117 protein-coding genes and 1 tRNA gene (2 of these 118 running past the window's edge) are annotated in these 115,343 nt (G+C 30.4%); 75 read left to right on the top strand and 43 right to left on the bottom strand.

Annotated elements, in window-relative coordinates; all coding sequences use genetic code 11:
• The 3 genes in view from ACKGJI_RS02725 to ACKGJI_RS02735 are tightly spaced (at most 34 nt apart) and all read right to left on the bottom strand, a layout consistent with a single transcriptional unit that may run on beyond the window.
• Positions 1–284: the 5' portion of an ABC transporter permease gene (locus tag ACKGJI_RS02725; RefSeq protein WP_458701024.1), read on the bottom strand. The gene continues 904 nt to the left of window position 1, outside the view; only the first 284 of its 1,188 coding nucleotides appear in the window; it begins with the start codon at positions 282–284; its stop codon lies off the left edge, out of view.
• Entirely contained in the window at positions 274–585 is a 312-nt protein-coding gene (locus tag ACKGJI_RS02730; protein ID WP_458701025.1) for a hypothetical protein, read from the bottom strand. The genes ACKGJI_RS02725 and ACKGJI_RS02730 overlap by 11 nt, the downstream gene beginning before the upstream one ends.
• Before the next feature lie 34 nt (positions 586–619).
• Positions 620–1,279, bottom strand: coding sequence for an SDR family NAD(P)-dependent oxidoreductase (locus ACKGJI_RS02735; protein WP_458701026.1), 660 nt, complete (start codon positions 1,277–1,279; stop codon positions 620–622).
• Between the two features lie 87 nt (positions 1,280–1,366).
• Here ACKGJI_RS02735 and ACKGJI_RS02740 point away from each other — a divergent pair, with 87 nt between their 5' ends.
• Positions 1,367–3,634 (top strand): bifunctional diguanylate cyclase/phosphodiesterase, encoded by a 2,268-nt coding sequence (locus ACKGJI_RS02740; RefSeq protein WP_458701027.1) that lies wholly within the window; start codon positions 1,367–1,369, stop codon positions 3,632–3,634.
• On the opposite strand, the gene ACKGJI_RS02745 is transcribed toward ACKGJI_RS02740, so the two are convergent.
• Together ACKGJI_RS02745 and ACKGJI_RS02750 are read right to left on the bottom strand one after the other, a co-directional pair.
• Positions 3,624–4,865 carry a spore photoproduct lyase family protein gene (locus ACKGJI_RS02745; protein ID WP_458701028.1) on the bottom strand — a complete coding sequence of 414 codons (1,242 nt, stop codon included), beginning with the start codon at positions 4,863–4,865 and terminating at the stop codon, positions 3,624–3,626. The two genes, ACKGJI_RS02740 and ACKGJI_RS02745, sit on opposite strands and share 11 nt — an antisense overlap.
• Positions 4,805–5,332, bottom strand: a complete 528-nt coding sequence (locus tag ACKGJI_RS02750) for a nucleoside phosphorylase (RefSeq protein WP_458701029.1) — start codon at positions 5,330–5,332, stop codon at positions 4,805–4,807. Before ACKGJI_RS02750 ends, ACKGJI_RS02745 begins: the two co-directional genes overlap by 61 nt.
• A 55-nt stretch (positions 5,333–5,387) precedes the next feature.
• Here ACKGJI_RS02750 and deoD point away from each other — a divergent pair, with 55 nt between their 5' ends.
• A complete protein-coding gene (gene deoD / locus ACKGJI_RS02755; protein WP_458701030.1) occupies positions 5,388–6,086 on the top strand; it encodes a purine-nucleoside phosphorylase in 699 nt (232 codons plus the stop codon).
• Here the strand turns inward: deoD and ACKGJI_RS02760 are convergent, their stop codons facing one another.
• Together ACKGJI_RS02760 and deoC are read right to left on the bottom strand one after the other, a co-directional pair.
• The gene (locus tag ACKGJI_RS02760; RefSeq protein WP_458701031.1) at positions 6,087–7,268 is read right to left on the bottom strand and encodes a phosphopentomutase; all 1,182 of its coding nucleotides are present in this window, start codon (positions 7,266–7,268) and stop codon (positions 6,087–6,089) included.
• Positions 7,268–7,933: a deoxyribose-phosphate aldolase gene (deoC, locus tag ACKGJI_RS02765; protein ID WP_458701032.1), complete on the bottom strand. Its 666-nt coding sequence runs from the start codon at positions 7,931–7,933 to the stop codon at positions 7,268–7,270. Before deoC ends, ACKGJI_RS02760 begins: the two co-directional genes overlap by 1 nt.
• Before the next feature lie 118 nt (positions 7,934–8,051).
• Here deoC and cdd point away from each other — a divergent pair, with 118 nt between their 5' ends.
• Positions 8,052–8,453, top strand: a complete 402-nt coding sequence (gene cdd / locus ACKGJI_RS02770; protein WP_458701033.1) for a cytidine deaminase — start codon at positions 8,052–8,054, stop codon at positions 8,451–8,453.
• Here cdd and ACKGJI_RS02775 read toward each other — a convergent pair whose 3' ends face one another.
• The 4 genes from ACKGJI_RS02775 to ACKGJI_RS02790 are packed head-to-tail and all read right to left on the bottom strand — an operon-like array spanning position 8,454 to position 13,091.
• Positions 8,454–9,428, bottom strand: coding sequence for an ABC transporter permease (locus ACKGJI_RS02775; protein WP_458701034.1), 975 nt, complete (start codon positions 9,426–9,428; stop codon positions 8,454–8,456). It abuts the gene before it with no gap.
• Position 9,429: 1 nt separating this feature from the next.
• Complete coding sequence (locus ACKGJI_RS02780; protein ID WP_458701035.1) at positions 9,430–10,551, bottom strand: ABC transporter permease; 1,122 nt, start codon at positions 10,549–10,551, stop codon at positions 9,430–9,432.
• A complete protein-coding gene (locus ACKGJI_RS02785; protein ID WP_458701036.1) occupies positions 10,544–12,088 on the bottom strand; it encodes an ABC transporter ATP-binding protein in 1,545 nt (514 codons plus the stop codon). The genes ACKGJI_RS02780 and ACKGJI_RS02785 overlap by 8 nt, the downstream gene beginning before the upstream one ends.
• A 13-nt stretch (positions 12,089–12,101) precedes the next feature.
• Positions 12,102–13,091, bottom strand: a complete 990-nt coding sequence (locus ACKGJI_RS02790; RefSeq protein ID WP_458701037.1) for a BMP family lipoprotein — start codon at positions 13,089–13,091, stop codon at positions 12,102–12,104.
• Positions 13,092–13,250: 159 nt separating this feature from the next.
• Here ACKGJI_RS02790 and deoA point away from each other — a divergent pair, with 159 nt between their 5' ends.
• The 31 genes from deoA (at position 13,251) to ACKGJI_RS02945 (ending at position 36,914) form a co-directional block, all read left to right on the top strand.
• On the top strand, positions 13,251–14,555 hold the full coding sequence (deoA, locus tag ACKGJI_RS02795; protein ID WP_458701038.1) for a thymidine phosphorylase: 1,305 nt from the start codon (positions 13,251–13,253) through the stop codon (positions 14,553–14,555).
• Between the two features lie 74 nt (positions 14,556–14,629).
• Positions 14,630–14,941: a 50S ribosomal protein L21 gene (rplU, locus tag ACKGJI_RS02800; protein ID WP_458701039.1), complete on the top strand. Its 312-nt coding sequence runs from the start codon at positions 14,630–14,632 to the stop codon at positions 14,939–14,941.
• Between the two features lie 33 nt (positions 14,942–14,974).
• The gene (gene rpmA / locus ACKGJI_RS02805; protein ID WP_458701040.1) at positions 14,975–15,229 is read left to right on the top strand and encodes a 50S ribosomal protein L27; all 255 of its coding nucleotides are present in this window, start codon (positions 14,975–14,977) and stop codon (positions 15,227–15,229) included.
• A 116-nt stretch (positions 15,230–15,345) separates the two neighbouring features.
• Positions 15,346–16,455: a GTPase ObgE gene (obgE, locus tag ACKGJI_RS02810; RefSeq protein WP_458701041.1), complete on the top strand. Its 1,110-nt coding sequence runs from the start codon at positions 15,346–15,348 to the stop codon at positions 16,453–16,455.
• Positions 16,449–17,219, top strand: a complete 771-nt coding sequence (gene proB, locus ACKGJI_RS02815; RefSeq protein WP_458701687.1) for a glutamate 5-kinase — start codon at positions 16,449–16,451, stop codon at positions 17,217–17,219. The genes obgE and proB overlap by 7 nt, the downstream gene beginning before the upstream one ends.
• Entirely contained in the window at positions 17,219–18,133 is a 915-nt protein-coding gene (gene fmt / locus ACKGJI_RS02820; RefSeq protein WP_458701042.1) for a methionyl-tRNA formyltransferase, read from the top strand. Before proB ends, fmt begins: the two co-directional genes overlap by 1 nt.
• Positions 18,114–18,749 (top strand): biotin--[acetyl-CoA-carboxylase] ligase, encoded by a 636-nt coding sequence (locus ACKGJI_RS02825; RefSeq protein ID WP_458701043.1) that lies wholly within the window; start codon positions 18,114–18,116, stop codon positions 18,747–18,749. Before fmt ends, ACKGJI_RS02825 begins: the two co-directional genes overlap by 20 nt.
• Positions 18,746–19,531, top strand: a complete 786-nt coding sequence (locus tag ACKGJI_RS02830) for a ParA family protein (protein ID WP_458701044.1) — start codon at positions 18,746–18,748, stop codon at positions 19,529–19,531. Before ACKGJI_RS02825 ends, ACKGJI_RS02830 begins: the two co-directional genes overlap by 4 nt.
• Positions 19,532–19,544: 13 nt before the next feature.
• A complete protein-coding gene (locus ACKGJI_RS02835; protein ID WP_458701045.1) occupies positions 19,545–20,399 on the top strand; it encodes a ParB/RepB/Spo0J family partition protein in 855 nt (284 codons plus the stop codon).
• A 132-nt stretch (positions 20,400–20,531) separates the two neighbouring features.
• Positions 20,532–20,954: a FoF1 ATP synthase subunit B' gene (locus ACKGJI_RS02840; RefSeq protein WP_458701046.1), complete on the top strand. Its 423-nt coding sequence runs from the start codon at positions 20,532–20,534 to the stop codon at positions 20,952–20,954.
• A gap of 11 nt (positions 20,955–20,965) precedes the next feature.
• The gene (locus tag ACKGJI_RS02845) at positions 20,966–21,478 is read left to right on the top strand and encodes a F0F1 ATP synthase subunit B (RefSeq protein WP_458701047.1); all 513 of its coding nucleotides are present in this window, start codon (positions 20,966–20,968) and stop codon (positions 21,476–21,478) included.
• Complete coding sequence (locus ACKGJI_RS02850; protein ID WP_458701048.1) at positions 21,478–22,008, top strand: F0F1 ATP synthase subunit delta; 531 nt, start codon at positions 21,478–21,480, stop codon at positions 22,006–22,008. Before ACKGJI_RS02845 ends, ACKGJI_RS02850 begins: the two co-directional genes overlap by 1 nt.
• Before the next feature lie 112 nt (positions 22,009–22,120).
• Entirely contained in the window at positions 22,121–23,638 is a 1,518-nt protein-coding gene (atpA, locus tag ACKGJI_RS02855) for a F0F1 ATP synthase subunit alpha (RefSeq protein ID WP_458701049.1), read from the top strand.
• Between the two features lie 9 nt (positions 23,639–23,647).
• Positions 23,648–24,532: an ATP synthase F1 subunit gamma gene (atpG, locus tag ACKGJI_RS02860; RefSeq protein WP_458701050.1), complete on the top strand. Its 885-nt coding sequence runs from the start codon at positions 23,648–23,650 to the stop codon at positions 24,530–24,532.
• Between the two features lie 30 nt (positions 24,533–24,562).
• The gene (atpD, locus tag ACKGJI_RS02865) at positions 24,563–25,963 is read left to right on the top strand and encodes a F0F1 ATP synthase subunit beta (RefSeq protein ID WP_458701051.1); all 1,401 of its coding nucleotides are present in this window, start codon (positions 24,563–24,565) and stop codon (positions 25,961–25,963) included.
• A gap of 19 nt (positions 25,964–25,982) precedes the next feature.
• On the top strand, positions 25,983–26,384 hold the full coding sequence (gene atpC, locus ACKGJI_RS02870; RefSeq protein ID WP_458701052.1) for an ATP synthase F1 subunit epsilon: 402 nt from the start codon (positions 25,983–25,985) through the stop codon (positions 26,382–26,384).
• Between the two features lies 1 nt (position 26,385).
• Positions 26,386–26,970 carry a MotA/TolQ/ExbB proton channel family protein gene (locus ACKGJI_RS02875; RefSeq protein WP_458701053.1) on the top strand — a complete coding sequence of 195 codons (585 nt, stop codon included), beginning with the start codon at positions 26,386–26,388 and terminating at the stop codon, positions 26,968–26,970.
• A complete protein-coding gene (locus tag ACKGJI_RS02880; protein ID WP_458701054.1) occupies positions 26,963–27,355 on the top strand; it encodes an ExbD/TolR family protein in 393 nt (130 codons plus the stop codon). The genes ACKGJI_RS02875 and ACKGJI_RS02880 overlap by 8 nt, the downstream gene beginning before the upstream one ends.
• A 3-nt stretch (positions 27,356–27,358) precedes the next feature.
• Positions 27,359–28,117 (top strand): TonB C-terminal domain-containing protein, encoded by a 759-nt coding sequence (locus tag ACKGJI_RS02885; RefSeq protein WP_458701055.1) that lies wholly within the window; start codon positions 27,359–27,361, stop codon positions 28,115–28,117.
• Between the two features lie 6 nt (positions 28,118–28,123).
• Positions 28,124–29,392: a Tol-Pal system protein TolB gene (gene tolB, locus ACKGJI_RS02890; protein ID WP_458701689.1), complete on the top strand. Its 1,269-nt coding sequence runs from the start codon at positions 28,124–28,126 to the stop codon at positions 29,390–29,392.
• Positions 29,393–29,445: 53 nt separating this feature from the next.
• Entirely contained in the window at positions 29,446–30,021 is a 576-nt protein-coding gene (gene pal / locus ACKGJI_RS02895; protein WP_458701056.1) for a peptidoglycan-associated lipoprotein Pal, read from the top strand.
• A gap of 7 nt (positions 30,022–30,028) precedes the next feature.
• Positions 30,029–30,910 (top strand): tetratricopeptide repeat protein, encoded by an 882-nt coding sequence (locus ACKGJI_RS02900; protein ID WP_458701057.1) that lies wholly within the window; start codon positions 30,029–30,031, stop codon positions 30,908–30,910.
• 118 nt (positions 30,911–31,028) lie between these two features.
• Positions 31,029–31,544, top strand: a complete 516-nt coding sequence (locus ACKGJI_RS02905; protein WP_458701058.1) for an FKBP-type peptidyl-prolyl cis-trans isomerase — start codon at positions 31,029–31,031, stop codon at positions 31,542–31,544.
• Positions 31,545–31,583: 39 nt separating this feature from the next.
• Positions 31,584–32,348, top strand: a complete 765-nt coding sequence (locus ACKGJI_RS02910; protein ID WP_458701059.1) for a Fis family transcriptional regulator — start codon at positions 31,584–31,586, stop codon at positions 32,346–32,348.
• Positions 32,349–32,360: 12 nt separating this feature from the next.
• Positions 32,361–33,284 carry an ACP S-malonyltransferase gene (gene fabD / locus ACKGJI_RS02915; protein WP_458701060.1) on the top strand — a complete coding sequence of 308 codons (924 nt, stop codon included), beginning with the start codon at positions 32,361–32,363 and terminating at the stop codon, positions 33,282–33,284.
• Positions 33,281–34,036: a nitrilase-related carbon-nitrogen hydrolase gene (locus ACKGJI_RS02920; RefSeq protein ID WP_458701061.1), complete on the top strand. Its 756-nt coding sequence runs from the start codon at positions 33,281–33,283 to the stop codon at positions 34,034–34,036. The genes fabD and ACKGJI_RS02920 overlap by 4 nt, the downstream gene beginning before the upstream one ends.
• A gap of 1 nt (position 34,037) precedes the next feature.
• Positions 34,038–34,742 (top strand): 5'-methylthioadenosine/adenosylhomocysteine nucleosidase, encoded by a 705-nt coding sequence (locus ACKGJI_RS02925; protein WP_458701062.1) that lies wholly within the window; start codon positions 34,038–34,040, stop codon positions 34,740–34,742.
• Positions 34,729–35,484 (top strand): tRNA 2-thiocytidine biosynthesis TtcA family protein, encoded by a 756-nt coding sequence (locus ACKGJI_RS02930; protein ID WP_458701063.1) that lies wholly within the window; start codon positions 34,729–34,731, stop codon positions 35,482–35,484. Before ACKGJI_RS02925 ends, ACKGJI_RS02930 begins: the two co-directional genes overlap by 14 nt.
• Before the next feature lie 128 nt (positions 35,485–35,612).
• Positions 35,613–36,230 (top strand): uridine kinase, encoded by a 618-nt coding sequence (udk, locus tag ACKGJI_RS02935; protein ID WP_458701064.1) that lies wholly within the window; start codon positions 35,613–35,615, stop codon positions 36,228–36,230.
• Positions 36,231–36,317: 87 nt separating this feature from the next.
• Positions 36,318–36,599: a type II toxin-antitoxin system RelE/ParE family toxin gene (locus tag ACKGJI_RS02940; RefSeq protein WP_458701065.1), complete on the top strand. Its 282-nt coding sequence runs from the start codon at positions 36,318–36,320 to the stop codon at positions 36,597–36,599.
• A 9-nt stretch (positions 36,600–36,608) separates the two neighbouring features.
• Positions 36,609–36,914 (top strand): HigA family addiction module antitoxin, encoded by a 306-nt coding sequence (locus tag ACKGJI_RS02945; RefSeq protein WP_458701066.1) that lies wholly within the window; start codon positions 36,609–36,611, stop codon positions 36,912–36,914.
• A 4-nt stretch (positions 36,915–36,918) separates the two neighbouring features.
• Here ACKGJI_RS02945 and recO read toward each other — a convergent pair whose 3' ends face one another.
• The gene (recO, locus tag ACKGJI_RS02950) at positions 36,919–37,536 is read right to left on the bottom strand and encodes a recombination protein RecO (protein WP_458701067.1); all 618 of its coding nucleotides are present in this window, start codon (positions 37,534–37,536) and stop codon (positions 36,919–36,921) included.
• A gap of 281 nt (positions 37,537–37,817) precedes the next feature.
• Between recO and gltB the strand changes: the two genes are divergently transcribed.
• From gltB to ACKGJI_RS03000, 10 genes are all read left to right on the top strand, one after another.
• Complete coding sequence (gene gltB, locus ACKGJI_RS02955; protein ID WP_458701068.1) at positions 37,818–42,245, top strand: glutamate synthase large subunit; 4,428 nt, start codon at positions 37,818–37,820, stop codon at positions 42,243–42,245.
• 4 nt (positions 42,246–42,249) lie between these two features.
• The gene (locus ACKGJI_RS02960) at positions 42,250–43,632 is read left to right on the top strand and encodes a glutamate synthase subunit beta (protein ID WP_458701069.1); all 1,383 of its coding nucleotides are present in this window, start codon (positions 42,250–42,252) and stop codon (positions 43,630–43,632) included.
• A 1-nt stretch (position 43,633) separates the two neighbouring features.
• Complete coding sequence (locus ACKGJI_RS02965) at positions 43,634–44,347, top strand: inositol monophosphatase family protein (protein ID WP_458701070.1); 714 nt, start codon at positions 43,634–43,636, stop codon at positions 44,345–44,347.
• A gap of 14 nt (positions 44,348–44,361) precedes the next feature.
• Entirely contained in the window at positions 44,362–45,243 is an 882-nt protein-coding gene (gene accD, locus ACKGJI_RS02970) for an acetyl-CoA carboxylase, carboxyltransferase subunit beta (RefSeq protein ID WP_458701071.1), read from the top strand.
• 2 nt (positions 45,244–45,245) lie between these two features.
• Complete coding sequence (locus tag ACKGJI_RS02975; protein ID WP_458701072.1) at positions 45,246–45,806, top strand: thiamine phosphate synthase; 561 nt, start codon at positions 45,246–45,248, stop codon at positions 45,804–45,806.
• Positions 45,796–46,251: a 23S rRNA (pseudouridine(1915)-N(3))-methyltransferase RlmH gene (locus ACKGJI_RS02980; protein WP_458701073.1), complete on the top strand. Its 456-nt coding sequence runs from the start codon at positions 45,796–45,798 to the stop codon at positions 46,249–46,251. The genes ACKGJI_RS02975 and ACKGJI_RS02980 overlap by 11 nt, the downstream gene beginning before the upstream one ends.
• Before the next feature lie 24 nt (positions 46,252–46,275).
• Positions 46,276–46,629 carry an RNA polymerase-binding protein DksA gene (dksA, locus tag ACKGJI_RS02985; protein WP_458701074.1) on the top strand — a complete coding sequence of 118 codons (354 nt, stop codon included), beginning with the start codon at positions 46,276–46,278 and terminating at the stop codon, positions 46,627–46,629.
• Positions 46,630–46,644: 15 nt separating this feature from the next.
• Positions 46,645–47,667 carry a fatty-acid--CoA ligase gene (locus tag ACKGJI_RS02990; protein ID WP_458701075.1) on the top strand — a complete coding sequence of 341 codons (1,023 nt, stop codon included), beginning with the start codon at positions 46,645–46,647 and terminating at the stop codon, positions 47,665–47,667.
• Positions 47,664–48,617, top strand: a complete 954-nt coding sequence (locus tag ACKGJI_RS02995; RefSeq protein WP_458701076.1) for a tRNA dihydrouridine synthase — start codon at positions 47,664–47,666, stop codon at positions 48,615–48,617. The genes ACKGJI_RS02990 and ACKGJI_RS02995 overlap by 4 nt, the downstream gene beginning before the upstream one ends.
• A gap of 177 nt (positions 48,618–48,794) precedes the next feature.
• Positions 48,795–50,666: a methyl-accepting chemotaxis protein gene (locus tag ACKGJI_RS03000; protein ID WP_458701077.1), complete on the top strand. Its 1,872-nt coding sequence runs from the start codon at positions 48,795–48,797 to the stop codon at positions 50,664–50,666.
• A gap of 32 nt (positions 50,667–50,698) precedes the next feature.
• On the opposite strand, the gene ACKGJI_RS03005 is transcribed toward ACKGJI_RS03000, so the two are convergent.
• The 5 genes from ACKGJI_RS03005 to ACKGJI_RS03025 are packed head-to-tail and all read right to left on the bottom strand — an operon-like array spanning position 50,699 to position 53,529.
• The gene (locus tag ACKGJI_RS03005; RefSeq protein WP_458701078.1) at positions 50,699–51,037 is read right to left on the bottom strand and encodes a hypothetical protein; all 339 of its coding nucleotides are present in this window, start codon (positions 51,035–51,037) and stop codon (positions 50,699–50,701) included.
• Positions 51,034–51,930 (bottom strand): AEC family transporter, encoded by an 897-nt coding sequence (locus ACKGJI_RS03010; protein ID WP_458701079.1) that lies wholly within the window; start codon positions 51,928–51,930, stop codon positions 51,034–51,036. The genes ACKGJI_RS03005 and ACKGJI_RS03010 overlap by 4 nt, the downstream gene beginning before the upstream one ends.
• Positions 51,931–52,791, bottom strand: coding sequence for a hypothetical protein (locus ACKGJI_RS03015; RefSeq protein ID WP_458701080.1), 861 nt, complete (start codon positions 52,789–52,791; stop codon positions 51,931–51,933). It abuts the gene before it with no gap.
• On the bottom strand, positions 52,791–53,099 hold the full coding sequence (gene fliN / locus ACKGJI_RS03020; protein WP_458701081.1) for a flagellar motor switch protein FliN: 309 nt from the start codon (positions 53,097–53,099) through the stop codon (positions 52,791–52,793). The genes ACKGJI_RS03015 and fliN overlap by 1 nt, the downstream gene beginning before the upstream one ends.
• 4 nt (positions 53,100–53,103) lie before the next feature.
• Positions 53,104–53,529: a chemotaxis protein CheX gene (locus ACKGJI_RS03025; RefSeq protein ID WP_458701082.1), complete on the bottom strand. Its 426-nt coding sequence runs from the start codon at positions 53,527–53,529 to the stop codon at positions 53,104–53,106.
• 93 nt (positions 53,530–53,622) lie between these two features.
• Here ACKGJI_RS03025 and ACKGJI_RS03030 point away from each other — a divergent pair, with 93 nt between their 5' ends.
• Genes ACKGJI_RS03030 through polA form a run of 4 tightly spaced genes read left to right on the top strand, consistent with a single transcriptional unit; the run spans position 53,623 to position 60,714 of the window.
• A complete protein-coding gene (locus ACKGJI_RS03030) occupies positions 53,623–54,354 on the top strand; it encodes a sulfite exporter TauE/SafE family protein (protein ID WP_458701083.1) in 732 nt (243 codons plus the stop codon).
• 41 nt (positions 54,355–54,395) lie between these two features.
• A complete protein-coding gene (gene uvrA, locus ACKGJI_RS03035; protein ID WP_458701084.1) occupies positions 54,396–57,227 on the top strand; it encodes an excinuclease ABC subunit UvrA in 2,832 nt (943 codons plus the stop codon).
• Between the two features lie 24 nt (positions 57,228–57,251).
• Positions 57,252–58,061: an HDOD domain-containing protein gene (locus tag ACKGJI_RS03040; protein WP_458701085.1), complete on the top strand. Its 810-nt coding sequence runs from the start codon at positions 57,252–57,254 to the stop codon at positions 58,059–58,061.
• Positions 58,062–58,068: 7 nt separating this feature from the next.
• The gene (polA, locus tag ACKGJI_RS03045; protein WP_458701086.1) at positions 58,069–60,714 is read left to right on the top strand and encodes a DNA polymerase I; all 2,646 of its coding nucleotides are present in this window, start codon (positions 58,069–58,071) and stop codon (positions 60,712–60,714) included.
• On the opposite strand, the gene ACKGJI_RS03050 is transcribed toward polA, so the two are convergent.
• Positions 60,715–61,215 carry a hypothetical protein gene (locus ACKGJI_RS03050; protein ID WP_458701087.1) on the bottom strand — a complete coding sequence of 167 codons (501 nt, stop codon included), beginning with the start codon at positions 61,213–61,215 and terminating at the stop codon, positions 60,715–60,717.
• A gap of 103 nt (positions 61,216–61,318) precedes the next feature.
• On the opposite strand from ACKGJI_RS03050, the gene ACKGJI_RS03055 reads away from it, so the two are divergent.
• A complete protein-coding gene (locus ACKGJI_RS03055) occupies positions 61,319–62,749 on the top strand; it encodes a PLP-dependent transferase (RefSeq protein WP_458701088.1) in 1,431 nt (476 codons plus the stop codon).
• On the opposite strand, the gene ACKGJI_RS03060 is transcribed toward ACKGJI_RS03055, so the two are convergent.
• Both ACKGJI_RS03060 and dnaJ read right to left on the bottom strand, forming a co-directional pair.
• Positions 62,732–63,337: a M48 family metallopeptidase gene (locus ACKGJI_RS03060; protein WP_458701089.1), complete on the bottom strand. Its 606-nt coding sequence runs from the start codon at positions 63,335–63,337 to the stop codon at positions 62,732–62,734. The genes ACKGJI_RS03055 and ACKGJI_RS03060 overlap by 18 nt on opposite strands.
• Positions 63,338–64,462: a molecular chaperone DnaJ gene (dnaJ, locus tag ACKGJI_RS03065; RefSeq protein WP_458701090.1), complete on the bottom strand. Its 1,125-nt coding sequence runs from the start codon at positions 64,460–64,462 to the stop codon at positions 63,338–63,340. It lies immediately after the preceding gene.
• Positions 64,463–64,712: 250 nt separating this feature from the next.
• Here dnaJ and ACKGJI_RS03070 point away from each other — a divergent pair, with 250 nt between their 5' ends.
• The 4 genes from ACKGJI_RS03070 (at position 64,713) to recR (ending at position 67,648) form a co-directional block, all read left to right on the top strand.
• Positions 64,713–65,096, top strand: a complete 384-nt coding sequence (locus ACKGJI_RS03070; protein WP_458701091.1) for a Spy/CpxP family protein refolding chaperone — start codon at positions 64,713–64,715, stop codon at positions 65,094–65,096.
• A gap of 80 nt (positions 65,097–65,176) precedes the next feature.
• Positions 65,177–65,848: a response regulator transcription factor gene (locus ACKGJI_RS03075; protein WP_458701092.1), complete on the top strand. Its 672-nt coding sequence runs from the start codon at positions 65,177–65,179 to the stop codon at positions 65,846–65,848.
• Positions 65,845–67,104 carry an ArsS family sensor histidine kinase gene (locus ACKGJI_RS03080; protein ID WP_458701093.1) on the top strand — a complete coding sequence of 420 codons (1,260 nt, stop codon included), beginning with the start codon at positions 65,845–65,847 and terminating at the stop codon, positions 67,102–67,104. Before ACKGJI_RS03075 ends, ACKGJI_RS03080 begins: the two co-directional genes overlap by 4 nt.
• Positions 67,079–67,648, top strand: a complete 570-nt coding sequence (gene recR, locus ACKGJI_RS03085) for a recombination mediator RecR (protein WP_458701690.1) — start codon at positions 67,079–67,081, stop codon at positions 67,646–67,648. The genes ACKGJI_RS03080 and recR overlap by 26 nt, the downstream gene beginning before the upstream one ends.
• Here recR and ACKGJI_RS03090 read toward each other — a convergent pair.
• The 12 genes from ACKGJI_RS03090 to gatC form a co-directional block, all read right to left on the bottom strand.
• Positions 67,626–69,227: a fatty acid--CoA ligase gene (locus ACKGJI_RS03090; protein WP_458701094.1), complete on the bottom strand. Its 1,602-nt coding sequence runs from the start codon at positions 69,225–69,227 to the stop codon at positions 67,626–67,628. The genes recR and ACKGJI_RS03090 overlap by 23 nt on opposite strands.
• On the bottom strand, positions 69,220–70,011 hold the full coding sequence (locus ACKGJI_RS03095) for a shikimate dehydrogenase (RefSeq protein WP_458701095.1): 792 nt from the start codon (positions 70,009–70,011) through the stop codon (positions 69,220–69,222). Before ACKGJI_RS03095 ends, ACKGJI_RS03090 begins: the two co-directional genes overlap by 8 nt.
• Positions 70,012–70,028: 17 nt before the next feature.
• Entirely contained in the window at positions 70,029–71,441 is a 1,413-nt protein-coding gene (locus ACKGJI_RS03100; protein ID WP_458701096.1) for an anthranilate synthase component I family protein, read from the bottom strand.
• Positions 71,442–71,443: 2 nt separating this feature from the next.
• Entirely contained in the window at positions 71,444–72,175 is a 732-nt protein-coding gene (locus ACKGJI_RS03105) for an SPOR domain-containing protein (RefSeq protein ID WP_458701097.1), read from the bottom strand.
• Positions 72,176–72,228: 53 nt separating this feature from the next.
• Complete coding sequence (locus ACKGJI_RS03110; RefSeq protein WP_458701098.1) at positions 72,229–72,771, bottom strand: DUF1882 domain-containing protein; 543 nt, start codon at positions 72,769–72,771, stop codon at positions 72,229–72,231.
• 9 nt (positions 72,772–72,780) lie between these two features.
• Positions 72,781–74,028 carry a serine hydroxymethyltransferase gene (locus tag ACKGJI_RS03115; protein ID WP_458701099.1) on the bottom strand — a complete coding sequence of 416 codons (1,248 nt, stop codon included), beginning with the start codon at positions 74,026–74,028 and terminating at the stop codon, positions 72,781–72,783.
• Positions 74,028–75,542 carry a lysine--tRNA ligase gene (gene lysS, locus ACKGJI_RS03120; protein ID WP_458701100.1) on the bottom strand — a complete coding sequence of 505 codons (1,515 nt, stop codon included), beginning with the start codon at positions 75,540–75,542 and terminating at the stop codon, positions 74,028–74,030. The genes ACKGJI_RS03115 and lysS overlap by 1 nt, the downstream gene beginning before the upstream one ends.
• Before the next feature lies 1 nt (position 75,543).
• Positions 75,544–76,017: a Fur family transcriptional regulator gene (locus ACKGJI_RS03125; protein WP_458701101.1), complete on the bottom strand. Its 474-nt coding sequence runs from the start codon at positions 76,015–76,017 to the stop codon at positions 75,544–75,546.
• Positions 76,018–76,027: 10 nt separating this feature from the next.
• Positions 76,028–76,573, bottom strand: coding sequence for a CvpA family protein (locus ACKGJI_RS03130; protein WP_458701102.1), 546 nt, complete (start codon positions 76,571–76,573; stop codon positions 76,028–76,030).
• Positions 76,573–77,523 (bottom strand): GGDEF domain-containing protein, encoded by a 951-nt coding sequence (locus tag ACKGJI_RS03135; RefSeq protein WP_458701103.1) that lies wholly within the window; start codon positions 77,521–77,523, stop codon positions 76,573–76,575. Before ACKGJI_RS03135 ends, ACKGJI_RS03130 begins: the two co-directional genes overlap by 1 nt.
• 74 nt (positions 77,524–77,597) lie before the next feature.
• The gene (locus ACKGJI_RS03140; protein WP_458701104.1) at positions 77,598–78,665 is read right to left on the bottom strand and encodes a type IV pilus twitching motility protein PilT; all 1,068 of its coding nucleotides are present in this window, start codon (positions 78,663–78,665) and stop codon (positions 77,598–77,600) included.
• A 9-nt stretch (positions 78,666–78,674) separates the two neighbouring features.
• On the bottom strand, positions 78,675–78,965 hold the full coding sequence (gene gatC / locus ACKGJI_RS03145; protein WP_458701105.1) for an Asp-tRNA(Asn)/Glu-tRNA(Gln) amidotransferase subunit GatC: 291 nt from the start codon (positions 78,963–78,965) through the stop codon (positions 78,675–78,677).
• A gap of 111 nt (positions 78,966–79,076) precedes the next feature.
• On the opposite strand from gatC, the gene ACKGJI_RS03150 reads away from it, so the two are divergent.
• Genes ACKGJI_RS03150 through hisG form a run of 5 tightly spaced genes read left to right on the top strand, consistent with a single transcriptional unit; the run spans position 79,077 to position 82,255 of the window.
• Positions 79,077–79,673, top strand: a complete 597-nt coding sequence (locus ACKGJI_RS03150) for a hypothetical protein (RefSeq protein WP_458701106.1) — start codon at positions 79,077–79,079, stop codon at positions 79,671–79,673.
• Positions 79,670–80,695, top strand: a complete 1,026-nt coding sequence (locus ACKGJI_RS03155) for an outer membrane protein assembly factor BamB family protein (protein ID WP_458701107.1) — start codon at positions 79,670–79,672, stop codon at positions 80,693–80,695. The genes ACKGJI_RS03150 and ACKGJI_RS03155 overlap by 4 nt, the downstream gene beginning before the upstream one ends.
• Positions 80,696–81,028: a hypothetical protein gene (locus tag ACKGJI_RS03160; protein WP_458701108.1), complete on the top strand. Its 333-nt coding sequence runs from the start codon at positions 80,696–80,698 to the stop codon at positions 81,026–81,028.
• Positions 81,015–81,641 carry a type III pantothenate kinase gene (locus tag ACKGJI_RS03165; RefSeq protein ID WP_458701109.1) on the top strand — a complete coding sequence of 209 codons (627 nt, stop codon included), beginning with the start codon at positions 81,015–81,017 and terminating at the stop codon, positions 81,639–81,641. Before ACKGJI_RS03160 ends, ACKGJI_RS03165 begins: the two co-directional genes overlap by 14 nt.
• The gene (gene hisG / locus ACKGJI_RS03170; RefSeq protein ID WP_458701110.1) at positions 81,635–82,255 is read left to right on the top strand and encodes an ATP phosphoribosyltransferase; all 621 of its coding nucleotides are present in this window, start codon (positions 81,635–81,637) and stop codon (positions 82,253–82,255) included. The genes ACKGJI_RS03165 and hisG overlap by 7 nt, the downstream gene beginning before the upstream one ends.
• Here hisG and ACKGJI_RS03175 read toward each other — a convergent pair.
• The 5 genes from ACKGJI_RS03175 to ACKGJI_RS03195 all read right to left on the bottom strand — a co-directional run bounded on the left by ACKGJI_RS03175 (position 82,252) and on the right by ACKGJI_RS03195 (position 89,349).
• Complete coding sequence (locus ACKGJI_RS03175; protein ID WP_458701111.1) at positions 82,252–82,629, bottom strand: response regulator; 378 nt, start codon at positions 82,627–82,629, stop codon at positions 82,252–82,254. The genes hisG and ACKGJI_RS03175 overlap by 4 nt on opposite strands.
• A gap of 13 nt (positions 82,630–82,642) precedes the next feature.
• On the bottom strand, positions 82,643–85,873 hold the full coding sequence (locus tag ACKGJI_RS03180; RefSeq protein WP_458701112.1) for an ATP-binding protein: 3,231 nt from the start codon (positions 85,871–85,873) through the stop codon (positions 82,643–82,645).
• Positions 85,874–85,904: 31 nt separating this feature from the next.
• Positions 85,905–87,032 (bottom strand): hypothetical protein, encoded by a 1,128-nt coding sequence (locus ACKGJI_RS03185; RefSeq protein WP_458701113.1) that lies wholly within the window; start codon positions 87,030–87,032, stop codon positions 85,905–85,907.
• Positions 87,033–87,110: 78 nt separating this feature from the next.
• Entirely contained in the window at positions 87,111–88,910 is a 1,800-nt protein-coding gene (gene uvrC / locus ACKGJI_RS03190; protein WP_458701114.1) for an excinuclease ABC subunit UvrC, read from the bottom strand.
• Complete coding sequence (locus ACKGJI_RS03195; protein WP_458701115.1) at positions 88,891–89,349, bottom strand: hypothetical protein; 459 nt, start codon at positions 89,347–89,349, stop codon at positions 88,891–88,893. The genes uvrC and ACKGJI_RS03195 overlap by 20 nt, the downstream gene beginning before the upstream one ends.
• A 92-nt stretch (positions 89,350–89,441) precedes the next feature.
• Between ACKGJI_RS03195 and nadB the strand changes: the two genes are divergently transcribed.
• The 14 genes from nadB to ACKGJI_RS03265 all read left to right on the top strand — a co-directional run bounded on the left by nadB (position 89,442) and on the right by ACKGJI_RS03265 (position 104,971).
• Entirely contained in the window at positions 89,442–90,896 is a 1,455-nt protein-coding gene (gene nadB / locus ACKGJI_RS03200) for an L-aspartate oxidase (protein WP_458701116.1), read from the top strand.
• Positions 90,897–92,252, top strand: a complete 1,356-nt coding sequence (gene nhaD, locus ACKGJI_RS03205) for a sodium:proton antiporter NhaD (protein WP_458701117.1) — start codon at positions 90,897–90,899, stop codon at positions 92,250–92,252.
• Positions 92,253–92,273: 21 nt separating this feature from the next.
• On the top strand, positions 92,274–93,815 hold the full coding sequence (gene guaA, locus ACKGJI_RS03210; protein WP_458701118.1) for a glutamine-hydrolyzing GMP synthase: 1,542 nt from the start codon (positions 92,274–92,276) through the stop codon (positions 93,813–93,815).
• A gap of 4 nt (positions 93,816–93,819) precedes the next feature.
• On the top strand, positions 93,820–94,458 hold the full coding sequence (locus tag ACKGJI_RS03215) for a uroporphyrinogen-III synthase (protein ID WP_458701119.1): 639 nt from the start codon (positions 93,820–93,822) through the stop codon (positions 94,456–94,458).
• A gap of 264 nt (positions 94,459–94,722) precedes the next feature.
• Positions 94,723–95,997, top strand: a complete 1,275-nt coding sequence (gene purD, locus ACKGJI_RS03220; protein WP_458701120.1) for a phosphoribosylamine--glycine ligase — start codon at positions 94,723–94,725, stop codon at positions 95,995–95,997.
• Complete coding sequence (locus tag ACKGJI_RS03225) at positions 95,990–96,445, top strand: RDD family protein (protein WP_458701121.1); 456 nt, start codon at positions 95,990–95,992, stop codon at positions 96,443–96,445. The genes purD and ACKGJI_RS03225 overlap by 8 nt, the downstream gene beginning before the upstream one ends.
• A complete protein-coding gene (locus ACKGJI_RS03230) occupies positions 96,435–98,555 on the top strand; it encodes an LPS-assembly protein LptD (RefSeq protein WP_458701122.1) in 2,121 nt (706 codons plus the stop codon). The genes ACKGJI_RS03225 and ACKGJI_RS03230 overlap by 11 nt, the downstream gene beginning before the upstream one ends.
• Positions 98,555–99,262 carry a phosphoribosyltransferase family protein gene (locus ACKGJI_RS03235; protein WP_458701123.1) on the top strand — a complete coding sequence of 236 codons (708 nt, stop codon included), beginning with the start codon at positions 98,555–98,557 and terminating at the stop codon, positions 99,260–99,262. The genes ACKGJI_RS03230 and ACKGJI_RS03235 overlap by 1 nt, the downstream gene beginning before the upstream one ends.
• Positions 99,246–101,483: a polyribonucleotide nucleotidyltransferase gene (locus tag ACKGJI_RS03240; protein WP_458701124.1), complete on the top strand. Its 2,238-nt coding sequence runs from the start codon at positions 99,246–99,248 to the stop codon at positions 101,481–101,483. The genes ACKGJI_RS03235 and ACKGJI_RS03240 overlap by 17 nt, the downstream gene beginning before the upstream one ends.
• 99 nt (positions 101,484–101,582) lie before the next feature.
• The gene (locus ACKGJI_RS03245) at positions 101,583–101,882 is read left to right on the top strand and encodes a F0F1 ATP synthase subunit C (protein ID WP_458701125.1); all 300 of its coding nucleotides are present in this window, start codon (positions 101,583–101,585) and stop codon (positions 101,880–101,882) included.
• Positions 101,883–101,923: 41 nt separating this feature from the next.
• A tRNA-Leu gene (locus ACKGJI_RS03250) sits at positions 101,924–102,009 on the top strand.
• A gap of 136 nt (positions 102,010–102,145) precedes the next feature.
• Positions 102,146–103,231, top strand: coding sequence for a TRAP transporter substrate-binding protein (locus ACKGJI_RS03255; protein ID WP_458701126.1), 1,086 nt, complete (start codon positions 102,146–102,148; stop codon positions 103,229–103,231).
• A gap of 127 nt (positions 103,232–103,358) precedes the next feature.
• A complete protein-coding gene (locus tag ACKGJI_RS03260; protein ID WP_458701127.1) occupies positions 103,359–104,696 on the top strand; it encodes a sodium-dependent transporter in 1,338 nt (445 codons plus the stop codon).
• Positions 104,697–104,710: 14 nt separating this feature from the next.
• On the top strand, positions 104,711–104,971 hold the full coding sequence (locus ACKGJI_RS03265; protein WP_458701128.1) for a hypothetical protein: 261 nt from the start codon (positions 104,711–104,713) through the stop codon (positions 104,969–104,971).
• Here the strand turns inward: ACKGJI_RS03265 and ACKGJI_RS03270 are convergent.
• The 5 genes from ACKGJI_RS03270 to ACKGJI_RS03290 are packed head-to-tail and all read right to left on the bottom strand — an operon-like array spanning position 104,968 to position 110,928.
• Positions 104,968–106,773: a sensor histidine kinase gene (locus tag ACKGJI_RS03270; RefSeq protein WP_458701129.1), complete on the bottom strand. Its 1,806-nt coding sequence runs from the start codon at positions 106,771–106,773 to the stop codon at positions 104,968–104,970. The two genes, ACKGJI_RS03265 and ACKGJI_RS03270, sit on opposite strands and share 4 nt — an antisense overlap.
• Positions 106,766–107,422 carry a response regulator transcription factor gene (locus tag ACKGJI_RS03275; protein WP_458701130.1) on the bottom strand — a complete coding sequence of 219 codons (657 nt, stop codon included), beginning with the start codon at positions 107,420–107,422 and terminating at the stop codon, positions 106,766–106,768. Before ACKGJI_RS03275 ends, ACKGJI_RS03270 begins: the two co-directional genes overlap by 8 nt.
• Positions 107,423–107,899 (bottom strand): thioredoxin family protein, encoded by a 477-nt coding sequence (locus ACKGJI_RS03280; protein ID WP_458701131.1) that lies wholly within the window; start codon positions 107,897–107,899, stop codon positions 107,423–107,425.
• Positions 107,900–107,932: 33 nt separating this feature from the next.
• Positions 107,933–108,589, bottom strand: a complete 657-nt coding sequence (locus ACKGJI_RS03285; RefSeq protein WP_458701132.1) for a thioredoxin fold domain-containing protein — start codon at positions 108,587–108,589, stop codon at positions 107,933–107,935.
• Positions 108,586–110,928: a cytochrome C gene (locus ACKGJI_RS03290; RefSeq protein ID WP_458701133.1), complete on the bottom strand. Its 2,343-nt coding sequence runs from the start codon at positions 110,926–110,928 to the stop codon at positions 108,586–108,588. Before ACKGJI_RS03290 ends, ACKGJI_RS03285 begins: the two co-directional genes overlap by 4 nt.
• Before the next feature lie 151 nt (positions 110,929–111,079).
• Between ACKGJI_RS03290 and ACKGJI_RS03295 the strand changes: the two genes are divergently transcribed.
• Together ACKGJI_RS03295 and ACKGJI_RS03300 are read left to right on the top strand one after the other, a co-directional pair.
• Positions 111,080–111,562, top strand: coding sequence for a thioredoxin family protein (locus ACKGJI_RS03295; protein WP_458701134.1), 483 nt, complete (start codon positions 111,080–111,082; stop codon positions 111,560–111,562).
• Positions 111,552–111,884: a c-type cytochrome gene (locus ACKGJI_RS03300; RefSeq protein WP_458701135.1), complete on the top strand. Its 333-nt coding sequence runs from the start codon at positions 111,552–111,554 to the stop codon at positions 111,882–111,884. The genes ACKGJI_RS03295 and ACKGJI_RS03300 overlap by 11 nt, the downstream gene beginning before the upstream one ends.
• Before the next feature lie 37 nt (positions 111,885–111,921).
• Here ACKGJI_RS03300 and ACKGJI_RS03305 read toward each other — a convergent pair whose 3' ends face one another.
• Positions 111,922–113,613 (bottom strand): L-lactate permease, encoded by a 1,692-nt coding sequence (locus tag ACKGJI_RS03305; RefSeq protein ID WP_458701136.1) that lies wholly within the window; start codon positions 113,611–113,613, stop codon positions 111,922–111,924.
• A 158-nt stretch (positions 113,614–113,771) separates the two neighbouring features.
• Here ACKGJI_RS03305 and ACKGJI_RS03310 point away from each other — a divergent pair, with 158 nt between their 5' ends.
• Positions 113,772–115,343, top strand: the 5' portion of a protein-coding gene (locus ACKGJI_RS03310) for a sensor histidine kinase (RefSeq protein ID WP_458701137.1). The gene runs 639 nt beyond the window's last position; 1,572 of the gene's 2,211 nt are visible here — the first part of the coding sequence; the start codon lies at positions 113,772–113,774; its stop codon lies beyond the right edge, outside the window.

The following is a 115,343-nucleotide window of genomic DNA, read 5'->3' on the forward strand; positions in this document are numbered from 1 at the left end:
CTTGGAATTGCACTACTAACACCATGTATTTCTAAGAGCTTATCAACTTTTTTCAATTCAATATTGGCGTGTCTTCCAGCTTGTATTTTTTGTACTATGATTTGAGGAAGCGATTTTAGACTCAAAGAGAGTTCATATTTCATCGAATTTGAGATAAAAAGAATGCTAGAGAGTATAAAAATAAGAGCTGTAAAGATAAAAAGTGTAAAAAAGCTTTTTGTTTTTGACCTAAAGAGTGAATTAAGTGCATATCCTAGTAAAAAAAGATTTAATTTATTTTTCAAGTTCAATCCTTGATGGGTTTTTATACTGTATTGGTGAATAATTATAAGTAAAGGTTGAAGGAAAATATTCTAACAATTCAGGTGAGTTGCTAAATAGTGAAAAAGTATCAGCTAAACTTCTATGCCTTATAAAATTTGCACTATTGCTAATAGCAAGATCAGGAAGTTTTACAAGTCTCACGAATCGATTTTTTTCTTCTACATGTAAAGCATTTTTTTTGTACATGTAAAAAACTTGAAATACCAATGTACAAATCAATCCTAAAAGAGTAATTATAAATATTTTGCTTGTTTTATCCATATATCTATTATAGTAAAATAGTGTTAGATTAGTGTTAAATTTTCTTTTTAATTCCTAGTTTTTGAGGTCTTATAGTGATATCAGTTGTAACAAAAGAAGAGTCTATTAAATCACAAACCATTTTGGCTACTTCTTCTGGTTCTATAAAGCACTCTTTATCATCACTTGGCTCAAACTTTAAATCATCAAAAAAGGCTGTTTTTGTTAAATCAGGATTTATGCTAGTTACTCTAACTCCACTTTTTCGTACCTCTTCAAACAGAGCTAAGCTAAAATCTCTAAGCCCACTTTTAGTAGCACTATAAAGTGCTGAAAATTTTGAGTGGCGAGTGGCTTCAATGGAGCTTATGTTGATAATTTGTCCTTTTGTTTTTTTAAGACTTCTTAAACATAAATTAGAAAGAAGTATAGGTGCTTTTAGATTTACGCTTATTAGTTCTTCAATTTTTTTAAAACTAATCTCTTCGTGAGGCTCAAAAACTCCGACTCCTGCACAATTTATAAGTAAGTCAATATCTGTCGTTTTTAAAAATTCTTTAATCTTTACATGTAAAGTTTTGGAATCTTCTAAGTCACAAATAATTTCACAATTTTTTCTTCCAATACCATATACTTTGTAACCATTGTTTTCTAACTCATTTTTTATTGCTTTTCCAATGCCACTACTTACGCCTGTCAATAACGCTTTTTTCATTTTATATCCTTAAAACCTAAATTTTAGCAAAGATTAATAATAAAAGAAATAAAATGTAGTATTACATTCTATAATTGAAGGTTAAAGTTGAATTTTATAAGAAAAAATATATGGGATATTTTTAATTTTATTGCATTGTTAATTGTATTCATAGCTTCAATTATGACATACATAGTATGGAATACTACTTATGAAAGACAAAAAGCAAAACAAGAAAATATGACAGCTCTTATTGCAAATTCAACTTACTCATTGCTCTCCCAGTATGAGATTATACTAGATATGCTAGGAAAAGATTTACTGTTAGATGACAATTATAAAAACACTAAGAAAAGCAAAGAAAAACTAAAAAAACTAATTAAAATAAATCCATCAATTGTAGGCTTTGGTCTTGTAGGCTTAGATGGAGCTTTGATGGTTACAAGCATTAATAAACCTGTAAATGAACTGCCAAATCTTTTAAAGAAAAAAGAATCAAAAGAGTCTTTTGGATTAGCGTTAAAAAGTAATCATATGGTTGTAGGGAGAACTTATTATCATCATACCTTAAAAACATATCTTATCCCAATTAGAAAAACGATTAGGGATGAAAATGGCAAAGCAATAGCAGTTATGACTGCAGGTATAAAAACAGATAGATTTTTAAATGTTTTAAATGAAAATTCAAACATTATGCTTGAATCAGATGTAATTATGTTTAGAGAGAGTGATAATTACAGGCAGTTGGTACTTAATGAAAGCAATTTTAGTGATGTATATGAATTTCCTGTACCGAAAACTATGGTTGAGAAGTTAAAAAATAAGCTTTTAGCAGAATATGCAATAAGCAAAGAAAACTTGATGCAATCATCAGAAGTATATACTCTTAGCTACTTTTCTCCTACTAGAAATAAAAAAATGATTTTATCTACTAAATATATAAAAAAATACAAATTGTGGATAATAGTTGAAATAGATTATGATGTATTTATATCAGGATTTTACAAGCAATTTACTTTATTGGTTTTATTTTCCGTATTGCTAATAGGTGTTTTGTATATTTTATTTAGGCAAATGTTTTATGCTGATTTAAAAAGAAAAAAGGCATTAAATTTTCAAGCAAAGCATGATTATTTAACATCTTTGAAAAATAGATTTTATATTTCTAGTGAATTTAGCTCTTTAGAAGATAAGGAGCCATTTGCACTACTTTCAATCAATATAGATAATTTTAAAAATGTTAATGCCAATTATGGTCAAGAAGTTGGAGACTTGGTTCTAAAAGAGATAGGAAAAAGGTTGCATAGTTTTAAAGATGGGCATGATGAGGTTATAAGATATGCAAGTGATGAATTTTTATTTATGAAAAACAGTGTTAACGTAACAACGATTAAAAAAATAGCAAATGATATCATATCTAAAATCCAAGAACGCTATTTTATGAAAGATTATAATTTTTCTTTGAGTGCTAGTATTGGTATTGCTTTTTATCCAAAGGATGGGATGGATTTTGATGAGGTTAAAAAGCATGCAGACTTTGCACTTTATGAAGCTAAAAAAGATAAAAATTCATATAGAATTTTTGAAGACAGCATTGAAGAAAAGTATATCAGGCAAGCTATAATTGCAAAAGAGTTAAAATCTTGTTTAGCAAATAATGAAATTTATATGGTCTATCAACCTCAAATTAGTAAAGATGGAAAGTTACATGGAGTTGAAGCTCTTGTTAGGTGGCAAAATAAAACTTTAGGTTTTATACCTCCTGATGAATTTATAAGCATAGCTGAAAATACAGGTTTTATGCCAGAACTTGGTGAATATATACTTAAAAGCTCTATAAATGAAATAAAAAATCTACAACATGAGTTACAAAAAGAGTTTCAATTATCTATTAATGTATCGGTTAAACAGTTTAGCAAAAAAGAGTGTCAAGAAAAACTATTTGATTATATAAATGAGTATGGATTTAACAAGTCATTACTAACACTAGAGGTAACAGAATCACTTTTCATTGAAGATTTAGAGCAAGTATTAGGTATCTTACATAAATTAAAAAAAGATGGGATAAAAGTTTCTTTGGATGATTTTGGAACAGGTTACTCTTCTTTGAGTTTATTGAAACAATTACCAATCGATGAGTTAAAGATAGATAAAAGCTTTGTAGATGATATCTTAAGCGATGAGAGAGCTAGAAAAATGATACAAAGTATAATATTAATCGGTAAGCAACTTAATATGAATGTTTTAGCTGAAGGAATTGAAAAAAAGGAGCAAAAAGATTTGCTCCAAGAGTATGGTTGCGACTTGTATCAAGGTTATTATTTTGCTAAACCTTTAGTAATTAACGATTTAAAAGAGTTTATTCTTACTCATTAGAATGTATTTTACTCATATAAGAGCTTATCATATCTAACTCCATTTCATCATTGTGGGCATACTCATACCCAAAAACTTTTTTCCATAAACTCTGATCTTCCATGCACATATAAAAGTATACTTTGTTGTGCCACTCTTTAAAAGCTTCATAAACACCTTTAAACATTTCTTCTTTTACCTCTAATGGATAGGACTGTTTTCCACTAGCATCAACTAATGGCATTTGTAGTATTTTACTTTTAAAGTTTCTACTTCTTAACTTATTGATAACTGGTTTTATAAAAGTTAAAGTTCCTAGTGAAACAAGTACAACTTCTTCAGGCTTAAAATTTTTTAAAAGAGTATTTACTACCTCTTTATACTCTTGTAAATAGTTTTCATATACAACGATTGGATGAAAGTGAAAGCCTACTAAAACGCCTTTATCGGCTAATTTTCTAGCACTTGAAATTCTTTTTTCTAAACTAGCACTCAAATGCTCCTCATTTTGTATGATAGTAGGAGTATTTAAGCTCCAAGTACATAATATATTTTTAGGAACATCGTTCTCAAGGAGGTAAGAAATATTATCTGATTTGGTTTTAAGCTCTAAGACAACATTCTGATTTTTTCTAGCAAAATCAAAGAGTGCTTCTAATATACCATGCTTGTTTCCCCACATCAAAGAATCACTACTTTGACCAGTTCCGATGTGATAATTTTTATTTGGATCAAGCTTTAAATTTTTTAATTTATTTGCAAACTCACTATCAAATCCAATTTTATTTTCATTATAAAAACTTTGAATAGAGCAATAAGAACAATCAAAACCACAACTCTCCACAGCATCTAGTGTCATAAGATTACAACATCTAGTCTTTGGACTAGCGACAGGGCAACTTCCAAGAGCCAATTCATCTTTTTTATACACAAAAAAGTCAAATTTATTATCTTTTGGTTTTTCGGCTTTAAAATTGCTATAACTCTTTGGTTTTGCTCTAAGATCATCATAGATACTTTTTATATGTAAAAGAGTTTTTTTCTTATCTTTAAAATCTTCCCATATTACATGTAGAGGCTTTTCATCCCACATATGAAGATCGATACTCATATCAACCAACTGTTTCAATTCCATAAAAGTAAGCTTGTATTCAAAAGCTTTTGTTTTTATAAAATCTTGTGTTTTAGTTTCTAATTTGTCGAATTTAGTATTTGTGATATTTTTTTCAAATTTTTCTCTATAATTTTCCATACGAACTCTTTTTTTGGGATAGTTATATCAAGATAATCTGAAACTATTTTTAAAATGTATATATTTTCTTTAAAAATATTTTTCTTTGCTATTTCATAAAAATATGAAGCTTCCATATCTACTAGCGTAGTATCAATTTCATTTTTATCTTCGCAAGGCTTTACAACAGTCGAAAGTGAGGCTTGTTTAATGCCTTCAATCTTTTTATTTGTGCAAATCAATTCTCCAATTTTGATGCTTTCATCACTACAACCTGCAATTCCTATGCTAATTGCTTTTGTAAAATTATACTTTGTAAAAACATCACTAAGATTTAATAAGGTATTATCTTTAGCCATACCACAAATTGCCAAAACAATATCATCTTTTTGATAAATTTTATAAGGTTTTGTTTGTATGCATCTTAGTTTGAAAAATTCTATGATAGGTTTTGCTTCTTGCTTTAGCGCTACATGTAATAGTGTCATTTTACCCTTCTTTTACTGTATATATATTATACTACCATTTTAATAAGGAGAAAATATGACACCTCATATAGAAGCAAAAAAAGGTGAAATTGCAAAAACGGTTTTGATGCCAGGCGATCCACTTCGTGCAAAATATATTGCTGAGAATTTTTTAGAAAATGTAAAACAGGTAAATAGTGTTAGAAATATGTTAATGTTTAGTGGAACTTATAAAGGTAAAGAGGTTTCCATTTGTGGCTCAGGTATGGGAGTTCCTTCCATAGGGATTTACTCATATGAGCTTTTTAAATTTTATGATGTAGATACTATCATCAGAGTAGGTTCAAGTGGAGCTTATTCAGAGCATTTAAATATTTATGATGTTGTTTTAGTAAAAGAAGCATATAGTGATTCAACTTCATTTCCAAAATTAGTTCTTGGTGAAGATACACACATAACTTATGCATCACAAGATATCAATGAAAAATTAAAACAATCAGCTAGTAAACTTGGTGTAAAACTTTTTGAAGAGAGAGTTCACTCAACAGATGTTTTCTATGCAAACCGTCCGCTAGAAGAGACAATCAAAATAACACAAGCAAGTTGTGTTGAGATGGAATCAACAGGTCTTTTTACAAATGCAAAAGCAACAGGTAAAAATGCAGCATGTTTACTTAGTATATCTGACCATTTGATAACAAATGAGCAAACAACTTCAAAACAAAGAGAGACTACTTTTAACGATATGATAAAAGTAGCCCTAGAGAGTTTGTAACTATATAAATGAGATGCCAAGTTTAGTGCTTGGTATCTCTAAATGTTTTGCGATTGAGCTTGCACTATCGCAAAAACTATCTCTTATACCGATACATCCTAGGTTTTTATCTTTATAAATTCCAAAAACTGGCACATTTTCTCTTGTATGATCACTTCCTTTAAAAGTTGGGTCACATCCGTGATCAGCTGTTATGATTAAAAAGTCTTCATCTTTTAAATTATCAATAACCTCTTTTAATCTTGAATCAAAATACTCTAAACCTTTAGCGTAGCCCTTGGTATCTCTTCTATGTCCCCATTCCATATCAAAATCAACAAAATTTGTATATATTATGCCATCTTTATCTAATTCACTCATGGCTTTTAAAGTTGCATCCATTAAACCATCTAATTTGTAAGCAAGGATTTTTTTACTTATGCCATGTCCTCCAAAAATATCATAGATTTTACCAACTCCAATGACCTCTTTCCCTTGTTCTTTGGCAATTTCCAAGACAGATTTGCCACTTGGTCTTAATGAGTAGTCTTTTCTATTCTTTGTTCTTACAAATTTTGCTTCTCTGTCTTTTTTAAATGGTCTTGCAATTACTCTTCCGATGTTGTATTTATCACTTACTTTTCTTGCAATTTCACATAATCTGTATAAATTGTCCAATCCAAAATCATTTTCACTAACAGCAATTTGAAGTACAGAATCAGCGCTTGTATAAAAGATTGGAAAACCAGTTTTTATATGTTCCTCTCCTAAAGATTCAATGATTTCAATACCTCCAGCATGGCGATTTCCTAAGATACCTTTGATACCTGATAACTCTTTAATCTCTTCTATCATTTCTTCAGGGAAAACTGGAATTTTTTCTTCAAAATATTTCATATCAACATCCATAGCAACTCCAGCCATTTCCCAGTGGCCTGAGAGAGTATCTTTGCCAACAGAAGTTTCTTTTGCCACGCCCCAAAAACAATTATCTAATAACTCTTTTTGTTCTACATGTAGAGATTTTTTATTGTTAAGTTCATATGCTTTTAATAAGCCAAGAGAACTCATATTTGGTATATTTAAATCACATTTTTGAGAGATATGTCCTAGTGTGTCAGCACCTTCATCTCCAAATCTTTTTGCATCATCAGCATTGCCAATACCAAATGAGTCCATCACAAGCCAAATAACTCTTTTCATTAGTAACTCTCTTTTGAAATTTCACCATTTATTATGGCTATGCCTGAGCTTGTTCCTAACCTACTAGCACCAGCTTCAATCATCTCTTTTGCTTTTTCATAACTTCTAATTCCACCTGAAGCTTTTATATTTACTTCATCTTTTACAACACTCTTCATGATTTTAATATCTTCTAAGCTAGCTCCTCTTGTGCTAAATCCAGTAGAAGTTTTTACAAAATCAGCTTTTAAGTCTTTTGAAATTTCACATACTTTTCTAATCTCACTCTCATTTAAAAGTGCAGTTTCAAGAATAACTTTTAAAGTTATACCTTTACATGTATCTCTGAGAGCCTTAATATCATCTTTTACTAAATCAAATCTATCAGATTTAACCCAGCCAACATTGATAACCATATCGATTTCACTTGCTCCATCCTCAATAGCACATTTTGCTTCGTAAGCTTTTGCTTTAGTACTTATAGCACCAAGTGGAAAACCAACAACGCTACAAACTTTTACTTCACTTCCTTTTAAAAACTCTTTTGCATCTTTTACATAACATGAGTTTACACATACACTAAAAAAATCATACTTCTTTGCTTGAGAGCAAAGTTCTTTTATATCTTCTATATTAGCATCTTGTTTTAAAAGTGTATGGTCAATATATTTTGCTAAATTATTCATAAATAAATCCTATATGTAGTTTTAAAATAAGAGTATATAAAAAGTCAGATTAAATACAGTAAAAGTTAAAAGGTTAATTCAATTTTTTTCAAAGATTATTTTAGATAGACTCTGTTTTATGAGTGAAAATATAGATAAATTAATAAAAGCGGCAAAAGAAGCATATAAAAATGCATATGCCCCATATAGTAAGTTCAATGTAGGCTCAGCTATACTTGATGAGAATGGAAATATTCACATAGGTTGCAATGTAGAAAATGCAGCATATCCAAGTGGAAGTTGTGCAGAAGAACAAGCCATAGGAAATATGATAGTAAATGGTGGAAAAATTATAAAAGAGATTGTAGTTATTGGAAAATCCAAATTTTTAGTAACTCCTTGTGGTGCGTGTAGACAAAGGATTAGAGAGTTTTGTGATAAAGAAACTTTGATTCATATATGTGATTTTGATAAAGGCCTACAAAAGAGTTTTAGCTTAGATGAACTCTTAGCATACTCTTTTGGGCCTGAAAATTTATAATCATCTCTCTTTTACATAAGGTACACCATCAGCTTTTGGAGCAACAGCGCGACCTATGAAACCTGCTAGCAGTATGACTGTTAGTATGTAAGGTGCTGCTTGTATTAGCTGTACTGGAACTTGTCCAATAAATGGTATAGAAATTCCTTGTAAACGCATAGATAGTGCTTCAAGAAATCCAAATAAAAAGCACGAGAGCATTGCTGGTATTGGTTTCCATTTTCCAAATATCATAGCAGCTAAGGCGATATATCCTTTACCTGCTGACATATTTTGTATAAATGATGCATTTTGTGCAATAGATATATAAGTTCCGCCAATTCCAGTTAAAATACCTCCGATAAGCACTGCACGATATCTTAAAAATGCAACTGATATACCAGCAGTATCAACAGCTTTTGGGTTTTCTCCAACAGCTCTTAGTCTTAACCCAAATCTTGTTTTAAACAATACCCAATATGTAATTGCAACGCATAAAAACGCAAAATACACAAGTATATTATGACCACTTATCAGCTTAGCATAAATATCACCTAAAATTGGTACATTAGATAGCATATCAACACCTGGAAGTTTTATAGGCATGAATCTGTCATCATTTACTAGTGTTGGAGTTTGTCCAGCTCTGTGAAACCATGCAGTTCCTAGAACTACTGTTAATCCAGCAACTACTATGTTAATTGCCACTCCACTAATCACTTGATCACCTCTGTGTGTGATACAAGCAAAGCCATGAACTAAGCTTAATAACATAGAAACAACGATAGCTGCAAGTAAACCAAGCCAAGCAGAATGAGTAACAGCAGCCACGCTAGCAGCAGCAAATGCACCAGCAAGTAGTTTTCCTTCTAGACTAATATCAACTACTCCTGATCTTTCTGAAAATATTCCAGCCATTGCTGCAAAAATCAATGGTACTGATAGCCTTATTGTAGCTGATAATATAGAGAGGATATCGACTAGTGAAAAATCCATCTTATATATCCTCCCTGTTTTTTTTATTGTACAAAAAAGAAAAAAGTTTTTCTATCCAAGGTTTACTCATATAAGCTAGTGCACCACTAAAAAGTATAATCAATCCTTGGATTACAAATACCATTTCTTTAGAAATTGTAGGCATATCAAAAGATAGTTCGGCTCCACCTTGAAAAAGTGCTCCAAAGAGGATACTTGCCATTATGATTCCAATAGGATGATTTCGTCCCATAAGAGCAACAGCAATGCCTGTAAAACCATAGCCTGCAACAAAATCAAGCATAAGTTTATGTTGAACTCCCATGATTTCATTTACTCCTGCAAATCCAGCAAGTGCTCCAGAGATTAGCATAGTAATCATAATTACTTTTTTTGTATTGATACCAGCATACGATGCTGCTGGTTCACTAAATCCAACTGAGCGCATCTCATATCCCCACTTTGTATGCCAAATGTATATCCAAACAAGAAAAGATACAACCAAAGCAATGATAAAACTAAGGTTTAGTGGTGAATCTGATAGTTGTATTCCAAATTTTGCAAAAATTTCTTGCATCGAAGGCATCCATGCATTTTCACTAAAAACACGACTTTCTGGAGTCATACTACCAGGTTGGATAAAAACATTTACAAGTAAATATACCATTAGGTTTGCAGCAATGAAGTTAAACATAATAGTAGTAATTACTATATGACTTCCTCTATAAGCTTGCAAATATGCAGGAATTGCAGCCCATAAAGCTCCAAATAGCATAGCAGCCATAATTGCCATTGGGAAAAGTAGCCAAAATGGTAAGTATTGATCAAATGCAAGCAGTACAACAGCAACACCAAGTCCACCTATATAAGCTTGTCCTTCACCACCAATATTAAATAGCATTGCATGAAAAGCAACTGCAACAGCAAGTCCTGTAAAAATAAAGTTTGTTGCATAATAAAGAGTATATCCTATACCTTCACTACTTCCAAATGCTCCTTGAATCATAAGTTTTAGAGCTTCTATCGGATCTTCGCCTACAAAATAAATAATTAAACCTGAGACAAAAAGTGCTAAAGCAAGATTTATTAGAGGGATTAGTAAAATATCTGCCCATATTGGTATTGGCTTTGATATATTAGCCATTTTTACTCTCCTCTATAGAATTTGTCATCATAAGTCCTAAGATTTTCTCATCTGCTTCATGGGCATTAACTTCACCTACTATTTTACCATCGAACATAACAATTATACGATCAGATAATGAAATAAGTTCATCAAGTTCTCCTGAAACTAAAAGAATAGCACTTCCTTGATTTCTCATTTCTATAATTTTTTGATGAATAAATTCAATTGCTCCTATATCAACTCCTCTTGTAGGTTGCCCAACCAATAGTACTTTTGGTGAGAGATCCATCTCTCTTGCTAGGATTAATTTTTGTTGATTTCCACCTGAGAAATTAGCTGATTTTATATATGGATCATTTGGTCTTACATCAAAATTATCCATGAGTTCTAAACATTTATCTTTTATAGCTTTTGCTTTAGTTAAAATATAACCATTGTAAGTAGGGCTATTTTGATATCCAAGTATAGAAGATTCACATGCCTCAAATTGAGGTATTAATCCTCTTTTTAGCCTGTCTTCTGGAACGTGAGCGATGCTAGCTTCTCTAATTTTTTTAGGGTTTGTTTGGTTTTTAGGAGTGATTTTTACCTCACTTATATTAATTTCTCCACCACTACAATTTTTTATACCACTAAGCACTTCAAGTAGTTCACTCTGCCCGTTACCAGATACTCCAGCAACTCCTACAATCTCACCTGATTTTACACTAAAGTTTACATTGTCTAATCTTTTTACTCCATCATTATCAATAAATTCAAGATTTTTTACATCGATGAGAGTTTTACCCAATTTCGCTGGTTTTTTATCAACTTCCATACGAATTTTTCTACCTACCATAAGTTCGGCAAGCTCTTCTTTGCTAGTTTGTGAAGTTTTTCTATTTGCGACAATTTCTCCAGCTCTCATAACTGAAACATTATCAGTCAAATCCATAATTTCACGTAATTTATGGGTAATGATGATGATTGTTGTACCTTGTTTTTTAAGTGCACGCAATATATCAAATAGTTGGTCAGCTTCTTGTGGTGTTAAAACTCCGGTTGGTTCATCCAAAATGAGTATTTTTGCTCCTCTATAAAGAGCTTTTATAGTCTCAACTCTTTGTTGTTGTCCAACAGGAATACTATCTATCCTAGCATCTAAATCAACATATAATCCATAATCCTCTTCAAGTTTTTTTATCTCTTTTGTAGCATGACTTATACTTTTAGAAAGCATCATTCCACTTTCAGCCCCAAGGATGATATTTTCTAAAACTGTAAAATTTTCTACGAGCATAAAATGTTGATGCACCATGCCAATACCTGCACGAATTGCATCGGTTGAATTTTTAATGGAAGTTTCTTTTGAGTTTACATAAATTTTACCTTTATCAGCTTCATAAAAGCCATAAAGAATACTCATTAGTGTTGATTTACCAGCACCATTTTCCCCCACGATACCATGAATGGTACCTTTGGGGATTTTAAGATTTACATTTTTATTTGCCCTAACTGAGCCAAAGGACTTATAAATGCCCTTTAACTCAATAGCTATAGAATCTGTTTTAGACATACGCAAATTGTATTTAGTATTTACAAGAATTATCAGACATATAGTCGTGAACTTTTATCTTGCCAGAGATTATATCTGCTTTTGCTTTTTCAACTGCCTTTTTCATTTCATCAGTAATTAAATCTTTATTGTACTTATCATAAGCCCAATCAACACCATTTTCTTTTAATCCAAGTGCTTTGATACCAGGTTTAAACTTTCCATCTTTAGCTTCTTTGAAAAGATTATAAGCAGCAACATCTACTCTTTTTACCATAGATGTTAACATAGTGCCAGGTTGAAGATAGTTTTGGTTAGAATCTACTCCAATTGCAAGTTTACCTGAGTCTTTTGCTGCTTGATATACACCAATACCAGTACCACCAGCTGCTGCAAAAACAACATCTACACCACGATCAAATTGACCTTTTGCAAGTTCTCCACCTTTACTAGGGTCATTCCATGCTGAAGGAGTACTTCCTGTCATGTTTTTTATAACTTCAATCTTAGGGTTGACATACTTAGCACCTTGCTCATAACCACATTGAAATTTTCTAATTAGAGGAATATCCATACCACCAATAAAACCTACTTTTTGTGTTTTAGAAGCCATGGCTGCAAGCATTCCTACGATAAATGAACCCTCATGCTCATTAAAAACAATAGATTGAACATTTGGTTGATTTACTACCATGTCAATAATGCCAAAATTAATATTTGGATATTTTTTTGAAACTTTCTCGATTGCTGGGCCTTGTGCAAAGCCAATTCCTAAGATTGGATTAGCACCTCTTTGTGCCATTTTTTTAATCGCTTGTTCTCTTTGAGTAGGGTTTGTAACTTCAAAGCTTTTATAGTTTATGCCAAACTCTTTTTTAAACTTTTCTACTCCGTTATAAACGCCTTCATTGAATGACTTGTCAAATTTACCACCCATGTCAAATACAACTGCTGGTTTAAAATCACCCGCGCTTAGTGTAGCAACAGCTACTGCCATTAGCAATCCTGCTTTCCATACCTTCATACTTATCCTTTTGGTTTAGATTTAAGAATTATTTAGATAAACTCTTATTAAATTAATAAGTGTGATTTTACTATACTTATCTTAAATATCCTTAATATATTTATTTTTATAGGAAAATTTTTATTTAAATAAAAAATATTTTAAATTTAGGTTGTATATATGTTTATTCCTCAAGAATTTATAAGAAAAAAAAGAGATAACAAGCCCTTGAGCAAAGAAGAGATTGAAGAGTTTATCAAGGGAGTAAGCGATGGAAGTGTTGCAAATGAACACATAAGCGCATTTGCTATGGCTATATATTTTAATGGTATGAGTTTACAAGAGAAGACTAACTTGACTTTAGCTATGAAAAATTCAGGCAATACACTTTCTTGGGATTTAGATGCACCAGTAGTAGATAAACACTCAACTGGTGGTATCGGAGATGTAGTATCTTTGATGTTAGGTAGTATGTTAGCAGCTTGTGGACTTTATGTACCAATGATTTCAGGTCGTGGGCTTGGACACACAGGAGGAACATTAGATAAGCTAGAATCAATCCCAAATTACAATGTACTTCCTAGTGATGAAGTGTTTAAAAAAGTTGTAAAAGAGTGTGGTGTTGCTATTATTGGTCAGACAAGTTCTCTAGCTCCAGCAGATAAAAGAATATATGCCATAAGAGATGTAACAGCAACTGTTGAGAGTATTCCTCTTATTAGTGCTTCAATACTTTCAAAAAAACTAGCTGAAGGGATTGATACACTTATAATGGATGTAAAAGTTGGAAGTGGTGCTTTTATGCCTACTTATGAACTGTCGCGCGAACTTGCTCAATCAATTGTACAGATTGCCAATAATGCTGGGGTAAAAACTCAAGCTCTTTTAACAGATATGAATCAATGTTTAGCTTATAGTGCAGGAAATGCCATAGAAGTTAAAGAAGCAGTAGAGTATCTAGCCAATATAAGAAAAAATCCAAGACTACATGTAGTAAATTTGGAGTTATGTGCTGCTGCTATGTTAAAAAGTGGTATGGTAAAAGACAAAGATGAAGCAATTTTAAAATTGGAAAACTCTTTGAGTAGTGGAAAAGCTTTAGAGGTATTTTCTAAGATGGTAAGTTTGCTTGGAGGCCCAAATGACTTTTGTGAAAATTATGAGAAGTATTTAGCTAAAGCAAATATAATAAGACCAATATTTAGCGAAGTTAGTGGTATAGTTGAATCAATGGATGCTATTGAAATTGGTATGAGTGTTGTTGGTCTAGGAGGAGGACGAATACGCCCTGAAGATAGCATTGATCATAGTGTAGGATTAGAAAATATTATAAATTTAGGCGAAAAAGTAGATAAACAAACTCCGATAGCCACAATACATGCAAAAGATGAAGACTCATTTAATGAAGCTAAAAAAAGAGTTTTAAAGGCTATAAAGATTGGAGATAAAAAACCAGAAATAAAAGAGATTTATGAAATCATATAAAAACTTTAATATTAACTTAATGATAATTTTGGTAAAATCCGTGTCTTAATAAAAAAACTTAAAGGAACATACTAATGTATGCAATCATTAAAAATGGTGGGAAGCAATACAAAGTTCAAGAGGGAGATTATATAAATCTTGACCATCTTGACGCTCAGCCAAAAGACAAAATTGTAGTAAGTGAAGTTCTAGCAGTAAAAAGCGATGATGAACTTAAGGTTGGAACTCCATTCGTGGATGGAGCAAAAGTTGAACTTGAAGTTATAACTGACGGAAAAGATAAAAAAGTTGTTATCTATAAAAAGCGTAGAAGAAAAGATTCTAAGCTTAAGCGCGGTTTTAGAAGACAGTACACAAAAGTAAAAGTTTTAAGCATTCAAGCTTAATCCCAACGACTACAAAAGTAATAGGAGAAAATAATGGCTCACAAGAAAGGTCAAGGTAGTACCCAGAATAATAGAGATTCAGCAGGTCGTAGACTTGGTGTTAAAAAATTTGGTGGAGAGTTTGTAAAAGCAGGTAATATTATCATTAGACAAAGAGGAACAAAAGTTCATCCTGGTGATAATGTAGGTATGGGAAATGACCATACTATCTATGCTTTAGTTGACGGTCATGTTCAATTTGGTCGTAGAGATAAAAAAAGAAACAAAGTTTCTGTAATCCCCGCTTAATTAAATTGGCGAGTTTAAAACTCGCCAACCTCCCATGAGATTATTTACAATCTCTACATCTATAGATATTATAAATAATCTAAATTCTAAAAATAAATATAAATAAAAGGCTTTTAATGTTCATCGATAATGTAAAATTAACTCTAAGTTCAGGTAATGGTGGAGCAGGTTGTGTATCTTTTAGGAGAGAAAAACATGTCATCAAAGGAGGTCCTGATGGTGGAGATGGAGGAAAAGGTGGAGATGTTTACTTTAGGGTAGATAAAAACACGCATACACTATCTCATTTTAGAGGAAATCAACACTTAAAAGCTCAAAATGGTCAACCTGGTATGGGTAGAAAGTGCTATGGAAAGTATGGTGAATCATTAGAAGTTATTGTACCTCCTGGAACTCAAGTGATTGATGATGAAAGTGGTGAAGTACTTTTAGATTTAGTTGAAGATGGACAAAAAGTTTTATTTTTAGAAGGTGGTAAAGGTGGGCTTGGAAATACTCACTTTAAAAGCGCAACAAACCAAAGACCAAATTATGCTCAACCTGGAATCAAAGGCGAAACTAAAAAAGTAAGACTAGAATTAAAACTTATTGCGGATGTTGGACTTGTGGGATTTCCAAATGTCGGAAAATCAACTTTGATTTCTGTCTTATCAAATGCAGAGCCTGAGATTGCAAATTATGAGTTTACAACACTTACTCCAAAATTAGGAGTTGTAGAAACTGATACTTATGAATCATATGTAATGGCTGATATCCCAGGTATCATAGAGGGTGCTAGTGATGGAAGAGGTTTAGGACTTGAATTTTTAAAACACATTGAAAGGACTAAATTTTTACTTTTTATGATAGATATTGCAAATTACAGAGGTTTAGAAGAACAATTTAAAGCTCTAAAAGAAGAATTGAAAAAATTTTCTAGTGAACTTAGTAAAAGAAGTTATGCAATAGCTCTTAGTAGGTGTGATGCAATTAGTGAAGAAGAGTTGAAAGAAAAAGCTGAAGGATTTATTGATATGCTTGGTTTAAAACCAAATGATAATGCAAAATATTTTGATGCAGATATTAATATCCCTTCTTTTGCGCAAGATGTAAAAGGTTTTGAAGGATATGATAGAGAAAAGCCGTATTTTGTATTGCCAATTTCTTCAATTTCTAGAACTAATTTAGAAGCTATAAAATATGCACTTTTACATGGTGTAAATGATATGAGAAAAGAGTTATTATGAGAATAGTTGTTAAAGTTGGAAGTCATGTTTTAACTGAACAAAACCGTATAGAAAAAACTCGTATGCTAAATTTAGTCGAGTTTCTAGTTGAATTAATGAAAGAGCATGAAGTAATACTCGTAAGCTCAGCTGCAGTAGCAGCTGGCTATTCTAAGCTAAAGCTAGATAAAAAATCTCTTCCAAACAGACAAGCAATTGCCGCTGTTGGTCAGCCTCATTTGATTGAATTGTATAATAGAAAATTATCAAAATTTGAAAAAATTGGAGCTCAGATTTTAATAACGGCTGATGATTTTGACTCTAGAAAAAGAACAAGAAATGCAAAATGTACTATCGATACACTCATAAGTGAAGGGGTTTTGCCAATCATCAATGAAAATGATGCAACTGCAGTCGAAGAATTAGTTTTTGGTGACAATGACCAACTCTCAGCCCATGTAGCTCACTTTTTTAAAGCTGACTTGCTTATCATACTCTCTGATATTGATGGGTATTATGATAAAGACCCTAGAAAATATGATGACGCTGTTGTTAAAAAAGTTGTTCATCAAATTGATGAAGAAGAGTTAAAACTACCAAGTAGTGCTGGAACAGAGTTTGCAACCGGCGGCATTGTTACAAAATTAAAAGCAGCTGATTTTCTTTTAAAAAGAGGAAAATCAATGTTTATGGCTAGTGGTTTCGACTTAAGTGATGTAAAAAGCTATATGTTTGATAAGGCACATAAAGGTGGAACTTTGTTTACATGTAAGGAAGTATTATAATGAATATCGTATTTATGGGGACACCAGATTATGCAACTACCATTTTAGATGAGTTAGTTACATGTAAAGATATAGATGTAAAATTAGTACTGACTCAACCAGATAAGCCAGTAGGAAGAAAGCAAGTTTTAACACCTCCGCATGTAAAAAACTATATTTTAAATAATAATTTAGATATCGAAATCTACCAGCCTTTAACTCTTAAATCTGATGAGGCTCATGAGAAAATCAAATCAGTAAATCCAGATTTTATTGTAGTAGCTGCTTATGGGCAAATTCTTCCTAAAAATATTTTAGAAATCTCTCCTTGTATAAATCTTCATGCTTCACTTTTACCAAAATACAGAGGTGCAAGTCCGATTCAATCTAGCATATTAAATAATGATGAGTTTAGTGGAGTAACTGCTATGCTTATGGAAGAAGGGCTTGATAGCGGAGATATATTGGGATTTAGTTATATAAAGCTTGATGAGAATATTTTAGTAGGTGAGCTTTTTGATAAATTATCAAAAATGGCTGCAAAGCTTACTGTAAAAACACTAAAAAACTTTGAAAATATTTCTCCAATTAAACAAATTGATGCAAACTCATCATATGCAAAGAAAATATCCAAGACAGATGGCTTAGTAGATTTTACAACACAAAGTGCCAAAGAAATATTTACAAAATTTAGAGCATTTACTCCATGGCCTGGAGTTTTTACTAAAGATGGTTTAAAGTTGAAAGATATTGAGCTTGTAAAAGGTATAGGAAAAGCAAATACTATTATTGGGATTGATAAAGATTGTGTGATAGTTACATGTAAAAGTGGTGCTCTTAAATTAAAAAAAGTTCAACCAAGTTCAAAAAAAGAGATGAATGCAATTGATTATATTAGAGGAAAAAGGTTAGAACTTGGAAATCAAATGGTTTAATCATTTAGAATCTACACACAAATATTTGATAAATGCCATAAAAGAAGGCTCAATCAACCCGCCCATGGCTATTGGATGTAATTTTCAAAGTGCTGGGGTTGGGAGTAGAGGTAATGAATGGATATCACAAGAGGGTAATCTTTTTTTATCTTTTTGTGTAGAACAGAAACACTTGCCAAAAGATTTAAAATTAGAGTCGACTTCTATTTATTTTTCTTATATTTTAAAAATGGTTTTAGAAGCTTTAGGCTCGAAAGTATGGATAAAGTGGCCTAATGATTTTTATTTGGAAAACAGAAAAATAGGTGGTGTAATTACTACAAAAGTAAAAGATACAATTATAGGCTCAATTGGTCTAAATATACAAGTCGCACCCCAAAATTTTGGGACTTTAGACATAAAAATAGTACCTATAAAGTTAGTTGAACTGTTTATAGAAGAGTTAGAAAAAAATATTTCATGGAAGAAAGTTTTTAGTAAATATAAGATAGAATTTCAAAATAGTCTTGGGTTTACTTTCCATTTAGAAAGTAATGAAATATCTTTACGCAATGCGAAGTTGTGTGATGATGGTTCGATTGAAGTAGAAAATAAAAGGGTGTACAGTTTAAGATGAGTGAGATAATAGCTATTGCAAATCAAAAAGGTGGTGTCGGCAAAACCACAACTGCTGTAAATCTTGCGGCTTCACTTGCCGTGGCAGAAAAAAAAGTTTTATTGATTGACATTGATCCTCAATCAAATGCAACAACTGGTTTAGGGATTCATAGAAATGATTATGAATACAATATCTATCATGTTCTTATTGGTAGAAAAAAATTATCTCAAGTTATTTTAGAGACTTCTCTTCCAACACTTCATTTAGCTCCATCAAATATCGGATTAGTTGGTGTAGAAAAAGAGTTTTATGATGCCAATACAAAAGGTAGAGAGCTTATTTTAAAAAATAAGATTGACGAGATAAGAGATCAGTATGATTATATTATCATAGATTCTCCTCCAGCTTTAGGAAGTATTACGATTAATGCTCTAAGTGCTGCAAACTCTGTTATCATACCAATTCAATGTGAGTTTTTTGCATTGGAGGGTTTGGCTCAACTTTTAAACACTGTTAAGCTAATAAAACGTACAATAAATCCAAAGCTTGAAATCAAAGGTTTTTTACCTACTATGTATTCAACCCAAAACAATCTTTCAAAGCAGGTTTTTGCAGACTTAAAACAGCACTTTAAAAACAAACTTTTTATAGATAAAGATACTTCCAACTATGTAGTAATTCCAAGAAATATAAAATTGGCTGAATCACCTAGTTTTGGAAAACCAATTATTCTTTATGATATTCAATCACCAGGTTCAAAAGCATATCAAAATTTAGCAAATTCAATTTTAGTTAGTTAGGAGATTTTTAATTATGGCTGGTAAAAAAGCATTAGGTAGAGGTTTGGGAGCTATTTTTGAAGATGTAGAGGAAGCTTATAACCAAGATATTAGCAGTTCTGCTGATCTTGTTCGTGAAATAGATGTAAATAGAATTTCTCCAAATCCATACCAACCAAGAAAATATTTTAATGAAACAGCTATAAAAGAATTAAGTGAATCAATCAAAAAGCACGGTCTTTTACAACCAATAATTGTTGTTCAAAAAGATGATGATTATATGCTTTTAGCAGGGGAGCGAAGATTTAGAGCAACAAAAGAAGCTGGGCTTGAAACAATAAGAGCTATTGTAGCAGATATTGAGTCTGATAACCTTAGAGAATTAGCTCTGATTGAGAATATTCAAAGAGAAGATTTAAATCCAATAGAGTTAGCAGTAGCTTATAAAGAATTAATAGAAGAGTATAAAATTACCCAAGAAGGCTTGAGTGAAATTATTAAAAAAAGTCGTACTCAAATTACTAATACTTTAAGGTTATTGAATTTAACTAAAAGAACACAAGAACTTTTGATTGAGGGAAAACTTTCTCAAGGACATGCTAAAGTAATAGTTGGCTTAGAGCCTAGCGAAGAAGAAAAGATTGTAAATACAGTAATTGGTCAAAAACTTAGTGTTAGAGATACTGAACAGTTAGTAAAAAAATCTAAAATTAGTGATAATGAACAAATTAAGAAGAAAAAAGAAGATATAAAGACATTAGAAGAGCTAGAAAGCTTAAAAGAAAAATTAAGCGATATAGGCTTAAAAACTACAATAAAATCAAACACAATTACAATAAAATTTGAAAATAATGAATCTATTAGTAAATTTTTAGAAAAAATTAAATAATTATTCCTTGTTTAATAAAGTTTTTCGTTTAAATATGTTAAAATCCGCACAATTTTAGTTATGCTTGTTTTTAAAGCAAGCGTAATTAGATTAGTGAAATTTACCTAGGCACTTAAATAAAGGAGCAAAAACATGTTGGACATTAGCCCAATACTTTTGCTGGTTACTTTAGTTGTATTTTTTATTTTGTTGATTGTTCTTAACAAAATACTATACAAACCGCTTTTGACATTTATTGATAATAGAAATGAATCAATAAAGCGTGATTTGGAAAATGCGGGTAAAAATACCAGTGATGTTGAGGCTTACTACAAAGAGGCTAATCAAATTATCCTTGAGGCAAAGGCTGAAGCAGGAAAAATTAGAGAAGAAGCTTTGAGTAAGGCTAAGGAGACTTCTGCAAAAAAAGTCGAACAAAAGCAAAGTGAACTCGAAGAAGAGTATGTTGCGTTTTTGAAAGATTTAGAAGCAGAAAGAGAAGAATTTCAAGAAAGTTTGAGTTCAAGTATCCCACTTTTCAGAGATGCTATCAAACAAAAACTTGGCAATATATAGGAGGTCTGGACTTGAGAATTAAATATTTATTACTTCTTTTAATGCCAGTATTTGTCTTGGCAAATGAGGGAGGAAGTGGAGAAACTGATATTCTTCCAAGAGCTATAAACTTTATCATATTTGCATCAATTCTTTACTATCTTTTAGCAGACCACGTTAAAAATTTCTATAACGGAAGAATTTCAGGTATTGCTGATAGATTAAATTCAATTCAAGAAAAAGTAAAAGAATCACTAAATGCAAAAGAAAAAGCTCTTTTGAAAGTTGAGGATGCAAAAGCTAGTGCTAAAGCTTTGGTTGAAACTTCAAAAAAAGAAGCTGAGTTATTGGCACAAAAAGTACAAAGCGATACCGAGCTAGAACTTCAAAATCTAGAAAAAGCATATGCTGAAAAAATCGAAATTGAAAGACGTAAAATGGCAAGGGATGTTGTCAATAGCGTTTTAGATGAAATGTTTGATAAAGATTCAATTTCTATTGATAAAGAAGAGCTAGTTAAAATTGTTATGAAGAAGGTTGCTTAATGAAAGGAATTATTGCAAAAAAATATGTAAATGCCCTTTTAAAGAGCTGTGAGGATTCAGAAGTTTTGGCTATCGAAAAGTCTATTGAAGAATTAAGCAGTGCTTTTAGTAATAGCAAGTTTAAAAATATAATTTCATCACCTGATGTAACTAGTAAAGAAAAAGAAGATTTTATATTATCTTTGCTATCGTTGGAGGATAAAAAGCTTATTAATTTTATTAAATTATTGGCATCTAATGAACGTTTATATTTGATTCCTGAAATTTTAAAAGAATTAAAGTATCAAAATTGTGTAAAAAACAACTCTTATGTAGGAGAAATCATTAGTAATTTTGAAATAGACAAAGAGCAGGTTTCAAAATTAGAAGAAAATTTTAGTAAAAAGTTTAATGCTAATATAAAACTAGAAACAAAGCTTAGTGATTACCCTGGTGTAAAAATAGAGTTAGATGATTTAGGTGTTGAAGTTAGTTTTTCTTTGGATAGATTGAAAGCTCAAATGGTTGAGCATATTTTAAAGGCTATTTAGAAGCAAGAAGTTTAATCTCCTTATGAATAAGTGAGATGAATTTAACTTGGAAAATTTTCAAGTTAAAAAATGTAATTAAATATTAAATAAAAAAGATGTTAAGGAGCAGTTTGTGGGAGCAAAAATGAAAGCTGATGAAATCAGTTCAATCATTAAAGAACGCATTGATAACTTCGAATTAAATGTTGATGTAGAAGAGACAGGAAAAGTTATATCAGCAGCTGATGGTATTGCAAATGTTTATGGATTAAACAATGTAATGGCTGGTGAAATGGTTGAATTCGAAAATGGTGAAAGAGGTATGGCTCTTAACCTAGAAGAATCAAGCGTAGGTATTGTTATATTAGGTAGTGGTGAAGATATTAAAGAAGGAACTTCAGTAAAAAGACTTGGAAGACTACTTCGTGTTCCTGTTGGCGACGCTCTAATTGGACGTGTTGTTAACTCTTTGGGAGATCCAATTGATTCAAAAGGACCAATTGAAGCAAGTGAAACTAGATTTGTTGAAGAAAAAGCACATGGTATTATGGCTAGAAAATCAGTTCATGAACCACTTCAAACTGGTTTGAAAGCTATTGATGCACTTGTACCAATTGGTAGAGGACAAAGAGAGCTTATTATTGGTGATAGACAAACTGGTAAAACAACAGTTGCAATAGATACAATCATTAACCAAAAAGGTCAAGATGTTGTATGTATTTATGTTGCAATTGGACAAAAACAATCAACAGTAGCTCAAGTTGTAAAAAAACTTGAAGAGCATGGCGCAATGGATTATACAATTATTGTAAATGCTGGAGCTTCAGATTCTGCTGCACTTCAATACTTAGCACCATATGCTGGTGTTGCCATGGGTGAGTATTTTAGAGATAATTCACGTCATGCATTAATAGTATATGATGATTTAAGTAAACACGCTGTTGCTTATCGTGAAATGTCATTGATTCTTAGACGTCCTCCAGGCCGTGAAGCATATCCTGGTGATGTTTTCTATCTACATTCGAGATTACTAGAGCGTGCTGCAAAAGTTAATGATGCATTAGGTGGTGGTTCTTTAACTGCTCTTCCTATTATTGAAACTCAAGCTGGCGATGTTAGTGCTTATATTCCAACAAATGTTATTTCTATTACAGATGGACAGATTTTCCTAGAATCTGATTTATTTAACTCAGGTATTCGTCCTGCGATCAATGTTGGACTTTCAGTAAGTCGTGTTGGTGGTGCTGCCCAGATCAAAGCTACTAAACAAGTTGCGGGTACTCTTAGACTTGATCTTGCTCAGTATCGTGAACTTCAAGCGTTTGCACAATTTGCAAGTGATTTAGATGAATCAAGTAGAAAACAACTAGAGCGTGGACAAAGAATGGTTGAAGTTCTTAAACAACCTCAATACTCTCCACTTCCAGTTGAAAAGCAAGTGGTAATTGTTTATGCTGGAGCAAATGGTTTCTTGGATGATATAAATGTTGAAGAAGTTACAAGATTTGAAGCTGAACTTTATCCATTTGTTGAAGCTAAGTATCCTGAAATTTTAGAACAAATTAGAGATAAAAAGAAGTTAGATAAAGATATTGAAGATTTATTATCAAAAGCATTGAACGAGTTTAAAGCAACGTTTGCAACAAAGTAAGGATAGACAATGTCAAACCTTAAAGAGATAAAAAGAAAAATTAAGAGTGTTGAAAATACTCAAAAAACGACAAAAGCAATGAAACTTGTTTCTACTGCTAAGTTAAACCGTGCCAAAATTGCTGCACAGCAATCACGAGTTTATGCAGAGAAAATTAATCAAGTTTTATCAGAAATTGCTTTTAAAATAAACCAATACAAAATTGGTGGAATCAAGAGTCGTTTTTTTGAACAAATTGACTCTCCTAAGAAAGTTGATATTATTTTTGTAACTGCAGATAAAGGACTTTGTGGAGGCTTTAATATTCAAACTATTAAGGCTGTAAGCAGACTAATGGAAGAGTTCAAAAGTAAAAAAGTAAAAGTTCGTCTTAGAGGAATTGGTAAAAAAGGAATTGCCTTTTTTAAATTCCAAGATACTGAGTTACATTCAGAATACGCTGGTGTTAGTTCATCTCCTAGTTATGAAAAAGCTAGTGAAATAATAAAAGATGCAATTGATGATTTTGTAAATGGAGCAACAGATAAAGTTATACTGGTACATAATGGTTATTTAAATATGATTTCGCAAGAATTAAAAATCAATGATTTGGTTCCTGTTGATATTCCAGAAAGCTTTAAATGTGAATCAAAATCTTTAATGGAAATTGAACCAGAAGAAGATGAAACTATACTAGAATCACTAATAAAAAAATATTTTGAATATAACATGTATTATGCTCTAATTGACTCATTGGCTGCTGAACATAGTGCAAGAATGCAGGCAATGGAAAATGCAACAAATAATGCAACAGAGAGAGTTCAAATGTTGACTCTGGCTTACAATAAAGCTAGACAAGAAAGTATCACTACTGAATTAATTGAAATTATCAGTGGTGTTGAATCAATGAAGTAAAGAATTGGGAAAAATAAAGGAGAACAATCTATGAATGGAGTAATCAGCCAGATTATGGGTCCGGTTGTTGACGTCGATTTCGACGGATACCTTCCACAGATAAATGAAGCTATTGAAGTAAATTACGAAGTAGAAGGCAAGAAACAAAAATTAGTTTTAGAAGTTGCAGCTCACTTAGGTGACAATCGTGTAAGAACAATTGCAATGGATATGAGTGAAGGTTTGACTCGTGGTATTGAATGTACAGCACTTGGAGCTCCGATAAAAGTTCCTGTTGGTAAAGAAGTACTAGGAAGAATTTTTAATGTTGTTGGAGACGTTATTGATGAAGGTGAAGAAGTCGAGCCAACTGATAAATGGTCAATCCACAGAGATCCTCCAAGTTTCGAAGATCAAAGTACCAAAAGTGAAATTTTTGAAACAGGTATCAAAGTAGTTGATTTACTTGCTCCTTATGCAAAAGGTGGTAAAGTTGGACTATTTGGTGGTGCTGGTGTTGGAAAAACAGTTATTATTATGGAGCTTATTCACAATGTTGCATTTAAACACAGTGGTTACTCTGTATTTGCTGGTGTTGGAGAAAGAACTCGTGAAGGAAATGACCTTTATCACGAGATGAAAGACTCTAACGTATTAGATAAAGTTGCACTGTGCTATGGTCAAATGAGTGAACCTCCAGGAGCAAGAAATAGAATTGCATTAACTGGTCTTACAATGGCAGAGTATTTTAGAGATGAAATGGGACTAGATGTTCTTATGTTTATTGATAATATTTTTAGATTCTCTCAAAGTGGTGCTGAAATGTCAGCTCTTCTTGGACGTATTCCTTCAGCAGTTGGATATCAGCCAACATTAGCTAGTGAAATGGGTAAATTCCAAGAGAGAATTACATCAACTAAAAAGGGATCAATTACTTCAGTACAAGCTGTTTACGTACCAGCAGATGACTTAACTGACCCTGCTCCAGCAGCGGTTTTTGCTCACCTTGATGCTACAACAGTACTTAATCGTGCAATTGCAGAAAAAGGTATTTATCCAGCTGTGGATCCGCTAGATTCATCTTCTCGTATGCTTGATCCGCAAATTATTGGAAGTGATCACTATGAAGTTGCGCGTGGAGTTCAATCTGTTTTACAAAAATATAAAGACCTACAAGATATCATAGCAATTCTTGGTATGGATGAACTTAGCGAAGAAGATAAACTTACAGTTGATAGAGCAAGAAAAATTGAAAGATTCTTATCTCAACCATTCTTTGTTGCCGAAGTATTTACAGGAAGCCCTGGAAAATATGTAAGTTTAGAAGATTCAATTGCTGGTTTTAAAGGTATACTTGAAGGTAAGTATGATGATATTCCTGAAGCTGCATTTTATATGGTTGGTGGAATTGAAGAGGTTCTTGAAAAAGCAGAAAAACTTAAAAGCAAATAAGCTTTTTTGAGGAATTAAAATGGAAACTTTAAAATTAGAAATAGTTACACCTGATGGTATGATTTTTTCAGATAGTGTAAACAATGTAACACTACCAGGAAGTGAGGGTGAGTTTGGTGTTTATCCAAACCACGCCTCTTTAGTATCTTTACTAAGTGCTGGTATTATTGATATTGAATTGAGTGATGGACAACATGAAATTGTTGCAGTAAACTGGGGACATGCAAAAGTTGGTGAAAATGCAGTTACTGTTTTAGCTGATGGTGCTGTAGCAATCGCTGGAAGTGATGATTCTCAAGTTGCTGAATCGCTTAGAAAAGCAAAAGAACTAATAGAGAGTATTAGTGATTCAAATGTAGCAATTGCTGCTGCTACTGCTAAAATAGAATCAATGAGTAAATCAGGTAAATTAAAGTTATAGTATGGATGGCATTGATATATTATTAAACTACCTAAGTAGAAGTAGTGTAGTTACTTTTTTTGTTCTTGGGTGGTTGTCAATATATATTATAACTACATTTGGTGTACTTCTTAGTAAATATTTTTACCTATCAAGCTGGCTTTCACGTGAAAAAAGTTCACTTGAAGCCATGCTTATGGGTAGTAAAAGTGTGAGAGATGATTCTATTTTAAAAAAATGCTCTAATCATGAAGAGTTATCCGAAAAACTTCTAAATGTTTGTAAACGAGTAGCTGAAAAAAACTCGACTGATGGACTTTGGATATTGTCTATGATAGCATCAACTTCTCCTTTTATTGGCTTATTTGGTACAGTAGTTTCGATACTTGATACATTTAGTGGACTAGGAAATGGTGGAGCTTCATTAGGTGTAATTGCACCAGCTATAAGTGAGGCTTTAGTGGCAACTGCTGCAGGTATATTTGTTGCAATCCCTGCTTATAGTGCTAATTTGTTTATAAAAAGAAAAGCTTACGAAGTTGTAAGTTATGTTGAAAGAGAAGCAGAGTTTTTATTGGCACTAGAAAGAGAAAAAGAAGATGTTTAATTGGGACGAAGCTCCTGATTTAAATATCACGCCATTAGTTGATATCATGCTAGTCTTACTAGCAATACTAATGGTTACAACTCCTGCAGTTATTTATGAAGAAAAAATAACACTACCAGATGGCACAAAGTCAAGTGTGATAAAAAAGATACCTGAAATTGAGATTAGAATAGATAAAAATAGAAAAGTTTATGTCAAAAATGATAGTTTTAGTATTGATGAATTTCCAGACAACTTTGTTATGCTCTCACAAAAGTTCCCTTTAGATAAAACTATAGTTTATATAAAAGCAGACGAAGCTCTTAGATATAAAGATGTAATGTTTGTACTTAAAAGTGTAAAAGAAGTAGGCTTTATCCAAGTATCTCTTGAAACAAATGGGTAGAATATGCAAAATACTTCAACTTCAAATATGTTTGGATGGAGTATATCTATAATAATATACGTATGTATCTTATTTGGTGTTGCATATACTCTTGAATCTACCAAAAATAAAGAATTAAAATATACTGCTCAAAAGAAAAATTTAATAAATATTACTTTAGTTGATAGAAAAAAAACAACTCCCAAAAAAGTCAAAAAAAGAAAAATTGTTGAGAAAAAAACAACGGTTAAAAAAGAAAAAAAAGTTGTTGAAAAACCAAAAAAAGTTAAATCAAAAACAGTAAAATCCAAACCTGACTTTAAAAAATTATTTAGTAAAATAAACGTTGATAAAATACCAGAAAAAAAACAAAAAAGAGTAGAAAAAGTTAGAAAAAAAATAGAAAAGAAAGAGGTTGTTGAAGTAAAAAAAAGTGATGTTGCAAAAAAAATTATAAAATCACTAGAATTTGAAAAACAAGAGAATTTAATCGTAACATCTAAAGATGGAATTTACGATGAATTCAGAGGTAAAATCGCTGATATATTAGAAGCGAATTGGCAAGCTACGATAGATACTGTTTCAGGAAATGAAGCTACTGTATTGATAAGTATTGACAAATTTGGAAATTTAGACTATAAAATTGAAAGTTTGTCATACAGTGATGTGTTTAATGCTAAGCTTAGAGATTTCCTTGAAGAAATGAAGGATACAACTTTTCCAGCATATAAAGGTACTGGAGTTTTTAAAATGAAAACAAAATTTAAAGATATAATGGAGTAAAAGATGATAAAAAAAATTATAGTTTTGATGGCACTGATAAGTTCTCTTTTTTCTTATGATGCCACTGTAGAAATAGTTAAAAAATTAGATAGACTTCCTAAAATTGCACTTCAAGATGCAAGTGATAGTAGCGTAGATTTTAATTTTAGACAGAGATTTTTCAAAATTTTAAAAGGTGATTTAAGAGTTAGTAGCCATTTTGATGTGATTGATCTTTATCTTGAGAGCTCATATGATGGAAATATTGAAGATAATTTTTTAAGTGATAAAAAAGCAGATTTGATCTTGAGATATAATTTGTCTTTAGAAGATAGTGGCTATGTTATTGCAAAAGTAAAACTTTTAAATGCTAAATCTGGACAAGTGGACAGTGAAAAAATTTATAAAATTTCGAAGCAAAATAGATATCCGTTTTTAGCACATAAAATAACTGTAGAGCTAAATGATAAAATAGGGGCTCCTAGTATTGCTTGGATGGAGCAGTTTGTTATTTTCGCTAAATATACTGATAGTAAAAAGAGTGAAATTGTCATCTCTGATTATACATTAAGTTTTCAAAAGACAATAGTAAAAGGCGGACTCAATATTTTCCCAAAATGGGCTAATAAGGAGCAAAGTGCATTTTATTATACTTCATATAATGGCAAAAAACCAACACTTTATAAAGTTGATGTTAGAAATGGAAGAAGAGTTAGAGTAATTTCAGCTGAAGGAATGTTAGTGTGCTCTGATGTATCTAGCGATGGGAAAAAATTGCTTTTAACTATGGCACCAAAAGATCAAGCAGATATCTACATGTACAATGTAGAAACTAAAAATTTAGAAAAAATAACTTCTTATAGTGGTATAGATGTTAATGGAAATTTTATTGATAATGATGAAAGAATAGTTTTTGTTTCAGATAGACTAGGATATCCAAATATCTTTGCACAAAAAATTGGTTCAAGAAGTGTAGAACAGCTTGTGTATCATGGAAAAAACAATAATTCTGTTTCAGCATATGATAATTACATAGTCTATTCAAGCCGTGAAAAAGGAAGTGAATTTGGGGCTAAAACATTTAATCTTTATTTGATCTCAACAAAGACAGATTACATAAGACAATTAAGTGCGACTGGAAAAAATTTGTATCCTAGATTTGCAAATGATGCTGAAACAATTTTATTTATAAAGTACTACAACAATCAAAGTGCATTGGGTGTGATAAGACTAAATGCTAATAAAAGTTACCTTTTCCCTTTAAAAGTTGGAAAAATTCAATCAATTGATTGGTAATTTAAAGGAAAAGATGTTAAACTATCGCAACAAAAATGTTAAAAGGGGAAAATATGAAGAAAATAATGCTTGCAAGCTTAATAATGGCTGCATTTATATTTAGTGGCTGTAGTCAGAAAAATCCTGAAGTTGATATGACTAATTCAAAATCAACAACAGAAGTTAATAGTGCAGATAAAAAAGCAGAAGATTTATCTGGCATGGATTCAAATAAGATGGATGCGAATAATATGAATTCGCAAATGAATGATTCTAAAAATGATGTAGCAAAAGTGATTGCTATGCTTGAATCAAAAATTGATAAAGTTTATTTTGATTTTGATAAATACGACATAAGACCTGACATGAAAAGTGTAGTAGAAGCAAACGCTGCTTTATTAAATAGCGCTGAAGCTAAAAATCTATCAATTAAAGTAGAAGGTAACTGTGACGAGTGGGGAACTGATGAATATAACTATGCATTAGGTTTAAAAAGAGCAAAAAGTGTAAAAAATGCTTTAGCTGCTTTAGGCGTAAGTGAAGATCGTGTTATGATTGTAAGTTATGGTGAAAGTAACCCAGTTTGTAGTGATAAAAACAAAGCTTGTTGGGATAAAAATAGAAGAGCAGAATTTAAACTTCTCCCATAGTTAATAAATGAAAAAAGTATTAATATCGATGCTAGTAGCGAGTGTTTCGCTACTAGCTAATGAACCTTCAGCTTATGGTGCTGGTAATTTAGATAGCCAAAATCCTTATGGTCTAAGTTCCAGCGAAAAAAACATACTTCAAAATAAAAAAAATATCAAAAATCTATCTTCAAAAATAGCTGACTTAAAACTTGAATTTATGAAGTTAAAAGAGAGTTATGAAGGTATTTCTTCAATTACTGAAGGTTATTCTAGTAAGATAGCAAAAATTGATAGTGAAATTTCTAAGTTAAGTAGAACTTCTCAAAATTTTGAAAAAGAAATTGAGCAATTAAAAAATGAATCAATATCTTTAAAATCTTATATCGATGAAAATCGAAAATTACAAGATACTAATCAAGAAAAAATTAAAATTGTTTTGGATGAACTCAGCTCTATAATAGATTCAATCAATACTAATTATGTATCAAAAGATAAATTTACTGAACTAGAAAAAAAAGTTGAAGATCTTCTTAAAAAGAAAAAAGTCAAAGCAAAATTAAGTAAAAGTGGGGCTGAACTTTTAAAAGAGGGTACAAGATTATTTAAAAAGAAATCTTATGACCAAGCTAAGACAATTTTTACTGAACTTGTGAAAAGAAATTATAAACCTGCTAGAAGTAACTTCTATTTAGGTGAAATTGCTTATTTTCAAAAATCCTATAAAACTGCTATAAAGCATTATAAAAAGAGTATATCTTTGTATGATAAGGCAGATTATTTGCCAACACTTCTATATCATACAGGTATTTCGTTTAGCAAGCTTAAAGATTCAAAGCAGGCAAAACAATTTTTTGATGCTCTTAAACAGGGATATCCTAACTCAAACGAAGCTAAATCTTTAAAGTAATTTTTTTTATAAGTGATTATAAACAATGATTATGCTATAATCTATACTTTTATATAGAAGTATAAAAAATTATTCTCTTTGAGTAAGTCAAAGAGATCAAATTATTTAGGAGAATTTTATGGCAATAAGTGACAACCAAGTCGTTTCAATCAGCTATGAATTGAAAGACGTTGTTAGTGGGGAAGTGATAGATTCAAATCTTGATGCTGCACCATTATCATTTATCGTAGGAAAAGGTCAGATAATACCTGGTCTAGAAAATGAGATAAAAAATTTGTCTCAAGGTGACAATGCTGAAATAAAAGTAGCAGCAAAAGACGGATATGGAGAGTATGACGAAAATGCAGTTCAATCACTTCCTAAAGAGCAATTTGCTGGTCTTGAACTTAAAGAAGGTATGACTCTTTATGGACAAGGAGAAGATGGCGGAACAGTACAAGTAGTTGTAAAAAGCTTTAATGATGAAGAAGTTGTAGTTGATTTTAATCACCCTCTTGCAGGAAAAGATTTACTATTTTCAATTAATGTAACTGAAGTACGTGATGCTACTAGCGATGAACTAATCAACGGATTTGTTGCAGCACCAGCAGCAGGTGGCTGTGGTTGCGAAACTTCTGGTGGTTGTGGATGCTAAAAGGTGGCAGTTGCCACAATACATATAAAGCAGGCTACAATGGATATTTTAACTAATGTTAATTTTATAGCCAATTCAAGAGCCTCTAAAGAGGCTCTTAAATCTGCCAATTTGTTAAAAAGCTTAAATATAAATGCTATTATTTTGGGTGAAAGTGGTGTTGGGAAGCTGACACTTTCAAAATTTATTATGCCAGAAGCTGTAGTGGCTGATGGGAATAACTTCAAAGAACTTCTTAATATATTAGATTCAAATAGCAAAGTAATTATAAAAGATTTTAACAAAATTTCAAATTTTAAAAAAATAAAATCAATTATTGAAAAAAATAGCATAAGAATAATTGCTACTTCTTCAAATATAAATTTAAATTCTATTATCGATGATTTTTTTTCTTTAAAAATCACTATTCCACCACTTAGCGAAAGACAAGAGGACATTGAAGCTTTAGCACATAAATTTTTAGAAGAGGTATCTAGTATTTTTGGTAAAAAAGACATAGATATATCTTTTGAAAATTTGAATTTTGATTTAAGTGAAAATTGTTATTCACTTCGAAGATCAATTTATTTGAAATATTTAGTAAGTACTTTTAAAGATGAAGATATATTACAAATAATGGAAGAATTTTTATATAGTAGACTTGGAGGAAGAAATGATTATAGAGATAACTTGTATCTTTATGAAATCCCCATTATAAAAAGTGGATTTAAAAAATTCAAGTCACAATTAAATATGAGTGAAAAACTAGGCTTAAATAGAAATACACTTAGAAAAAAAGTCTTAGAATATAAAGACAAACTATAAAGGATAAATAGCATGAATACTACTTTTATTTTTCCTGGTCAGGGAAGCCAAAGTATAGGTATGGGAAAAGATTTTTATGATAATGATAATTTAGCAAAAGAGATGATAGATAGAGCAAGTGAAAGACTGAATTTAGATTTTACTGATTTATTATTTAATGAAAACGAAAAATTAGAACAAACTGAATTTACTCAACCAGCAATTTTTTTAGTTAGTATGATTGCTCATGCATTATTTACAAGAGAGTTCAAAAATTTACCATTTAGAGCTTTAGGTCACTCTTTGGGTGAGTTTTCTGCTTTAAGTAGTATTGGGGCATTAGATTATCTTGATGGAGTAGAGTTAGTTCATAAACGAGGTCTTTTTATGAAAAATGCCTGTGAAAATATAAATGCAGGTATGATGGCATTAATTGGTTTGAGTGATGAAAGTGTTGAAGAGATTACTTCATATCAAAGAGAATTAGGTAAAAAAGTTTGGGCTGCTAATTATAACTGTGATGGCCAAATAGTAGTAGCTGGAAATAAAGAAGATTTGGCATCTTTAGAATCTGTTTTCAAAGATGCTGGAGCTAAAAGAGCACTTCTTTTAAATATGTCAGTAGCCTCTCACTGTCCTTTGCTAGAGCCAGCGATAAAACCACTTGAAGAGTATTTGGTAAAATTTTTAAAAGATGAATTTATTGCACCGGTTATTTCAAATGCAACTGCAAGTGAGTATTCTTCAAAAAAAGAGGCATTAAAGCTACTTTCAAATCAATTAATAAGTCCCGTTAAATATAAACAATCAATTCTACATGTAGAACAACAAAGTGATAGCTTTGTGGAGTTTGGTGCAAATGTACTTAAGGGATTAAACAGAAGAAGCACAAAAAAACCTACTCATAGTATAACAGATATGAGTAGTTTAGAAAAGGCTTTAAGCGAACTATCATGAAAATAGTATTAAATCAAAACATACCAAAACTTAAAAAAATGAGTTTTGAAAAGTTTGAAGAAGAGTTAAGTAAAATTGAAGGAGATTTACTTGTATTTCCAGAGCTTGCACTAAATGGTTATATGTTAAAAGATGCAGTTTTTGAAGATGCATATACTTTAGAAGAGATTGAAAAAATTGCAACATTAAGTGATAAAAGAGATTTAGTTTTTGGTTGTGTTTTAAAAATAGAGCATAAGATATATAATAGTGCAGTTTATTGTAGTGGTGGGGATATAATTCATATACATCATAAAAATGTTTTACCAAATTATGGTTTATTTCAAGAGGCTCGTTTTTTCTTTGAAGGAGATAGAATTGATAGTTTTGAAACTTCTTTTGGTGAAGTAATGATTACAATTTGTGAAGAAATGTTTAGTGCTAAAGTGATAGAAAAAATTGCTTCAATTAAACCTGACTTACTGATTGTTTTGTCAAATTCTCCTGCTCGTGGTTTTGAAGATGATAAGCTTTTGATAGAACACCAATGGAATTCACTTCTTTGTGCTAGCGCAATATTATCAGGAGCTCATGTTGCTTTTGTTAATCGTGTAGGCTTTGAAGATGGTCTTGGGTTTTGGGGTGGAAGTCGTTTTATTTCCCCTAAAGGTGAAATTATAAAAAAAGCAAAACTCTTTGAAACAGATAGATTAGAAACAAATATAAATAAAAAATTATCAGCAACTCAAAAATATTTACTAAGGGCAAAATAAAATGGATATAAAAATAGCAATTATGGGAGCTATGCCTGAAGAGGTTGAGCCATTATTGGATTATTTTAAAGATTATAAAACAACTAGATATGCAAATAATAATTATTATGAAGTTAACTATAAAGGTATTAGTTTAGTAATTGCATATAGTAAAATTGGTAAAGTAAATTCAACTATAACAGCAGCTAGTTTGATAGAAAAATTTGGATGTAATAAACTCCTTTTTAGTGGTGTTGCTGGAGCTGTTAGTAGTGATCTTAAAATTGGTGATTTAATAGTTGCAAAAAAATTAGCTCAGCATGATTTAGATATAACTGCTTTTGGGCATCCTTATGGATATGTTCCTGAAGGTGCAGTTTTTGAAAATGCTAGTGAAGAGTTGATTGATATTGCAAAAGAAGTTGCTAAAAGTAAAAATATATCTTTAAAAGAGGGTGTGATAGTAACTGGAGATCAATTTGTTTGTGATGAGAAAAGAAAAGATTGGATAGCTAAAACTTTTAATGCTGATGCTTTGGAGATGGAAGGAGCAAGTGTTGGAGTAACTTGTAATGCTCTTGGCGTACCATTTTTTATCCTTCGCTCAATTAGTGATGCTGCTGATATGGATGCAAGTTTTAGTTTTGATGAGTTTATGGTAAGTAGTGCAAAAATAAGTGCAGATTTTATAATAAGTATGGTGGATAACATAATTGATAGAGCTTAGTAAAAAACTTCTAAGAATTACAGGTCGAACTAATGCAAAATATAAGCTTATAGGAGAGGGAGATAAAATCCTTTTAGGTTTAAGTGGTGGAAAAGACTCCCTTAGTTTAGCACATGTCTTAAAGCATATGCAAAGAGTTGCTCCATTTGATTTTGAATTTAAAGCAGTAACTATTGCTTATGGAATGAATGAAGATTTAAAAGATTTGATAGAACATTGTAAAACTCATGAAATTCCTCACGAAGTTTATGATACTAATATATTTGAACTTTCAAAAGATAAGATTAGAAAAAATTCATCTTTTTGTAGCTTCTTTTCAAGAATGAGAAGAGGGGCTTTATATACTTATGCACTTGAAAATGGTTACAATAAGTTAGCACTAGCTCATCATCTTGATGATGCAGTAGAGAGCTTTTTTATGAATTTTACATACAATGGAGCATTGCGTTCGATGCCTCCAATTTATAAAGCTAAAAATGGACTTTTAGTGATTAGACCTTTTATACATGTAAGAGAGAGACAACTCATAGATCAAGCAAGAAGTGCGAATATGCCACTAATTGGAGATGAAGCATGTCCTTCTATGAGGTTTGATATAAAAATGCCTGTAGCTAGAGCTAAAACAAAATCAATGCTAGCTAAAATGGAAGAAGAAAATAGCGAGTTATTTATCTCGTTAAAAAGAGCTTTTGAAAATATAAATTTATCTAGTTTTTGCAATGAAGAATATTTAGAGAGGTAAAATTAAACATTCATGATTTTTGTTAAATAAAAATCTTGAGTCTTTAATTTCTTACCCGAATGGGTAAAGCTTTAGTGAGGGGAATTTTCATTGAAGCTTTGCTTTAATGAAAAGGAGATTATTTATAGATGAAAAATTCTATTTTTGTTGGGGTTGCAGGTGGAAGTGGTTCTGGTAAAACTACAGTTGCTTCGAATTTAATAAAAGCTTTTAGTAAAAGTGATGCAGTTTTGATAGAACAAGATTCATACTATAGAGAAATAAAAAATAAATCATTAGAAGAAAGAGCTCAAACAAATTTTGATCATCCTGATGCAATAGAATTTGAACTGCTAGAGAAGCACTTAAAAGAGCTTAAAAACTTTAAGCCAATTAAAAAACCAGTATATGATTTTACAACTCACTTGAGAAAAAAAGAAACAGTTGTAGTAAATCCTGCAAAAATAGTTATAGTTGAAGGTATTTTAGTTCTAGCAGTGCCAGAAATTAGAAATATGTTTGATGTTAAAATATTTGTAGATACTGATGCAGATGAAATGCTTTTAAGAAGAGTTCAAAGAGATATTACTGAGAGAGGAAGAACTTTTGAAAGTGTCAAAGAGCAGTACTTGCGTACAGTAAAACCAATGTATTTAGAGTTTTGCGAGCCTTCAAAAAGATATGCAGATATCATAATCCCTCGTGGTGGAGAAAATGAAATAGCAACTAACATGGTAATAGCTAAATTGCAAAGATATTTATCTTAGTTAAATTTTAATAAGTATCTTGTATCTCTCAATACACCTGCAAGGACAATAATTGACATATTATAACACTATGTGTTATAATATTATATGATAAAAAATTTTTTAGATAGACATGATGAAGATTTTTATATTACAGGAAAGAGCAAAAAGATACCATCAACGATTCAAAATGTTGCGCTTAGAAAGTTAGATTATCTTAATGGTGCTTATTGTCTTGATGATTTAAAAATTCCACCTGCAAATCATTTGGAAAAATTGCATGGTGATTTGAAAGATTTTTATTCTATCCGTATAAATAGACAATATAGAGTTATTTTTAAATTTGAAAATGAAAATGTTTATGATGTAAAGATAGTAGATTATCATTAGGAGGAAAAGATGATAGAAATAAAAAGAGAACCTACTCATCCAGGAATTATACTAAAAGAGGAGTTTTTGATTCCATTAGATATAACTCAAAGTCATTTAGCAAAAGTACTTCATACTTCATTTCGTGCTATTAATGAGTTGGTAAATGAAAAGAGGGGTATAACTGTTGAAATGGCATTAAGGCTTTCAAAGTATTTTGGAACTTCACCACAACTTTGGTTAAATCTTCAAAATCAATATGACTTATATAGAGTTTCTATAAAAAAAAGTGAACTACTTAAACAAGTAAAGCATTGTGAAAAGGTTGCTTCTTAAGTATCTATAATCCTTCAAGCAGTATTTTCCATAATCTTTCTATCTCTTCATCATCCATAAAAATACTGCTTTTTGTTTTAAAAAGTTTCTCTACATGTAGACGTTCAAAAGTATTAGAATAAACGCAGTGTTCATGGGCAGGTAAAAAGCCTCTAATTAGTGCTAAATCGTCTCTTATAGGCTCTTCACAATTAAAACATATAAATTCATCATGAAGTCTACCTTCAAATTCTAGAAGTTCAATATAAGCTTCGATTGCTACTCTTTTAGGGTTTTGCTTATGCCAAATTGAGCTACATTTTTCAAGTAGGTTATAATAAAAAGAATTAATTTCATTAACATCTTTTAAATGTTTATAAAAAAGATTTACAAAAGATTGCCATATTCTCATTCTATTGAAATCTAGGTTGTAATGATAAGCAAGATGTAGTACTCCTCTTAGCTGAGGTATTGAAGATTTTATAGATGATTGCACTTCAAAGTCTATTTTATAACCAAGATTTATATGTGAGTGTCTCGCACCATAAAACCTATAAAGAGTTTGTATAGCGTTGTTTGTAAGTACTGTAACAATTAAATCTTCGTCTTTTACTCTGTTAAAATTTATTATATAACCTTGCATGATGTATTTTATCTATTAAATATTAAAAATATATTAAAACAAAAATATATTTATATAAAAAAGCTTAAAAAATTAATTGATATTTAAGTAAAAAAAAGATATATGATTTTGACTTAAATGCCATTTTTTAGTGTTTTATTAAATTTAAAGTGTATTTTAGATATGCTTGGAAAATTTTTACTTAAATTAATACAAAATTTTACTGCTAACTTACTGTATTTACCTAAAAATTAGTTCGTTTTATAGTTTAGTTTTGTATGGATACTAAAGGGGCAACTTTAATGAGAAATCTTCTTACAAATTTTAAAGATAACTGTGGTTTTGGTCTTATTGCAAATATTAACAACATACCAACACATGAAAATACAAATGATGCGATAAGAGCATTGGAAAGAATGATGCACAGAGGTGCAATTGCAGCAGATGGAAAAACTGGCGATGGTAGTGGTCTTCTTTTTTCATTACCTAAAGAATTTATGAAAAAAGAGGCAAAAAAACTTGAAGTCGATTTACCAAAGCAGTTTGCAGTTGCTATGGTTTTCTTGCAAAATGATAAACAAAAAAGAGTTTTTGAAGAAGTTTGTGAAAAAAATGATTTAAAAGTTGTCTTATATAGAGAAGTTCCTATTAATATAAAAGCTTTAGGAAAACAAGCCCTTGATTCACTTCCACAAATAGTACAGATTTTTGTTACTCCTTCTTCACTGATAGCAACTAAAAGGTTTGAAGCTCTTTTGTATCTAACTAGACGAGAGATTGAGCAAAAATTAAAAGATGATAAAGATTTTTATATTCCATCATTTTCAAATAAAGTAATATCATACAAAGGGTTGGTAATGCCAACTCACATAAAAACTTTTTATTTAGATTTGAGTGATGAAAACTTTAAAACAACTTTTACTCTTTTTCACCAAAGATTTTCTACAAATACACTTCCTCAGTGGAAACTAGCACAACCATTTAGAACAATAGCACACAACGGTGAAATAAACTCAATAGAAGCAAATAGATTTCATACTAAAAAGAAAACTGAATGTATAAAAAGTAGTGTTTTTTCAGATAAAGAGTTAGAAAAATTATTTCCAATAACTACAAATGATGTAAGTGATAGTGCAAGCTTAGATAATGTTTTTGAATTTATGATAGTAAATGGATATGATTTTTTCAAAGCAGCTCGTGTTTTGATTCAAGCTCCTTGGGAAAATGCACCTCATATGGATTCTGATTTAAGAGCGTTTTATGAATATGCAAGCATAAATTTTGAGCCTTGGGATGGCCCAGCTGCAGTTTCTTTGACTGATGGAAGATATATAGGCTGTATTTTAGATAGAAACGGACTTAGACCGGCAAAATATGTTATAACTAAAGATAATAGAATTGTAATATCAAGTGAATATGGTGTTATTGATATAGAAGAAGAAAATATATTGGAGCGTGGAAGGCTTCAAAGTGGTCAAATGATAGGGGTTGATTTAAAATTTGGTAAAGTTATGAAAAATGATGAAATCAATGACTATCTTAAAAGTTCAAACAGATATGCAGAGTGGTTAAATAAAAACCTTGTTTATCTTCAAGAGTTTGTAGAGCTACCATTTTCTAATACAAGTGATTATGAAAGAGAATCACTCGCATATGAACAAAGATTTTTTAATGTAACTGCTGAAGTAAAAGACATGGTTTTAACTCCTATGATGAAAGATGGTAAAGAAGGGGTTGGAGCTATGGGAGATGATACTCCAATGGCTGCTTTTAGTAAATCTCAAAGAAATTTTAGTGACTTTTTCAAACAAAAATTTGCTCAAGTTACTAATCCTCCAATTGACCCAATTAGAGAAAAAGTTGTTATGAGTTTAAATGCTGGATTTGGTGAAGCAAGAAATATGCTTGAAGAATCAAGTGAGCATGCAAAAAGAATTAAGTCAATTTCTCCAATTTTAATGCAAGAAAAACTTGAAGTTCTTATGAGTTTTGGAGATGTAAATAAACCACGCTATAGAGAAATATATAAAAATAGAGTATTTTCAACCCTTTTTGAAGACAATTTAAAAGGAAGTTTGGAAGATTTGGCTTATGATGTAGTAGAAGCTGTCAAAAATGATGGTGTTAAAATTGTCCTTTTAGATGATAGAGGAATGAATAAAACGCTAAAGCCAATGCCAATGCTAATGGTTGTTGGTAGATTAAATCAACTTCTTTTAGAAGAAGGAGTTCGTCATAAAGCTTCAATTGTTGCGATAAGTGGGGAGGTTTTTGATTCTCACTCTTGTGCTACTCTCATAGGTTTTGGAGCAAGTGCGATTTATCCTTATTTACTTTATGCAACAGTTCTAGAAGAGTGTAAAAAGGAAAATAAAAGCTCATATGAAACTAAAAATGCTTTAAAAAATGTAAATCATGCACTAAACCAAGGATTATTGAAAATTATTTCAAAAATGGGGATTGCAACTATATCTTCATATAGAAACTCCTCTTTATTTGATATATTAGGGCTTTCAAATGATATTGTAGAAGATTGTTTTTGTGATGCTTATGCGATGATACCAGGTCTTGGCTATGAAGATATTGAAAAAAGATTAAATGAATATCATGCAAAAGCATATGAGCTTGATTTGACTAAAAAATTATTTCCTTTAGAAATTGGTGGTTTTTATAAGTATATGGATGGTTTTGAATTTCATGATTTTGGACCAAAAGTTGTTCACAGTATACATAAAATGGTAAACAGTGGTAAAAAAGAAGATTATATAGAGTATAAAAATTTAGTCAATAATAGAGGATTAAAATTTATCAGAGACTTTTTTGATATAAAAAGCGATAAAGAACCAATCGACATTAGCGAAGTAGAACCAGTTGAAAATATATTTAAAAGATTTGCAACTGCTGCTATGAGTTTAGGTTCAATCTCTCCTGAAGCTCATGAAGCTTTAGCAGAAGCTATGAATAAAATAGGTGGTATGAGTAACTCTGGTGAGGGTGGAGAAGATCCTAAAAGACTAAAAAGTAATAAAAATTCAAAAATAAAACAAGTTGCATCTGGTAGATTTGGTGTAACTCCTGAATATCTAAGAAGTGCAACAGAGATTCAAATCAAAGTTGCTCAAGGTGCAAAACCAGGTGAAGGTGGTCAGTTACCTGGTCACAAAGTTACACCTCTTATCGCTTCGCTTAGATATACAATTCCTGGAGTAACTTTAATCTCTCCTCCTCCTCATCATGATATTTATTCGATTGAGGATTTGGCTCAATTGATTTATGATTTAAAACAAGTTAATCCTGAAGCAATTATTACAGTTAAATTAGTTTCAACTGCTGGTGTTGGAACGATTGCCGCTGGAGTTGCAAAGGCATATGCTGATAAAATCATTATAAGTGGTGGCGATGGTGGAACTGGTGCTGCTCCTTTGACTTCAATAAAATTTGCTGGAAATCCTTGGGAGCTTGGACTTAGTGAAGCTCACAATGCACTTAAAGCAAATAATTTAAGAGATGCTGTACATGTACAAACTGATGGTGGTTTAAAAACTGGACTAGATGTTATAAAAGCTGCACTTTTAGGGGCTGAGAGTTATGCTTTTGGAACTGTGTCTTTAACTGTTATAGGTTGTAAAATTCTTAGAATTTGTCATCAAAATAGATGTACAGTAGGAGTTGCTACTCAAGATGAAAGATTAAGAGAGCATTTTGTAGGAACCGTTGATAGAATAGTAAATTTCTTTACTTTAATAGCACAAGATGTAAGAGAGATACTAGCAAGTCTTGGTTATAGAAGTTTAGAAGAAATCATAGGAAGGAATGATCTTTTACATATAAAAGAAAATGAATTTGCTAAGAAATTTGATTTTAGCTCAATCTTGCAACAAATTGAAGGTGTAAATACTGTTCAAAAACCATCAAATGATCCTTTTGATCCAAATGAATTTGAACATGAAATACTCAAAGAAGTTTACAAAGTTATAGAAAATCCAGATGAAAGAATTGTACTTCATAAAAAAATTAAAAATACAAATAGAAGTTTTGGAGCTCTAATTAGTGGAGAGATTGCAAAATTTTATGGAAGCGATGGTTTAAAAGAAGATAGCATAAAATTTGAACTTAGTGGGACAGCAGGACAAAGCTTTGGAGCATTTTTAGCAAATGGTATAAGAATTAGGCTAAGAGGAACTGCTAATGATTACATCGGTAAAGGTATGAATGGCGGAAAGATTGTAATCATACCAAAATATCAAAGAGAAGGTTATGCAAGTGGTGGAAATACCTGCTTATATGGTGCAACTGGTGGAAAACTATTTGTTGCAGGTGAAGTAGGTGAGAGATTTTGTGTAAGAAATTCTGGGGCAGTAACTGTAGTTGAAGGTACAGGAGATCATGCTTGTGAGTATATGACTGGAGGAGTTGTTGTAATCCTTGGTAGAACTGGTGTGAATTTTGGAGCTGGTATGACTGGAGGAGTAGCATTTATTTATGATGAAACTCATGATTTTATAGATAAATTAAATCAAGAACTAGTTGTAGCTGAAAGAATTGATACTGATGACAAAGATGAAGCAAGGCATTTCTTAAAAAAGCTTCTTAGATCTCATATAAATGAAACAGAGAGTAAAAAAGCAAAATATATTTTGGATAACTTTAGACATTCTGTTAGAAACTTTTGGATGGTAAGACCAAAAGATATGACAAAAACACCACTTAATCCAGACGAGGGAGATTAATAATATGCAAAATTTTATAAAACTTGAAAGAGTAGAGCCATTAAGACGTGATAGTAGTGAAAGAGTAGAAGATTATAGAGAGATTTATGAAGTTATGAGAAAAGAAGAAGCTTCAGGTCAAGCTAGTAGATGTGTACAGTGTGGTGATCCATTTTGTCACAACAAATGTCCTTTACATAACTATATTCCATACTGGTTAAAAGCTGTAAGTGGTATGAAAAAAGAGTTGGCTTTTAAACTCTCTAATGAATCAAATCCTTTTCCTGAAATTACTGGAAGAATATGTCCTCAAGAAAGATTATGTGAGGGTGATTGTACTTTAAATGATGGACATGGAGCTATAACAATCGGCTCAATTGAAACATTTATCAGTGAATATGGATTTAAAAAAGGCTTAAAACCAGAATTTCCTGGAATCAGTACCGATAAAAAAGTTGCAGTTATTGGAAGTGGCCCTGCTGGACTTGCGTGTGCTACTTATCTTTTAAGAGCTGGCATAAAGGTAGATATGTATGAGAGACAATCAAAAGCAGGTGGACTTTTAACATATGGAATACCAGGATTTAAACTTGATAAAGAAGTTGTTTCAAGAAGAGTTGGATGGTTAGTTGGTGCTGGTATGAATCTAATTACAAATTGTGAGGTTGGAAAAGATATATCATTTGAAAAAGTTGCAGAAAATTCTGATGCAATATTTTTATCAATTGGAGCAGAAAAATCAAATAAAGCAAAAATAGTAAATGAAAATGCAAAAAATGTTTTTATGGCAATTGATTTTTTAAGAAATATTCAAAAGAAACTTTTTGGTGAAGAGTATGATAAATCTTACGAAGTTGCTGGTAAAAATGTAGTTGTAGTAGGTGGTGGTGATACTGCTATGGATTGTTTAAGAACAGCGATTAGAGAAGATGCTAAGAGTGTAAAATGTCTTTATAGAAGAGATAAATACAATATGCCAGGAAGTAAAAAAGAGTACAAAAATGCAAAAGAAGAAGGTGCAATATTTACTTATAATGCAGCTCCCAAAGAGATAATTGTAAATAGTGAAAATGAAGTTATAGCTTTAGAAGTTCAAAAAACAATGCTTGGTGAAAAAGACAATAGTGGAAGAGCAAAAGTTGAAATAGTAAAAGGAAGTGAGTACAGAGTTGAAGCTGATGTAGTTATATTTGCTCTTGGTTTTTCATCTTCAAGCCCAGATTTTTTAGCTGAAAATGGAATCGCAGTAAATAAATGGGGAGTTATTGAAGTTAATGAAAACTATGAAACTACTGCTAGTGGAGTTTATGCTGGTGGAGATTGTAAAAGAGGAAGTGATTTAGTGGTAACTGCAGCTGCTGAAGGTAAGGAAGCTGCTGAAGCTATCATTAAAAGTTTATTAGGATAAAATGAAAGATTTTTTTGAAGAAGTAATAAATGCTAACAAAGAGATACAAAATATCATATCTACATGTAAAGAAGATTTATCAAAAAGTATCTCTTTGGGAGCTGGTGGAGATATAAGTAGTAAAATTGATTTGCTAGCAGAAGAAGTTTTTATAAGATATCTAAAAAATTTTGGCAATATTTACTCTGAAGAGTGTGGTTTTGTAGATAATAAAAAAGAATTAGATGTTATAATTGATCCAATTGATGGTAGTGATAATTTTGCTTCAAATTTTCCATATTATGGAACTTCAGTAGCTTTAAAAAAATCAGGCAGAACAATAGCTGGTGTTATTGTAAATCTTGCAAATAATGACATTTTTATAAAAGATAATAAACGTTTTTTAAAAGGAAAGTTATGCAGTGAAAAATTTATACATGTAGAAAAAAATATCTCATCAAAAATAGGACTTTTTGAGAGAGCATACTCGTCTTTTAAAACCCCTGAGATATTAAGACAGCACAACATAAAATATAGAAGCCCAGGTGCTTTTGCTCTATCTTTGGCTTATGCACATGAGGTTGATTTTGTTCTTTATGAAGGGAAAAAAAGAGAGTTTGATATAGCTGCCGGTCTTTTTATGTGCGAAGATTTACATGTAAAAAATGATGAAAAAATTCTCCTTGTAAGTAAAGATAAGGAAATTTTTGGTAAAATGTCCCAATTTATTAAATAACGGGAGAGTATATTATGAAATTTAGTGAGATTTTTGGTAATTTTAGAAAAAAGCAATCCTCTCCAAAAGAAGCACCAAGTCATTGGGTTAAGTGTTCAAAATGTCAATCACTAATGTACTATAAAGAGATTGAACACCTATTTAATGTTTGTCCAAAGTGTGGATTTCATATGCGAATTTCTGCACAAAAAAGAATTGAATTACTAAGTGATGAAAATAGTTTTGTAGAATTTGATGAATTATTAAAACCAATAGATCCTTTAAAATTTGTCGATAAAAAATCATATAAAAAAAGAATAGCTGAAGCTAAAGAGAAAACAGGAAGAAACTCTGCAGTAATTAGTGGAAGTTGTAGCATTGAAGGAATAAATACTCAATTAGTAGTTTTTGATTTTAGTTTTATGGGTGGAAGTTTAGGCTCAGTAGAAGGTGAAAAAATAGTAAGAGCTGTTAATAGAGCGATCGAAAATAAAACTGGATTAATTATCGTAAGTGCAAGTGGAGGGGCTAGGATGCAAGAGAGCACATTTTCACTCCTTCAGATGAGTAAAACTTCAGCTGCACTTACTAAGCTTAGTGAAGCTGGGCTTCCCTTTATATCAATTTTAACAGATCCAACTATGGGCGGAGTAAGTGCTAGTTTTGCATGGCTTGGAGATGTCATCATAAGTGAGCCAGGTGCACTTGTTGGATTTGCTGGACAAAGAGTAATAAAGCAAACCATTGGGGCTGATTTACCAGAAGGATTTCAAAGAGCTGAATTTTTACTTGAGCATGGCTTAATTGATATGATAGTAAAAAGAAATGATATGAAAAAAACAGTTGCTGATTTGTTGAGATTTTTTGATAGCAATTGTAAAAAAAATGAATATGAATTAAAAATTAAGGCCTCTTAGTATTGAAAATTTATGCTCTTTTGGATTTTGAAAGTTTAAGAAAACATGATTGGAGTTTTGAAAGATTTATCTCTACATGTAGCAAGTTAAATGTTAGCATAATACAATATAGAGATAAGCTAGGCTCAAATGAGAGAATTGAGGAAAATTTAAAAGTATTAAAAAGACTTAGTAAAGTACCGATCATTGTAAATGACCATATGGATTTAGTAGAGTTTTGCGATGGTTTACATGTAGGACAAGATGATATTAAAAAAATTGATGTTGATAAAAAACGAGCGATTGAGCGAATAAGGGAAAAAATAGGAAGTAAGATATTGGGAATATCGACTCATAATAAAGAAGAGATACTTGAAGCAAATGAATTAGATGTTGATTATATAGGGCTTGGAGCATACAGAAAGACATCTACAAAAAATGATGCAACTGTTTTGAGTGAGAATCTAGCTAAGTTAGCTAGCCTTTCACTCAAGCCAGTTGGTGCAATTGGTGGTGTTAGGATAAGTGATACGATAGAGAATGTTTCATATTTGGTTGTGGGAAGCGATCTGTATGAACATTAAGATTTTTAGTATTGAAAAGAGTAGTAATAAGCTAGTCGATGAATTAAACAAAGAGTATATTAAAATGATCTCTAAATATTCATCGATAAATGATATGACTATTTTCAATAAGCAAATTGCTTTAGCTCAAACAAAAGGAGCAAAAGAAGCAAAAGAATCATATCGTAAGGCGTACGAGCCACATCTAAAGGGGTATAATATCGCATTAGATGTAAAGGGTTATGAGTGTGATAGTTTTGAGTTTAGTAAAATTTTTGATAATCATACGAATATCAATTTTTTTATAGGCGGTGCTTATGGTTTTGATGATGAGTTTTTAAATAAAACTCAAAAAGTTATAAGCTTAAGTAAGCTAACATTCGCCCATAAAATTGCTAAAGTTGTTCTTTATGAACAAATTTATAGAGGGCTTTGTATAAAATCAAATCATCCATATCACAAATGATGTGATAGGTATTAAGGGAAATATATGAGAGAGAGTGATTTAAAATATTTTGAAAATTTGCTTTTAGATAGAAAAGCTCAAATAAAGAAAAATATTGAAGATGCGAAAAAAGAAATTGAATCATTAAAAGATAATGAAGTAGGTGATGAGGCTGATCATGCTTCAGTTAGTACAGATAGAATGATAGAACAAGCATTAAGTTCTCAGATGCAAAAAGAGTTAAGTGAGATTGATTTTACGCTTTCTAAGATAAAAAGTGGTGGTTATGGAATCTGTGAAATGTGTGAGGAAGAGATAGGCTTTCAAAGACTTAAAGTAAAACCTCATGCAAAATATTGTATAGTTTGTAGAGAGATAATTGAGAAGCAAAATAAATAGATATGGAGATATAGGATGGGGATTAAAAAATATATTGCATTTGCTTTAGTTTACCTAGTAGCAGTTGGGCTTTATGTGTATAGTTTCAATGGTGACATGTACACCTTGAGTATTTCATCTTTTTCTGTAGAATTTCCAATTGCACTATGGGTAGTAATGCCTGCAATTTTGCTATTTATTGCTTCTGTATTACATATGATGTTTTATTCTTTTAAAGAGTATTTACAAAATCGTGCCTTGAAGAAAGATTTTGCAAATTTCAAGATTTACTTTGTTAGTAAAATTTTGCATGAAAAAAGCAGTATAAACTTTAAAACTGATTGGTTCAAATTTGTTGGAAAAGTTTTTGATTTGGTTGAATTTGAAGAAAATAAAGAGATACAAATCGATGATGACAAAATTGCAGAAGCTAGAAATTTGGTTCAACAAATTGAAGATGGTGAAGTTGTAGAACTCAAAAAGTATAAATTGGCTAAAGATAATCCTCTAGTAATCAAGAACAAATTAAACAAATTAGAAAGTGATCCAAAATTTGCAACAACTGTGTTGAAAGATTGTGATGACAAAGAGAGTGAATTATGCCAAAAAGCATATTTTGCATTTTTAAAATATGCTAGTTTTGATGAGATAAAAAAATTAGATTTTCCTCCAACAAAAGATATGTTTAGGGTTTTGATGGAGAGATATTTAGATGAAGATGATAAATTTGATATCCCAATTAGTGCTATAGAAGAAATGCTTATGCAATTTAAAGCAACAAGAGATGATTATCTTGAGTTAGCTTATGAGATTAAAGCTAAGCTTTCTCCAGACGCACTTATTGCACTGTTTGAAAAATTATATAATTCACCTGACCATGAAGAAGCAGCTGATGCATACTTGTATGTTTTATATGAACTTCAAATGATTGATAAAATCAGAGAAATTTTAGAAAATTCAGATGAAAAAGAGTTTATGAAGTTTAAAGCTCTTTTATTTTTAAGAGATCATGGACAAAATGTAAATAGTAGTTTGTTTTTAAGAGATATTAAAATTTGAACAAAAAAATAGACTTTGATAAGGGCATTTTTGCCCTTGCTCCACTTGCAGGCTTTACTGATCTTCCTTTTCGTAGCGTTGTTAAAAAATTTGGTGCGGATTTGACATTTTCTGAAATGTTAAGCTCAAATGCACTTGTGTATAACTCAAAAAAAACTTACAAAATGCTTGAGAAATCTCCAAATGAAACTCCTTATATCGTACAAATTGCGGGAAGTGATTTAAATGTCATCAAAGAAGCAGTTTTAATTCTAAATGATATTGAAGGAATTGATGGGATAGATTTGAATTGTGGCTGTCCTGTTCCTAAAGTAGTTTCTCAAAATTCTGGTTCATCTTTGCTTTTAAATTTACCCCATTTAAGAAAGATTGTAGAGACCATAAAGACAAATTCTAATAAAACTTATACTAGTGTTAAAGTAAGACTTGGTTATAGTGAAAAAATTCCAAAAGAAATTGCAAATGCCATTGATGATAGTGGAGCCGATTTTTTAAGCGTACATGGAAGAACAAGAGCTGGAGCTTATAAGGCAAGTGTTGATTATGATGCGATTAGAATCATAAAAGAAAATATCTCTATACCAGTTTTAGCCAATGGTGACATTACTAGCTATGAAAAAGCTTTAGAAGTAAAAAAAATAACAGGCTGTAAATCTTTGATGATTGGAAGAGGAGCAGTTGGTAATCCTTGGATTTTTCATCAATTAAAAAACGGAACTAGCCAAGTTGACAATGCTTTAAAAGCAGAAATTATACTAGAGCATTATGACAGTATGATTGAATTTTATGGAGAGCACGGTGTTAGCATGTTCAGAAAACATTTACATGTATATTCCAAAGGTTATAGTGAAGCTAGTAGTTTTAGAAATAAAATAAACACAATAACCAATCCAGCAATAATGAGAGAAGAGATAAAAAACTTTTTTTTATCTAAACCTTCTTTTACTTAATCTTACCCCTTATAGATTTTTATTAGTATAATTAATCATACTTATTAATAATAAAACTAAAAAAGTTTTATTAAGACTATATTATAAAAATATTTTATTTGAAAAATTTATATGCTTAGATTTGTAATTTGTTATAATCCAATTCTAGCTATTCAATGTGGATTAAAGGATTGTGTGATGAGTTTTAAAAATAAAATTGCAATTGCTGTTTTGGTTATAGTCGCTCTAGGGTTAGGAACATTTTGGGCTTTTAGCTACACTCATACAAAAAGTAGTAGTCTTAGTCAAATACAAAAATTACTTAAATCAAAATCTTTATCTCTTGCAGATTATACAGATTTATGGTTAATTGGTAAAAAAGATATAGTCGAAAAAAAAGCTAAATCTTTAAAAAGAGTAAAAGATTATTTTGAAGATGAAGTTGTTTATAAACTAAAAGATTATGCAAAAGAAATGGGTGCTATGAGTGCATATGTTGGTTTAGATGATGGTAAAATGATTTCAGCAAGTGGTAAAAAATATAACTTATCCACTTATGATCCAAGAAAAAGACCATGGTACAAACTTGCAGAAGAAACTAAAAAGACAAGTGTAACTGATGCTTATAAAGATAATAGAACAGGCAAGATTGTATTTAGTATCGCAACTCCTTTATATGATAGTAATGAAAAATTTATTGGTGTTTTTTCTATTGATTTGGGTTTAGATGAATTATCGCAAATGATATTGAAAACTAAATTAGATGGTGGATATGCAGTTTTGTATGATTCAAAAGGTACTATTATAGCTCATCCTAATGAAAAAGTCTTAGGTAAAAATTCATCAATTGCTAAAAAATTTGGAAATAAAGATCAAGGTATTGTAGAGTACGTGTATAAAGGAAAAGATAAATTTTTAGCTTTTAATAGATCAAAAGAATCTGGCTGGGTAACTGCCGTAACTTACTATAAAGATTATGCTTATAAGTTTTTAAATACACAAGCAATTCAGTTAGCAATAATTGGTGCAATTATACTCTTGATAGTATTTTTTGTTGTAATCTTTGGTATAAAATATTTTATGGATCCACTTAATACGCTAAATAGGTTAGTTCAATATTTGGCAAGTAATGATGCTGATTTAAGACAAAGATTAGAAGTAAAATCAAAAGATGAGTTTGGCGAGGTTTCTACTAATATCAATCTTTTTATAGATAAATTACATGAAATTGTAAAACAAGCAAAAGATATAAGTTTAGAAAACTCTGCGATTTCAGAAGAGTTATCTCAAACTGCGATAGAAGTTGGAAAGAATGTGGTTAATGAATCTGAAATTGTTACAAAAACAAGAAGTGATGGTTTAAATTTAACTTCTTATCTTGGTGATTCCGTTCAAAAGGCTAAAAGTTCTCAACTGGCTCTTGAAAAAACTTTTGGGAATATAAATGATGTAAAAAAAGAGGTTGAAAAACTAGAAGTTACGATGCAAGATACTTCTGCAAAAGAGCAAAGTTTAGCTGATAAACTCAATAATGTAAGTCAAAATGCAAATGATGTCAAAGAGGTTTTAGGAATCATCAAAGATATAGCAGACCAGACTAATTTACTAGCTCTTAATGCAGCGATTGAAGCAGCAAGGGCTGGAGAGCATGGAAGAGGATTTGCAGTAGTTGCTGATGAAGTTAGAAAATTGGCTGAGAGAACTCAAAAATCTTTAGTGGAAATAGATGCAACTATAAATGTTGTTGTTCAATCTATCGTTGAAGTAAACAGTGAAATATCTGAAAATTCAGAAGAAGTAAAAGATTTAGCAACTACTTCAATAGAGCTTCAAAAAATGATGAATGAAATTTCTGATGTTATTAACAATGCGATTAATGATGCAAATAATACTGTAGTTGACTTTGAAGATACTTCTAATAAAGTAAAATCAATAGTATCTGAAATCGATAAAATTGATAAAATTTCTAAAAGTAATGTTGAGAGTATAAAAAATGTTTCATCAGCTTCAGAGCATCTTCACTCTATGACTGAGAAGTTAAATAATGAATTAGAAAAGTTTAAATCATAAAAATATAATAGGCAAGAAATAAAACTTGCCTATTACTCAAAATTATTGTTTCTGTGTTTTACTTTTTTATATTGCGTTTTATTTTTTTCTTTGTCTAAAAGATTTGCTTCTTTTAAAAGATTTTCTTGTAAAGAGGTATCGAACTTTTTATCTAAAACTTCTAAGGTTAAATTGACATATCTTAAAAGGGCCTGGTGGTAAGAAGAGTTAAGTCTCACAGCTTCTATATCTTTAATTTTTTCATAGTTGGCTTGAACTCTTTTTTGAAATACTTCATAATCAAAATTTGAATCTTTTAGATAAGAGATATTGCTCTTTACAAATTTTTCAAGTGCTCTTATGAATTTTAATCTTTTTACTTTTTCATTCATAATATACTAACTACTACTAAGATATAAGGTATGAAAATGATAGAAGTAACAAGAACTAGTGTTGTAACATCTACTGGTTTACAATCATAAAGGGAGGATAAATTAACATTTGTAACTGCTAATGGTACTAGTAATTCAAGCAAAATTATAGCTAGTATATAATCATTCAATCCTAAGTTTTTTAATATGATATATGATAATACTGGGATGATTAAAAATTTTATATTGCTTACATGTAGAATTAGTTTTAAATTTAAATTTTTTACCTTTACACTATACAAAAACATGCCAAATATCATAAGCTGAAGTACCATAGAAGCATATGCTCCCATTTGCAAAGAAGTTAAAAATGATGGATGAATCTTTACATGTAAAAGATTTAAGGCTATAGCAATCAATGCAAACCAAATTAGTGGTAGTTTTGTTATGTTTAAAAACGAATCTTTTATGCTAAAGTTTCCTCTAGAATAAAAAAACACCCCGATTGTATAAACAATAAAAACATTTGCTATATTTATCATAGAAGTGTAAATTACTGAGTTTTGCCCAAAAAGTGCAATTCCAAGAGGAATTCCAAGATTGCCTGTATTGCCAATAGAGCTTGAAATTGTTACTATAGATTTGTCTTTTGGATTCTTAAAAAATATTTTTGCATAAAAAAAGCTAATAATTATAAAAAAAATACTAAGCATCGCATATATCAAAGGGATTTTGATGGATGTTAGATTTATCTCTTTTGTACTTAAGCCCCAAAAAGTAAGCATAGGTTGTAAAAAATAGATAGAAAGAATTACCAAAGTTTTTTCTTGCAATTCATCTTTTAGTTTTAATTTTGCAAAATAACCCAAAAGAATAAAAATATAAATCGATAAAACTGATAAAAGTAGATTCAATTAATATCTTTCAAGTTTACTTCTATAATCTTCTTTTTGTTCTTCATTTTGTAATCTTAGATACTCATCTAGTTTTTGTCTGTTTTGTTCAAATGCTTTTTCAAACTCTAAGTTGTCATTTATTTCGTTGCCATTGAATTTATCTAAAAGAAGATTTGAATTACCTGTCATAACTAAATATTTTTGTCCTTCAAATTCAAGAAGAACAACACTATTGTTTTTATCAACCTGTTTTTTATGTAAAACATTTACCTCTATTTTTTCACTATTGTTCTTGTTTCCTTGAAATAGCCAGGAGTTTTTTTCTTTTACGCTCAATTTTGTATTAGTAACTTTATTTTTAAGCCAAAACATAAATCCTAGTAAAATCAAAAGAACTACAATCACACTAATATATCTAGAATCAATTAAATCTTCATTTGCTTTTGTTTGCAAAAAAGTTTGATTTGATGATTCATTTGCTGTATTTGTTGATTTGATAGTTGGTAGGTTTGCATTTGTTTTTATCTGCTTAGATCTTATCCTAAGTCCAAATCCATCTACTGTTTTAGAAGCAATTACACTAATTTTATGATCGCTTTTTAATATGATATTTGTTTTATCATTGTTTGGTTCAATTGTAATTTCTTGGACTATCGCAGAATCTATACTTTTTTCAATAAGCTGGTCATAAGTCAAATCGCTTAGTGTAAGTATAATGACATTCTTGCCCATCTTTTTTGTGATACTACCATCATATGGGGAATCAAATGAAAGCATTAAGTCAATTCTATCACTTCTTTCATAAACATTGTATGTTAACAGTGTTGTTGCATTTAATGTTGAAATGATAAATATACAAATTAGTATAAAACTTCTCATTATACCTCTTTTTTAAAGTATTGGATTACAGTTTTTGAATCTAATATCTCATTGATACGAATAGCTAAGTTCTTTTCATAAACCATAACTTCGCCTTTGCCAAATATTTTATTATTGACAAAAAGCTCAACACTCTCTCCAGCTGGTTTTTCTAAATCAATTACTGAGCCTTTTGTTAACTTCAACAGTTCACCAATGCTTATAGTAGTAGTTCCAAGCTGGGCTATAAAATTTACATTTATATCTAAAAGGTTTTCATAACCACTAAGTAGTTTTTCTTCTAAATACTCTTTATCTTCTTTATTCAATGTTTTAGCCTAATGTTTTTTTACCTATTACGAAGGTTCTATTTTTTATTTTATAAAGCAAATACTCTTCCAACTTTAAAAGTTTTATATCAGGCACATGACCTAGAAAATCTGGAGTAGTTAATTGATACTCATCTTTTGAGTTTTTTTCTAAGATAACTTTTGCAGAACCAATTATCATATTTGCAACTTCTTTGACCAAATCATCCAAGTCATCCTCTTTTAAACTATCTTCAAAAAGTAGTGCTTTTGTAAATTGATTTAGTGTATCTTTTTTAAAGAGTAAATACCATTGTATCTCAGTCTTATCTTGTATCAAAGCGATTGCAGCACCATAAAAGTTTTTGCCAACATACTTTGCATCACAAACTTCTAATCCAACAATATCTTCGCAAAAACTTTTTGTTGCTTTTCTTACGGCTTCAATCATATTTTTTCCTTAAGATATATGGTTTCTTATTATAGTTTAACTTAATTAAAACGTTAATTAATGTAAAATATATTTAGACTAAAAGGAGTTAAATTGTTAGTAGAACTATTGTTAAGTGTCATAATAGGCTTTATGTCTGGTTTTTTTGGTATAGGGGGAGGAACTTTACTTGTTCCTTCTTTGATGTTTATTGGTTTTAATATAAAAGAAGCTATTGGGATATCTGTTATGCAAATGGTTTTTAGCTCTGTTTTTGGGAGTTACTTAAATCTTAAAAAAGGTGTTTTAATAGCAAAAGATGGATTACTGCTAGGACTTGGTGGCTTTTTGGGAGCTCAAGGTAGTGGTTATATAGTTAGTATTTTACCTCCGTTTGTATTGAGTATGATTTTTTTATTTTCTGTTTGTTTAGCAATATATAAATTTTTTATGGCTCCTATGGATAGTGATGTTGAAGAGTTTGATTCTAAAATTGGAATTTTTCTTGTAGGATTTTTTGTAGGATTGGTTGCAATTAGTATTGGAATTGGAGGAGGATTGTTTTTGACTCCAATTCTGGTTGGATTTATGCATTTTGATTTGAAAAAAGCAGTTTCAATGAGTCTGTTTTTTATAATCTTTTCTTCTGTATCTGGATTTATCAGTCTTTCTATGTTTGGGCATATAAACTATAGCGTAGGTCTTATAGTAGGTCTTAGCTCTCTTGTTGGAGTTTTCTTTGGTATAAAATCATCTCACATAATTGAAAAAAAATATCATAAAAAATTGCTTCTTGTTTTATACTTTGTAATTTTAGGATTGATGCTAAAAAAACTCTACTTCTAGAGAACACTTAGCAATAAAAAAAGAAAAGAATAGGATTGTTAGTGAATAAAATAAAGATTTATGGTGCAAATGAAAATAATTTAAAAAATATCAATTTAGAAATTCCAAAAAACAAATTAGTAGTTTTTACAGGACTTAGTGGAAGTGGAAAATCAACACTGGCTTTTGATACACTCTATGCTGAAGGGCAAAGACGATATATCGAGAGCCTCTCAAGTTATGCAAGACAATTTTTAGATAGAGTTGGAAAGCCTGATGTTGAGAGGATTGAAGGCTTAACTCCTGCAATTGCGATTGATCAGAAAACTACTAGTAAAAATCCTCGCTCGACTGTTGGAACAATTACTGAGATTTATGATTATCTAAGGCTTCTTTTTGCTAGAGTTGGCATCCAGCATTGTCATAAATGTGGAAAGCCAATTTCAAAAATGGGCGCAGAAGATATTATCAACGAAATTTTAAAACTACCATTAAATTCAAAACTTGTTATTTTAGCTCCACTTGTGAGAGAAAAAAAGGGAAGTTTTGCAGATATGATAGAATCTCTTCGTCATAAAGGCTATGTAAGAGCTATGATTGATGGAGTTATGGTTCGTCTTGATGAAGATATAGAGCTAAGTAAAACAAAAAAACATACTATCAAGGTAGTGATTGATAGAGTTGTGCTAAAAGAAGAGAGTAAAGAGAGAATTGCAAGTGATGTTGAAAAAGCTTTAAATGAGAGTTATGGAGAAGTAGAGATAGATGTGTTAAATCATGAAGAGGTTGGTTTTAGCTCGTCGCATATCCATTACTCTGAGCATTTGGCGTGTTTTGATTGTAAGATAAGTTTTGAGCCACTTGAGCCATTAAGTTTTTCTTTTAACTCACCAAAGGGTGCATGTCCTATCTGTGATGGTTTAGGCATAAGATATACACTTGATTTAAATAAGATTATTGATGAACATAAAAGTATAGAAGATGGTGCTATAAAGCTGTTTTACGGTTTTAATAAAGGATATTATGCGAAGTTCTTGCAAGGCTATTGTAAAGCTAGTGGAATTGATATAAAAGTTCCTTTTGAAGAGTTAGAAGAGCATCAAAAAAAAGCAATACTTCATGGTGGTGTAGAAGAAGCTAAATTTACTTGGAAAAGGCATTCGCTTACTAGAAAATGGGAAGGTGTAGTAAAAATTGCATATGATATGCTCAAAGATGAAAAAGACTTGGGTGATTATATGAGTGAAAAAGTTTGCGATAAGTGTGGTGGACATAGGCTTAAAGAAGAGAGTTTGGCTGTTAGGGTTGCGAAAAAAAATATTGGAGAGATTTTAGATTTACCGATAGATAAAACTTTAGAGTTTTTTCAAGATGAAAAAAACTTTGAGTATATGAGTAAACAAGAGCACTTAATAGCAAGTTCAGTTTTAAAAGAGATTAGAGAAAGACTTTTTTTCTTGTATGATGTAGGGCTTGGTTATATCACTCTTGGAAGGGATGCTAGAACAATTAGTGGTGGAGAAGCTCAGAGGATTAGGATAGCCTCTCAAATTGGTAGTGGATTAACAGGGGTTATGTATGTTTTGGATGAGCCTAGTATCGGACTTCATGAGAGAGATACACTAAAGCTTATTAGAACGCTTAGAAATCTTCAAAAAAAAGGCAATAGTGTTATAGTCGTTGAACATGACAAAGAGACAATTGAACATGCAGATTTTATAGTTGATATCGGACCAAATGCTGGAAAATTTGGAGGAGAAATTGTTTTTGCAGGAACCTTAGAAGAGCTAAAAAACACCAAAACTTTAACAGCAGAGTATCTAATTGGAAAAAGAATTATTGATTATCAAAAAAACAGAGAGCAAAAAGAGTGGATTGAGCTTAAAAATGTCAATATAAACAATATAAAAAATCTACATGTAAAGATTCCTCTTAGAAATTTAGTAGGTATTAGTGGGGTCAGTGGAAGTGGAAAAAGTTCGCTCATACTTCAAACTTTACTTCCTGTTGCAAAAGAGCTGTTAAATAGAGCAAAAAAAGTAAAAAAAGTAAGTGGTGTTGAGTGCTTGGGCTTAGAAAATCTTGATAAAGTTATATATCTTGACCAAAGCCCGATAGGAAGAACTCCTAGAAGTAATCCAGCAACTTATACTGGTGTTATGGATGAGATTAGAGGATTGTTTGCTAAAACTAAAGAGGCACAGCTTAGGGGTTATAAGATAGGAAGATTTAGTTTTAATGTAAAAGGCGGGCGATGTGAAAAGTGCCAAGGAGAGGGCGAGATAAAGATAGAAATGCACTTTTTACCTGACATTATGGTTAAGTGCGATAGCTGTAAAGGCAAAAGATACAATGCTCAAACTTTAGAGATAAAGTATAAGGGAAAATCCATTTCAGATGTACTAGAGATGAGTGTTGATGAAGCCTTAGAGTTTTTTAATGCCATTCCAAAAATAAGGCAGATTTTACAAACTCTTAGTGATGTAGGACTTGGATATATAACTCTTGGTCAAAATGCAACTACATTAAGTGGTGGTGAAGCACAAAGGATAAAACTAGCAAAAGAGTTAAGCAAAAGAGATACAGGAAATACACTTTATATACTAGATGAGCCGACAACTGGCCTTCACTTTGCTGATGTTGATAGGCTTACAAAAGTACTTCATCATTTAACAGATTTGGGAAATAGTGTTTTAGTGATTGAACACAATATGGATGTACTTAAAAACTGTGATTATATCATAGATATTGGGCCAGAAGGTGGTAGCTATGGTGGAAAGATAGTAGATAGTGGAACTCCTTTACATGTAGCTATAAATCATAAAAAAACTGGAAGCTACACAGGTAAATATTTGTCTAAGGAATTAGATTTAAGTCAAAATTTGCTAAAATGACAAAAATAACATGAGAGAAGAGTAATGTTAGAAAATATAACTGAAAGAATCAAAACTTTACCTCCACTACCAAAAAGTTTTTATGAAATAAATGCAATTTGCAATGATGAAAATGGAACAATTGTGCAGTTAGCAAAGGTTATAGAAAAAGACCCAATGTTAGTTGCAAATCTTTTAAAAGTTGCGAATTCTCCTTTGTATAGTTTTAGAAGAGAGATTAAAAGTGTACTTCAAGCAGTTTCACTTTTTGGTATGTCAACAACAAGAGCCCTAACAACTGATATATCTATTAAAAAGCTTTTGAGTGTTGATATAGAGCCTTATGGTGTAAGCCCAGAAGATTTTGTAAAGATTTCAGCTACTCAAAGTATACTTATGAAAGAGTGGTATTCTAAAATTGATAGAAATAAACTAGACACACTATTTTTAGCCGCCTTGCTTCAAGAAACAGGAAAAATTTTAATTGCCGATGAAATAGTTAAAAATGATGAGGTTGTGCAGTTTAAATCAGAAATAGAAGTTGCTATTAATATAGCTGAAGTTGAAAAAATGTATGTTGAAACTACAACTGCTAAAATTACAGCTAAGATATTTGAGCACTGGGGATTTGATGAGATAATGGTTGAAGCAATTAATTTTTCAGATGATCCAACAGCAGCCCCTGAAGAGGTAAAAGAGTACTCAACAGCATTAAAGATAGTAAAAACAGCTGTTCCAATTAACTCTCCACTTAGTGAAAGAAGTATCAATATAGCATTAAGCCTTGTTCAAAACAATGGATATGACAATTCAGTTTTTATGGATTCGGTTGAAAAGATAAAAGATAGGTTTTAATTAGATAATGAAAATACTAACAATTATAGATACTTTTGGATTTTTTTTTAGAAACTTTTATGCTCTTCCAAATCTAAGAAACAAAGATGGATTTCCAACAGGACTCATAACTGGATTTGCAAATTTTATATATACGATAAAAGAGGATTTTCCAACAGATTATATTTTATTTGCACTAGATGCAAAAGGAAAAACTTTTCGCCACAATATAGATGAAAATTATAAAGCAAATAGAAAAGAAGCTCCGGAAGATTTGAAAAAACAACTTCCAGTAGCAATTTCTTGGATTGAGAAAATGGGTTTTAAGTGTTTTTCCAAAGAAGGATATGAAGCTGATGATGTAATAGCAAGTGCAGTTAGATTTGCAAAAGAGCACGACATAAAAGTAAGAATCGTAACTCATGATAAAGATTTATATCAACTCATTGATGATAGTAAAGTCATGATATTTGATCCAATGAAAAAAATTGAGATTGATGAAGAAAAGTGCTTTGAAAAGTTTGGAGTTTACCCTAATAGAGTAGGAGATTATCTAAGTATAGTTGGAGATAGTGCTGATAATATTCCTGGAGTTAAAGGCATCGGCGATAAGGGAGCTAGAAAACTTTTAGAGCAGTTTGATAGTGTTGAGCAAATTTATGAAAATTTAGAAAATGTTGCAAATCCAAGAGCCAAAAAACTACTTGAAGAGAGTAAAGATAATGCATTTTTGAGTAAAAAACTTGTTAGACTAGATGATAGCCTAGATTTATCAGATAAATTTGAAAATTTTAAATTTCCTTCAAATCAGCCACTTTTAAATATCGTTGATGAATTAGAAAAATATGATTTAAAAGGAATTCTCTCAAGATTAAAATATACTCCAAATAAAAAAAAAGATGAAGAAAAACATGAGTTCGAAGCTATTTTGCTCGATACCAAAGAAAAACTTTTTGAGGTTGTCAATAGTTTAGAAGGAACAGTTGCTTTTGATACAGAAACAACAGGAATTGATTCATTAAAAGCTAAGATTGTTGGTTTTTCTTTTGCAAAAGATTTAGATAAAGCTTATTATGTACCAATTGCTCATAATTATCTTGGAGTTGGTAATCAAGTGAGCAAGGAAGATGCAAAAGAAGCAATAGAAAAAATCTTTACATGTAAAGTTATAGGGCAAAATTTAAAATATGATTTTGCGATAGTAAAAAACAATTTCGGATCTTTACATGTAGAACATTTTGAAGATACTATGCTTTTAGCTTGGTTGCAAGATCCTGAAAAAAGTGCTGGTTTAGATAATCTTGCAAAAAGATTTTTTAACTACGATATGGTTAAGTATAAAGATGTAGTAAAAAAGGGTGAAAACTTTTCAAATGTAAATATTAAAGATGCATCAGTCTATGCAAGTGAAGATGCTTGGATGACTTTAAAGCTGTATGATAAGCTAAAAGAGACTTTAGATCCAAATCTTTTAAAACTTGCCAAAAATGTTGAGTTTCCTTTTGTCCTTACTCTTTTAGAAATGGAAGAAGAAGGCATAAAAATTGATACTAATTATTTTAAATCTTTAGAAGAAAAATCTCAAAAAAGCATTGATACTCTGAAAAATGAAATTTTTGAGCTATGTAAAATGGAGTTTAATTTAAACTCTCCAAAACAATTGGGAAGTGTTTTGTTTGAGCATTTAGGATTAAGTGTTGTTAAAAAAACAAAAACTGGTTATAGTACTGATGAGAGTGTTTTAAACAAACTAATAGATGAGCATGAGGTTATATCTAAGATTTTAGAGTACAGAGAAGTTTTTAAACTTCAATCAACTTATATAAAACCACTTTTAGAATTAGCCAATAAGTCTGAAATCTCTAGAATTCATACATCATTTTTACAAACAGGAACTGCTACAGGAAGACTTAGCTCAAAAGATCCAAATCTTCAAAATATACCTACAAAAAGTGAGCTTGGAAGAGAGATTAGATATGGTTTTGTACCAAAAGATGGTTTTAGTTTTATTGGTATCGATTACTCGCAAATCGAGCTTAGATTGCTTGCTCATTATAGCTTAGATAATGAACTAGTAAAAGCTTTTAACGAAGATTTAGATATACATACTCAAACTGCAATAAAACTTTTTGGAGAAGATGAAGCTAAAGAAAAAAGAGGGGTTGCAAAGAGTATCAATTTTGGGCTTTTATATGGAATGGGAGCTAGAAAATTGTCTCAAACTCTAGGAATTACTCAAGCTGAGGCAAAAGGATATATTGAAAATTATTTTAAAAGTTTTCCAACTGTAAAAGAGTATCTTGATTCTATCAAAGAAGATGCAAAAAGAGATGGTTTTGTAACAACTTTGCTTGGAAGAAAGAGATATTTTGATTTTGAAAATGCAAATGGTATGCAAGTTCCTATGTATGAAAGAGAAGCTGTAAATACTAGATTTCAAGGAAGTGCGGCTGATTTGATAAAGCTTAGTATGAATAAAATCAATAATGCAATGTTAAATGAAAATGCAAAAATGCTTTTACAAATACACGATGAACTTATATTTGAAGTAAGAGATGACTTAGCACAAGATTTTGCTAATAAAGCTCAAGAAATAATGGAAAATATATATAAATTAAATGTAAAATTAAAAGCAAGTGTTGCTATTGGAAAGAGCTGGGGAGAGTTGAAGTAATCAACTCTCTTTAAGTAATTGGTCAATGATGTATTGTTGTAACTCTTTTTTTGGTATTTCTTTCTTTTTTGCTTCGTTATAAATAACTTCCACCTTTTTACTATACTTTTCATAAGAAAAATAAGGAAAGTGAGCTAACCAAGCATGTTTAATTCGTTTTAGGGTAATGGCATCTCTTATCCAAGCTTTAAAAAAATTAAATCCCATAAAAACTACAGCAGTTACTATAACAGAACTTACAATAGAGACATGAAAATCTAAATGTTCTAAAAAGTAGTGACTGATTGCTAGAAGTGGCAATAAAATAATTGCACAGATTATAAAATATACTAAATAAGCTCTTGTTATGTTTATCCTAAACCCAAGTTTGCCTGAATCTACATACATTTTTTCATTATATAGTGCATTTGCTTCTAGTAAATCTTTTAAAACCACAGGTTGAGATGATATGGAATATACATAATTTATAATTTTTTCTTTAATGTTTTTACAATTTAACATAATTATCCCTATTTTGTTTAAAGGAATTCTATCATAAAATAAGTTAATTTATAATTTTGAAAAACATATTGTAGATACGTATAATAAGCTAGAAAGAGTAATTTTGAGTAAATTTGAGTTTATAGAATGTGGAAAGAGCATACCAAAATATAATATTCATGCAGTTTCCGTTTCAATTCCTACTTTTAAAGATGTAATTGATTATGAAGAAAATAGATGTAAGAGTATAAAAACCGGCTATCCTAGATTTGTACTTCACCCATATCTTAAAATGATGTGTGAATATATCAAAGAAAAATATAATATTGAAGAAAACAAACAGATAGTATTGGTTTGTTCCAAGAGAAGTGCTTTAAAAATTGCTTCTATTTTTGATAAGAACATAGCATTTGAGATAGATGAAGATTTTGGTGTTTTAGTTATCGATGAAGACTGTAAAAAAAAGAGTGATATTTTAAAATTTATTCAGTATGCAGGAACAACACTTTCTTCAAGATATGCAGAAGATTTTTTATATAAAAAAGCTCTTATAAAAAATCTACATGTAGAAAAAAAGCATCCAAGCAAGATAGCATATAAAAACATAATAGATAAACTTTCAATAGCATATAAACAGCCTTGTAAAAATATAGGCTTGAGTGTTTCAGGGATGCATGGAATTTACTCTTTACTAGCAGGTATAAAAAAAATTAATCCAGCAAAAGATACGATAATACAACTAGGATGGTTATATCTTGATACGATGAATATCATCGAGAAATATTGTAAAAATTTTAAAATATTTTATGATTTAAAAAATCTAGACTTACTTGAAGATTATCTACATGTAAATGCACATAAGGTACACTCTATTGTTATAGAATTTCCAACAAACCCCCTTTTAAAATACGTAGATATAAAAAGATTAAAAGAGATATGCAATAGATTTGATATAGCACTTATTGTAGATACAACATTTTGTACACCTTATAATTTTGATTTTAAACAATATGCTGATATTATGGTGGAGAGTTTAACTAAGTTTGCGTGTGGCAATGCTGATGTTATGATGGGAGCATTGATAGTTAATGAAAATTCCAAGTTTGCTAAGTATAAAGATATATTTTTTGAACAATTAGAAAAACCATACATAAAAGATTTGGCTAGATTGTCTTTTGAGATAGAAGATTATGAAAAAAGAGTTGAGCAAATTTTAGAAAATAAAAACAAATTAGTTGATTTTTTAAAAACAAAAAATTATATTAAAAAGATTTATCACTGTGATTTCAGTGGAGTCATCTCTCTAACTTTTAACTTACCTTTTCAAAAAGTTTATGATGAATTGAATTTTTTTAAAGGCCCAAGTTTAGGAACAGAGTTTACTTTGTGTATGCCTTATGTTTATTTGGCGCATTATGATTTGATAAATAAAAAAGAGGATAAAAATCCTTTAAAACTAAACAACATTCCAATTGATTTACTAAGAGTTTCAGTTGGCTTAGAAGATATAGAATCAATCAAAAAAGAGTTTGATAAGCTAAGCAATCTCAGGTAAATACTCTTTGATTGTTTTTTCACAATCTCTATAATCAGGCATAAATTTTTCTACATGTAGCCAAAAAGATGCTTTGTGGTGCTTGTGTGGTATATGAGATAATTCATGAACTATTATATACTCAATACATCTCATTGGAAGTTGTACCAAAGAGGTATTGAAACTTAGTTCATTGTTGTGGTTACAGCTTCCCCATCTCCTTTTTGCTTTTCTAAATTTGATTGCTGTTGGATTTAGCTCCATCTTTTTAGCCCATTTTTCAACTATATCAGGGATAATCTCAATCGATTTTTCTTTATAAAAATCAGCTAGATTTTTTTCTATATGTAAAAGTTGTTTTTCGCCAAAAAGTAGAACTTTGCCTTCTTCTTTATAAATCCTGGAGATACTTTTTCTTTTTTCTACATGTAAAAGTTTTTGGTAAATCCATTTTGCTTTGTTTTGTACTAATTCTTGTACTTTTGATAAAGGATAATTTGGGTTTTTAACAATAACTCCACTTGGAGTTATTGTTATGTATAAGTTTTTTAATTTTTTATTTGTTTTTACCTCGTAAGGAATTTTTTCATCATTGTATGTTACATACAATTATTTAAACCAACTTTTGATTTTATCAAAAACTCCATCTAAGTTTCCTTCGCTAGGAGTACTTTGTATCCCAAAACTATCTTGAAGTTTTACTAATAACTCTTTTTGTTCACTTGTTAGTTTTTTAGGATATTGGATTTTTATTTGAGCGATTAGATTTCCTAGCTCATTTGTATGAACATTTTTAACACCCTCTTTTTTAAATACAAATTGCTGTTTATCTTTTGCTCCCATTGGAAGTTCAAGCGTAGTTTCTCCTCTTAGAGTTGGTATAGTGATACTCTCTCCAAGTGCAACTTGTGTAAAAAATACTGGAATTTCAATGTAAATATCATCATTGTGTCTTACAAAATGCTCATCCTCAGCCACATTTGTTTGGATGTAAAGATCTCCTCTTTCTCCTCTTTCATCTATGTTTCCTCTTCCTGTGACTCTGATTCTGTTGCCATTGTCAATTCCTTCAGGAATATCAATTTTAACAGTATCACTTACGCTCTCATATCCTTTAGCATTACAAGATGAACAAGGATTATTTATAATTGTTCCTCTTCCGTTACATGTAGGGCATGTTTGAGAATACGTCATGAAACCTTGTCTAAAAAAGATTTGTCCTTTTCCATGACAATCACTACATGTAGATTTTTTGCCATCACTACTTCCGGTTCCATTACAATCACTACAAGGTTTTTTATAGGTGAATTTTACTTCTTTTGTGCACCCAAAAACAGCTTCATTAAAGGCAATATCAATTTCCACTTCAGTATCAAGTGGGTATTTTCTATTTCTTGCATTTCTTCTACTTGAGCCTCCAAATCCACCACCAAAGACTGATTCAAAAATTGATCCTAAATCACCCATGATATCTTCATAGTTCATATCAGAGAAGTGACTAAATCCTTGGGAATCAAGTCCCGCCTTTCCATATCTATCATAAGTTGCTCTTTTTTCAGGATCACTTAAAACTTGATAAGCTTCATTTACAAGCTTAAATTTTTCTTCAGCCTCTTTATCTCCTTGATTTCTATCTGGATGATACTTAAGAGCTAATTTTCTATATGCTTTTTTTATTTCATTACTATCTGCGTCTTTACTAATTTCTAAAATTTCATAATATTCTAAGTCCAATTTGATTCTCTTTGTGTTGAAGTTAAGCACAAACAGTGCTTTTTTGTAGACTTGTAATTCTATCTAAAAATAGATTTTTTTTCAATCTATTAACTGACTTTATAGTTTGATAAAATAAGAAGATATTAGCTTGTATAGTTAGGCTTGTTAAGATTGGTTAACACATGATTAAAAACTCGTTAATGACTTGGTTATACAATTTCTTTGTCAAAACAAAATTTTAGCTGTTGCACTGGTTACAGGAACTTTATTGACAGGTGCTTATGCAAAAGGTAATTGTGAAAACAATCAAGGCATGATGAATAAAAAACAAGTTATGATGCAACACAAAAATATGCACAAAGGTATGAAACATGGTATGCAAGGAATGTTTGGAAAATTAAATCTTAGTAGCGAACAAAAGTATAAAATATCAATTTTAAGAGATGAAATGAAACTTGAAATGAAAAAGTTGATGGGGCCTAAAAAAAGAAATATGATTTCAACATTTATAACAAATGATGGATTTGATAGAGATGCTTTTATTAAAAACTCAAACGATATGCACCAAAAAATGCAAAAAATTAGAGCTGATTTTATGGAAAAAGCATTTAAAATTCTAACAAAAGAACAAATAAAAAATTTGAAATCTTAGTACTAATAAGGGCTTATGTATAAGCCCTTATACCTCTTAGTTATGATATAATATAACCTAATTTAAAAGAGGTTAATTATATGATAAAAGTTTTAATGATAGAAGATGATGCAGAGTTTGCTGAAATACTTAGTGAATATCTCAGTCAGTATAATATTAAAATAACAAATTATGAAGACCCTTACTTAGGGCTTAGTGCTGGGATTAAGAATTATGATTTATTGATTTTGGATTTAACTTTGCCTGGCATGGATGGGCTAGAAGTTTGTAAAGAGGTTGTTCAAAAGTATGATATACCAGTTATAATTAGTTCAGCAAGAAGTGATATAAGCGATAAAGTTATAGGGCTTCAAATAGGAGCTGATGATTATCTACCAAAGCCATACGATCCAAAAGAGATGTATGCAAGAATCCAAAGTTTAATTAGAAGATACAAAAAATCAAAATCAATTGATGAAGAAACAATTGATAGTGATTTTAGATTAGATGAAAAAAGACATCAAATATACTTAAAAGAAGAGCCTTTAAATCTAACTCCAGCAGAATTTGAGATACTCGAATACTTAATCAAACATCATGGATTTTCCATCTCAAGAGAGCAATTAGTATATAATTGTAAATCTTTAAAAGACAAAGGCTCTAAAAGTTTAGATGTAATTATTGGAAGACTTAGAGCAAAGATTGGTGATAGCTCAAGAGATCCAAAATATATCCAATCTGTAAGAGGAATAGGATATAAACTAATAGGATGACAAAAAATTCACTCAGCAACAGAATTACTCTAATCTTTGTTTTTTCTATTTTACTATTGTCTGCACTCTTTTTTATAGCTTATAAGTACCAAAGTGAAAAAAATTTGGCTATTATGAAAGAGAGGCAGTTACAATCTATAAACTATATTTTTTTATTATATAGAAACAATCTAACCCCACATGGTATTAACGAGTATTTTAGTAATTTTGGTTTAAAAAAGGTAGAAAATCTAAATTTAAAAAGGTCAGTACTTGCAAAGGGCGTGGTGGTTTTTCAAAAAAAATCAACCTTGGGGATATTTTCTTCCATAAGGTACAATGACAAGTATTACCTTTACATAGACAATTTAATTTCTAATATCTTATTAGAAAGTCAATATGAAAAAAGAGCAAATGAAAATATTTGGGTAGTTTTTGTTCTTGCTTTGATAATATTAGTTTCGATTTATATATCAATTTTAAAGAGTATCTCTCCTCTAAAAGAGTTAAGCTTACAAATTAGAAAGTTTGCAAGTGGAGATATGAATATTGAGTGTAAAAGCGATAAAGATGATGAGATAGCAGAAGTTGCAAATGAGTTTGATAAAGCAGCGAGTAAAATTAGAGATTTAATTCAATCTAGACAATTGTTTTTAAGAGCCATAATGCATGAGCTTAAAACCCCTATTGGCAAAGGAAGGATAGTATCAGAAATGGTTCAAGATGATAGGGCAAAAAAGCGCCTTATTAGTGTTTTTGAAAGACTAGACTTGCTTATCAATGAATTTTCCAAGATAGAGCAAATTGTATCAAAAAATTATTCACTTAAATTTCAAGAATTTAAGCTGATTGATATTATAGAAAGTTCTATTGATATGATGATGCTAGAAGAGGGTAAAAAAGATTTACATGTAAAGATTGATGTTAGTGAAGATTATATTGTCAAAGTTGATTTTGAGTCATTTGCACTTGCAATTAAGAATTTGATGGATAATGCTATTAAATACTCTGATGATAAAAAAGTAAATGTTGTCTTAGCTAATGATAATCTTTGTGTTATCAATAAAGCTGAAGAATTTAAAAAGCCGATAGAAGAGTATTATAAACCATTTGTATCAGGTTCAAATGAATTAAAAGATGGTTTAGGACTTGGTCTTTATATAGTCAAAAACATAATAAAATTAAATAATCTTGAATTAAACTATAAATATGAAGATGGAATGCATAAATTTTGTATAAACTTAAAAGAGAATCAAAATGAAATTAGAAAAGTTTGATAATTTAGTCGAAGCACTTTCAACACTTCCTAGTGTTGGAAAAAAATCTGCTTTGAGATTTGCTTATCATCTAGTTTTACACGATAATTTTAATGCAATGAAAATTTCTAGTGCAATAGAAAATGCAATTCGCTCAATCAGGAAATGTGATAAATGTGGTGGCTTGAGTGAGCATGAGATTTGTGATATTTGTTTAGATGAAACTAGAGACAATACTCAACTTTGTATTGTTGAAAATGCAAAAGACATCTTTGTTTTAGAAGAAAATAAACTTTATAATGGATTATATTTTGTTTTATCAGATTTAGAAGATGAAAGTATTTTAAAATTAAAAGAAGTAGTAAGACAAGGCGTAGAAGAGATTATTTTTGCTCTAACTCCATCTTTGGCAAATGATGCTGTTATATTATTTGTTGAAGATAAGTTAAAAGATTATAAAATAGAATTTACAAAAATTGCTCAAGGTGTACCAACTGGAGTACACCTTGAAAATGTTGATATGCTTTCCCTATCAAAAGCGCTTAATGATAGGATAAAAGTTTAGAGTATTTTTCTCTTAGAGCTTTTTTATTTATCTTCCCAACGCTAGTTTTATCAATACTATCTACAAATTTTATCTTAAGTAGCATACTCTCTCTTGCCATAATTCCTTTTTTGATAAAATCTTTTGCAAAAAGCTCTATCTCTTTTGTTGATGTTTTTGCATCTTTATCTTTTAGAACAACAAGCCCTAGAGGAACTTCTCCCCACTTTTCATGAGGTATTCCGATGACAGCAACTTCGCTTACATTTTGGTGTTGATTTATAATATCTTCAAGCTCTAGTGAACTTACCCATTCTCCACCAGTTTTAATGATATCTTTTGCTCTATCAGTGATTTTAATATATCCATCTTTATCTATGTTTGCAACATCACCTGTGTGAAGATATCCACCTCTCCATAGTTGCTCTGAGTTCTTTTTGTCTTTGAAATATCCTTTGGTTAGCCATGGAGTTTTAAGTACAATCTCTCCGGTACTTTGCCCATCATGTGGGATTTCATTCATATCTTCATCAACAATCTTTAATTCAACCATACCAGTTGGTTTGCCAGTTTTTATTCTTATATCTGCTTGAGAGTTGACATCAAGTTCTAGCATCTCTTTTGTAAGATGAGACAATGACACTATTGGGCAAGTCTCACTCATACCATAACCTGTAAATATATCAATCCCTCTTTTTAATGCTTCAATACACATAGCCTTTGGAAGCGCAGCCCCACCAATGATAACTTTCCAATTTGATAAATCAATACTATCAATCTTAGAAGAGTTTAAAAGCATATGTAAGATTGTAGGAACACAATGAGAAAAAGTAACTTTCTCTTTTTCTATAAGCTCTAATAGTAAATCAGGTATATATTTTCCAGGATAAACCTGTTTGATACCTAGCATAGTAGCAACATATGGTAATCCCCAAGCATGAACATGAAACATTGGAGTAATTGGCATGTATACATCTTCTCTATGAAGTCTTCCTTGAGTCTTAGGACTTGCGATACTTCCAAGCGTTCCCATAGTATGTAGGACTAATTGTCTATGAGAAAAGTATACGCCTTTTGGCATTCCTGTTGTTCCGGTAGTATAAAAAGTAGTTGCTATCGTATTTTCATCAAAGTCTTCAAATTCAAATTCATCACTCTGAGTTGATAAAGCCTGTTCGTACTCGCAAGTTTTATCATCTTTTAAAACTATATAATTTTTAACTGTATCAATTCTTCCTTTAATTTGATTCAAAATAGGTAAAAAATCTTCATGTATTAATATAACATCATCTTCAGCGTGATCAATAGTGTATAAGATTTGTTCAGGAGAAAGTCTTATATTTATAGTATGTAAAACTGCTCCAATCATAGGTATTGCAAAATAACACTCTAAATATCTATGTGAGTCATAATCCATTACGGCAATTGTATCACCTTTTTTTATCCCAATAGAAACTAAATAATTTGCAAGTTTTTTTACTCTTTTATAAAATTCACAGTAAGTAAATCTAATTTCACCTTTATATACGATTTCTTGGTTTGGGTTATTTACTACTGGTGTTTGGATTATATTTTTAATTAATAGCTGATGGTCATACATTAAAAGCTCCTCTCATAAGTTGTGTTATTTTATCTTCGTCATATATATTGTCAAAAAACAAGTTAAAAGCTAAAACTCCTTGGTATAAAAGCATATCTGATCCATCTTTACATGTAAGACTATTTTGTTTGGCCAGTTTTAAAAAAGGTGTTTGTTTATTGTAAATCACATCAAATGCAAAACTGGCTTTTTTCATAAGCCCATCTAGTGTATTTTCTTCAAGTGGTAAAGAATCATCACTTAAACCAGCTGAGGTTGTATTGATAATTAAGTCATATGGTTTTATTTGAAATTCATCCCAACTAAAAGCTAAAAAATCATTTTTATAAAAATAATCCAATCTATTTTTTGAGCGATTTAAAACTTCTACATGTAGATTGTTTTTTTGAAGTATTGTTGCGATTGCTTTTGCTGTTCCTCCTGCTCCTAAGATAAGAGCTGAATGGATTTTCCCAAATGATTTTATAGCCTTATAAAATCCTGGAGCATCTGTGTTGTAGCCATATATTTTATCTTCTTTTTTTACCAAAGTATTTACAGCTCCAATTTTTGCGGCAAATTCATCTAAGTTATCACATAGTTTATAAGCAAATTCTTTATGAGGAACTGTAACATTTGCACCGTCAAGTTTTAACTCTTTGAATTTCTCAATAATTTGTGAACCATCTTCAAGTAGAGTTTTTGTGTATAAGCCATCTATATTTAAACCTTTTAGTGCAAGGTTATGCATATTAGGTGAAATTGAGTGAGCTACTGGATTTCCAAATATACTAAATTTTTTCATATTGTAAAAGGCACAAATTACTTTTTTAAATCATTTAAAGAGCCCATCATAGCTCCTAGTTTATTTGTAACTTCTAGATATTCAAGTTCAGCCTTACTATCAGCTACTACGCCTGCTCCTGCTTGAAAAATTATCTTTTCATCGTCTAAATACGCAGTTCTTATCATAATAGCACTATCCATGTTTCCATCAAATCCAAAGTATCCTACAGCACCACTATAAAAGCTTCTTTTTAAGCCTTCAAAATCACTAATAAGCTCCATCGCTCTTATTTTTGGAGTGCCTGTCATGGTTCCTGCTGTAAAAGTAGCAGCAAATAAATCAAACATATCTTTGTTCTCATCTAACTTTGCTTCTACATCACTTACTAAGTGCATAACATGAGAGTATCTCTCCACTCTCATCATTTCTTTAACTTTTACACTTCCAACACTAGCAACTTTTCCTACATCATTTCTTCCAAGATCAATTAGCATGAGATGTTCTGCTCTCTCTTTTTCATCAGCTAAAAGTTCATCTTCGTAAGCTTTGTCTTTTTCTAGTGTATCTCCTCTTTTTCTAGTTCCTGCTATTGGTCTTAGTGTTATTATATTGTCTTTTAGTCCAACCATAACTTCAGGTGAACTTCCAGCGATTGCAAATCTGTCAAAATCAAGTAAAAACATATATGGAGATGGGTTTTTATTTCTTAGAATTCTATAAAAGCTTAGTTTGTCGATATTTGCAAATTGAGTGAATCTATTTGACATGAGTATCTGAAAAACATCTCCACTTTTTATCATCTCTTTAGATTTAAAAACCATATCAAAAAATTCTTCTTTACTATAAGCAAACTTTCCTTTGTCTTGTTGAATATCACTTTTTTTAATTTCAATATATTCATGAGGACTTCTAAGTAGTTTTTCAATCTCTTCTAGTTGTAATGCAATCTCTTCAATGAAAGTGTGAAGAGTAAGAGTATTTGATTTGTGAGAAAATGTACAAACTAGCTTTGGACGAATTAAATCAATATCTGCAATATTGATTTCATCTTTTAAATTATCCATATGAGATTTTAATCTTGGCTCAAAAGTTTTAACCGCATCATATCCAATATAACCAATAAACCCATCAATAAAACCTAAATTATACTCTTTTGAATATCTTAGATATTGGTTTTTATCTATACTTTTATATCTTTTTTGTAGATATAAAAATGGATTTTCTCCAATATCAGTTTTATTGTTTTCTTCATCAATATGATAAGCTTTATTATCCTTTAAAACAATCCTTTCTCTTGCCCCGATAAATAAAAAGCTATAATTCCCATCTTCAGAGTTAATAGCACTTTCAAATAAAAAAGTTAATTCATCTTTAAAGTGGTCTTTTAACTTCGAATAAATTGTTATCGGAGTTAATTGGTCATATAATAACTTTTTATGATATATCATAACTATCTTACTCTATATATAAATGCATCTTTATTAATTTTTGATTTTATATCACCAATAACTTTTTTAGCTTCATTAGTACTATTGTATGGTCCAACTAAAATTTTAGTTACTTTTTTGCCTTTTACATCAATTGGTAACAATTTATAATTATATTTGTTGTTTGTTATTAAAGCTAAGAATTTCTTATCTGGACTCAATCTTGATGTTGCACCAACTTGTACATATGTTCCTTTTGGAACAATTGAAGCATTGTTGTTTTCTACTTTTGCAGTTTGTTTTATCGCAGGTTTTTCAATCGTTTTAGTTGCTTGTTTTTTAACTTCATTTGCAACTTGATTAACTTTGTTTTTAGTAGGTACAGGCTCTTCTTGTTTTACTTTAGTAACAACTTCTTCTATTTTTTTCTTTTCTTTTTCTTTAAGACTTTTTACCATGTCTTCAAAGCTTTCTTTTTTTTCATCTACTTCTTGGATGTCAACTTTTTTAAATAGTTCGTCATCTTTTTGTGCTTTTGGTTGCTCTACACTTTTAGCAATAGGTTCAGGAGGTAGATTTAATTTTGGATTATTATTTATAGGTGTGCTAGAGTCATTCGTTACTTTCATGATAACAATAGTTATCAAAAATATAACAATCAAAAGAGCAGCTATTAAAAGAATACGCTTTATTTTTTGACTTTTGTTATCTTCTTTTTCTAAAACAATATCACTTAATTCATTTTTATCTTCCACTTCTATCTCCTTTAGATTATTTACCTAACACATTAAGCATTATTCATACCATTTTACATATGCTTCGACCAAGAAGCTCCTCTTTCTTTTTTATAAAGTTTATAAGGTAATGCTAGTATATTAAACTCTTTTGGAATATCAGGATTTGGAAACATCTTCCATTCTCTTGGTAACTTTTGTGCAAGCTTTGCTGATAGCATTGATGCTATTTGATAAGCTTCACTCAATGTTGTGTGTCCTTTGTGAATATAAAGATGAAGATGTCCTGGCGTTTTACTTTCATATGCGGTAAAGTTGATGAAACCTTCTTCTCTTAGTAAAAGCTGTGTTCTATGCCAAAATCTCTCAGTATTTCTTCCATTATAGTCAATTACAATATTTTCAACTTTATCAAATTTGTTTATTAAAGAGTGGGCAACAGTTATCTCACCCTTTAAGTGTTGATTTATGATTGAGCGAGTTAGAGTTTCGTTTACTCGCTCAAATTTATCAAAAAACAGTCTTCCGTTATGAGATCTTTTTTCAACAATCTTGTCCCTTTTTATCCAATAATGATCTGTAATCATTTTTATTAGAGAGGTATCGATGTTGTACATAAGGTCTCCTTAATATGTTGCTCTATCGTATATTACAAAATTACTTGCAAGCGCTTTCATCTCTTCTTTTACTTTTGCTTGAAGGTCTGTATTTTCAATGTCATCTAAAACATCAGCGATTTTATTTGCTATTATATCAAACTCTTTTTCTTTCATTCCACGAGCAGTAAGCGCTGGACTTCCAACTCTAATACCACTAGTTACAAATGGGCTTCTTGTTTCTCCTGGAACAGTATTTTTATTGACTGTAATTCCAGCATTTCCCAAAGCAATATCTGCATCTTTTCCACTGAAGTTTTTATTTAAAAAGCTTACAAGAACTAAGTGATTATCAGTTCCTCCACTTACTATATCGTATCCTCTCTTGATTAAAACATCAGATAAAATTTTTGCATTTGCTTTTACTTGTTTTGCATATTCTTTCCATGCAGGTTTTAAATTTTCAGCAAATCCAACAGCTTTTGCAGCTATTACATGTACAAGTGGTCCACCTTGGATTCCTGGGAAAATTGCGCTATTTATTTTTTTTGCTATTTCTTCATTGTTTGTCATAATCATACCACCTCTAGGACCTCTTAGAGTCTTATGGGTTGTAGTTGATACTACATCACAATGAGGAAATGGACTTGGATGTTCCCCTGCTGCTACAAGTCCTGCAATATGAGCAATATCAGCAAAAAGATAAGCTCCAACTTCATCAGCTATTTCTTTAAATTTTGCAAAATTTATCTCTCTTGGGTACGCACTAGCACCACAAACTATTAGTTTTGGTTTTACAATATGTGCTATATCTCTAACTCTGTCATAATCAATAAGGCCATTTTCATTAACACCATAAAAAAAGCTTTCATAAGTTTTTCCAGAGCTACTTACTTTACTTCCATGAGTTAAGTGTCCACCTTGACTTAAATCCATACCTAGAATTTTATCGTAAGGTTTTAAAAGTGCTTGATAAACACCTTGGTTTGCTTGACTTCCTGAATTTGGTTGAACATTTGCAAAATTACATCCAAAAAGCTCACATGCTCTATCAATCGCAAGTTGCTCTACTTTATCAGCAAATTCACATCCACCATAATATCTTTTGTTTGGATAGCCCTCAGCATATTTATTTGTAAAAACACTTCCCATAGCTTCCATAACAGCTGGATAAGTAAAGTTTTCACTAGCAATCATTTCTAAGTGATTTGTTTGTCTCTCTAGTTCATTTTCGATTAATTCATAAACTGTAGGGTCAACATTTTTTAATGTACTCATTATTTTTCATCCTTATCATTAGTTTCATCTTTTAGTGGTTTCATAGCCGGAAATAGTATAACATCTCTAATTGATTGTTCATTTGTAAGCAACATAGTTAATCTATCTATCCCGATTCCTTCTCCCGCAGTTGGAGGTAGGCCATATCCTAATGCCCTTACATAATCCTCATCCATTTCATGAGCTTCGTCATCTCCTGCATCTTTAGCATCTATTTGAGCTTTGAATCTATTGTACTGATCAAGTGGATCATTTAACTCATTAAATCCATTTGCAATTTCACGCCCAGCCATAAACAGCTCAAATCTTTCAGCAATTTCAGGGTTTTCATCATTTCTTCTAGCAAGTGGACTTATTTCAATTGGATAATCAATGATAAAAGTAGGATTAATCAAATTTTCCTCAACATACAAGTCAAAAAGATCTTCATAAAGTTTTCCAAGGCTTAGTTTTTCATTTACATCTTCACCTTTTTCTTTTAAGTATTTAATGATGCTTTCTTTACTCTCCAACACATCAGCCGGAACGCCACCAACTTCAATCAGTGAATCTTTAAATGTAAGTCTTTTGAATTTTTCACTAAAGTCTATCTCAATATTACCATAAGGTATTTTACTAGGTAGATTTAATTGTTTTAATAAAACATTAAACATTTCTTCAGTTAAATTCATCAAATCATGGTAATTGTGATATGCCCAATAAAATTCAATCATAGTAAATTCAGGATTGTGGGTTAAATCCATCCCCTCGTTTCTGAAATTTCTATTGATTTCAAAAACAGCTTCAAAGCCACCAACAACAAGTCTTTTTAGATAAAGCTCTGGTGCAATTCTTAGGTATCTATCAACTCCAAGTGCATTGTGATGAGTTATAAACGGTTTTGCATTTGCACCACCTGCGATCGGGTGCATCATAGGAGTTTCTACTTCTAAAAAGCTTCTTTCTTCAAAGAAGTGTCTTATTGTGCTTACTATTTTACTTCTTATTTTAAATGTATCTCTAACTTCAGGATTCATTATCATATCAAGGTAGCGTTTTCTATATCTTAACTCTTTATCTGTTAATCCGTGAAATTTTTCTGGAAGAGGTGTTATAGATTTTGTAGCTAATTGTAATTCTTTTACATGTAAAGATAATTCTCCTGTTTTTGTAACAAAAGGAAAACCTGTAACACTGATGATATCGCCAACTTCGACATTCTTTTTAACCTCTTTAAACCAATCATCTCCTATACTTTGTTTGCTAAAATAAATTTGTAAAATTCCACTGTCATCTTCGATTTTTGCAAATGCAGCTTTTCCCATGTGTCTTAAAAATTTTATTCGACCTATTACCGTATTTGTTTTAGTTTCATCTCTTTTTTCTTCACTTTTTTGTACATATTCATAGCATTTTTTAAACTCTTCAGCAGTAGTATCTTTTTTTATATTATGTGGATAAGGATTGATCCCTAAGCCTCTTAGAGTATCTGCTTTTTCTATTCTTTGTAATTCATATTGATTATCAAATATCAATTTATTTTTCCTTTTCTTGTAATTTTTGGCATGTTTCGCAAACACCATATAGTTGCATAATATGCCCTGTTAATTTGAAGTTATATTTGAAAGCAATTTCTAGCTGCTTTTTTTCTATCTCATCATCCGAAAATTCAGTAATTTTTCCACAATTTGTACATATTATATGGTCGTGATGTGGTTTGTTACCTAGCTCGTACTTCTTTCCAGATGAACCAAAGGATAGTGATGTAACTATACCTGATTCTTCTAATAAATTAAGAGTTCTATAAATAGTGGCAATGCCAACTCCTAAGTTTGGATATTCTTGCTTTATTAATAAGTACAAACTCTCAGGAGTAAAATGTTCATCATGATTATAAAGAGTTTTTAAAACTGCTTCTCTTTGTTTTGTAAATTTTAAACTATTGTGTTTTAGTATATCTTTAAACCTAACTAGTAAAGAGTCATATTCCATTTTTTCTATGTCATCCATAATCACCCTCTTACTTCGAAATCAAAGATTGACTCTTTTTTGCAATATCTGATTGTAATTTATCGCTATCCATTTTTACAATATAATTTCCAGTTTCAATAAAGATAGGATACATAAAACTATCTTTCATATATTCATTTGCTTTGTCTTTAATAAATTCTATATTTGATAGAGTAACTGCAAATATTGAAAATACTAAAAATATTTTTGCACACCCAACAACAAAACCACCAAGTTTATCGATGACACTTAAGCCACTCATCTTTATTAGTCGCTCTAAAATATACCCAACTAGTAAGCTTAAAATCCAAAATAAAATTAGAACACTTATAAATCCAATTAGATAAAGTGAAGCATCATTTTGAATTTTATATATATTTGCATCTATAAAATATCCGGCATCTTTAGCATATCTAGAGGCTATAAATATACCACCTATTATTCCAACTAAACCAAAAACTTCTTTGATAAAACCATTGATTATCCCTTTGATACCCAAAATAAGTATCAAACTAAGTGATATAATATCAAAAATTGAAACATTATCAAAATTCATTATTCTTCTACCTTAACACAGTTTTTTCCAGCTTTTTTTGCTTCATATAGTGCTTTATCAGCCTTTTCTACTAAAATATCAGCTATGTCTCCATCACTATACTTTCCAATACCTGCACTTATTGTTAAATGAATGCTATGCCCTTTGTACAGTAATTTACTTTCATCTACCTCTTTTACAATCCTCTCAACACTTCTTAAGGCATCTTCTATTGTTACTCTGTTTAAAATGATAATAAATTCTTCTCCACCATAGCGGTAAATTTTTATTCCTTTTCTTATAGAGCTTTGTATGAGTTTTGCTAAAAAGATAAGTGTTTTGTCTCCTGCTAGATGACCGTAAGAATCATTTATATTTTTAAAATCATCAGCATCAAAAAGAACCAAAAATAGATCTACATTTTTTTTGTCTTTTATAGCATCTAAAATTTCTTTTATGTCTTTATTGAAAACTCTTCTATTATAAGCTTTAGTAAGAGGGTCTATATGTGATTCTTTTTCAAGTCTTTCTATCTCAAGTTTCAATTTAGTAATAGTTTCATCAGCATTTTTTAATTCTTCTAAAATTTTGTATTGAAACTGTGCAAAAGAGTCTATCACTCTTCTAGTGTTTACTCTATCGTAGTCATTTTTTATAGTTTCTACATCGATAATATTTTCATCAGAAATTTCTTTTAATTTTGAATTTGATTGTTCAAACTCTTTAAGACTTGTTTTTGCTAGTTCAAATGATATTTCTTGTAGTATTTCATCCTGATTTCCCAGCGAAAACAAATGTGAATATTTTTTATGTAATCCAATCAAAGATGGATTGTCAGATTGTGATAATTCCTCTATGAAAGTATCATGATAATATTTAGGGTATGGTGGAATTTGAAGTTCTTGTAATTTTTTAAAAGTGCTTTCACCTATCTCATTTATTTGGTCAGTTATAGTGTTTTTTTTATTCATTCGATATAGCCTCTAAATTGGATATAATACAATCCGCACATCATATCCAATTTTAGCTGTAATTATGTTAAAAGCTAAATACCTATAGTATTTATAAGCTCTTGAGGTTGAGTAGAATATCTAATAGCATCTTCTTTTGTAATTAAATTTGCTTTTAAAAATTTCAACATTGATTGAGTTTGAGTGCTCATTCCAGTTTTTGATTGGTTTAACTGCATTTGAGAATATATTTGATGTAATTTGTTTTCTCTTATCAAGTTTGAAATTGCTGAGTTGTTAATCAAAACCTCATGAATTGCAACTCTACCTCCTCCGACTCTAGGAAGAAGACTTTGAGAAATAATTGCATATAGTGAAGTTGCTAGCATATTTCTTATTTGTATTTGTTCTGGTCCTTCAAAACTATCTACAATCCTATTTACAGTTTGTACACAAGAATTAGTATGAAGAGTTCCAAAAACTAAGTGACCAGTTTCTGCTGCAGTTACAGCAGTACTTATTGTCTCCCTATCTCTCATCTCACCAACTAGTATTACATCTGGATCTTCTCTTAGTGAAAATTTAAGTCCATTAGCAAAACTTTTGGTATCTTCACCAACATTTCTGTGGGAAAAGAGTGAACGCTTATTTTCATGAACGAATTCAACTGGGTCTTCAATAGTAATGATATGTTTATGTTCGCTTTCATTTATCTCATTTAACATGGCTGCTAATGTGGTTGATTTACCACTACCAGTTGGTCCTGTAACTAAAACTAAGCCTTTTTCTCTTTTAGTTATATCTTTTAAAATATTTGGTGCATTTAGTGAATCTAAAGAAGGAATTTCAATAGGAATAATCCTAAAAGCGGCTGCTAATTCTCCATTCATAGTGTAGTAGTAGTTTGCACGAAAACGCCCAATATCTGGAAACATTATGGCAAAATCAAGCTCTTTGTTTTCTTCTAAGTTTTTCTTTTGTCTGTCTGTTAGAAGAGTATAGCACATCTCTTCAATTTCTTTGCCATCAAGCTTATCCATATCAAGTGCAACAAGTTTACCATCAATTCTTATTTGTGGTTCACTTCTACTTACCAAATGAAGGTCAGATGCTTTGTAAGCAACGATGTTTTTTAAAAGGGCTTTGATATTTAATGATGCCATTTTTATTCCTTATTCGATTATTTTAGGTACTATGAAAAATCCATTTTCTCTTTGAGGAGCATGTTCTAATATTGTAGCAATAATACTAGAATCAACATTAGGTATATCTTCTCTCATAGGAGTACCACCCTCTACTGTTGTGAAAGTTGCTTCTTGATTGTCTAAATCTAATTCATTTAAATTTTCAACAAATTCAACAATTTCACTAAGTGCATTGATCATTTCTTCTCTTTTATCCTCAGCAATTTGCAGTGAAGAAAGTTTTTCAAGTTTTTTTAATAAATCATTATCTATTTGCATAATTATATCCATCCTAATTATTTACTTTGATACGAGATTATATCAAAAAAAGTCTGTTTTTATCTTTATTGTGTTAAACTACTACTTTTTATAATTTATAAAGGATGTAAGTTGGGACTAAAAGATAATTTAGATGCTGTTAAAAAAGAAATCGGAACAGAAGAGCAGTTTTTAGAGAGTATCATAAAGAGTGAGCGTTTTTTTAAAAAGTACAAGAAAATCATTATTGCAGTAGTCGTAGTTCTTTTTGTTGGCGGAAGTGGCTATGCTATAAGTGATTATTTAAATAATAAGAGATTAGATGAGTCAAATAAGGCATATTTACAATTAAAGTCAAATCCAAACGATAAAGAAGCTTTGAACTCACTCAAATCTAAAAATGAAAGATTGTACAATTTTTATAGATTCGAAGTTGCAATTTTAAACAAAGATAAAAAAGTTTTAGCTGAATTAGCATCATATACAAAAGATCCTGTAATTTCAGATTTGGCAAATTATGAACTTGCTAGTATTGATGGTAAAAAAATTGAAAAAAGTGTTTTGTTAAATGGCTTTGTAAATTTACAAAATGGATACAATCTACTTAAAGAAGATAAAATAAAAGAAGCAAAATTAGAGTTTGCAAAGATAAGTTTAAACTCTCCTCTTAAAAACATAGCAAAAAATTTAGAGCACTACCAAGGAAAATCTTTAGAAGGCAATAAATGATGAATTATTTAAAACTTTTTTCTTCAATTTTACTACTAGCTTTAGTACTAGGTGGCTGTGGAACAAAAAGACAAAATTTTGAGCCAGCTTCAGTTTCTGGAGAAATTGAATATGATGGTAGTTTACCTGCAAGTATCATTGATGTTGCAAGAGATGGTGCTACTTTAGAAAATGGACAAATTATAACAAAAGATGGACTTTTAAATGTAAAAATTCCAAATGGTTTTACATTTTCTGGTAGCTCAAATGGTAAGTACTTAGCAATTTCTAGATGTGGTAAGTTAGTAATAGTAGACAAGAGTAGTAAAGTTATTTATAAAAATACTTTTGATTCAGTTGTTGCTTCTGCTTCTATTAAAGATAATTTGTTAGCAGTGGTGCTAGGAGATAATAGAATCATTTTATTAGATACAAATAGCGATAAAATACTTTTTCAAAAGCAAGGTGATAAAGTATATGCAAATGATTCAAAAATAGCTTCTCCTTACTTTTTGTCATCAATTCTTATCTATCCGACACTTGATGGAAAGTTAGTTATAGTTGATTTAAAACAATACAAAATGTTAAGAGATGTTGTAATAAAAAGTGATAAATTCTTTTCAAATGTTATCTATCTAGATGTACTAGGAGATAGACTAGTAGCAGCTACTAAAGATAGAGTTGTTTCTATAAATCCAAAATCAATGGCATTTTTAGATGAAGATGTAAAAGATGTAATAATTTTGAAAAATAGAGTTTTGGTTTTTACTAAAGATGGAAGAATAGTTTTAACTGATGCTGACTTGAAAGTATTAAAAAAGAAAAAATATAAGTTTGCATCTTTTGTAGGTACAATTCACGGAGAATTTATTTATGTAGTTGAAAGAGCAGGTTACCTAATAGCAACTGATATTGATTTAATTTCTTCAAATATTTATGAATTACCAGACAATATAGAATCTTATGTATTTACAACAAATGATAAATTATATTATGAAGATAAATATTTCAAACTTGGAAAAACTAGAAAAAAGAAGAAATAATTGAAAGATATAGTAGAATATTTTTCTAAAAAAGGGTTTGTCTTTAAAAGTTTTATTCCTTTTGATAAATCCTTATTAAAAACTAGAAAAAAGTTTTTAGTTTATTTGGCAACTGATGTAAAAAGTAATTATCATATTATTTTTTATTTTAATCAAAAAAGTAGATTTCTTTTGAAAAATGCTAATGAACTGGTAGAATTCAGTGAGAAAATATCTCAAATAGTCAAACATAACTTCAAATTTAAACAAGTAATTATAAAAAATGGAGTTTGTTCAAAATCAATAGAGTTTTTAACTTTAAGAGGCTGGAAAGTATACAATGATACTATGTGATATTGGAAATTCAAATGTAGATTTTTTTAATGACGGAAAAATTTGGTCTTTAAGTGTAGATGAGTTTGAGACATTTGTTCCTCAAGAAAAAATATATTTTATCAATGTAAATCCAAGATTTGAAGACAAATTGCAAAAAGATAGAAAATTCATTGATATTAGAAGTTACTTCTCTTTTGACACTATATATCAAGGTATAGGTATAGATAGGATTGCTGCTTGCTATACTATAAAAGATGGCATTATAGTAGATGCAGGAAGTGCTATTACAGTTGATGTAATGAATAATTCTGTGCATTTAGGCGGATATATCTTACCAGGAATCAATGCATATGAAAAATGTTATGCTTCAATTTCAACACTATTAGCAAAAAAAATAAACCCAAATACTATTATAGATGCACTTCCACAAAGAACTGATGATGCGGTTTCTTATGGAGCTATAAAATCTATTTTATTGATGCTAAAAGATACATGTAAAGATAAGCAAGTGTATTTTACTGGTGGAGATGGACAATTTTTCTCTAAATTTTTTAAAAAATCAATTTATGATAGAGCTTTAGTTTTTAGAGGAATGAAAAAAGTAATCGAAGAAAAAGGATTAGAATGTTAACAGTTGCACTACCAAAAGGAAGAATTGCACAAGAAACTTTAGAAATTTTTGAAAAAATTTTTGGTAAATCATTTGTATTTGATGATAGAAAATTAATATTAGAAGTTGATGATTTTCGTTTCTTACTGGTAAGAAATCAAGATGTTCCGGCTTATGTCCTTCATCAATCTGCAGACATTGGCGTTGTCGGTTTGGATGTATTAGAAGAAAAAGATGAAGATTTAGTTAGGCTACTAGATTTAGGAATCGGAAAATGTAAAGTATGTGTTGGTATGAAAAATTCTGATAACTTAGATTATAGCTCTCCAGATATAAAAGTTGCTACAAAGATGGTAAATATAACGAAAAAATATTTTTCAAAAAAAGCAATGGCTGTTGAAGTCATTAAGCTTTATGGCTCGATAGAGTTAGCTCCTTTAGTAGGACTTTCAGATGCAATAGTAGATATAGTCGAAACTGGAACAACTATGAAGCAAAATGGTTTGAAAGTTGTAGAAACTATTATGGATAGTTCAGCTTATCTAATAGCAAATAAAAATAGTTTTATTGAAAAAAAAGATGAAATACTATCTTTGTACCACAAAATAGAAGAGGAAATAGGAGCTGGAAACTAAACCAGCTCTACTACTTTAGTAATTTTAGCATCAAGATCAGCTTGTCTTATAGGTTTAACTAAAAAATCAAATGCGCCATGATCAAAAGCTTCATGCTTCCTTGTTTCATCAGTTGTTAATACAATGACTGGAATCTTACTTAAATCAGGAATTGCTTCTAAATTATTTAAAAATTCAATTCCATCCATAATCGGCATTTTTATATCTAGTAAAATGAGTTTGATATCATTTGTCTCTTTTAGAATATTTAAGGCATCAAGACCATTTTTTGCTTCTATAACACTACTTATATATTCACTTTTTTTTAGCATTGAGTGTATTAGTTTTAAGTTTATAAAATCATCATCTACTGCTAAAACTTTTATTTTATTCATTTTTACTTACCCTTTATATATATTTTTTTACTAACTCTTCTAGTTTTGTTTTATTTACTGCATTTGGTAAGACTTCATCAAAAAGATTTTTATCTACATCTTGGATTTGGTAGCTTGAATCAACAAACATAATTGTGTTGATTTTACTTTCGCAATCAGATTGTTGCGCCTTATCTACGATAGATTTAACAATATCGCTAGATATACCAGCCAATTCTCTATCAAAAATTAACAGTTTATAACAGTTTTCACCTATTTTTTCTTTTAGCTCTTCTATATTTTTAATACTATCTATAGAATTTGTAAATTTAGATAAAATACTTGTGAAAATTTTAGTTTCAATTGGACTCTTTTTCAAAATTGCAATGTCTTTTATTGAATTTTTCTTTAGTGTTTTTAAACTTGTGTCTTCACTTGATTTTTCATTTACGCTAGGAGTAATTTTTGCCTGTTTTTCATTATATTGTTCTTCAATATGTTCATTTATGATTTCATTATTACCGTCTGCATGCTCTTCTTCATTAACTTGATTTTCATCTACTATGTTATCTTGCAAGAACATGTTTAAAATACTAAGGATACTATCTTTCTTTATAGGTTTTGTCACATACTCATCTAAACCCTCTTTCATAAATCTTTCTCTATCACCTTTAAGAGCATTTGCTGTTACTGCTACTATTGGGATATGAGGTAGATTGTTTTCTTCTTCGTATTCTAATATTTTGTGGGTTGCTTCTACTCCATCCATGACTGGCATCGCTATATCCATAAAAACAATATCGTAGTCATTGTTTATGCGCTCTTCTAGTGCAATTTTACCATTTTGCGCAATTGTTATCTTAAGGCCTAATGCTTCTAGAGTTCTTTTTATAAGTTTTTGATTGATCTCATTATCTTCAGCAACTAGTGCTTTAGCATCAAACATATGACCAAATGTGAACTTTTTATTTTTTGGTTTAGAGACTTTTGTCTCTTTCTTTGCTTCTACTTCAACCTTTGGAAGTTTTTTTCTATTTTCTTCAAGTATTTTTGTTACTTTAGTTAAGTTTATTGGTTCATAAATAGGTGTAATATATTCACTTTTAAAACTTTCGAATTTTGATTGATTGTTTGATTTTATTATCAATAAAATTGGCAATCTTATTTTTTTATATTCTTCAATTTCACCATCATTTAATAAATCATAATCAATAATGATTTGATTAACTCCTGATTTATATATTAAATTTTTCAAATCATTAAAGTCTTCAAAATATTTAATGTCCGAACCAAAATATTTGAAATAATCATAGATAAATTGTGCATGTGGTTTTGGATTTTCACTTCTTGTTAAAAGAGCACACTTGAATTCTGTAAATTTGTTTTCAAAATCTATATCTCCTGATGGTGATTCGTCAAAATCTAATATAAAGTAGAATTTACTTCCTTTTCCTACTTCACTTTCGACTTTTAATTCTCCTCCCATTAAAGAGATGTATTTAGATGATATTGTTAATCCAAGTCCGGTTCCACCATATTTTCTTGTGATTGTTGAATCTGCTTGATTAAACGCATCAAATATATCTTTTCTCTTATCTTCACTTATTCCTATACCACTATCAGATACACTAAATAAAACTCTAGCTTTTCCTGATGGAGCATTTTCAATTCGCCTTATCTCTGTCGTAATATTACCTTTTGTAGGTGTAAATTTAACAGCGTTACTCATTAAATTGATTAAAACTTCTTTTACTTTTGTTACATCACCTTTTAGATAATTAGTTAGGCTTGGATCCATATAAAATGAAAGATTTATATTTTTTTCGGCTGCTTTTGGACCATATACTTCAATGGCATTTTCGAATTCATTTAAAGGAGAGAACATAATTTCATCAATTTCTATTTTATTACTCTCAACTTTTGATAAATCTAATATGTTATTTATAATATCAAGTAAGTTTTCAGAGCTTTTTTCTATAACATCTACAAATTCTCTTTTTTCATCATCTAAATCTGAGTTTTTAAGTAGTTCAGTAAATCCAATAATACCATTTAATGGAGTTCTAATCTCATGACTCATATTTGCTAGGAAAATACTCTTAGCAGCACTTGCTTCTTCAGCACTTGCTTTTTCTTTTGCTATATTTTCAATTGCTTTATCGATGATTGTATAAGCTGTATTCATTCCTTCTGCTGTATTAAAGTCTACCTTTTCTTTTGTCTCAGCCAGTTCTCCAACTTTCTCAAATATATTACTTAAGCTATTAATACTTTTTTTGAATTGTCTTGATAATACAAGCCCTATAAACATTAGTACAATTGATATTAACCAAATTGCAGCTGCAGCTATTAGTTGTCCCATCATAATATCATGGGTTTTTTTCATTTCAGCCTTTAGCTCAGTTTTGATTATCTGAGCTGCGCTATTTAATAAATCAATTTTTCTTGTCATTAGATTAAACCACAAGGTTGGATCTATTAAGTATTCTCCATTTTGTGCAGCTAAAATCAGATCAGCTTTTGCTTGTTTTATTTCCATTGTTAAATTTTTTATTTTATTGCTATTGTACATTGAAGATATTTTAGATTTTGCTACGCCATCGTGTAATATACCATAGTCGAAAGTATTTGATTGGCTAGATAAATCAATCCATATTTTTAATTCTTCATTGCTAAATGGAACATATTGACTTAATATTTTTGCAATAAACCCTCTTTCTTGACCACTATATTCAATATCTTTATAAACTGCAACCAAAGATGAACTTAAGTTTACAGTTTTTGGAGTTGATGCAATTTCACTTATCAATCTAAGTTCATTTAGTATCTCTTTGTTGATTGATGAGTAATATGAAAAGAAAATTTTATTAAAATCAACATTATTTAAAGAATCAACCTTATTTCTTACCTCTGTAATTTGATTCAGTAAAGAAATTACCTTCTTAATACGATTAGATGCATTGTGGTTTTTGTAGTAATTATGAAATTCTTTCATAGTTTGATTAACTGTCATTCTTTGTTGCTTTAATCTATCTTCTGCAATTGCACCATCACTTGCAATAAAAGTAGAACTTAAACCTCTTTCTTTAGCAATATTGATTGATAGTTTGTTTAAAATAGTTGCAGACTCTAGTTTTGTTTCAAATTGATCTGCATTTTTATATTGCTCATATGATAAATAAACAAAATATGTTGAAAATATGAACAAAATAACAAGTGGATACTGACTTATTAATCTTAGAGTACCTTGAATCTTAAATTTCATTTTAATGCTCCATTTTTTATTATAAAAGTTTTCATATGAGCTCCTCTTTTATTTTTTCAACTGTTTTTTCAAATTTTTGAAATATTAAACTTTTTTTACTAAAGTCATTTTCTATAAGCATTTCATGTAATAAGTTTGAGATTACATGTAGATGTAAATTATCTGAAATTCCTTTAAGCATGTATATTTCTAAGTATAGTTCGTCATTTTTATTTTCTTTTATATATGTCTTCATTTTCGGAGTAGATAATTCAATGGTGTGGAAATATTCTTCTAGTAGTTCTGTTATTAGATTTATGTCTAAATCTAATTTTTCTACACAATCTAATATGTTAAATTCTATTTCATCAGCATCTTCTTTTTTTTCTTCTTCCTGATACATGTTATCAATAGTTTGAATATCTTCTTTCAAAGCTTTTAATTCAACACTATCTATAGTGTCAATCTTATTATCATTTTCATTGCTGAAGACTTCATCATCTATTTTTAATTTTATATCTTCTTGGAAAGTATTTTTTTCTTCAGGCTCTTTGTAGAGATTCTCTTCACTTTGAAAATCCTCAAGCGGAGGAAATATACTTTGTTCGTTATTTGTTTTTATATTTGGCAAAACCCCTTCTTCATTTATTATACTGAGCTCTGGTTCTTCTTGAGGTATTTCAAATTTTGTATCCAAAGAAAAGTCTTCTTCAAGTGTTTTAATATTTTGTTCAATTTTTTGAGGTTCATTATCTTTTTCAAGTGTAAATTTATTTTTCTCATTTGGATTATCTAAAGTTTCATTCACAATAGGCACTGGTTGTTTAGGCAACTTTTCCATAGAAGATATTGTGTTATGTATTAGCTCAACACCGTACATTATAGTGTCTTTTTTATCTTTTGGTGAGTATAAAAATAGTTCAGTTATTTTAAGAGTTGCTTCTACTTCATTTCCATTTTTTAATTTGATAACAACACTCTTTTTAGGAGCACCACTATGCAAGGCATAATCTATCCATGAAAAATTTTTAAACTTAAAAATATATCCAGCTTTATTCACGAAAAGATCAGCTACATCGCTATAAAGGCTCTTAAATTCATCAATATCCTCAAAGCCTAAAAAATAAAGTTCCTCTTTACTTATAGCAACAAAGTCACCATTTTCATTATACAATATCATTAGCCCGTCCTTAAAAGAGTTACCTAAGAAAACCCTCGGTGAGAATTAAATTCTATCTAAGAGTTGCTTAAAATTAACCTATTTATTTATAAAATGAAATATTTTTTTACCATTTTTTTCACCAATTACATTAATTAATTCTTCTTTTTTTGCTTGATAAATTAAATCAAATGATCCAAAATATGAAATAAGTTTTTTAACAGTTGCATTTCCAATACCTTCTATTTGGAGTAGATTTAAACTCAAATCATTAGACAATTTTTTGTTTCTATGTGATTTTATAGCAAATCTATGAGCTTCATCTCTTAGTTTTTGAATAAATTGCAATCTTTTATCATTTGGTGGTAGCTTAAATTCAAATGATTTATTATATATTATATCATTTGCTCTTCCTTTTGACCTATTTGCTTTAGCATCAATTTTTTCTTTTGCTATGGCTAATAAATCTATATTTTGGTTATGTTCTTTTAAAATAGTATCAGCTAATTTCAAAAGTGTAGCTCCACCATCTAGTACCCATAAATCAGGAAGAGGATTGTTAAAGCAATCTTTAATTCTTCTTGTTAAAAGTTCTCTCATTTGGGAATATTCATCTTTGTGTGATAGATTAAATATCCTATAATCACTTTTGATAAATTTATCCTCATATACTACCATTGAGCCAACTGCTGAACTACCAGATATGTGTGAATTATCAAAAACTTCTATTCTATAAGGTATTGAGGATAAATCAAATAGATCTTTTATATCTTCAAGTAAATTTGTGCTGCTTTTGTTGATGTATTGCAAGATTGCTTCTTTTGCATTTTTCTTAGCAATTTTTGCTAGATTATATTTTTCTCCTCTTTTGGGAGTTTTAATTGATACAGTTTTATTGTATTTGATTTTAAAAAGATTTTCTATCTCCTCTTTTTCATTAAAATCATCAGCTACTAAAATTTCTTTAGAAATTAATTTGTTTGATTCATTGTAAAATTGTATAAGAGCTCTTTTATATATTTCGTTAATCTCATAGCCATTTGAGTTTTTAATACTTTTTTGAAGAGTTGAAACAATTTTACCATCTCTTATAAAAAGTTGAACTATGGAAGCAATATTTCCTACAATTTCAACAGCGATTAAATCAAAACTTTCAATTTTTGCTAAATCTACATGTATAATATGTAAAGTATTTTTAATAGCTTTTTGAATATCTCTAAGTTCTGCCGCTTCTTCAAAATTTAGGTTTTTTGAGGCTTGTATCATTTTTTCTTCAAGTTTTTTTATCAATTTTTTTCTATCTGTAAAAGATTCAAGGGCTTCATTTAAAATCTTCAAATACTCTTCTTTTGAAATTTTATCTTCGCAAGGTGCAAAACACTTGTCTAATTGATAAAATAAACAAGCCTTTTTTGATTTTATGCAAGATTTTTTTTGAACTAATTTATAACAAAGATAAATTGCTTTTAAGATTTCATTAGCTCCAGTTGCAAATGGTCCAAAATATTTTATATTTGCTTTTGGATTTATTTTTCTTGTTATCTCAAATCTTGGAAATTCCTGATTGTAATCAATCATAATATATGGATAGGTTTTATCATCTCTTAATAGTATATTGTATTTAGGTTTTAGCTCTTTTATAAGAGAGTTTTCCAAAATTAAAGCATCATACTCGCTAGGAGATATAATGTATTCTAAATTATAAGCTTCACTAACCATCTTATATATTCTAGGACTTAGTTTCGGTGATGGTTGTAGTGAAGGAGTAAATTTAAAATAGCTACTAACTCTGTTTTTTAAATTTTTTGCTTTTCCAACATACAAAAGATTATTGTTTTCATCATAAAATTTGTATACTCCTGATTCATTAGGAAGATTCTTAAGTATCTTTTGAAGCATTTGACTTTTTTATTTCTTTTCTTATTTTTTCGAATAAATCATATAATTTTTCATTTTTTGCAATATTCTCAAACTTTCCACTAGAACGTTCCTTGTAGTAGATAAAAGAACTATTTTTATCAATTTTTTCTTCTACTTGTTTGTTAGTTACAAATGCTTTTATCTCTTTTAGATTTATACATTTGCACTTAGGTTGAAAAGTTTCTAGCGTATTTAATAGTGTCTTTATCAAATTACGTTTATAATTAAACTCCATCTTTGCACTTGGATGAGTTAAGACAAAAAAAAGTGTATCATGTTTTGTATATATAAACTTGATAAAATTAGACAATGAGTTTGGAAGAAGTTCTAAAAGTGCTTCGTAGCATTCAGACTTTTGCAATGTCTTTAAAGAAGGATGTTTTTTTAAATGAGAAATTATAGTCTTAGAGTCTTTCATATTCTTATTATAGCATTATTAAGCTTTAGCCTTTTTGGATGTGGATATAAAAGTGCTCCAAAATATGTAGATAAACAAAAAAGTATAACAAAGTGAAAAATTATTATGATGTGATCATCGTAGGTTCAGGAGTAGCAGGTCTATCGACTGCGCTTAATCTTCCTGATGATATTGATGCAATAGTACTAAGTAAAGATTATGCATGGGAGTGCAATACTTTTTATGCTCAAGGTGGAATTGCAGTTGCAGTTGATGATGATGATATAGCTTTACATGTAAAAGATACAATCAACGCTGGAGCTGGACTTTGTGATAAAAAAGCTGTTGAAGTTTTATGTAGTGAAGGAAGAGAAGCAATTGCTGATTTGGTAAAACTAGACTTTTGGTTTGATAAATGCAGTGATGGAAAACTACTTTTTACAAAAGAAGCAGCTCACTCTAGAAATAGAGTTGTTCATGCAGGAGGAGATGCAACAGGAAGGGAACTTCATCGTTTTTTAATGGAGTCACTGAAGTTTCCTATTATTTATAACACCCAAGTCATTGATTTACTTATAAAAGATGATGTTTGTTATGGACTTAGTGTTTTTCATAATGGAGAAATATTTAATCTATATGCCAATAAAGTAGTATTGGCAAGTGGTGGAGTTGGCTCATTGTATGAGTATCACACAAATTCAAGAACTATTAGTGCTGATATTCATGGGATTTGTATAGAACATGGCATTGAGCTTAGAGATATGGAAATGATGCAATTTCATCCTACGGTTTTTGTTAAAAGCAATGCAGTAAGAAAACAGCTTTTAAGTGAAGCTCTAAGAGGAGAGGGTGCAAAGGTAGTTGATAGTGATGGAAAAAGATTTTTATTTGACTATGACAAAAGGGGAGAGTTAAGCCCTAGAAATGTAGTCTCTGAAGCAATTTTTTCTTATCAGCAAAAAACAAATAAAGAAGTATTTTTAGATGTTAGTTGTTTTGAAGAGGAACATTTTAAAAATAGATTCCCAAGTATTTATTTTAATATGAAAAATTTAGGATATAACCTACCTAGCGAGAAGATTCCAATTTCACCAGCATTTCATTATGCAATGGGAGGGATTAAAACTGATTTAGATGGACAAATAGAAAATATACAAGATTTATATGCAGTTGGAGAAAGTGCTTCAACTGGAGTTCATGGAGCGAACAGATTAGCTAGTAATTCTTTACTTGAGGGATTGGTTTTTTCTAAAAGGGTAGCTAGACACCTTGTCAGTCATTTTAATGAAAAAAAAGAAAAAGTAGAATTTTTAACTCCTAAAAATAACTTAATTAAAGATGGTGATAAAAAACTGAAAAATGAGTTACGAAATCTTATGTGGCAAAGTGCAGGAATAGTAAGAAGTGAAAAAAAATTGAAAAATGCTTTAAATTTAGTCAAAGAAATGCTAAAATTACCAACAGGAAAGTTAATAAGACTTCGTCTTTTGACTTCAAAGGTTATTATACAAAGCGCACTAAAGAGGAAAAAATCTTTAGGAGCACATTACATCATAGGAGAGGATTAGATGAAAAAGCTGTTGATTTTGCTTTTAAGTTTCACAGGAGCTTTTGCTTCAAGTGGAGAGAGTTTTACAACTACGTGGGTTGGTATTTTATCGCTTATTATTTTTGTAGTAGGCTACTATGTAATAGCGGCGGAAGAAAAATATCATATAAATAAGGCTAAGCCAGCATTGTTTATTGGAACATTGATTTTTATGATAATAGGCGTTTATTTTGCAATGAATGGTTTAGATACAGAACCACTAGATCATGAAGTTGAAAAGCTTATACTTGAAATTGCAGAAATATTTTTCTTCTTATATGTTGCTATGACCTACATAGAAGCTTTGATAGAGAGAAATGTATTTAATACTTTAAAATACAACTTAGTTTCAAGAGGTTATTCATACAAAAAATTATATTGGTTAACAGGTTTGATTGCATTTTTCTTAAGTCCAGTTGCTGATAACCTAACAACAGCTTTAATTCTTTCTACTGTACTTTTAACAATAGAAAAAGAGAAAAAAGAATTTTTAGTTCCTGGTGCTATTAACATAGTAGTTGCAGCAAATGCTGGAGGGGCTTGGAGTCCATTTGGAGATATTACAACTTTGATGGCATGGGCTGCTGAAAAAGGTAGTTTTTTTGAATTCTTATTTTTATTTCCAGCATCATTTTTAGGTTGGTGGTTAACTGCATTTTTACTTTCAAGATATGTTCCAGATAGCGAACCTCATTTTGATGCTGCAACAGAACCAAAAGCACAAATTCGTAAGGGTGGAAAAGTAATCATTGCTCTTGGAGTGTTTACAATATTTTCAGCTGTAATGTCTCATCAAGTTTTTGGATTTCCTGCTATGTGGGGTATGATGTTTGGTTTGTCTTTGTTAAAAATGTATTCTTATACTTTAAAAATAAAGCATAAAGAGGATATAAATGTATTTGGATCAATGAGTAAAATAGAAAATGATACTCTTTTATTTTTCTTTGGTATTTTAGCAGCAGTTGGCGGTTTACACTTCTTAGGATATTTGGATTTAGCTGTAAAACTTTATGATACTGCTGGGCCAACAGCTGTAAATATTGGAGTTGGTTTCTTATCTGCAATTGTTGATAATGTTCCTGTTATGAGTGCAGTTTTAAAAGCAAATCCTTCAATGGAGTCAGCTCAGTGGATGTTAGTAACGCTAACAGCAGGTATTGGAGGAAGTTTAATTAGTTTTGGAAGTGCTGCTGGTGTAGGAGTTATGGGAAAACTAAGAGGTGTTTATACATTTATGGCGCATTTACAATATGCGTGGACTATTTTAGTTGGATATATACTTTCAATTATTATTTGGTATGTCCAATTTGAAATGCTTCATTGGTATGTAGAATAAAATAATAAAATAAGGATATAAATGAAAAAAAATGTACCTATAGTTGTTTTGGATTTTGGTTCTCAATATACGCAGTTAATTGCAAGAAAGCTAAGAGAAAGTGGTGTGTATTGTGAGATTGTTCCATATAAAGAAAATATAGAAGATATTAAAAAAAGAAATCCAAAAGGTATTATTTTAAGTGGAGGTCCAGCATCTGTTTATGCTAAAGATGCTTATCATCCTGATAGTGAAATTTTTGAACTTGGTTTGCCAATTTTAGGGATTTGTTATGGAATGCAGCTAATTACTCAGCATTTTGGTGGAAGTGTTATCCCTGCAGATCATCAAGAGTATGGAAAAGCAAGTTTAAGTTTTGAAAGTGATCATGGAATTTTTACCGATACAAAAAATGGACAAACTGTATGGATGAGTCATGGTGATAGAGTTGAGAGTCTGCCAGATGGGTTTGAGAAAATTGGATATAGTGAAAATTCCCCATACGCTGCAATTGCAGATGAGAAGAGAAAAATATATGCTTTTCAATTTCATCCAGAAGTTTATCATAGTGAACAAGGAACAAAACTTTTAAAGAACTTTGCAAAATACATATGTGGATGTGAAAGTACTTGGAATATGGGTTCTTTTGCAAAAGAAAAGATTGAAGCTATAAGAAAGCAAGTTGGAGATAAAAAAGTACTTTGTGCAGTAAGTGGTGGGGTTGATAGCTCAGTAGTTGCAGCCCTATTACATGAAGCAATAGGTGATAAACTAGTGTCTGTTTTTGTTGATAATGGCCTACTTAGAGCAAACGAAAGAGAACAAGTTGAAGCTATGTTCAAATCAAAATTGGGGATTAATTTAATTACTGTTGATGCTAGTGAAATCTTTTTATCAAAGCTAAAAGGTGTAATAGATCCTGAGAAAAAAAGAAAAATTATAGGAGAAACTTTTATAGAGGTGTTTGATAAAGAGGCTAAAAAACACGATGGTATAGAATTTTTAGCTCAAGGAACACTTTATACTGATGTAATTGAATCAGTAAGTGTTAAAGGACCTTCTAAAACTATTAAGTCTCATCACAATGTTGGAGGACTTCCTGATTGGATGAAGTTTGAATTGGTTGAGCCACTGAATGAAATTTTTAAAGATGAGGTTAGAAAACTAGGATTAGAACTTGGACTTCCAAAAGACATGATATCTCGTCATCCATTCCCAGGACCTGGACTTGGCATAAGGATTATGGGTGAGGTTAGAAAAGAGGATTTAGAAATCCTTAGAAAAGCTGATACTATAATGCTTGAAGAGCTAAGAGCCAGTGGATATTATGATAAAACATGGCAAGCTTTTACTGTTCTTTTAAATGTTAGAAGTGTAGGCGTTATGGGTGATAATAGAACTTATGATAACACAGCTTGTATCAGAATTGTTGAAGCAACAGATGGTATGACTGCAACTTTTGCTCATATTCCTCATAATATACTAGAAAATATGAGTAGAAGAATAATAAATGAAGTAGATGGTATCAACAGAGTAGTATATGATATCAGCTCAAAACCACCTGCAACAATAGAATGGGAATAATACATTGAGTATTTACCTCCTTAGTAATACAAATTACGAGGGGGTAAATAACCTCCCTCAAATAAAAATTAACTATTTAAAAACTGATATTGATTTTTCAGCTTATGAAGCTTTGATATTTACCTCCAAAAACTCTGCTAGAGCAATTCAAACTGATGTAGAAAAATGGAGTAAAATACCATCTTATGCTATTGGAGAGGGTACAGCACAAGTTTTAAAAGAGCTTGGAACAAATCTAGTCTATACATCTTCAAATTCATATGGAGACGAATTTGCAAAAGAAATTGTACATTTTTTAAGAGGTAAGAATACACTTTTTTTAAGAGGTAAAAAAGTTCTCTCAAATATAGAAAATATTTTAAAAAATGATGGTGTTCTTTTAAGCTCTAAAATTGTTTATGAAACTACATGTAAAGAAAAAAACTTAGATATAGAATTTGAGGATAAATCTATATTTATTTTTACATCACCATCTACTGTTGAGTGTTTTTTTAAAAATTATGATTGGAATGAATCATTTAGAGCAGTTTGTATAGGAAAGATTACAGCAAGTGCACTTCCTTTACATGTAGAAAAAATAATCAGCCCAAGTCGCTCAATAAAATCCTCAATAAACCTTGCAAAAAGCCTTGCTTTAGAATAATTCAAGCAAAATTTATCTATAATTATATAAGGGCATTGTCCTTATACCTGGGTGAAGCGAAAACCGTATTTTTGAGGGTCCAACAGATAGTATTTCGTGGAACGGGTGCTGTTTTTGTGTGTCTGTGATTTCGTTTGAGACTTTTTTAAGTCGAGAAATTGCAGCCTAAGAAAATGGTTAGTTCTACATCGTTGGCTAATTAGGGCCACAGCATAAACGGGACGCCCGCTCGGGTTTTTTTTATTTACATGTAGAAGGTTGTTAATGGATATATTGATTGTAGGAAGTGGTGGAAGAGAGTATTCTATTGGTCTTGCTTTAAGCAAAGATGAAAATGTAAATAAAATATATTTTGCCCCTGGAAATGGAGCTACATGTAACTTAGGAACTAATGTATCAATAAGTGATTTTGATAAACTATCTGATTATGTTATAGAAAATAAAATAGATTTAACAATCGTAGGACCAGAAGCTCCTTTGGTTGAAGGTATTGTAGATGTCTTTAAGAAAAAAGGCCTTAAAATATTTGGTTCAAGTAAAGCTGCTTCAAGACTTGAAGGTTCTAAAATATTTATGAAAAACTTTCTTAAAAGAAATTCAATTCCTACAGCAAAATACATTGAAACAAGTGATTTAAAAGAAGCAGAAAAATTTATAGATAGCTTACCTTTACCAGTTGTAGTAAAAGCAGATGGCCTTTGTGCAGGAAAAGGTGTTATCATCGCTCAAAGTTATGAAGAAGCAAAACAAGCAGCCAGAGATATGTTAAGTGGAGTAAGTTTTGGAGATGCTGGTACTTCTATTGTAGTTGAAGAGTTTTTAGATGGGTATGAGCTTTCAATTTTTGCAATTTGTGATGGAAGTGATTATAAAGTTCTTCCAGCAGCACAAGATCATAAAAGATTACTTGATGGAGATAAAGGACCAAACACAGGTGGTATGGGTGCATATGCTCCAACTCCTCTGATAAATGATGAACTATATAAAAAGATAAACGAACGAGTTATTGAGCCAACTTTAAAAGGAATGAAAGAAGAGGGTTATCCTTTTGAAGGAGTTTTATTTGTTGGATTAATGATAGTAAATAACGAGCCAATTGTTTTAGAATACAATGTAAGATTTGGTGATCCTGAGTGTGAAATTTTAATGCCTTTAATTGAGAGTTCAGTAAGTGAGCTTTTTTATAAAGCTGCTATAAATGATTTGAAAAATTTAGATATTAAAATGAGTGATAAATACGCTGTTGGTGTAGTGATGGCAAGTGAAAATTACCCTTATGGTAGTTCAAAACCTGCTGAAATTATTGTAGATAAATCAGTTGATAATGAAGTTTTAGAAAACACTCATATCTCTTATGCTGGAGTTAGTTTAGAAGATGGAATATTGTATGCAACAGGAGGAAGAGTTCTTCTTTGTATTGGTTTAGGAGATAGCATAAAAGAGGCTAGAGATAGAGCATATGCAAGATGTGGGGATGTTCATTTTGCTGGTAAAAAATTTAGAACAGATATAGCATATCAGGCACTTAATAATGCGTGATGAAGAGATTATTGAAAAATTAGAGAGAGAAGATGTAACATTAGCATCTTTTGGTAAAAGGATGCTTGCTTATACAATTGATGAAATATTAGTATCTTTGTTGTTTGTTGTGATTTATGTTAGCTCAATTCCTAGTACAGATGATGTAGAACAAACTATTCGTATGATACAAAATTTAGTTGTATATATAATAATTTTAAAAATAATTTATCAGGCATTTTTTGTATGGATGTATGGTGCAACTTTAGGTAAGATTTTTATGAAAATTAAAGTTATTTCAATTTATGATTTAGAAAATCCTACAGTTTTATATTCTATTTTAAGAGCTACAGTAAGAATTATTAGTGAAAATGCATTTTATCTTGGGTTTATTTGGGCATATTTAAATCCAAAAAGACAAACATGGCATGATAAAGTAGCTGGAACATTGGTTGTAAATGTTTTTTAGAATATTAGTTTTAACCTTATCTTTTTTTAGTACAATTTTACTTGCAAACTCCTCGCAAAAAGTTGAAATATTAGCAAAACTACTAGATAAAAATGGCACAATAGTTCACGCAAAAGATGAGGTTGTACTATACAGTGATAGATATATAATAACAGCTGATGAGGCATTTTATGACTACAATAGTAGTGATTTGGAACTCATTGGCAATATAACCATAATGGATGGTACAAAATTTTCAACAAGAAGTGGATACGCAACGCTAAATTTAAAAAATGACAATGGCAACTTAATGCCTATGTTTGCTTATACTGGTGATGGAAGAATGTGGCTAAAATGTAATGAAGCTACATTTGATCCAGAATTTTATATTTCTAAAAAATCAATTGTATCAAGCTGTGATGTCCAAGACCCTGATTGGAAGATAGGCTTTAGTAGTGGTAAGTATGTTAAAGAAAGTAAGTTTTTACACACTTACAATGCTTTGTTTTATGTAAAAGATGTCCCTTTGTTTTATTTACCATATTTTTCATTTTCAACAGATAAGACAAGAAGAACTGGGCTTTTAAGGCCACAATTTTCATATGGTAAAGATGAAGGATTTTATTTTTTACAGCCTATTTATTTTGCGCCTCAAGACAATTGGGATTTTCAGCTAAACCCTCAAATAAGAACAAATAGAGGTTATGGATTGCATGGTACATTAAGATTTGTAGATTCAAAATATTCAAATGGTGAAATTTCTTTTGGTCAGTTTGATGAAAACAACGATTATTATATAAAAAATAGTTTAAAAAATGATAAACATTGGGGTTATTCAATTACATATGATAGAAGTCGTCTTTTTTCTGAATTGATTGGCAATAATACTGAAGATGGACTATGGTTGGATTTTAACTACTTAAATGATGTTGATTATCTAAATACAAAATCTAATAGTGAAGGAAGTTATGACCAGTTGATTCAATCTACGCTGAACTATTACATAAAAAGAGATTTAGATTATATTGGATTATACGCAAAATATTATAAAGATACGTCTAAAACAAATAACGATACAACAATACAAGAGCTTCCAACTCTTCAATATCATAGATTTACAAATAGTATTTTATTAGATAATGTTTTTTATTCAGTTGATTACAAAACAACAAATTTAACTAGTAAAAGTGGATTTAAATCAGTTTATCATCAGATAAATGCTCCAATAAGTATCTATTTTCCACTTTTAAATGACTTTTTACATTTTAAAGCAACGGAAAATTTTTATCTTGCTAATGTTAATTATACTGATGAAACTGTAAATAAAAAAGGTGATGGAAATATAATTCAAAATTACCATACAATATCATTATATACTGAGCTTGTAAAATCGTATGATGATTTTTATCATACATTTTATTTTGGCTCAACCTATACCCATCCAGGAAGTAGTAGTAAAAGTAATGGTTTTAAAATAATAGAAGAAGATGAAGATTTAGATGAATTACAGTCCTTATCAAATGATACAAGAGAAAATTTATCATTGGATTTGGTAGAGTTTTTTTATAATAAAAGTGGTAGAAAGGTAGTTTCCCACTCTCTAAGGCAATCAATTATTTTAGGTGAACTTGCTAGTGATGAGTATAAGTATGCGGATTTATCAAACGATATAAAAATATATTTTACAGATAAATTATCTCTAACAAATACATTGCAATATTCACATGAATATGCAAGAATTTCAAAGTTTCAAACATCATTAAATTGGCAGTTGGATAAATACAAAGTAAGTTTTATACACACATACCAAAAAACAAGATCTAGTAATGTTGATAGTGTAGATAATTACTTGACATTTGATGTATCTACCAACTATATTAGTAATTATAATTTCTTTGCTAGTACAAACTATGATATAGAAACTGATTATTTGAAATCATGGAGTCTTGGTTGGAAAATGAAGAAAAAATGTTGGGACTATAAAATCACTTATAAAGAAGAAAGAATGCCAAAACTAACAAGTGCTGGAAGTGACTCAACAAATAAAAAAGGAATTTATCTTACATTTAATTTATATCCAATTGGTGGTGTAAGCTATGATTTTATTCAAGAATCCAAAGGTTCACAATAGTGTCAAGTAATTCAAAATATATATTTGAAAGTAGAGCAGATGCTACAGTAAAACTTTTGGATGTTTTACCTAAATCTTTGGTTAAGAATGATAGTTGGATATTAGTTTGCCCTTCACTTCAAGCTGTACCTATTGTGAATATGGTTGCTAATAAATTGAATTTAAATTATGATCTTTTATTTTGCGAGCCAATTTATGCACCAAATAATAAAGAGTGTATAATCGGGATGGTTAGTGAAACAGAAGAAATTGTTTTAAATAATGCCTTAGTAAATAGTTTTGAGATAAATTTAGATTTTATATATGCTGAGGCTCATAGACAGTATGAAGAAAAAATTTTACCAAAAGTGTATAAATATAGAAAAGGAGACTTGATAGGTTCATTAAAAAATAAAAGTGTGCTATTGATAGATGAAGGATGTGAAACTGGTATGACTACAATGACTGCAATTAAGACTATAATTAATGCAAAAGCTAAGTCAGTGTCTTATGCTACACCAATACTGTCATATGATGTTGCAGATTCATTGGAAATTGTAACTGATGAAATATTTTCTGTCCGAATAATAGAAAATTTTGTTGATGTGGAGTTTTATTATAAAATGTTAAATGAGTTAGACACAGAAAGTGTGTTAGAAATAATTAGTAATAGTAAAAACTATTTGCCTTTGCTAAAAAGAGGAGAAATTGATGGAAAAAATAATTAATGTAAATAACCAAGAGGAGATTTACGATATAGGCAAAGTTGCTAGACAAGCAGCAGGCTCTGTTATGTTAAAAATAAAAGATACAGTTATATTAGCTGCTATTTCAAGAGATGATACTCCAGTAGATGGAAACTTTGTTCCTTTAACTGTTCAATATATAGAAAAAAGCTATGCAGCAGGTAGAATTCCTGGAGGATATATAAAAAGAGAAACAAAACCTGGTGATTTTGAAACTTTAACTTCTAGAATTATAGATAGAAGTCTTAGACCACTTTTCCCAAATGGATATGCTTATCCAACACAACTTACACTTTTTGTTCTAAGTTGTGATCCTGAAGTTGACTTGCAAGTAGCTGCTCTTAATGCAGCAAGTGCTGCTTTGTATCTTAGTGATATACCAGTTAATAAAAATGTAGCTGGAGTTAGAGTTGGGTTTATTGATGGAGAGTATGTGATTAATCCAACAAATAGTGAATTAAAAAACAGTTCACTTGATTTGTATGTCGCAGGAACTAAAGAAGAGCTTTTGATGATAGAGATGCGTTCAATCTCTACTGAAACTACTATTCCACTTCCAGTAGCTGCAATTGATCCGATGTTAGATCCAGCTATGGGAGAGAGTGTTGTAAATGAACAAAATACAAATGAATTTGATGAAGATGCAATACTAGAGGCTATTGATAAGGCTCAAACTGCTATAACTAGTGCAACAACTGCTTATGAAGAAGCATTTTTAGCACTTAAAAAAGAAGATGCAATTTTAGAGTACAAAGAAGATTTACAAAATGATTCAATATTTGCTTATGTAGATGAATTTTATAAAGATGCAGTAAAAAATGCAGTTTCACAGATGGCAAAAAGCGAAAGAGCAACTGAGCTTAATACAATTATAAAAACAATTATGAGTGATGAAATTGCTATAAAAGAAGAATGGAGTGAAGATTTAGTAAGTGCTGTTGTTAATGAATACAAGAAAAAAATTGTTAGAGAAATGATAATTAATGAAAATATCAGAGCTGATGGTAGAGGATTAAAAGAGGTAAGACCAATTAGTATTGAAACAAATATCTTACCAGTAGCTCATGGTAGTTGTTTGTTTACAAGAGGCCAAACTCAAGCCTTAGCAGTAGTTACACTAGGAAATGATAAAGATGGGCAAATGTATGATTTACTTACAGAAAAAAGTGGAGTAACTGAAACTTTTATGGTAAATTATAACTTCCCAGGATTTTCCGTAGGGGAAGCAAGCCCTCTTAGACCTCCAGGACGTAGAGAATTAGGTCATGGAAACTTGGCTAAAAGAGCATTAGAGCCATTACTAGAAAAAGATAGATTGCAAACTATCAGACTAGTTTCTGAGATACTAGAATCAAACGGTTCATCTTCTCAAGCTACAATATGTGCTGGTTCACTTGCACTTCGTGCAGCTGGAGTTAAAACAAAAAAATTAGTAGCTGGAATTGCCATGGGATTGGTTTTTGAAGGTGATAAACATGCAGTTTTAACTGATATCATGGGACTTGAAGATCATGATGGGGATATGGATTTTAAGGTTGCAGGAACAAGAGATGGTATAACTGCTCTTCAAATGGATATAAAATTAGGTGGAGTTTCTAGAGATGTTTTAAAAGAAGCTCTTTATCAAGCAAAAGAGGGAAGAGAGCATATCTTAAATATAATGGAAGAAGCTAATAAAAATATAGTAGTTAATAATGCTGTTTTACCAAAATTAGAGCTTTTTAATGTTGATCCTTCTAAAATAGTTGATATTATTGGACAAGCTGGAAAAACAATTAGAGAGATAATTGAAAAGTTTGAAGTTTCAATTGATTTAGAAAGAGAAAAGGGTGAAGTTAAAATTGCTGGTGATGATAAGACAAAGGTAGAAGCAGCAAAAAATCATATTATGGAAATTGTTAGTAAACCATCATTTGGAGGAAGAGGCCGAGATAATAGAAATGCTGGAAGACAAAGAAGAGAAGAAAAGCCAGTACCTACATTTGCTGAAGGTGAAATCATTGATGGTGAAGTAGTTAGAATTGTTGATTTTGGAGCTTTCGTATCACTTCCTGGAGGTATAGATGGCCTTTTACATGTAAGTAAAATTGCTGATCATAGAGTTGAAAAGGTAAGCGATTATTTAGAAATTGGTCAAAAAGTAAAAGTAAAAGTTTTAAAACAAAATGGTAGAAAAATCGAGCTAGAATTAGTTAGGGATTAAACAGTTTTTAACAAAAAATTGGCTAAAATCCCACTCGAACAAAGTGATAAGTAGGGATACGCAAGCCGAACGGACTTTGTAATAAATAAGGAGAACTTTATGAAAAAAGTTATTTTTTTAGTTTTAGCGATAGCATCAGCAGCATTTGCTGGTGAAGGTGAGATGCTTAAATCTTACTCAGTATTAGCAGCATCTGTTGGTCTTGGACTTGCTGCACTAGGTGGAGCAGTTGGTATGGGTAATACTGCAGCTGCTACAATTGCAGGAACTGCAAGAAATCCAGGTCTTGGCGGAAAGCTAATGACTACAATGTTTATTGCGCTTGCTATGATTGAAGCACAAGTTATTTATGCACTTGTTGTTTCTTTGATTGCACTTTACGCAAATCCATTTATGTAAAAAACAAGAGAGCTAAATTGGCTCTCTTTAATCTTTAAAATGCGACGGTGGTGGAATTGGTAGACACGCTATCTTGAGGGGGTAGTGCCTTCCGGGTGTGCGGGTTCAAATCCCGCTCGTCGCACCATGATATTGTTACAAAACATCCTCTTCAAGCAAAATTTACTCTCAAAAAAATAACTTAAAAGCAAAAATTAATTTAATTTTTAGTATCATCACATAATTGTCTAACTAAGACAAAAATTATCTTAAAAGGGTTTTGCATGAAAATTCAGTCTTTTGGTAAAGTTGCATTGGCTTTAGCTGTTGCATCTTTTATTGGTTCAAGCGCATTTGCTAAGGATAAGGTATATAAGTGGAAATTAGCCATGACATGGCCAAAACAACTTACTCCATTATCTTCTCCTCCATTGAAGTTAGCTAAGCTAGTTAAAGAAATGTCAAATGGTAGATTGCTTATCGAGGTACATGGTAAAAATAAGCATAAAGCACCACTTGGTATATTAGACATGGTTAAACTTGGACAGTATCAAATGGGACATTCAGGAAGTTATTATTGGAAGGGAAAAGATATAGACACACTTTTCTTTACTTCAATGCCTTTTGGGATGACTAAAGCTGAACAAACAACATGGTTTTATTATGGTGGTGGATTAGACCTCATGCAAAAAGTATATGCTAAACATAAAGTTTACTCATTTCCTGGTGGTAACACTGGAGTTCAAATGGGTGGATGGTTTAAAAAAGAGATTAAAACTGTAGATGATTTAAAAGGTCTTAAAATGAGAATCCCTGGTTTTGCTGGTGAGATAATGGCAAAACTTGGAGTTAATGTTACAAATATACCTGGTGGAGAGCTTTATACTGCACTAGAGCGTGGTACGATTGATGCACTTGAGTGGGTTGGACCTGGAATGGACATTAAAATGGGATTTCATAAAGTTGCACCATATTACTACACTGGATGGCATGAGCCAGCGAGTGAAATGCAGTATTTAGTTAACATAAAAGCATTCAAAAAATTACCAAAAGATTTACAAAGTATTTTAATAGCTGCTATGAAAGTGACAGCTTATGACATGTATAATGAAAATTATGATGCGAGTGCTAATGCTTGGGTTAAAATGAAAAAAGAATATCCAAACATTAAAGTAAAAGAATTTCCACTCCCTGTTCTTAAAGCTATGAAAAAAGTTAATGATGAGTTAATAGCAAAGCTTGAAGAAAAAGGTGGCTTAACAAAAGAGATAATTGAATCTCAAAGAAATTATCTTAAAAAATCTCGCGAATGGACAAATATATCTAATTATTTATACTTAAAAAGTATGAATGCATTAGAGGAAAAATAATATATTTATAATTTTTTTAAAAAAATTAAAAAGGTGGCCTTTTATGGCCACCTTCTCTCATAATATTTAGTAATCTACAACTTTTTATGGTAGAATAGCAACTTTATTTTAAAATTAAGGAATATGGATGAAGGTTGCTAGATTTAGCAAGATAGGTTTTATTTTAGCAGCAGCAGGTAGTGCTGTTGGGCTTGGAAATATTTGGAAATTTCCATATATGACTGGCCAAAATGGTGGTGGAGCATTTGTTCTTATATATTTACTTACTATAACATTAATAGGTTTGTCTTTATTTATAGCAGAAGTTATTTTAGGTAAAGAATCAAGAAATGATGTTGTAAGTTCTTTTGAGACATTAGCTCCAAAAAATAAGGGCTTGTGGAAATATGCTGGGTTTATGATTTTTACTGGTATTTTGATACTTTCTTTTTATACTATTGTAATTGGATGGATTTTAAAGTATATTGTAACTTCTATTACAAATATTCCAACTAGTGTTAAGGCTGCTGGAGATATGTTTGGTGGAATGGTTACAAATGATTTTATAGGTCAATTTTTGTTTTTTAATATAGCATTTTTCATTACTATTTGGATTGTAACAAAGGGCGTTAAAGCTGGTATTGAAAAAGTAAATTTAATTTTGATGCCACTTTTGATTATCATACTTTTAGCTTTGTTTTTATACTTTATGAGTCTTGATGGCTTTAGTGATGCTATAAATTTTCTTTTTATGCCTGATTGGACAAAAGTTGATAGTACTACGATTTTAAAAGCAGTAGGACATGCATTTTTTACTCTGTCATTAGGTATGGGAACCATTATGACTTATGCGGCTTCTTTGCCAAAAGATCAAAATGTAGTAAAAGCTTCAGCAAGCGTAGCGATAATTGATACAGCTATTGCTTTAATTGCTGGAGTTGTTATTTTTTCATTTTTATTTAACGCTGGAGCTGAGCCAAGTGCTGGTCCAGGACTTGTATTTATCTCACTTCCTCCAATATTTTCAACATTTGGGGTTATTGGTACAATATTTAGTATAGCTTTTTTTGTTGCTCTTGCATTTGCCGGAATAACTTCAGCAGTTTCAATAATAGAGCCAACAGTACTATATATGACAAGTAGATTTAATTACACTAGAAAAAAAGCTTTAACTATATTAAGTATTATTACTTATATACTAGGTACAATGGCAATTCTTTCAAATATAACAGATTATAAATCATTTGTAACATTTGGTGGAAAAGGTACATTTGATATATTAGATTTTGCTAGTTCTGCTGTACTTTTACCACTTGGTGGGATAATAATAGCTATTTTTGTAGGTTACGTTTTACAAAAGCAAAGAGTTTATGCTATGCTTAAGGATTATATGAGTGATAGTGTATTTAATATGTGGTATTTTTCTATTAAATATCTTACTCCAATAGCAGTTTTAAGTGTTATGATAAATAAAATCTTCTTTTAAAAAGGATATAAACCATGAGAGATTTAGAATTAAAAAATGTTATAAAATACAAAGATAGAGAGTTTTTAGTTTCTACTATCAGTATGCATGTTCGTCACTCATGGTTTGAAGATGATGTTCAAAAAGTTGTTTATGAAACTATGGTTTTTGAAGTTATTAATGATGAAGTTATGTATCATAATGTAATTTTTAATGAAAGATACAATATGAAAGATGAGGCTATTGCAGAACATAGTGCAATCATCAGACATCCTGAAGAGTTTTTAAAACTTTAAACTTTTGGTAATTCTATTGTAAAAAGTGCCCCTTGTTGGGCATTTTTTGCATATAGTTTACCATTGAAGTTTTCCATTATTATCATTCTTGACATATAAAGCCCTATACCAGTTCCATTTTCTTTTTTTGTTGTAAAATATGCATCAAATATTTTTTCTAAGTTATTAATACTGATTCCACCAGCATTATCTTCTATGGTGATTTTATTTACATTATCTTCACTAAAAAGGTTTATTTTTATAAAAGGCTTTTCTATACGTTTTTCTTCTAAAGCTTCTCTTGCATTGTTCATTATGTTTAAGATAACTTGCGCAAACTGATTTGGGTATCCTTTGATTTTAAAATCATTTTTGATATTTATTGATATATCAATTCCTTGGTGTTTTATTAATCCTCCTATTATTTTATGGGCACTTGATATTGCTATTTTTGCATGAAAAATAGATATGTTATTATCTGGTTTATAAAAATTTTTAAAATCATCTATGGTTTGGCTCATAAAATCCATTTGTTCAAGAGCATTATTTATATATCTTTCAAGATGTTCATCATCTAATTTTCCATGTTCTTTAAAAGTTTTTATATTTTGTAAAATTAAACTCACTCTTGTAATTGGATGTCGCCATTGATGAGCAATATTTCCAATCATTTCACCAAGGGCTGCAAGTTTTGATTGATTTTCTAAAATTTTATCCTTTTTTAGGTTTTTTAAAACTTCTTCCTCAACTCTACTTTCTAAATTATTTGCTAACTTTGTTATATCATTTGATTTTTGATAAAGTGATTGATATATCTTTTTTGCTGGAGATGAAGCTAGATATGCAAATGGAATAGCTATTAATATAGCAAAAAGTACAGTTATTATGACTCTTTTTTTTATTGTATTTTGTATTTCATTTACTTTTTTTGCATTTTCAAAGTATATTAGTCTATAACTATTTGATTTTCCATATGTTAAAGGTTGTATAAAATATTTTCTTTTTTTATCAAAATAAACATTTGTGTTTTGTAAAACTTTTAAATCAATTCCTAATTCTCTTGTTGCATTGATATTTTTATTAAAATATTTTGACCAATTTTTCTTTTGATCTTTGTGTATAATAAAATTTCCAAAAAAATCTGTTAGATATACATCAAAAAATGAAGATTCACTAAACTCTTTTAAGTAAGGTTTCATAAAAATATTGATTATAACAAAGCCTTTAAATTCATTGTTTAAATATATTTGTTTCGCTATTCTAATAACAGGTTTTATTGGAATTTCTATTTTTTTATGTTCAACATTTAGATCAATCTTTGAATACCATATTTCATCTTTTTTTATTTTGCAACACTCTTTGTAGTAATACCTTTCTTTTTTATTTTGAAGTAATTTCTTTGGAATAATTCTAGGTTGACCATCTATTTTGTATCTATCAAACCTTATAATTTCTTGCCCTTGTTTATTTATGTATCTTAATTGCATATAATTCGAATTACTTTGCATAATCGCTTTAAACAGCGATGTCACATATGTATCATCTTTTAATCCATTTCTTATAAAGTCAATTAAAATTTTATTATTAGATAGTGCATTTACCACATTATTGTTTTTTTTAAAAAAATCGTTAAATATTCTTTCTTTATAACTTGCCTCTTTTTTTACTTCATTATATAAATGCTTTAACGATTCATTTGCAGAATACTTTACATGTAGAAGATAAATTGCAATTAAAATAAAAGTTGCAAAAAGAAGATAAGAAAATAATAGGGTGTATTTGAATTTTTTATTTTGCTTTTTTAATTCACCAAGATCAATCATGATACTCTTCTATCTTGTATCCAGTTCCTCTTACATTGTGGATAAAATCATATGATATTTTAGAACGTATTTTTTTGATTTGGGTTCTAAGTGTATTGCTATTTACTATTTTATTGTCCCATACATAATCCATGATAGAATTATTATCTGCAACATGATTTAAGTTTTTTACTAAAAAATAAATTAACTTTTTCTCATTTTCACTTAAATCTACTAATACTTCATTGTCTTTTAGTTCCATTAATTTTGTGTTGTAAAATTGATTAGGGCCTAACCTTATTGTCTCTTTAGATGAATCTAGTACAAGTTTGTTTATTTTTATTTCTAACTCTTCAAAGTAAAAAGGTTTTCTAATGAAATCGCTACATCCAACTTTATAGCCAAGTTTTACAGTATCTAAATCACTCATAGATGTTATAAAAATTGCGGGTGTATTTACTCCAAGATCTCTTATCTCTTTTAATGTTTCAATTCCATTTTTTATAGGGGTATTAATATCTAATAAAAATATATCGCAACTGTAAATATTTGCATTTTCAAGTAATTCTTCACCATTTAAAAAGCACTCCACATGGTGGTTTTTTATCTCAAAGTATAATTTTATTTCATTAGCAATAAAATCATCATCTTCCAAGAGAATTATTTTCACCTATAAAATACCTTCTTCCTTTAAATATTCTCCTAAATCTTTGTTTTTATAAATATTTTCGTTGACATATTTTATAAAAACACTCATTTGATTAGGATCAGCATATCCAGGTAGTTGAATTATTCTTTTCCAATCTTTATCAAATATCACAATAGTAGGAGTTACACGTGAGCCAAATTGCATCTTTAACGATAATGAAGTTGTTTTAACTGGAGGATTTTTATCTCCCATCTCAACATTTACTTGTTCATCAACAGGTACGTAATATACATTCATTTTGTCTTTTATCAAGTTTTTTAGTCTATCGTTGTTTATGTCTTTTTTTAAAGCATCGCAATATGGACAATTTTTACTTCCTAAAATTAAAAGTACATTTTTACCATTAGATGTTAATTTATTATCATAAGAGATTATATCAGCAGTTAATGTAGTAGATACAAACAAATATGCTATTAAAAACCAAAATATTTTTTTCATTATTTTTCCTTACATGTATAAAGGGTTAAGAGATTAACCCTTTATTATACCTTTTTCTATGTAATATTTTTTTAATTCTTTGTAGACATCACCATTTTTTCTATCTAATCCTTGCCATTTTTTAGATTCGATAAAATCAAGAGTAACTTTAAATTGTTTTGGCCCCATGTATCCAGGAACTATAAAAATACTTTTTGTTTGTTTATCTGTAAATACTAAAGTAGGAGTAGCTTGTACACCATATATATCGATAAGTGTCTTAGTATCAACTGTTGTAAATTCGCCCTGATGCTCAAGTTGATGCATTGAATTAGAATCTACTGATAAATCAAATACTGCAAAATCATTTTGTAAGCGATTTTTTAAATCATTGTTTTTAGCTAAATCAGATTTAAGTTTATCACAATATTTACAATTAATACTTTCAAATATTATCAAGCCATATTGTCCACCAGAACTAATTTTTGCATTATCCCTAGAAATTTCTGATAGGGGGTTGTTTATAGTACTCTTTTTTGTTTGCTCAATCTTTTTAGCAGCATGTGTTTCTATTTTACCTTGCTCATGAGTATTTTCTTTTTGTAAAACTTTAGGTTTTGTATCGCTGACAACGGTTTTTTCTTCGCATCCCGAAAAGATAAAAAGGGCTACTAATAGTAGCCCAAAAACTTTTGAAAAAGTTTTTATCATTTTACAGCCTTTGCGGCATCCATAAAGATTGTACCAACTTTATTGATATGATCTTTGTTTGTTAAGATTCCAGGATTTGTATTGAGTTTGTTCCAAAGCTCTTTATTTGTCATTGCTTGATGACATCCCATACAAACTCCAGTTCTCTCCATTTTGTCTCTCATCTCTTTTGGAAGAGGAGCTGATGCTGGCCAGTGAGTTCCAACTGATTGAAGTTGTTTGCCCGTTTTTCTATCTACAACAACAGACCAGTCATAATTCATACCAGGAATTGCTTTCATTTGAACAGTAGTATGTTTAGAAGCCAATTCTTTTTTATTTGGATCTTTAGGGTTTAAGTTTTCTAAATCAAGATAGAAATCTTCGCCTTGACCTTTCATAAACTGTCCATCTTGGATTCCATATCCTAGTGCTTTAGGATTAGAGTGACAACTTTCACAAGTTCTAGCTTTTCTTCCGGTAGTATGAGGTTGAACTGGACTCATATCTGTTCCAGCTACTAATGAGCCATTAGGTCCATCAGGAACTCTAGCTTGCTTGTTAAGGATTATGGTTTTACCATTTGGTCCAATTACAGTAAATGTTACCTGACATCCAGGTATGATTGGAGTAACAAGTCCTTCACCATTGATACCAAGTATTGGATCTTCCCACCTTAAGTAACTTCTAGTCTCACTAGCTTTTCCCATTTGCTTAGCGCCTTTTGTTCCAAGAATTGATTCTAATGTCTCACCACTTTTTGTATGAGTAGAACCGCTTGCTATCCAGTCAATTTTTGATTTACCTTTGGTATAATCTACTTTGATGTGACATCCATAACATTGTGGTGCCCAGTCACTATGACATGCATAACACTCTAGGTTGTCCATATGAGCTTGAACTGCATCCATTGCAATTTTTGCATCTTTTGATTTAAAAGAGTTATTGATATGTTTTTCTTTAAGAAGTGGTGCGCTTAAGTCTTTCCCGCTAGCTAAATGAACAACAATTTCATTTGAGCCTTTTTTCTTAACAACATTTCCTAAAGGATTTCCTCTAGTTGATAGTAAGTAGCCACCTTCTTTATCATAAACAGTACCATAAGTCATCCAATCAGGGAGACTAGTTGCAAGTCCACGAGGACCTTTTGGAGTTTCTATACCAAATTTCTCACCATAACCAATTGGAAGTTCCCATGGATACTCTTTGTTCGTACCATGACAATCACTACACTCAATCTCTACTTGAGCTAGCGTAGTTCCAGCTAAACTACCATCACCATGCATTGCTATAGATGTATGACAATCTTGACAAGTCATACCAGCTTCAAAGTGAAGATCTGATTTTATGTGCTTGTATCTCTTGCCATGAGTTTTAGATTGGCTTTTGCCACCAATATTGAGTGGTGAACCATAAGGTTGTTCCATCATACCAACATAGCTAACGCCAATTCTTTTACCACGGTTGTGACAGCTATTACATGTTTCAGGGTGAATTCCGCTAAACTCTACTCCAGTTGATGGAACTTTTACTTTAGCTTCACGTGTAGCTTGTATAGTATGAACTAAAAGATGGCCATGTTCAGTTTTATCTATGCTCTTATCATTTCCTTCATAGATTCCCTCATTTCCATAAGGGATATGACATGAACTACATCCCATACCTCTCCAATCACCTCTACCTTTTCTACCTCTAACTCCAACGTGACATCTTTGACAATCACTTCTTTGATAAGTAATAGAAGCTTGATAGCCCACTTCAGCTTCACTCTTACCAATTAAATCAGCAGGACTTTGAGGAGGTAGTGGAAGTTGCTTAAGCTCAGTTGGAAATTGATCAGGATATTTATCCATCATATTTAACATATACTTTTTATAAGTATCTGTTCCCCAAGCCGGCTCTTTTCCATCTTCATCTTTTACATCATAGTTTGCGAACTTAACTTTTTTAGTTGGCTCACTTCCCCATGAATGAAGATTACCTTGTATTTTTCCAGCCTCAGTTTGCATCAATGCTTTTTTCATGTTTGATACAGTTGTAGCATGACACATACCACAAGTTTTATCAGCTATCCAAATACTTCCTGGATCTCTTACAAATGCTTCTAAACCACCTGGATGATTAGGAGCACCTTTGTGTGCTTCTTTTTTTGTTGAAGCATTTACATTACCTCCATGACAAACAGTACAGCCATTGGGATCGCCCAATCCTTCGCCCAAAGCTTTTATCTGTTTCATCATATCAGAGTCTTGATGTCTAATATCTTCTAGCCCGTTGTGACAAGACATACACCCTTTATCTGCCGCGTACAAGCCAGTTGCAAAAACTAAAGCTATTAGCATCTTAATTATGCTTTGCATAATTCCTCCTTTTGTAGATTAGCCATCAAAGATTAATGACTATTCCAATTCTAACAAACTAAAGTGCCAATAAAGTGCCAATTGATTTAAATCAATAGATTAACAAAAATTTTTATTTAAAATTAAGAAAAAACTTCACAAAGGACAAATCATGAGAATTTTTTTAATAGCTTTATTATTTATTTCCTCTGCTTTTTCAGATATGATTGAATTATCAACTGATTGGTATAGAAACTTAGATGAAGCAAAAGCACAAGCACGAGAACTAAAAAAACCAATTCTTCTTTTTATTCACTCTAGAAATTGTTTTTATTGCCCGAAGATGATAGAAAAAGTTTTTCCAGATCCAAAGCTCTCAAAGCAGTTAAAAGAAGATTTTATATTAGTATCTCTTGATGGCTCAACTGATGCAGATAGCATTGAAGAAGATGTAAATGATCAAGCACCAACTCGCTTTATTACTAGTGTTACTCCTGCAATATTTTTTATGGGACCAAATGAGGAAAAATTAACAAGATCAAATAAAAAACATATGGTAATTTTTGGATATTGGAATGTAACTGACATGAGTGAATGGGCAAATGATGCTTTAAAAAGATTTAAAAAAATGTATGGAGAAAAATATGTCAAGTAAGTTGATAGTTATATTTACATGTAGTCTATTTTTTAGCTCTAATATATTTGCAGTACAAAATATTGCTGGACAAAAATATTATTTAAAACAGTGTTCTAGTTGTCATGGAAAAGGAAATAGAGGAGGTGGCCTAGCAGCTAGTTATGAGTGGAAAGAGTATTTTGATGGTAATGCGAAAAAACTTGTAGATTTTCATTTTGATGAACCAAAAGTCCTTGAGTACTTAAAATCCAAAAAGTTTCAAAAACAGAGTAAAAAAATTCTTGATTTTTTGCTTGAATTTTCTAATGATTCACAAAATATTCCAAGTTGCAATAACTAACTACATGTAGAGAAAAAATCTCTACATGTAAAGAAAATTATTTCATTAATGGGTCCATTATACCCAAAGAATACATTCCAATAAGTCCTAATATACCAGCAAATAAGCAGTAATAAATAGTTGGAATTACTGTTCTTCTTAAAGTTTCACCCTCTTGTCCTAGTAACCCTACTGTAGCTGAAGCTGCAACTACATTATGAATAGCTATCATATTTCCAGCAGCTGCTCCAACTGCTTGAAGAGCAACCATAAAGGCAGTTGAAAGTCCTAGTGTATCAGCAACTCCAAATTGAAATTGACTTAACATCATATTTGATACTGTATTACTTCCTGCGATAAATGCTCCAAGAGCACCAACCATTGGAGCAAATAGTGGATATATATCACCAACGCTTGAAGCAACCCAGTTTGCCATAACAATTGGCATTGATTCTAAGTGTGAAGCATTGACCCCTGAGTTAATTAAAATTCTAACTAGTGGAATTGTAAAAGTAAGAACAAATCCAGCTCCAAGCATAACTTTTGAACTCTCTGATATTGCAGCACCCAATTCTTTTGCTGACATTTTGTGTAAGAAAAAAGTGATTAATACAACAAATGCTAAAATTCCACCAGGTAGATAAAGAGGAACAATAGTATATCCTAGTCCTTCGCCAAGTATATTTTTCATACCAAAAGCTATAGATTTAGTAAATGCCTTAACTTCAGGACTAACTCTTGTTATAACTAAAAATAAAGCTACTAAAATATATGGTATCCAAGCTTTTTTCAAAGACATATCAATTTTTTCATTCATAGAGTCCATGCTCATTTCAAATTTACTTACCCAATGAACTGGCCATTGCTCACGAGGTGCAAAATCCCAAGTATCTTTTGGAATTAAGAAACCTTTTTTAGCTGCAAGAGTAACAATAGGAAGACCTATAAGAGCACCTATGATAGAAGGAAACTCTGCACCTAAGAAAACACCTGTTAAAGCGTAAGGAATAGTAAAAGCAAGTCCACCAAAAATTGCAAAAGGAACAATTGATAAACCCTCCGTAAAAGATTTATTTTTCCCAAAAAACTTAGTCATCATCATTACCATAAATAATGGTATAAGAGTTCCAACAGTTGCATGAACTATTGCAACTTCACTTGTAATGACTTGAAGGTAAGAGTCCCAATTAGAACCAAGCTCAACCAATCTTGCTCCAATTCCATCACTATCTAAACCTTTATTTACGCCAATCAAAATAGGAGTTCCTACTGCACCAAAACTAACAGGAGTACTTTGAATCATCATTCCTATCATAACAGCTGCCATTGCTGGAAAACCGATTGCTACCATTAGTGGTGCTGCAATTGCCGCTGGTGTTCCAAATCCTGATGCTCCTTCAATAAATGCTCCAAATAACCAAGCAATTATTATGACTTGAACTCTTCTATCCGGGCTGATATTGTTAAATCCCTTTCTAATAACAGCAATGGCACCTGAATGTTTTAGTGTATTTAAAAGTAAAATTGCACCAAAGATAATCCATAAAACAGCAAGTGTTATTAAAACACCCTGTATTGTTGAAGCTAAAACTCTGTTAAATGAAACATCCCAAACAAACAATGCTACTAATGATGTAATAATATACACTATTGGCATTGCAACTCTAGCTGGTAGTCTAAAGCCAACCAATAAAACCCCAGCACTAATCAATGGAAGTGCTGCAAAAAATGCGAGTAACCCTAAGCTCATATTTTCTCCTTATTGAATTTTCGCAAAATATTATGGGATACAAATGACATCGATATGATTTTTTAACAAAATAAAAAAATAGTTTTTTTGTCATATCTTTATTTTTTCAAAAAGTGTATAATTAGTTGTGTTTTTTATAAACTTGTAAGGATTAAGCGTTGTTTTTTAAATTTTTATTTCTTTTTATTTTTGCAATTATTCCACTATATGCTAATCAAAATATAAAAAATGTATTATTGATCCATTCATATCATAGAGGTTACAAATGGAGTGATGATATATCAAAAGTATTTGAAAATAGATATTATAAAAATGATAAAATTACATTGACAACAGTATATATGGATACAAAAAAAGTTGCAACTCCACTTTACTTTGATAAATTGTATGAATTGTATAAAGAGCAATTTAGAGGAAGAAAGTTTGATGTAGTTGTTGCTTCTGACAACAATGCTTTAGAGTTTGTTACTAGATATCATTATAGTTTATTTAGAAATTTACCAGTTGTCTTTTTAGGGATAAATAATTTTGATAAAGCAATGCTTTATGAAAATAATATGAATAAATTTACAACAGGTGTTGTAGAAGAAGTAGATATCAAAAAAAATATAGATTTAATTTTAAAGATTCATCCAAATTTAAAAAAATTACTCATTATAAATGATCAGTCAAGAACAGGTTACGCTGTTAAAAGAGATATTTTTAGTGTACTTCCTAAATATAAAGATAAATTACAATTTGAGTATATTGATAATCTTGACATTGCTGATTTAAAAATGAAGGTAAGAACGCTTCCAAGAGATAGTGCAATACTATGGGTTTTACTCTTTAAAGATAAGGCAGGAGAGTTTTTTACACATAAAGAAAGTTTAAATCAAGTAAGAGAAGTTGCTAGAAATCCTATATATGGACTTTGGGATTTTTATCTTGGATATGGAATCGTTGGGGGAGTTTTAACAAGTGCAACTTCACAAGCAAAAGCAGCCATTAAAAAAGTAGATAAAATTTTAAAAGGTGCACATGCCCAAAATATTCCAATTTTGATGAAAAGTCCAAATAAATATATGTTTGATTACAATGAGCTTAAGATTTATAAAATAAAAGTACCAGATGATATAGATGATTATGTGGTAATAAATAAGCCATTTTCTTTTTACGAGGAGTATAAATATTTAGTTTGGATTACTGTTTCTATTGTTTCTTTTATAACTTTAATGCTAATCTTACTCATAATTAATGTGCAAAAAAGAAAAAGAAGTGAACTAAAGATTTCGAATCAGTTAAAATTTATTGAAATTCTTATGGATGTTATTCCAAACCCTATTAGCTATAAAAATGTCAATGGAAAATATGTAGGATGTAATAAAGCTTTTGAAAAATTTTTAAATAGGAAAAAAGAAGATATTATAGGAAAAGGAATTTTTGATTTTTTCCCAACACAAATAGCTAGAAAGCTTGTTCAAAAAGAAAAAGAATTAATTAAAAATTTAGGTAGTGAAAATTTTGAAAAAACACTTCATTTTCCTGATGGAAGATCTTTTATACTCTCATACAATAAAACAGTTTACACAAATGTAGATGGCAGTGTTGGTGGTGTGGTTAGTGTTATGGATGATATTACGGAAAGAGTTCAGCAAAGACAATTTGTAATTCAACAATCAAAACTTGCTGAAATGGGAGAAATGATAGCAGCAGTTGCTCACCAATGGAATGAACCACTAGTTGAATTA

Source organism: Sulfurospirillum sp. 1307 (assembly GCF_054408545.1).

What these genes read in the sequence shown, in the direction of transcription:
- ACKGJI_RS02940 (WP_458701065.1), top strand. Translation starts at nt 36,318, where the DNA reads ATGATAAAAAATTTTTTAGATAGACATGATGAAGATTTTTATATTACA.
- ACKGJI_RS02980 (WP_458701073.1), top strand. Translation starts at nt 45,796, where the DNA reads ATGAACATTAAGATTTTTAGTATTGAAAAGAGTAGTAATAAGCTAGTC.
- atpD (WP_458701051.1), top strand. Translation starts at nt 24,563, where the DNA reads ATGAATGGAGTAATCAGCCAGATTATGGGTCCGGTTGTTGACGTCGAT.
- gltB (WP_458701068.1), top strand. Translation starts at nt 37,818, where the DNA reads ATGAGAAATCTTCTTACAAATTTTAAAGATAACTGTGGTTTTGGTCTT.
- ACKGJI_RS02945 (WP_458701066.1), top strand. Translation starts at nt 36,609, where the DNA reads ATGATAGAAATAAAAAGAGAACCTACTCATCCAGGAATTATACTAAAA.
- ACKGJI_RS02990 (WP_458701075.1), top strand. Translation starts at nt 46,645, where the DNA reads ATGGGGATTAAAAAATATATTGCATTTGCTTTAGTTTACCTAGTAGCA.
- ACKGJI_RS02910 (WP_458701059.1), top strand. Translation starts at nt 31,584, where the DNA reads ATGGATATTTTAACTAATGTTAATTTTATAGCCAATTCAAGAGCCTCT.
- guaA (WP_458701118.1), top strand. Translation starts at nt 92,274, where the DNA reads ATGAAAAAAAATGTACCTATAGTTGTTTTGGATTTTGGTTCTCAATAT.
- ACKGJI_RS03140 (WP_458701104.1), bottom strand. Translation starts at nt 78,665, where the DNA reads ATGGCATCATTAAATATCAAAGCCCTTTTAAAAAACATCGTTGCTTAC.
- ACKGJI_RS03230 (WP_458701122.1), top strand. Translation starts at nt 96,435, where the DNA reads ATGTTTTTTAGAATATTAGTTTTAACCTTATCTTTTTTTAGTACAATT.
- ACKGJI_RS03040 (WP_458701085.1), top strand. Translation starts at nt 57,252, where the DNA reads ATGTTAGAAAATATAACTGAAAGAATCAAAACTTTACCTCCACTACCA.
- purD (WP_458701120.1), top strand. Translation starts at nt 94,723, where the DNA reads ATGGATATATTGATTGTAGGAAGTGGTGGAAGAGAGTATTCTATTGGT.
- deoA (WP_458701038.1), top strand. Translation starts at nt 13,251, where the DNA reads ATGTTTATTCCTCAAGAATTTATAAGAAAAAAAAGAGATAACAAGCCC.
- polA (WP_458701086.1), top strand. Translation starts at nt 58,069, where the DNA reads ATGAAAATACTAACAATTATAGATACTTTTGGATTTTTTTTTAGAAAC.
- ACKGJI_RS03255 (WP_458701126.1), top strand. Translation starts at nt 102,146, where the DNA reads ATGAAAATTCAGTCTTTTGGTAAAGTTGCATTGGCTTTAGCTGTTGCA.
- ACKGJI_RS02750 (WP_458701029.1), bottom strand. Translation starts at nt 5,332, where the DNA reads ATGACACTATTACATGTAGCGCTAAAGCAAGAAGCAAAACCTATCATA.
- ACKGJI_RS03290 (WP_458701133.1), bottom strand. Translation starts at nt 110,928, where the DNA reads ATGCAAAGCATAATTAAGATGCTAATAGCTTTAGTTTTTGCAACTGGC.
- hisG (WP_458701110.1), top strand. Translation starts at nt 81,635, where the DNA reads ATGTTAACAGTTGCACTACCAAAAGGAAGAATTGCACAAGAAACTTTA.
- ACKGJI_RS03050 (WP_458701087.1), bottom strand. Translation starts at nt 61,215, where the DNA reads ATGTTAAATTGTAAAAACATTAAAGAAAAAATTATAAATTATGTATAT.
- ACKGJI_RS03305 (WP_458701136.1), bottom strand. Translation starts at nt 113,613, where the DNA reads ATGAGCTTAGGGTTACTCGCATTTTTTGCAGCACTTCCATTGATTAGT.
- ACKGJI_RS03240 (WP_458701124.1), top strand. Translation starts at nt 99,246, where the DNA reads ATGGAAAAAATAATTAATGTAAATAACCAAGAGGAGATTTACGATATA.
- ACKGJI_RS03180 (WP_458701112.1), bottom strand. Translation starts at nt 85,873, where the DNA reads ATGAAATTTAAGATTCAAGGTACTCTAAGATTAATAAGTCAGTATCCA.
- ACKGJI_RS03300 (WP_458701135.1), top strand. Translation starts at nt 111,552, where the DNA reads ATGTCAAGTAAGTTGATAGTTATATTTACATGTAGTCTATTTTTTAGC.
- fabD (WP_458701060.1), top strand. Translation starts at nt 32,361, where the DNA reads ATGAATACTACTTTTATTTTTCCTGGTCAGGGAAGCCAAAGTATAGGT.
- atpC (WP_458701052.1), top strand. Translation starts at nt 25,983, where the DNA reads ATGGAAACTTTAAAATTAGAAATAGTTACACCTGATGGTATGATTTTT.
- ACKGJI_RS03165 (WP_458701109.1), top strand. Translation starts at nt 81,015, where the DNA reads ATGATACTATGTGATATTGGAAATTCAAATGTAGATTTTTTTAATGAC.
- deoD (WP_458701030.1), top strand. Translation starts at nt 5,388, where the DNA reads ATGACACCTCATATAGAAGCAAAAAAAGGTGAAATTGCAAAAACGGTT.
- nhaD (WP_458701117.1), top strand. Translation starts at nt 90,897, where the DNA reads ATGAAAAAGCTGTTGATTTTGCTTTTAAGTTTCACAGGAGCTTTTGCT.
- ACKGJI_RS02960 (WP_458701069.1), top strand. Translation starts at nt 42,250, where the DNA reads ATGCAAAATTTTATAAAACTTGAAAGAGTAGAGCCATTAAGACGTGAT.
- ACKGJI_RS03000 (WP_458701077.1), top strand. Translation starts at nt 48,795, where the DNA reads ATGAGTTTTAAAAATAAAATTGCAATTGCTGTTTTGGTTATAGTCGCT.
- cdd (WP_458701033.1), top strand. Translation starts at nt 8,052, where the DNA reads ATGAGTGAAAATATAGATAAATTAATAAAAGCGGCAAAAGAAGCATAT.
- ACKGJI_RS03135 (WP_458701103.1), bottom strand. Translation starts at nt 77,523, where the DNA reads ATGAATAAAAAAAACACTATAACTGACCAAATAAATGAGATAGGTGAA.
- ACKGJI_RS02830 (WP_458701044.1), top strand. Translation starts at nt 18,746, where the DNA reads ATGAGTGAGATAATAGCTATTGCAAATCAAAAAGGTGGTGTCGGCAAA.
- ACKGJI_RS02875 (WP_458701053.1), top strand. Translation starts at nt 26,386, where the DNA reads ATGGATGGCATTGATATATTATTAAACTACCTAAGTAGAAGTAGTGTA.
- udk (WP_458701064.1), top strand. Translation starts at nt 35,613, where the DNA reads ATGAAAAATTCTATTTTTGTTGGGGTTGCAGGTGGAAGTGGTTCTGGT.
- ACKGJI_RS02965 (WP_458701070.1), top strand. Translation starts at nt 43,634, where the DNA reads ATGAAAGATTTTTTTGAAGAAGTAATAAATGCTAACAAAGAGATACAA.
- obgE (WP_458701041.1), top strand. Translation starts at nt 15,346, where the DNA reads ATGTTCATCGATAATGTAAAATTAACTCTAAGTTCAGGTAATGGTGGA.
- ACKGJI_RS02790 (WP_458701037.1), bottom strand. Translation starts at nt 13,091, where the DNA reads ATGAAGGTATGGAAAGCAGGATTGCTAATGGCAGTAGCTGTTGCTACA.
- ACKGJI_RS03115 (WP_458701099.1), bottom strand. Translation starts at nt 74,028, where the DNA reads ATGAGTACATTAAAAAATGTTGACCCTACAGTTTATGAATTAATCGAA.
- ACKGJI_RS02745 (WP_458701028.1), bottom strand. Translation starts at nt 4,865, where the DNA reads ATGGAAAATTATAGAGAAAAATTTGAAAAAAATATCACAAATACTAAA.
- ACKGJI_RS03095 (WP_458701095.1), bottom strand. Translation starts at nt 70,011, where the DNA reads ATGAAAAAATTTAGTATATTTGGAAATCCAGTAGCTCACTCAATTTCA.
- ACKGJI_RS03075 (WP_458701092.1), top strand. Translation starts at nt 65,177, where the DNA reads ATGATAAAAGTTTTAATGATAGAAGATGATGCAGAGTTTGCTGAAATA.
- ACKGJI_RS03285 (WP_458701132.1), bottom strand. Translation starts at nt 108,589, where the DNA reads ATGATAAAAACTTTTTCAAAAGTTTTTGGGCTACTATTAGTAGCCCTT.
- ACKGJI_RS02730 (WP_458701025.1), bottom strand. Translation starts at nt 585, where the DNA reads ATGGATAAAACAAGCAAAATATTTATAATTACTCTTTTAGGATTGATT.
- ACKGJI_RS03090 (WP_458701094.1), bottom strand. Translation starts at nt 69,227, where the DNA reads ATGTATGACCATCAGCTATTAATTAAAAATATAATCCAAACACCAGTA.
- ACKGJI_RS03125 (WP_458701101.1), bottom strand. Translation starts at nt 76,017, where the DNA reads ATGGATGACATAGAAAAAATGGAATATGACTCTTTACTAGTTAGGTTT.
- ACKGJI_RS03265 (WP_458701128.1), top strand. Translation starts at nt 104,711, where the DNA reads ATGAGAGATTTAGAATTAAAAAATGTTATAAAATACAAAGATAGAGAG.
- ACKGJI_RS03195 (WP_458701115.1), bottom strand. Translation starts at nt 89,349, where the DNA reads ATGAAAGACTCTAAGACTATAATTTCTCATTTAAAAAAACATCCTTCT.
- gatC (WP_458701105.1), bottom strand. Translation starts at nt 78,965, where the DNA reads ATGCAAATAGATAATGATTTATTAAAAAAACTTGAAAAACTTTCTTCA.
- rpmA (WP_458701040.1), top strand. Translation starts at nt 14,975, where the DNA reads ATGGCTCACAAGAAAGGTCAAGGTAGTACCCAGAATAATAGAGATTCA.
- deoC (WP_458701032.1), bottom strand. Translation starts at nt 7,933, where the DNA reads ATGAATAATTTAGCAAAATATATTGACCATACACTTTTAAAACAAGAT.
- ACKGJI_RS03080 (WP_458701093.1), top strand. Translation starts at nt 65,845, where the DNA reads ATGACAAAAAATTCACTCAGCAACAGAATTACTCTAATCTTTGTTTTT.
- ACKGJI_RS02885 (WP_458701055.1), top strand. Translation starts at nt 27,359, where the DNA reads ATGCAAAATACTTCAACTTCAAATATGTTTGGATGGAGTATATCTATA.
- ACKGJI_RS02900 (WP_458701057.1), top strand. Translation starts at nt 30,029, where the DNA reads ATGAAAAAAGTATTAATATCGATGCTAGTAGCGAGTGTTTCGCTACTA.
- ACKGJI_RS03225 (WP_458701121.1), top strand. Translation starts at nt 95,990, where the DNA reads ATGCGTGATGAAGAGATTATTGAAAAATTAGAGAGAGAAGATGTAACA.
- recO (WP_458701067.1), bottom strand. Translation starts at nt 37,536, where the DNA reads ATGCAAGGTTATATAATAAATTTTAACAGAGTAAAAGACGAAGATTTA.
- ACKGJI_RS02850 (WP_458701048.1), top strand. Translation starts at nt 21,478, where the DNA reads ATGAAAGGAATTATTGCAAAAAAATATGTAAATGCCCTTTTAAAGAGC.
- ACKGJI_RS02735 (WP_458701026.1), bottom strand. Translation starts at nt 1,279, where the DNA reads ATGAAAAAAGCGTTATTGACAGGCGTAAGTAGTGGCATTGGAAAAGCA.
- ACKGJI_RS02835 (WP_458701045.1), top strand. Translation starts at nt 19,545, where the DNA reads ATGGCTGGTAAAAAAGCATTAGGTAGAGGTTTGGGAGCTATTTTTGAA.
- ACKGJI_RS03005 (WP_458701078.1), bottom strand. Translation starts at nt 51,037, where the DNA reads ATGAATGAAAAAGTAAAAAGATTAAAATTCATAAGAGCACTTGAAAAA.
- uvrC (WP_458701114.1), bottom strand. Translation starts at nt 88,910, where the DNA reads ATGCTTCAAAAGATACTTAAGAATCTTCCTAATGAATCAGGAGTATAC.
- pal (WP_458701056.1), top strand. Translation starts at nt 29,446, where the DNA reads ATGAAGAAAATAATGCTTGCAAGCTTAATAATGGCTGCATTTATATTT.
- ACKGJI_RS03155 (WP_458701107.1), top strand. Translation starts at nt 79,670, where the DNA reads ATGATGAATTATTTAAAACTTTTTTCTTCAATTTTACTACTAGCTTTA.
- ACKGJI_RS03280 (WP_458701131.1), bottom strand. Translation starts at nt 107,899, where the DNA reads ATGAAAAAAATATTTTGGTTTTTAATAGCATATTTGTTTGTATCTACT.
- ACKGJI_RS02785 (WP_458701036.1), bottom strand. Translation starts at nt 12,088, where the DNA reads ATGTCTAAAACAGATTCTATAGCTATTGAGTTAAAGGGCATTTATAAG.
- ACKGJI_RS03260 (WP_458701127.1), top strand. Translation starts at nt 103,359, where the DNA reads ATGAAGGTTGCTAGATTTAGCAAGATAGGTTTTATTTTAGCAGCAGCA.
- fmt (WP_458701042.1), top strand. Translation starts at nt 17,219, where the DNA reads ATGAATATCGTATTTATGGGGACACCAGATTATGCAACTACCATTTTA.
- ACKGJI_RS02920 (WP_458701061.1), top strand. Translation starts at nt 33,281, where the DNA reads ATGAAAATAGTATTAAATCAAAACATACCAAAACTTAAAAAAATGAGT.
- ACKGJI_RS03110 (WP_458701098.1), bottom strand. Translation starts at nt 72,771, where the DNA reads ATGTACAACATCGATACCTCTCTAATAAAAATGATTACAGATCATTAT.
- ACKGJI_RS03015 (WP_458701080.1), bottom strand. Translation starts at nt 52,791, where the DNA reads ATGAGAAGTTTTATACTAATTTGTATATTTATCATTTCAACATTAAAT.
- ACKGJI_RS02925 (WP_458701062.1), top strand. Translation starts at nt 34,038, where the DNA reads ATGGATATAAAAATAGCAATTATGGGAGCTATGCCTGAAGAGGTTGAG.
- rplU (WP_458701039.1), top strand. Translation starts at nt 14,630, where the DNA reads ATGTATGCAATCATTAAAAATGGTGGGAAGCAATACAAAGTTCAAGAG.
- ACKGJI_RS02905 (WP_458701058.1), top strand. Translation starts at nt 31,029, where the DNA reads ATGGCAATAAGTGACAACCAAGTCGTTTCAATCAGCTATGAATTGAAA.
- ACKGJI_RS02760 (WP_458701031.1), bottom strand. Translation starts at nt 7,268, where the DNA reads ATGAAAAGAGTTATTTGGCTTGTGATGGACTCATTTGGTATTGGCAAT.
- ACKGJI_RS02780 (WP_458701035.1), bottom strand. Translation starts at nt 10,551, where the DNA reads ATGGCTAATATATCAAAGCCAATACCAATATGGGCAGATATTTTACTA.
- ACKGJI_RS03130 (WP_458701102.1), bottom strand. Translation starts at nt 76,573, where the DNA reads ATGAATTTTGATAATGTTTCAATTTTTGATATTATATCACTTAGTTTG.
- ACKGJI_RS03295 (WP_458701134.1), top strand. Translation starts at nt 111,080, where the DNA reads ATGAGAATTTTTTTAATAGCTTTATTATTTATTTCCTCTGCTTTTTCA.
- accD (WP_458701071.1), top strand. Translation starts at nt 44,362, where the DNA reads ATGAAATTTAGTGAGATTTTTGGTAATTTTAGAAAAAAGCAATCCTCT.
- atpG (WP_458701050.1), top strand. Translation starts at nt 23,648, where the DNA reads ATGTCAAACCTTAAAGAGATAAAAAGAAAAATTAAGAGTGTTGAAAAT.
- ACKGJI_RS03025 (WP_458701082.1), bottom strand. Translation starts at nt 53,529, where the DNA reads ATGATTGAAGCCGTAAGAAAAGCAACAAAAAGTTTTTGCGAAGATATT.
- ACKGJI_RS03245 (WP_458701125.1), top strand. Translation starts at nt 101,583, where the DNA reads ATGAAAAAAGTTATTTTTTTAGTTTTAGCGATAGCATCAGCAGCATTT.
- dksA (WP_458701074.1), top strand. Translation starts at nt 46,276, where the DNA reads ATGAGAGAGAGTGATTTAAAATATTTTGAAAATTTGCTTTTAGATAGA.
- ACKGJI_RS03270 (WP_458701129.1), bottom strand. Translation starts at nt 106,773, where the DNA reads ATGATTGATCTTGGTGAATTAAAAAAGCAAAATAAAAAATTCAAATAC.
- ACKGJI_RS02840 (WP_458701046.1), top strand. Translation starts at nt 20,532, where the DNA reads ATGTTGGACATTAGCCCAATACTTTTGCTGGTTACTTTAGTTGTATTT.
- ACKGJI_RS03100 (WP_458701096.1), bottom strand. Translation starts at nt 71,441, where the DNA reads ATGATATATCATAAAAAGTTATTATATGACCAATTAACTCCGATAACA.
- ACKGJI_RS03175 (WP_458701111.1), bottom strand. Translation starts at nt 82,629, where the DNA reads ATGAATAAAATAAAAGTTTTAGCAGTAGATGATGATTTTATAAACTTA.
- ACKGJI_RS02775 (WP_458701034.1), bottom strand. Translation starts at nt 9,428, where the DNA reads ATGGATTTTTCACTAGTCGATATCCTCTCTATATTATCAGCTACAATA.
- ACKGJI_RS02880 (WP_458701054.1), top strand. Translation starts at nt 26,963, where the DNA reads ATGTTTAATTGGGACGAAGCTCCTGATTTAAATATCACGCCATTAGTT.
- ACKGJI_RS03185 (WP_458701113.1), bottom strand. Translation starts at nt 87,032, where the DNA reads ATGATATTGTATAATGAAAATGGTGACTTTGTTGCTATAAGTAAAGAG.